At 38.6% G+C, this 92,886-nt stretch carries 77 protein-coding genes and 2 pseudogenes; 41 read left to right on the forward strand and 38 right to left on the reverse strand.

Annotated elements, in window-relative coordinates; genetic code table 11:
• Window positions 1–245, forward strand: a 245-nt coding sequence (locus DSM106972_RS43115) for a JAB domain-containing protein (protein WP_325052271.1), incomplete at its 5' end; no start/stop codon positions are given.
• Between the two features lie 114 nt (window positions 246–359).
• On the opposite strand, the gene DSM106972_RS43120 is transcribed toward DSM106972_RS43115, so the two are convergent.
• Window positions 360–1,115: an Npun_F0296 family exosortase-dependent surface protein gene (locus DSM106972_RS43120; RefSeq protein WP_127086480.1), complete on the reverse strand. Its 756-nt coding sequence runs from the start codon at window positions 1,113–1,115 to the stop codon at window positions 360–362.
• 367 nt (window positions 1,116–1,482) lie between these two features.
• On the opposite strand from DSM106972_RS43120, the gene DSM106972_RS43125 reads away from it, so the two are divergent.
• On the forward strand, window positions 1,483–2,106 hold the full coding sequence (locus DSM106972_RS43125) for a DUF938 domain-containing protein (protein ID WP_127086481.1): 624 nt from the start codon (window positions 1,483–1,485) through the stop codon (window positions 2,104–2,106).
• Between the two features lie 79 nt (window positions 2,107–2,185).
• Window positions 2,186–2,740 (forward strand): 1,2-dihydroxy-3-keto-5-methylthiopentene dioxygenase, encoded by a 555-nt coding sequence (locus DSM106972_RS43130; protein WP_127086482.1) that lies wholly within the window; start codon window positions 2,186–2,188, stop codon window positions 2,738–2,740.
• Window positions 2,741–2,747: 7 nt separating this feature from the next.
• On the opposite strand, the gene DSM106972_RS43135 is transcribed toward DSM106972_RS43130, so the two are convergent.
• A complete protein-coding gene (locus tag DSM106972_RS43135) occupies window positions 2,748–4,739 on the reverse strand; it encodes a zinc metalloprotease HtpX (RefSeq protein WP_127086483.1) in 1,992 nt (663 codons plus the stop codon).
• Between the two features lie 239 nt (window positions 4,740–4,978).
• Window positions 4,979–5,584, reverse strand: a complete 606-nt coding sequence (locus DSM106972_RS43140; RefSeq protein ID WP_127086484.1) for a Uma2 family endonuclease — start codon at window positions 5,582–5,584, stop codon at window positions 4,979–4,981.
• A gap of 143 nt (window positions 5,585–5,727) precedes the next feature.
• Here DSM106972_RS43140 and DSM106972_RS43145 point away from each other — a divergent pair, with 143 nt between their 5' ends.
• Window positions 5,728–5,916: a type II toxin-antitoxin system PrlF family antitoxin gene (locus DSM106972_RS43145; RefSeq protein ID WP_127086485.1), complete on the forward strand. Its 189-nt coding sequence runs from the start codon at window positions 5,728–5,730 to the stop codon at window positions 5,914–5,916.
• A 90-nt stretch (window positions 5,917–6,006) separates the two neighbouring features.
• Here the strand turns inward: DSM106972_RS43145 and DSM106972_RS43150 are convergent, their stop codons facing one another.
• The 3 genes from DSM106972_RS43150 to DSM106972_RS43160 all read right to left on the reverse strand — a co-directional run bounded on the left by DSM106972_RS43150 (window position 6,007) and on the right by DSM106972_RS43160 (window position 9,919).
• Complete coding sequence (locus tag DSM106972_RS43150; protein WP_127086486.1) at window positions 6,007–7,584, reverse strand: AMP-binding protein; 1,578 nt, start codon at window positions 7,582–7,584, stop codon at window positions 6,007–6,009.
• A 297-nt stretch (window positions 7,585–7,881) separates the two neighbouring features.
• Window positions 7,882–8,817 (reverse strand): GNAT family N-acetyltransferase, encoded by a 936-nt coding sequence (locus tag DSM106972_RS43155; protein ID WP_127086487.1) that lies wholly within the window; start codon window positions 8,815–8,817, stop codon window positions 7,882–7,884.
• Between the two features lies 1 nt (window position 8,818).
• Window positions 8,819–9,919: a BtaA family protein gene (locus tag DSM106972_RS43160; RefSeq protein WP_127086488.1), complete on the reverse strand. Its 1,101-nt coding sequence runs from the start codon at window positions 9,917–9,919 to the stop codon at window positions 8,819–8,821.
• A 100-nt stretch (window positions 9,920–10,019) separates the two neighbouring features.
• Here DSM106972_RS43160 and DSM106972_RS43165 point away from each other — a divergent pair, with 100 nt between their 5' ends.
• Window positions 10,020–10,268: a hypothetical protein gene (locus tag DSM106972_RS43165; RefSeq protein ID WP_127086489.1), complete on the forward strand. Its 249-nt coding sequence runs from the start codon at window positions 10,020–10,022 to the stop codon at window positions 10,266–10,268.
• A 73-nt stretch (window positions 10,269–10,341) separates the two neighbouring features.
• Here the strand turns inward: DSM106972_RS43165 and DSM106972_RS43170 are convergent, their stop codons facing one another.
• Together DSM106972_RS43170 and DSM106972_RS43175 are read right to left on the reverse strand one after the other, a co-directional pair.
• A complete protein-coding gene (locus DSM106972_RS43170) occupies window positions 10,342–11,010 on the reverse strand; it encodes a 2OG-Fe dioxygenase family protein (protein ID WP_127086490.1) in 669 nt (222 codons plus the stop codon).
• A 181-nt stretch (window positions 11,011–11,191) separates the two neighbouring features.
• Window positions 11,192–11,962 carry an HpcH/HpaI aldolase family protein gene (locus tag DSM106972_RS43175; RefSeq protein WP_127086491.1) on the reverse strand — a complete coding sequence of 257 codons (771 nt, stop codon included), beginning with the start codon at window positions 11,960–11,962 and terminating at the stop codon, window positions 11,192–11,194.
• Window positions 11,963–12,520: 558 nt separating this feature from the next.
• On the opposite strand from DSM106972_RS43175, the pseudogene DSM106972_RS43180 reads away from it, so the two are divergent.
• Window positions 12,521–12,640 (forward strand): annotated as a pseudogene (locus tag DSM106972_RS43180) (ketopantoate reductase family protein); the annotation flags it as partial.
• Window positions 12,641–12,766: 126 nt separating this feature from the next.
• On the forward strand, window positions 12,767–15,856 hold the full coding sequence (locus DSM106972_RS43185; protein ID WP_127086492.1) for a thioester reductase domain-containing protein: 3,090 nt from the start codon (window positions 12,767–12,769) through the stop codon (window positions 15,854–15,856).
• Window positions 15,857–15,892: 36 nt separating this feature from the next.
• On the opposite strand, the gene DSM106972_RS43190 is transcribed toward DSM106972_RS43185, so the two are convergent.
• The 7 genes from DSM106972_RS43190 to DSM106972_RS43220 form a co-directional block, all read right to left on the reverse strand.
• Window positions 15,893–18,436 carry a PEP/pyruvate-binding domain-containing protein gene (locus tag DSM106972_RS43190; protein WP_127086493.1) on the reverse strand — a complete coding sequence of 848 codons (2,544 nt, stop codon included), beginning with the start codon at window positions 18,434–18,436 and terminating at the stop codon, window positions 15,893–15,895.
• Between the two features lie 93 nt (window positions 18,437–18,529).
• Entirely contained in the window at window positions 18,530–19,438 is a 909-nt protein-coding gene (locus DSM106972_RS43195) for a UbiA family prenyltransferase (RefSeq protein ID WP_127086494.1), read from the reverse strand.
• The gene (locus tag DSM106972_RS43200) at window positions 19,439–19,870 is read right to left on the reverse strand and encodes a hypothetical protein (RefSeq protein ID WP_127086495.1); all 432 of its coding nucleotides are present in this window, start codon (window positions 19,868–19,870) and stop codon (window positions 19,439–19,441) included.
• A 12-nt stretch (window positions 19,871–19,882) separates the two neighbouring features.
• Window positions 19,883–20,911, reverse strand: coding sequence for a hypothetical protein (locus DSM106972_RS43205; RefSeq protein ID WP_127086496.1), 1,029 nt, complete (start codon window positions 20,909–20,911; stop codon window positions 19,883–19,885).
• Window positions 20,912–20,915: 4 nt separating this feature from the next.
• Window positions 20,916–22,058, reverse strand: coding sequence for a radical SAM/SPASM domain-containing protein (locus DSM106972_RS43210; protein ID WP_127086497.1), 1,143 nt, complete (start codon window positions 22,056–22,058; stop codon window positions 20,916–20,918).
• Window positions 22,059–22,393: 335 nt separating this feature from the next.
• A complete protein-coding gene (locus DSM106972_RS43215; protein WP_127086498.1) occupies window positions 22,394–22,906 on the reverse strand; it encodes a peptidoglycan-binding domain-containing protein in 513 nt (170 codons plus the stop codon).
• A gap of 128 nt (window positions 22,907–23,034) precedes the next feature.
• Entirely contained in the window at window positions 23,035–23,544 is a 510-nt protein-coding gene (locus DSM106972_RS43220; protein WP_127086499.1) for a peptidoglycan-binding domain-containing protein, read from the reverse strand.
• 165 nt (window positions 23,545–23,709) lie between these two features.
• Here DSM106972_RS43220 and DSM106972_RS43225 point away from each other — a divergent pair, with 165 nt between their 5' ends.
• The 5 genes from DSM106972_RS43225 to DSM106972_RS43245 all read left to right on the forward strand — a co-directional run bounded on the left by DSM106972_RS43225 (window position 23,710) and on the right by DSM106972_RS43245 (window position 27,771).
• On the forward strand, window positions 23,710–25,032 hold the full coding sequence (locus DSM106972_RS43225; RefSeq protein ID WP_127086547.1) for a glutamate-5-semialdehyde dehydrogenase: 1,323 nt from the start codon (window positions 23,710–23,712) through the stop codon (window positions 25,030–25,032).
• Between the two features lie 71 nt (window positions 25,033–25,103).
• Window positions 25,104–25,436, forward strand: a complete 333-nt coding sequence (locus DSM106972_RS43230) for a hypothetical protein (RefSeq protein ID WP_127086500.1) — start codon at window positions 25,104–25,106, stop codon at window positions 25,434–25,436.
• A gap of 73 nt (window positions 25,437–25,509) precedes the next feature.
• Window positions 25,510–25,827 (forward strand): DUF2087 domain-containing protein, encoded by a 318-nt coding sequence (locus tag DSM106972_RS43235; RefSeq protein ID WP_127086501.1) that lies wholly within the window; start codon window positions 25,510–25,512, stop codon window positions 25,825–25,827.
• 115 nt (window positions 25,828–25,942) lie between these two features.
• A complete protein-coding gene (locus tag DSM106972_RS43240) occupies window positions 25,943–27,205 on the forward strand; it encodes an AAA family ATPase (RefSeq protein WP_127086502.1) in 1,263 nt (420 codons plus the stop codon).
• A gap of 29 nt (window positions 27,206–27,234) precedes the next feature.
• Window positions 27,235–27,771 carry a hypothetical protein gene (locus DSM106972_RS43245; RefSeq protein WP_127086503.1) on the forward strand — a complete coding sequence of 179 codons (537 nt, stop codon included), beginning with the start codon at window positions 27,235–27,237 and terminating at the stop codon, window positions 27,769–27,771.
• Window positions 27,772–28,019: 248 nt separating this feature from the next.
• Here DSM106972_RS43245 and DSM106972_RS43250 read toward each other — a convergent pair whose 3' ends face one another.
• The 5 genes from DSM106972_RS43250 to DSM106972_RS43270 form a co-directional block, all read right to left on the reverse strand.
• Entirely contained in the window at window positions 28,020–28,733 is a 714-nt protein-coding gene (locus DSM106972_RS43250; protein WP_127086504.1) for an ABC transporter ATP-binding protein, read from the reverse strand.
• 121 nt (window positions 28,734–28,854) lie between these two features.
• The gene (locus DSM106972_RS43255) at window positions 28,855–29,637 is read right to left on the reverse strand and encodes an ABC transporter ATP-binding protein (protein WP_127086548.1); all 783 of its coding nucleotides are present in this window, start codon (window positions 29,635–29,637) and stop codon (window positions 28,855–28,857) included.
• Window positions 29,638–29,711: 74 nt separating this feature from the next.
• Window positions 29,712–31,247, reverse strand: coding sequence for a branched-chain amino acid ABC transporter permease (locus DSM106972_RS43260; protein ID WP_127086505.1), 1,536 nt, complete (start codon window positions 31,245–31,247; stop codon window positions 29,712–29,714).
• A 23-nt stretch (window positions 31,248–31,270) separates the two neighbouring features.
• Window positions 31,271–32,401 carry a branched-chain amino acid ABC transporter permease gene (locus tag DSM106972_RS43265; RefSeq protein ID WP_127086506.1) on the reverse strand — a complete coding sequence of 377 codons (1,131 nt, stop codon included), beginning with the start codon at window positions 32,399–32,401 and terminating at the stop codon, window positions 31,271–31,273.
• Between the two features lie 66 nt (window positions 32,402–32,467).
• Window positions 32,468–33,784, reverse strand: coding sequence for a branched-chain amino acid ABC transporter substrate-binding protein (locus tag DSM106972_RS43270; RefSeq protein WP_127086507.1), 1,317 nt, complete (start codon window positions 33,782–33,784; stop codon window positions 32,468–32,470).
• A gap of 262 nt (window positions 33,785–34,046) precedes the next feature.
• Between DSM106972_RS43270 and DSM106972_RS43275 the strand changes: the two genes are divergently transcribed.
• The 8 genes from DSM106972_RS43275 (at window position 34,047) to DSM106972_RS43310 (ending at window position 39,329) form a co-directional block, all read left to right on the forward strand.
• A complete protein-coding gene (locus DSM106972_RS43275; protein WP_019489918.1) occupies window positions 34,047–34,244 on the forward strand; it encodes a hypothetical protein in 198 nt (65 codons plus the stop codon).
• A 23-nt stretch (window positions 34,245–34,267) separates the two neighbouring features.
• Window positions 34,268–34,537: a cytotoxic translational repressor of toxin-antitoxin stability system gene (locus DSM106972_RS43280; RefSeq protein WP_127086549.1), complete on the forward strand. Its 270-nt coding sequence runs from the start codon at window positions 34,268–34,270 to the stop codon at window positions 34,535–34,537.
• Window positions 34,538–34,621: 84 nt separating this feature from the next.
• A complete protein-coding gene (locus DSM106972_RS43285) occupies window positions 34,622–36,208 on the forward strand; it encodes a glucose-6-phosphate isomerase (protein WP_127086508.1) in 1,587 nt (528 codons plus the stop codon).
• 180 nt (window positions 36,209–36,388) lie between these two features.
• A complete protein-coding gene (locus DSM106972_RS43290) occupies window positions 36,389–36,841 on the forward strand; it encodes a cupin domain-containing protein (protein ID WP_127086509.1) in 453 nt (150 codons plus the stop codon).
• Between the two features lie 176 nt (window positions 36,842–37,017).
• The gene (locus DSM106972_RS43295; protein WP_127086510.1) at window positions 37,018–38,037 is read left to right on the forward strand and encodes a cysteine hydrolase family protein; all 1,020 of its coding nucleotides are present in this window, start codon (window positions 37,018–37,020) and stop codon (window positions 38,035–38,037) included.
• 126 nt (window positions 38,038–38,163) lie between these two features.
• Window positions 38,164–38,403 carry a DUF2600 family protein gene (locus tag DSM106972_RS43300; protein ID WP_233787184.1) on the forward strand — a complete coding sequence of 80 codons (240 nt, stop codon included), beginning with the start codon at window positions 38,164–38,166 and terminating at the stop codon, window positions 38,401–38,403.
• Between the two features lie 246 nt (window positions 38,404–38,649).
• Complete coding sequence (locus DSM106972_RS43305; protein ID WP_127086512.1) at window positions 38,650–38,967, forward strand: hypothetical protein; 318 nt, start codon at window positions 38,650–38,652, stop codon at window positions 38,965–38,967.
• Window positions 38,964–39,329 (forward strand): aspartyl protease, encoded by a 366-nt coding sequence (locus DSM106972_RS43310; protein WP_127086513.1) that lies wholly within the window; start codon window positions 38,964–38,966, stop codon window positions 39,327–39,329. Before DSM106972_RS43305 ends, DSM106972_RS43310 begins: the two co-directional genes overlap by 4 nt.
• Here DSM106972_RS43310 and DSM106972_RS43315 read toward each other — a convergent pair.
• From DSM106972_RS43315 to DSM106972_RS43330, 4 genes are all read right to left on the reverse strand, one after another.
• Complete coding sequence (locus DSM106972_RS43315) at window positions 39,318–40,823, reverse strand: DUF1802 family protein (RefSeq protein ID WP_127086514.1); 1,506 nt, start codon at window positions 40,821–40,823, stop codon at window positions 39,318–39,320. The two genes, DSM106972_RS43310 and DSM106972_RS43315, sit on opposite strands and share 12 nt — an antisense overlap.
• On the reverse strand, window positions 40,820–42,700 hold the full coding sequence (locus tag DSM106972_RS43320) for a hypothetical protein (protein WP_127086515.1): 1,881 nt from the start codon (window positions 42,698–42,700) through the stop codon (window positions 40,820–40,822). The genes DSM106972_RS43315 and DSM106972_RS43320 overlap by 4 nt, the downstream gene beginning before the upstream one ends.
• Window positions 42,701–42,766: 66 nt before the next feature.
• The gene (locus DSM106972_RS43325) at window positions 42,767–43,456 is read right to left on the reverse strand and encodes a hypothetical protein (protein WP_127086550.1); all 690 of its coding nucleotides are present in this window, start codon (window positions 43,454–43,456) and stop codon (window positions 42,767–42,769) included.
• A 221-nt stretch (window positions 43,457–43,677) separates the two neighbouring features.
• On the reverse strand, window positions 43,678–43,899 hold the full coding sequence (locus DSM106972_RS43330; protein WP_233787185.1) for a hypothetical protein: 222 nt from the start codon (window positions 43,897–43,899) through the stop codon (window positions 43,678–43,680).
• Window positions 43,900–43,931: 32 nt separating this feature from the next.
• On the opposite strand from DSM106972_RS43330, the gene DSM106972_RS43335 reads away from it, so the two are divergent.
• Window positions 43,932–44,507: a hypothetical protein gene (locus DSM106972_RS43335; RefSeq protein ID WP_127086516.1), complete on the forward strand. Its 576-nt coding sequence runs from the start codon at window positions 43,932–43,934 to the stop codon at window positions 44,505–44,507.
• Between the two features lie 576 nt (window positions 44,508–45,083).
• Window positions 45,084–46,277, forward strand: coding sequence for an acyl-CoA dehydrogenase family protein (locus tag DSM106972_RS43340; protein ID WP_127086517.1), 1,194 nt, complete (start codon window positions 45,084–45,086; stop codon window positions 46,275–46,277).
• A gap of 70 nt (window positions 46,278–46,347) precedes the next feature.
• On the opposite strand, the gene DSM106972_RS43345 is transcribed toward DSM106972_RS43340, so the two are convergent.
• A complete protein-coding gene (locus tag DSM106972_RS43345) occupies window positions 46,348–47,757 on the reverse strand; it encodes a sugar porter family MFS transporter (RefSeq protein ID WP_127086518.1) in 1,410 nt (469 codons plus the stop codon).
• Between the two features lie 414 nt (window positions 47,758–48,171).
• Between DSM106972_RS43345 and DSM106972_RS43350 the strand changes: the two genes are divergently transcribed.
• A complete protein-coding gene (locus tag DSM106972_RS43350; RefSeq protein WP_127086519.1) occupies window positions 48,172–51,186 on the forward strand; it encodes a TIM-barrel domain-containing protein in 3,015 nt (1,004 codons plus the stop codon).
• 206 nt (window positions 51,187–51,392) lie between these two features.
• Complete coding sequence (locus DSM106972_RS43355; RefSeq protein WP_019489902.1) at window positions 51,393–51,740, forward strand: hypothetical protein; 348 nt, start codon at window positions 51,393–51,395, stop codon at window positions 51,738–51,740.
• 62 nt (window positions 51,741–51,802) lie between these two features.
• Here the strand turns inward: DSM106972_RS43355 and DSM106972_RS43360 are convergent, their stop codons facing one another.
• The 4 genes from DSM106972_RS43360 to nuoB form a co-directional block, all read right to left on the reverse strand.
• Window positions 51,803–52,351, reverse strand: coding sequence for a dihydrofolate reductase family protein (locus tag DSM106972_RS43360; RefSeq protein WP_127086520.1), 549 nt, complete (start codon window positions 52,349–52,351; stop codon window positions 51,803–51,805).
• Between the two features lie 12 nt (window positions 52,352–52,363).
• Window positions 52,364–53,197: a GNAT family N-acetyltransferase gene (locus tag DSM106972_RS43365; protein ID WP_127086521.1), complete on the reverse strand. Its 834-nt coding sequence runs from the start codon at window positions 53,195–53,197 to the stop codon at window positions 52,364–52,366.
• Window positions 53,198–53,281: 84 nt separating this feature from the next.
• On the reverse strand, window positions 53,282–53,935 hold the full coding sequence (locus tag DSM106972_RS43370; RefSeq protein WP_127086522.1) for a tetratricopeptide repeat protein: 654 nt from the start codon (window positions 53,933–53,935) through the stop codon (window positions 53,282–53,284).
• A 356-nt stretch (window positions 53,936–54,291) separates the two neighbouring features.
• Window positions 54,292–54,978, reverse strand: a complete 687-nt coding sequence (gene nuoB / locus DSM106972_RS43375) for an NADH-quinone oxidoreductase subunit NuoB (RefSeq protein ID WP_127086523.1) — start codon at window positions 54,976–54,978, stop codon at window positions 54,292–54,294.
• 271 nt (window positions 54,979–55,249) lie between these two features.
• Between nuoB and DSM106972_RS43380 the strand changes: the two genes are divergently transcribed.
• The 6 genes from DSM106972_RS43380 (at window position 55,250) to DSM106972_RS43405 (ending at window position 68,052) form a co-directional block, all read left to right on the forward strand.
• On the forward strand, window positions 55,250–58,882 hold the full coding sequence (locus tag DSM106972_RS43380; protein ID WP_127086524.1) for an NB-ARC domain-containing protein: 3,633 nt from the start codon (window positions 55,250–55,252) through the stop codon (window positions 58,880–58,882).
• Window positions 58,883–59,149: 267 nt separating this feature from the next.
• Window positions 59,150–59,764 (forward strand): cysteine hydrolase family protein, encoded by a 615-nt coding sequence (locus DSM106972_RS43385; protein WP_127086525.1) that lies wholly within the window; start codon window positions 59,150–59,152, stop codon window positions 59,762–59,764.
• Between the two features lie 90 nt (window positions 59,765–59,854).
• Window positions 59,855–61,318, forward strand: a complete 1,464-nt coding sequence (locus DSM106972_RS43390) for a PAS domain-containing sensor histidine kinase (RefSeq protein WP_127086526.1) — start codon at window positions 59,855–59,857, stop codon at window positions 61,316–61,318.
• 64 nt (window positions 61,319–61,382) lie between these two features.
• Window positions 61,383–65,165: a carbamoyltransferase C-terminal domain-containing protein gene (locus tag DSM106972_RS43395; RefSeq protein WP_127086527.1), complete on the forward strand. Its 3,783-nt coding sequence runs from the start codon at window positions 61,383–61,385 to the stop codon at window positions 65,163–65,165.
• Window positions 65,166–65,399: 234 nt separating this feature from the next.
• Window positions 65,400–66,287 (forward strand): helix-turn-helix domain-containing protein, encoded by an 888-nt coding sequence (locus DSM106972_RS43400; protein ID WP_127086528.1) that lies wholly within the window; start codon window positions 65,400–65,402, stop codon window positions 66,285–66,287.
• Between the two features lie 376 nt (window positions 66,288–66,663).
• Window positions 66,664–68,052 (forward strand): ScyD/ScyE family protein, encoded by a 1,389-nt coding sequence (locus DSM106972_RS43405; protein ID WP_127086529.1) that lies wholly within the window; start codon window positions 66,664–66,666, stop codon window positions 68,050–68,052.
• Between the two features lie 196 nt (window positions 68,053–68,248).
• Here the strand turns inward: DSM106972_RS43405 and DSM106972_RS54355 are convergent, their stop codons facing one another.
• Complete coding sequence (locus DSM106972_RS54355) at window positions 68,249–68,395, reverse strand: hypothetical protein (protein WP_186538441.1); 147 nt, start codon at window positions 68,393–68,395, stop codon at window positions 68,249–68,251.
• Window positions 68,396–68,617: 222 nt separating this feature from the next.
• Window positions 68,618–72,040, reverse strand: a complete 3,423-nt coding sequence (locus tag DSM106972_RS43410; RefSeq protein WP_127086530.1) for an alkaline phosphatase — start codon at window positions 72,038–72,040, stop codon at window positions 68,618–68,620.
• 379 nt (window positions 72,041–72,419) lie between these two features.
• Here DSM106972_RS43410 and DSM106972_RS43415 point away from each other — a divergent pair, with 379 nt between their 5' ends.
• From DSM106972_RS43415 to DSM106972_RS43425, 3 genes are all read left to right on the forward strand, one after another.
• Window positions 72,420–74,282 (forward strand): isocyanide synthase family protein, encoded by a 1,863-nt coding sequence (locus DSM106972_RS43415; protein ID WP_158632967.1) that lies wholly within the window; start codon window positions 72,420–72,422, stop codon window positions 74,280–74,282.
• Between the two features lie 223 nt (window positions 74,283–74,505).
• Entirely contained in the window at window positions 74,506–75,159 is a 654-nt protein-coding gene (locus DSM106972_RS43420; protein ID WP_127086532.1) for a Uma2 family endonuclease, read from the forward strand.
• A 253-nt stretch (window positions 75,160–75,412) separates the two neighbouring features.
• Window positions 75,413–81,199, forward strand: a complete 5,787-nt coding sequence (locus DSM106972_RS43425; RefSeq protein ID WP_127086533.1) for a PDDEXK-like endonuclease domain-containing protein — start codon at window positions 75,413–75,415, stop codon at window positions 81,197–81,199.
• 175 nt (window positions 81,200–81,374) lie between these two features.
• Here the strand turns inward: DSM106972_RS43425 and DSM106972_RS43430 are convergent, their stop codons facing one another.
• Entirely contained in the window at window positions 81,375–81,827 is a 453-nt protein-coding gene (locus DSM106972_RS43430) for an SMP-30/gluconolactonase/LRE family protein (RefSeq protein ID WP_127086534.1), read from the reverse strand.
• Between the two features lie 17 nt (window positions 81,828–81,844).
• Between DSM106972_RS43430 and DSM106972_RS43435 the strand changes: the two genes are divergently transcribed.
• From DSM106972_RS43435 to DSM106972_RS51820, 4 genes are all read left to right on the forward strand, one after another.
• The gene (locus DSM106972_RS43435; RefSeq protein WP_127086535.1) at window positions 81,845–82,033 is read left to right on the forward strand and encodes a hypothetical protein; all 189 of its coding nucleotides are present in this window, start codon (window positions 81,845–81,847) and stop codon (window positions 82,031–82,033) included.
• Between the two features lie 178 nt (window positions 82,034–82,211).
• Window positions 82,212–82,628 carry a XisH family protein gene (locus DSM106972_RS43440; protein WP_127086536.1) on the forward strand — a complete coding sequence of 139 codons (417 nt, stop codon included), beginning with the start codon at window positions 82,212–82,214 and terminating at the stop codon, window positions 82,626–82,628.
• Window positions 82,616–82,951: a XisI protein gene (locus tag DSM106972_RS43445; RefSeq protein WP_127086537.1), complete on the forward strand. Its 336-nt coding sequence runs from the start codon at window positions 82,616–82,618 to the stop codon at window positions 82,949–82,951. Before DSM106972_RS43440 ends, DSM106972_RS43445 begins: the two co-directional genes overlap by 13 nt.
• An 82-nt stretch (window positions 82,952–83,033) precedes the next feature.
• A complete protein-coding gene (locus DSM106972_RS51820; RefSeq protein WP_158632968.1) occupies window positions 83,034–83,180 on the forward strand; it encodes a hypothetical protein in 147 nt (48 codons plus the stop codon).
• 70 nt (window positions 83,181–83,250) lie between these two features.
• Here the strand turns inward: DSM106972_RS51820 and DSM106972_RS43450 are convergent, their stop codons facing one another.
• A complete protein-coding gene (locus DSM106972_RS43450; RefSeq protein ID WP_127086538.1) occupies window positions 83,251–84,150 on the reverse strand; it encodes a helix-turn-helix domain-containing protein in 900 nt (299 codons plus the stop codon).
• A gap of 221 nt (window positions 84,151–84,371) precedes the next feature.
• On the reverse strand, window positions 84,372–85,748 hold the full coding sequence (locus DSM106972_RS43455) for an MATE family efflux transporter (protein WP_127086539.1): 1,377 nt from the start codon (window positions 85,746–85,748) through the stop codon (window positions 84,372–84,374).
• Between the two features lie 332 nt (window positions 85,749–86,080).
• Between DSM106972_RS43455 and DSM106972_RS43460 the strand changes: the two genes are divergently transcribed.
• Window positions 86,081–86,905, forward strand: coding sequence for a class I SAM-dependent methyltransferase (locus tag DSM106972_RS43460; RefSeq protein ID WP_127086540.1), 825 nt, complete (start codon window positions 86,081–86,083; stop codon window positions 86,903–86,905).
• Between the two features lie 184 nt (window positions 86,906–87,089).
• On the opposite strand, the gene DSM106972_RS43465 is transcribed toward DSM106972_RS43460, so the two are convergent.
• Genes DSM106972_RS43465 through DSM106972_RS43475 form a run of 3 tightly spaced genes read right to left on the reverse strand, consistent with a single transcriptional unit; the run spans window position 87,090 to window position 89,898 of the window.
• On the reverse strand, window positions 87,090–87,701 hold the full coding sequence (locus DSM106972_RS43465) for a hypothetical protein (protein WP_127086541.1): 612 nt from the start codon (window positions 87,699–87,701) through the stop codon (window positions 87,090–87,092).
• Window positions 87,702–87,738: 37 nt separating this feature from the next.
• The gene (locus DSM106972_RS43470; RefSeq protein ID WP_127086542.1) at window positions 87,739–89,352 is read right to left on the reverse strand and encodes an iron uptake porin; all 1,614 of its coding nucleotides are present in this window, start codon (window positions 89,350–89,352) and stop codon (window positions 87,739–87,741) included.
• A gap of 42 nt (window positions 89,353–89,394) precedes the next feature.
• A complete protein-coding gene (locus DSM106972_RS43475) occupies window positions 89,395–89,898 on the reverse strand; it encodes a hypothetical protein (RefSeq protein ID WP_127086543.1) in 504 nt (167 codons plus the stop codon).
• Between the two features lie 128 nt (window positions 89,899–90,026).
• Here DSM106972_RS43475 and DSM106972_RS43480 point away from each other — a divergent pair, with 128 nt between their 5' ends.
• Window positions 90,027–90,542 carry a MarR family winged helix-turn-helix transcriptional regulator gene (locus DSM106972_RS43480; protein ID WP_127086544.1) on the forward strand — a complete coding sequence of 172 codons (516 nt, stop codon included), beginning with the start codon at window positions 90,027–90,029 and terminating at the stop codon, window positions 90,540–90,542.
• A 331-nt stretch (window positions 90,543–90,873) separates the two neighbouring features.
• Here DSM106972_RS43480 and DSM106972_RS43485 read toward each other — a convergent pair.
• Window positions 90,874–91,018, reverse strand: a pseudogene (locus tag DSM106972_RS43485) (ATP-binding cassette domain-containing protein); the annotation flags it as partial.
• A 608-nt stretch (window positions 91,019–91,626) separates the two neighbouring features.
• Between DSM106972_RS43485 and DSM106972_RS43490 the strand changes: the two are divergent.
• Entirely contained in the window at window positions 91,627–92,103 is a 477-nt protein-coding gene (locus DSM106972_RS43490; RefSeq protein WP_127086545.1) for a MarR family winged helix-turn-helix transcriptional regulator, read from the forward strand.
• A gap of 108 nt (window positions 92,104–92,211) precedes the next feature.
• Window positions 92,212–92,844 (forward strand): AI-2E family transporter, encoded by a 633-nt coding sequence (locus DSM106972_RS43495; protein ID WP_127086546.1) that lies wholly within the window; start codon window positions 92,212–92,214, stop codon window positions 92,842–92,844.
• Window positions 92,845–92,886 lie beyond the last annotated feature (42 nt).

Here is a 92,886-nt window from a genome sequence, read left to right on the forward strand (position 1 = left end):
GCTCAAAAGTGGATATACCCTATATGGGTAATGAGCATTATACAGGAAAAGCAAGCACACACAATCATCCTTCTGGTAGCGTTGAACCGAGTACTGAAGATATTGATTTAACTCGTCAATTATTAAAAGGCGCCTTGCTTTTGAACATTCCACTACTAGACCATGTGATTTTAGGTAACGGTAACTTTCAGAGCTTGCGGGAAATCACAACTTTATGGGATGAATACCCACAAGGAGATATATAAACCAAAAAGGGGACGGATAATAAATCCATCCCCAACTTTCCAATGACATTAAATCAACAAATAACAATTAAAGTAGATGCTTATTGTCTTCACAGACCGCCTTTTCTTGGTCAATTACGTAGTTTTCTGACTTTTGCGCTTTCGTAACAACATACCACCGACACCAACCAATCCTAAAACTACACCTGGTTCAGGAACACTTGCAATATATCTACCTGTGCCAATACGGAACGTATGGTTATCAGTTTCAAAACCGCCACTGGAGTCAGTTTGTGACAGAACAATTTTGTCGAAGTTATCGTTACTACCTTCTGAGAAAAACTCGAAGAAACCATTTTTTTGACCACCGTGCTGCGTTGCTGTAACTGGGGCAAGTGTAGTCATTAGGTTATAAGTTAGTTCTCTAACTAACTTGTTTCCATCAAAGAATTTCAAGGTATTACCAACACTTAGCGCTCCCAGATTTAAACCAAAGTAGTTAAATTTCTTACCACCCTTAGCTTCGATAATTGCATCATTCCCTGTGAATACCGCTAAATATTTAGAGTTATTTACTTCACCGGTTACACCAGAAGGCGCCCATGTGTTAGCATAAATACCAGTTTGCCTTGAGCCTGCTGTTGTTGACATGGAACCATTTGAAAACGAATACTGTACTTTGTCGTTGCCAGGTAACGCACCATTATTAAAGTCTAAAGTTGTATAGCCTTGTTCATTAACATTATTTGAAAAAGCTCCTTGGTTAGTTACGCCTGGGGTGCGGAACGTACCTGCATTGTAGGTAAATCCAAGAGCATGTGCGGAACCAGCGTAGCTAACAGATGCAACAGCAGATAAAGCAGCGATTGTAAGAGCTTTTTTGATAAACATGTTTTTAACTCCAGGTATGTTTTGCTATCAATAACCTAATTGTGGAATAGGCTCATAGCTTTACACACCAGAGTGATTACGGCTTTTTTAAATATTTTTCTCTGTCTGCTAAAAAGTACTTTATTTGACCATAGACTTTTAGGAATCAAGTAATACCACTCATCCTAAAATGAAGAAGCGCACAAAAATCAAGCTAAGAATATGTAGATAATGTAAATCATATAGTTTACTTATACTAAGTAGTGCAAATAGTTTAATCCTCTAACATCTCCTTAGTCTGATATTTATATTGCTTGCTAGTTTAGTAAAGGGGAATTAAAGCATTATGAATGCAATACCTAGCGAGCGAGAATCTAACTAAACAAACATGACCAACAGCGCAAAACAATATGCTCCTGCAACTCAACGGAACCGTGAAGCGATTCTAGAGGTACTTCAGCAAGTGCTACCACCAAGTGGCACAATTTTGGAAGTGGCTTCTGGAACAGGAGAACATGCGGTATTTATGGCGCCGCATTTATTAAAGCATAAGTGGTTGCCTTCTGACCCTAACCCCATGTCACGTGCATCCATAGCAGCATGGTTACATGAAGTAGAAAGCAATAATATCTATGAACCTTTGGATATTGATGCATCTTTACCAACTTGGAGTGTAGAGACGCATCAAGACTTTTCACCAATAACAGCCATCGTCAATATAAACATGATTCATATATCACCGTGGGCTGCATGTTTGGGTTTAATGGCAGGCGCCAATAGAATATTACCTCCAGGCGGTATCTTATATATGTATGGCCCCTACAAACAAAACGGCAAACATACGGCGCCAAGTAACGAAGCCTTTGATGAATCGTTAAAAATGCAAAATCCAGAATGGGGTGTACGTGACCTAGAACAAGTGATACAAGCAGCTAGCGCACAAAATCTATCCTTCCTAAAAACTTTTCAAATGCCAGCAAACAACCTCTCACTAATATTCCAACATCTTTAAATTAATCTTGTGGAACAGGCATCCCTGCCTGTCCCAAATATTTGCTACCTTAATAAAGGTGACATCAAAGGAGGTTGATATGGCAATTTTACAAATGGAAGACGGAAGCAAGCTCACAGACCTACAGTCAATCATCCAAGAACTGGCGCCTTTAGGAATTACCCTTAACTACTGGTCAATTGGCGATAACCCTGAATTACACCACTTACTATCCCAAGACAGCCTAGACGATGCACAAAAAGAAACCGTACTAACTCATCTAGACCATTATTTTAATGAACTTGCAAGCACAGGCTACACATCACGAGACTTAATCGTTTTACATCCAGAAGTCCCAAATCTCGATACAATGCTATCGAAATTTGATAAAATTCATACCCACGCTGATGATGAAGTGCGTTATATAGTCGCGGGTGAAGGAATTTTTGGGTTTGTGCGTCCAGATGGTAGTCAAGTAGAACTAACAGTGCAACCGCAAGAATATATTAACGTTCCAGCAGGTACACAACACTGGTTTATTTTGACACCTGCAAAACGTGTAAAAGCCGTGCGTTATTTCTGCGGCACGGCTGGCTGGGTTCCAAAATATACAGATATTCAAATTCGTGTTGGGCGCCAGGTAGCAAGTGTTTAATCTTTAATTATTTAATTAAAACAACACAAACAATACCGCCAATTGTTAACATGCTGCCAAATAAAAGCGACCAAAAGCGGTGGTAGCTGTTAACAACAGTGCCACTTTCACTTTTAAGTTCTATCAAATCCATGTACGAAGCGGCGCCACGACGGAACCAACCAGTGGCTCCAACTTCACTACCTATCAAGCTTTCAACCCGTTTCATGCCAAACAAGAAATTACCAAGTGGACCGAAACGTGATGCGTAATGTAAATATAGTAATCCACTACGGTCTTGCAGCATCATATCCGAGCCAAACTTATATCCAGAGTCACCGCGTCCAATTAATTCGCCTTGAAGTTTAGCTGGTTTTCCACGCAACGGACTCGCGTAAGGGTCTGACATTAAAGTTAAAACATCAGTTGCAGTAGCTTGGCTAAAGTCTGGGTACATAATAAACGCTTTGATAAGTATTCCCAAACCCAATCCTATTAAAGGTAAGCCAAATACAAAACCAATATGACCATTAGTACCAGCAGCCAAAATGATACCAGCAATGATACCACCGACAAAACCAATAGTTTCGGCGCCGTAAAGTACAACATCTAAAGCAAAGCTACCATATAACTTGCTCTTGCTAAGATTTTTACCTTCGGCAACAATTCGACCCATATCAAATTCAATATCTAAACCCAATTGTTCTGCATAGGTACTTAATGCACGAACTCGCTTCCCTGTCAATGGGTGAGTAGAATTTAACTCCATCCAGGCGCCCCAAGGGTTAAACATATCCCACAAGAAAACGCGCCCAACTTTTTGCTTATCGGAGGCAACACGATATGCAGTTCCAGTTGAACTAGCAGCTTTAGCATCATAAATACCTAGCGCGCGAGTACCTTCAATTAAGCGACTAGGTTCTTTACTACGCGAACCTTCTTCAACAATACCGTAAGCGATTTTTACCAAAGCGCGCGAAAGTCCGTTTGGATTACCTGTGCTTTCAGCAGCAAAGTGGTCAGCGAAATATTCTCGCGTCCGCGAAAGATACAGCACCATATATGTGCCGACTATATAAAATATGTAAGCGGCGATAGCTGCTGTTTGTAGCCCATCCTTAATTTTGTTATCACCACCACGTCCAAGGTTTCTAAATGTAACATAAATTAGATAGCAAATTTGCACCAAAGTTGATGCAATAGTCATCACCGCAAAATCCCAGTGGACAATGTGTCCTAATTCATGAGCATAAACAGTAGCAATTTCGTCATCATCCAAGTATTTAAACAGTCCTTCACTCACAACTAAACGCGCGCTGTTAGGTAATGAACCGTAAGTAAATGCCGTTGGGTTATTGTCACTAATAATTCCCAAACGCGGCATTTTGAGATTTTTCTGCTGACAAACTCGACGTAGTACGCGCGCTGTTTCTGGACTGCGAATCTCAATATCCGAAAAATCAACCCAGCGTGTCCGATAAAGCCACGATTGAGTCAAGTCCATCAAAAACGGCGCCAAGAAGAAAGTTAGAGTATTAAATATCAGGGTTATCGCAACAGCAAATATTAACCCTTGAGTAGGATTATCACTACCCAAAATTAATACTATCGCCAACCCCAACACAAAAACCATTCCAAATAGCAAGGATATGGTAACTCCCGACGCTAACGCCAAGCTACCACCCACACCACCCATTGCGAGTTTGACACCAGCAGTTGCTGCACGTCCTGCTGTATGGGCGCCAGTTTGTTGCGCTTGTGCTTGTGATGAATTTATACTTTGGTAAGTTTGCTGCGCCCACTCCGAAACCTGCGAATTTTCGCTATGCATCAATTGCTGACACAGGATCATTGCTTGTTCGACTTGACCAACACGTTGATAAGCTTTAACCAAACCCATCTGCGCTTTCGCATAGTCAGGGGTTCCAGCACTCTCACCGCGACAAAAATCTTCTAGCAGTTCAATTGCTTCTTGATAATTTCCACTTTTTAGGGCATCTAACCCAGATTGCAATGACATATTTCTTCCTTGAGTAGGAGGCGCCTACAATTAATGGATAATATATAAATTCACCGTTCGTCACTGCAATTTCGGCAAAGTTTACAAAAAATATAAATTATTACTTTTGCTACGTATATTTATCTGTCACTCTGAGCGTAGCGTAAACGGAGTTTTCCCGTAGGGTAGAATCTAGCAGAAATGTACTTGCAGGCGCCTACTTGTTGAGATACTAGTACTCTATGTCATTGATTTTGTTTTTATTGTGGGATAAGGTCTTCGAGCTTAAGCTGCAAGTTTGGGAAAAGGCTAGAGGTAATTGTATCTTTCAAGCGATATTGTTGCTTTTGGTATCTACCATTAACTAGCTGGCAGACTGTAAAAGTAGGTTGTTTTGGGCTGCCAATGAATTCTAAACCACCTAGACCGCGAAAATCTACAATCCAATACTTTAGAATTTCAAGAAAAGCATATTCTTCTACTTTTCTAGCGTAATCGTCTTGCCAGTTAGTGCTGACAACTTCGGCAACAAATTTAATTGTGGCGCCATTACAAATTATAGGTTCTCTTTGCCACAGGGGTTCTTGACTCAGTTTTGCTCTATCTAAAACAATTACGTCAGGACGTAATGCCGTTGCTTCGGCGTATGGTGGTTTAATTAGACAGGTTCTCGGAATTAGCCACTTTAAATTCAAACGATAAATCTCGGTATAAACTCTACCAGCAATATTTCCTGAGACATCTTCATGAGGACCCGTCGGTTCCATGTCACGTAGCTCTCCATCAATTAGTTCATAACGGGGGTTATCTGCATATTCAATTATAAACTGCTCAAAAGTTAAGAGTTTGGGTGGCGTATAATTCATAGATTAGTATTATACTAGAACTAGTTTTATCATTTTTTATCAATTAATTAAAATTATTGTAGCTCGAAAGCAACCAAACGCGGGTATAGTTAAGTAAACACAATAAACTTGCTTACACTATTATGCGAAATGGTTAAGTAATTATGTCAAAGGTTAAGCAACAAGAGAATGACCACTATCTTAAAAATTTTTTGACTTTTCTCGCTCAGGATATTGAAAATAATCCAACTCATATTCATCCAATTAGCTTTGATTTATTTAACCGCGCTCAATCTTTGGTTGCTGGCATTGATGTTGATCTTGATACACCACTATGTGACGAGGATGAGTAATTTTGTCTACAAGTTAACCTGAATACTACATAGGTTTTGAATTTTTATCCCCCCAACAAGAACGCGAATTCGCGGGGAATTTAGGGGGATTTATTCTATTTGAAAGAGTTTTAGTAGTGCGGGATAATCAATTTTGGCGTTATGTCGTTTATCTAAGGGAAATTTTTTGCACACCTTAATCTTTTGAATATGCATATTTGCTAAAGAATCTCTCAGAGGTTTCCAATCTATTTGGTAACTAGGTTTATTTAGCTCTACTACTAAAGTTCGCTGACCTTGATGGAGAATTACTGCGCTATAACGGATGTCGGGATGATTTTGCATGATCCCTTCTACAGCTAAAGGATAAAGAGTCCCGTAATTATCCTCAATACAACCTATACAACGACCTAATAACCATAAGCGACCTTGATTATCTATATATCCAGTATCACCCGTTCGGTGCCATGAAGTTTTTTCGACTGTAAATTTTGTTTCTTCGTTACCATCACCATTAAGATATCTAGATAAAACGTGGTTTCCGCTAACGACGATTTCTCCAGGGATTCCTATTGGTTGGCAAGCAGCAGTAAACTTAGCATTGGTGTATGGACTAATAGGTTTACCCCAAGACTGAGGCAAAATTCTTAATTGAATGCTGTCTACGGGTTTTCCTACTAGCAACCCTCCTCCTGTTAATGTGGTTGCTATGTCTTCTGTTTGGTGATGATGGGAGTAAGCTATGGGTTCTGCTTCTGTGGAACCATATACTGTAGCTATTTGACTATTGGGAGCAATTTTTTGTAATTCTATTAATGAGTTTGGCATGACTGGCGCCCCACCAATAAAAATTTTCTGTAAGCTGGGTAAAGTTAACCTCTGTTGTAAGCAATATTCTGTCAACCTGGATAAAAAACCAGGTGATGCGACCGTTCGTGAAGGTTGATGAGTTAAAATCTGAGCTATGACTGGAGCGGGATTTATAGCTCCTGGTTTTCGTAAATCTGCATTTGGAATTAAGCTAGTTAAACCAGATGCTAAATTGGCAAGGACAAAAATTGGCAAAGTTGCTAAATCTAGCTGTTGCGCTTGAAGTTCCAGGGTATCAGCTAAAGCTTGGTGTTGAGCTAGTAAAAATCCGTGGGTGCGTAATGCTGCTTTGGGTTTCCCTGTACTTCCACTGGTAAATGTTAGTAAAGCTGGGCTATCTTTTGTGGCTGTAAAAATTTTACTAGAAATATCATACGGCGCCTGTTGGGTATAATTCAAAGATATGGCGCCTGGTATAGGGCAACCAATGGCAAATTTTAAAGGTATACGTTGTAAAGCTTTTGATTGTAAGCGCAGTAAATGGGCTTTAGAACTGGCAATCAATGCTTTTGGAGTGTATAAGTTACAGCAGTCATTTATGTGATTTTTACCTACACCAGGGTCAAGGAACATGGCAATTAATCCCAAACGAAAAATAGCAGCAAGAATAATATAAAGTTCTGCCGACATGGGATGAAATACTAGTACTGCATCTCCAGGTTGTAACCCTTTTTGTTGTAATAAAGTCGCTATAATGGCAGATGCTTTTTCTAGTTCTGCAAAGGTTGTTGTTCGAGAGCGTTTTTTATAAGTATCAATTATTGCTGGTAATTCAGCCTGGGTAGTAGCAAATTTTTGTAATATGGTAATAATATTCATTCTTTTATTTAAGAGTATGTTTTAAATGTCATGCTGAACGTAGTGAAGCATCTAAATATATATTGTGAGTATATATTATTTGCTACACGCTCAAATGTCATGCTGAACGTAGTGAAGCATCTAAGTATATCTTGTGAGTATATATTATTTGCTACACGCTCAAATGTCATGCTGAACGTAGTGAAGCATCTGAGTATACATTGAGGCTTATAGATTCTTCGCTACGCTCAGAATGACAATTTAGGATTTAAGTATACATTGAGACTTATAGATTCTTCGCTACGCTCAGAATGACAATTAGAGTTTTTTGCTAAAAAGGATATATCGACGTATTGTCGTTGCATAGCGACTGCTTAAGTTGCGGGAAGGGTTTGCGTCGTGCATTAAAGCATGGATAGCTTGCGAATATCCGAGTTGGTGAGCTATTTGCTGACATTGAGCTACGAGTAAATTGCCTAATCCAGCGTATATACGTTTTGGTAAAATGGCGACGGTTTTGATAATGATGGTATTTACAGGTTCTCCTCGCTGTTTTTGCAACCAATCTGGTATGGCAAATAAAAACCCGACTGGATTTTGCTCATGTTCTGCGATTAATACTAATTCTGGTTGTATGTATGGTAATAATGACTGATATTGGGCAATAAATTGAGCTTCGTCAATTGGTGTGAACAGAAAATTATTGCGAAAGCTTTGAATTGCCACGGTATAAATACGATGTAGTTCTTGCTCTTGGTTTTGCAAATCTAATGCACGAACGTGAATATTTGCTTGTTCACATCGTTGTTTCACGAATTGCAAGCGAGAATCTATTTGTGTTAAATCAGTATTTAAACTGGAACTATAATTAGCCAAAGGTGTAAAATTTTGCTCGATAAAATGTTGGCGCCAATTATCTGGGTTATCGGGTTCTAAGAAAAAAGCTGGGTGTACACCTCGTTCTGTTAATAGTCTATAGCGCTGCCATGTATTGCCATCAATTGGTGCAATTGCTAAATTACAACCAAGGGAAGCAAGTTGGTTACAAGCATGTGCTAATACTTCTGTAGCATTTTCATCAAGTACTTCGTAGTGTCCGATGTAACCAAGTTTACATCCATTGAGTGAGGGTGTGTTTTTCCACCATAGAGAATATTGCCCTATTACCTGATGGTTGTATATAAGTTGCCAATGAGCATCAGCGTCTGTAACATCTTTCGTTTGCACAAAGTTATGAGAAATCAATTGTTGCATTTCAAATAATTTCTTCCAAAATGAAGGAACTGTAAAAAAAAGCTTTATCTTGTTGATACAGCCTAGTAGCCTCCAAAGTGAGAGAATATAACAAATTCTTCATATCTTCTGGACGAGAACGTTTTACAAGTAAATTCCAGTAAGCTAACCGTGCGCTACTTTTACCTACACGTATAAGCTTTCTGAGCAAAGTCTCGTAATTTTGATTAGACATGTACTCAAAAATATTACTTAAGTTATATTTATTAATAAAGTCACAATCTAGATTTTTTAGTAAATCTTCAATTGCAGTGCAGTGCCACTCTAAACGGTCGAGGTTTGCGCGAATTATCTCAAAGTTTTCGGGACGCAAAGCGTATGGTAATGCTGTCAGGTGTTGCCCTGTGGCAATCCATTGTAGGTAAGGGTTATCACAGGGGTTTATTGTTGTCATTGCGTAGGCAGTACGCTGTAATAAATGCTCTGCCACATTCTTTTGAGCGTATTCAAAAAAACTTGGGTGGCGCCCTAAACGACCTAGTATAAACTGAGAAAAGAAGATTTTAAAGAACAACTGCCAACGATTATTATTCCAATGTTGCTGGTAAAATATATGACGTTCTGCTTCTGTTTTTTCTGTAATAGCTTCGGTGATAATGTCCTGATTGTGAATTAAAGGCAACATTGAGCGAAACAACCTTAAATAACGCTCGAATTTACCTGCTGTCCCAATACCTTGTGCAATTGCTGTGCTACGATTATCCCAGAATTGACGAGTTACTGTAGATAGCTGAGGGCGACAACGGTGATATAAACTATTTCTATAGGCGCCGTCTCCAGGCAGTGAGCCAATTAATACCAGTAATTCAGGATGACTAAGTTCTCGGTAAGCTGCAACTCGTAACTCCAAACAGGCAATTTGTGCAGGATTAATGTCTACTGCAATAACTCTGGCTGGACTTTGGCTTAACATTGCTAGGGTATTATCACCAGCCGAAGCAATAGATAAGCAAATATCACCAGGCTGAATGTCAAGTGCATTCAACAGTATATCAGCATCCTCCCAACACTGGGCATAGCGAATTTCAGAAAAATCTGCTTTGTAACTAATTTCACTTGGCATTTAAGTAATTAAAAATTTATGTTTTTAATGGCAAATCAATCGGATTTCTATCATCTCCCCATGTAAGTATGATTTAATTTAATACATATATGGTGGAAACTTGTTACGTAATAGAAAGTTATTTATTATACACTATATAAAACTATTAGCTGCAATCGCCTTGATCGCAGCAGGAGCGATACATACTTTCCCTGTTCTTTGGCTTGCTTGGGATGAACAAATGAGAAAAACCCCAGAATTACATGGGGTAATAGGGGCAATAGCTTTTACGTTGGGTATTGCTAATTTAGGTTTATTAATGTTTGAATCTAGAAAATTATTGCGGCGCGCGCGTAGTGCTAGAACTTAAAAATAATATACAAATTTTTAGCAGAACAGCTAGAGTAAGAAATAGGCGCCTGAACTTTGGAGTCTGTTTACTATTAACTAGAAAGCAAACTCGGAGAAGTCAATACAAAAACATCTCTGGTTCCTTTTGCTTCAACTTTAGGCTTGATAGGAGTTGTAAAGTGGAAAAATTCATGGTCATTAACTAATAATAGCTCTCCTGGATTCAGGATTTTGCTAAAAACGGGATTTTCTTTTTTATTTACATATAAATGGGTTTCTCCACCTTGGACATTTTCTCGGTCAACAGAGAAGATACCGATAAAATTAGTTCCATCTCTATGAATGCCTTCTGGTGCAGGATTTCCAGAATTGTCCTCAAAACAAGTAATTCTAATTTGATGCACTCCTATTTCTGCTTCAGGATGAAGTTTACAAGAATCACTAAATGCTAAGACCATATTTTTAAAGATATCAAGCTCTATAAGTGCATCATCTAATTCGGCATACTCTCTTTTGATATTACCTACCAATGGATTGTATTCTGCTGCCTGAAAGAAATAGCCTTTTGGTAACTTAATTACACTATCTTTAGAAGCGATAAATCGAGATAATCTTCTCAAACGATAATTACCTTTGATATAAGGGTCTACAGGTAAGTCGTTAAAAAATGGTTTAAATCCTTCTAGTTTAATTGAATTTACTTTTCTTAAAGTAAACAGAAAAGCATATTCCAATTCCGTTAATGCCCCTACTTTTTGCATGGGGTATCTCCTTTTATATTCAAATCTCCCAATAAAAATTTTTCTTTTTGGGAGGCTATAAAATTTATTATAGCTATTTTTTTGGAAAAAAGTCGTGAGCTACACTACATAAATTACCATTCTATGATATATGATTTTTAATTTACATTTCTTAACAGATACGTCAAGCTGACAGCGCTCATCAGTCCTTGACTGCTTTCACCAAGGTTTGGCAAGCTCGTAAAAAGATACTAACATCGACACCCAAACCAATGTACTGAATGCCTGCATCTATCCACCGTTTGGCAACTTCTGGGTTGTCGGCAAAGGTGCCCACAACCTTACCAGCATTGCGAATAGTTGTGATACATTGCTGCATAAGGTTAATTACCCGTTGATCCCCTACCTGACCGGGAATTCCTAATGATTGCGATAAATCATAGGGGCCAAGAAAAATCACATCAATATGGGGGACACTAACAATCTCTGTAATATTCTCTACACCGCGTTTACCTTCAACGTGAACAACTACCAAAGACTCCTGGTTGAGCTGGTCTGTAATGAGTGTCCCGGCTGCGGTGTACATACCCGCACGTGTACCAAATGAAAGACCCCTCGTACCTAAAGGACTGTACTTAGCTGCCTTGACACAAGCACTCGCATCTTGTTGAGTTTCAATTTGGGGTACCTGTACACCAGCACTACCAATATCTAACGCGCGTTGAATTTGCGGAGCATCATTTTTACGAACGCGAATTACTGGTGAGATTCCCGCACACTCAGCAGCACGGCAGAGATTTTCAGCAGCCAAGGTGTGCAGGGGACTGTGTTCCATGTCAATTACTGCAAAATCAAATCCTGCGTATCCACAGATTTCAATAAATGTTGGATCGGAGCAGTTGATAAACGGGCCAATAACGACCTCACCTCGTTGGAGTTTTTGTTTGAGTTGGTTCTTACGCGGATTAATCATCTATAAATAAATATGAATGTGCCCAAAGTTGGAATTGATTTTAGGGACTTCCAAATAAAAAAATCTCCAATATCTTCTTGTGGAATGGGCAGGAAAGCCCGTTTATTTAAAGAAGGCGGGCAAGGATGCCCACCCCACAAGATGGAGAATTAAATTTTTGGAAGTCCCTTAGCAAATGATTACAATACCACAAGTGCCGCTTTTATTATCGTGGACATGTAAGTACAGTGGCACGCGCGGAAGGTGTAGTTTGTGGCGCCATCTACACCCAACGTTCCTGAAATATTTGACGCATTACTACCTGTTACGCGCGTTCATATATTTACTACTCCAGTTCGCAACAAAAGTTTACAGCATGTCCCCTGAATGCACTTAACTAAGCGGATACCCATTAAGTTGAGGGCAAATGTATAATTTACAATCTGTAATAATTGTCGAGATAATCACTTAACTTTAGTAAAGTGTTCGTACTTAAATATAAGGGTAATATATTGAATAGTCTAATAGGGAACGGTTACAATTTAAAATTGTTCATAGAAAAATCTCTTTGTTAGCAAAATGTCCGAGCGTAATTATGCCATTTTAGGTACTGGTGCATTCGGTGGGTTTTACGGCGCCAAGCTGCAAAAAGCTGGTAAGGATGTTCACTTTTTGTTTAAGAGCGATTATGAATATGTGAGACATAAAGCACAAGCAGCAGGTGTAGATTTACCACAGATTAACTGTATATATCAGCAGAAGACAGTTTTTAGATAAGACATTAAGGCAAAGTCAAGCTAACTTTTCTCTATCTAAGGAAACCTCATGATTTTTCGTAGTACAGAACCGAATATCTCCATCCCTGAACAGCCAATCACAGAAATTGTCTTGCAACGAGCGGTAGAATTTGCTGATAAACCAGCGATGATTGACGGGCTAACTGGTCGAACGATAACTTATAACTCACTCTTCAACTCAATTAACAAAGTCGCTGCTGGTTTTGCTGCGCGCGGTTTTTGTAAGGGGGATGTAGTTGCTATTTATAGTCCTAACTGTCTAGAATATCCTATCGCTTTTCAGGCAATCGCTAGTTTAGGCGGAGTTTGCAGCACGGCAAATCCATCTTATACAGCTAGCGAACTTGCATATCAATTAAATGATGCTGGTGCTAAATATTTGTTGACAGTACCGTCCCTTTATGAACGCGCATTAGAGGCTGCTAGTCAATCAAAAGTTGAGTCAGTATTTGTGTTTGGTAACATTGAGGGTGCAATCCCATTTTCTGTACTTCTAGAAAATTGTGACGACTTACCAAAGGTAGAAATTAATCCTAAAGAGGACGCGGTTGCTTTGCCTTATTCTAGTGGTACAACTGGTTTGCCAAAAGGTGTCACACTAACACACCATAATCTAGCAGCTAACGTATACCAACTTACAAGCCGCGAATTGATAAGTTCAGCAGACACAATAATTGGCATTCTCCCATTCTTTCATAGCTACGGACTGCAAATTTTCTTAAACTATAGCCTTTATTGCGGCGCCACCATAGTTGTGATGCCACAATTTGATTTAGAGACTTTTTTAAGACTAGTAGAGAAGTATAAAATTACGCGCGCGCATTTAGTACCTCCGATAGTATTAGCCTTAGCAAAACAACCAATAGTAGATAAATACGACCTTTCTAGCTTAAAGATAATTACCTGCGGAGCGGCGCCATTGGGTAATGAATTGACTTTAGAATGCGAACAGCGTTTAAATTGTGTTATCAAGCAAGCCTACGGTTTGACAGAAACGAGTCCAATAACGCATATCAACCCTGACGAACGTGAAAAAATCAAACCCGGTTCTGTTGGTCGCTGCATTAGAAATACAGAATGTCAAATTGTAGATATTGAAACAGAAAAACCCTTGGGTTGCCACGAGCAAGGGGAACTATGGATTCGCGGTCCGCAAGTAATGAAAGGATATTTAAATAACCCCGAAGCAACTGCAAAAGTAATTGATGCCGATGGTTGGTTTCACACTGGTGATATCGCTTATGTAGATGAAGATGGTTATTTTTACATAGTTGACCGCATTAAAGAGTTAATTAAATACAACGGATATCCAATTGCGCCAGCAGAACTAGAGGCTGTATTATTATCCCATCCAGCAATAGCCGATGCTGCTGTAATCCCCAGTCCCCATCCAAGTTCGGGTGAAGTTCCCAAGGGTTTTGTTGTCCTTAAAAACGAAGCTACTACCGAAGAAATTATGGAATTTGTAGCAGGACTTGTGGCGCCACATAAAAGAATTCGTCGGTTGGAAATTGTCGATAAAATCCCCAAATCAGCTTCTGGTAAAATTTTGCGTCGGCTTTTAGTGCAACGAGAAATAGCAAATGTAAGAGAAAAACCGCAAGAACCTCAATTGACCCAAAATTTGCAGTTGCTTCAACAATTAGCATCTTCTTCTGACGAAACAAAACGTCAAGAGCTTCTGGTTAATTACATTAGAGAAAAAGTTGTCAAAGTTTTAGGGTTAGATGAATCCCAACATTTAAATTTACAAAAGCCACTTCAGGAAATGGGTCTAAATTCTCTAAGTAATATCGACCTTAAAAACCAGATTGATACCGAAATTGGTGTAAACTTACCTATAGAAATTTTGCTGGCAGGGTCAAATATTCATCAGTTGGTAGATATATTACTTGAACAATTAACAACAAAAACTGTTGCGACTAATAATGTCATAGATTCAGTTATAGATTTAGAAGGTGAGGTAATTTTAGACTCAGCAATTTACCCAGAACATAATTATAACTCATTTCTTGCCGAACCAACAGCTATTTTTCTCACAGGCGCGACGGGATTTTTAGGAGCCTTTTTACTGCAAGAACTTCTGCAACAAACTACTGCTGATATTTATTGCTTAGTTCGTGCGTCGGATAAAGATTCTGCTCTAATAAAAGTGCAAAATAACTTAGAATATTATGGTATTTTGCAGGATGCTTTTCGTAACAGAATTATTCCGGTTTTAGGCGACTTATCAAAATTTAAGCTAGGTTTGTCGTCCGAATATTTTCTTCATATTGCGAATATTATTGATGTAATTTATCATAGTGCAGCTTGGCTCAATTATGTTTATCCTTACGAAGCTTTGAAGCCTAGCAATGTTTTGGGAACGCAAGAAATTTTACGATTAGCAAGTGTTGGTAAAGTTAAAGCAGTACACCATATTTCTACCGTTGCTGTTTTTGAGTCATCTTTTTATTTGGGAAAAACAGTTAACGAATCAGACCCACTTGCTCATAGTTCTGGAATGAAACTTTCTTATTCTCAAAGTAAATGGGTTGCAGAAAAACTAGCTACTATTGCGCGCAATAGAGGTATTCCCGTTTCTATTTACAGACCACCCTTTATTTCTGGTCATAGTCAAACAGGTGCTTGGTATACAGACGATGTTATTTGTCGAATGATTAAAGGTTGTATCCAAATGGGAAGCATGACGAGTTTAACTGATACATTGGATTTATCTCCTGTTGATTATGTCAGCAAAAGTATTGTCTATTTATCAAGACAACACGGAGCTTCTGGTAAATCTTTCCATTTAAACAATCCTCAACCTATTTCTTGGAGGAAGCTCACTGATTTTATTCGTTCTCTAGGTTATTCCATTGAGTATATTTCTTATCAAGAGTGGCAGTCACAGCTTAGTAACCAAGCTTGTTCGCAATCAAATCCTTTATATCCTCTTTTGCCTTTCTTTCTTAAAAATTCGAGTCAGCATCAACAAGCTAAAGAGCCGAAAATTAGCTGTCAAGCAACGCAGACTGCGCTGGCAGAAAGTTCAATTATCTGTCCAGAGGTAGATGCTAAATTGCTGAATACCTATTTTGACTATTTTATTCGTAGCGGTTTTTTGGATGCGAAATGATAAATTACACGTTGGCTCATGGTGTTCTCGCCTGACCTATTGCACAGGCGAGACGCCTGTGCCACAAGGCATTGAGATTAATGATATGATTCCAGTACTACCATCCATTTCTACATAGTCACCATCTTTTAACCACTGGGTAACGCCAGGTACAGAAGTAATTGCAGGAATACCTAACTCGCGCGAAACAATTGCTGCGTGAGACAATAAACTCCCACATTCTACTAACAACCCAGCAGCGAAAGGAAAAAGTAAAATCCATCCTGGGTCTGTACGTTCGGCAACAAGAACTGTGTTTGGAGGAAATAAAGTTTTATTTTCAGAACTTAAAACTTGTTTAGGGTCTGTGATTACTCGCACGCAACCTCTTACTATACCTCCAGAACAGCCAATACCTTGTTTTTGCGATACTAATTCTGATTGTGTTGTTTTTACAGGCATAACAAACGAGTTACCTTGATAAATAATGCCACGAGTTTCAAAACGTGAATCAGGAGGCGCCATTTCTTTATATTTAGCAAATTCGACTCGACGCAAACCTACCAACCCTTTTAAATCTGTGCAGGTAGTCGTACCTTCAATAAATCCTAGTATTTCATTAACTTCCAAATAAAAAATGTCTTGTGGTGATGCCAACAAGTCAAGAGCGTAAAAACGTCGTCCCAATTCTACAAATACAAGTCTTGCTCTACCAAAAACGCGAGTACGTTCAAACCGCAAATTTTCACGCTCTCGCACTCGAATACGAGTATTTTTCAATACCCAGTTATATACAAACTTTCGTAAAGGATAAGCTTTTAATACCTCACTTACTGTGTGTTCTGCTTTATAACGGTTATTGGGTGTACTTCGTTGTTCTAACATTGCCAATTGCCCAATAGCTCGTAATAAAGGTAAAGGTTGGTCGTGAAGCGTTGGACTTTCTAATTTCAACTCTTCCAAACAGCGGTCGCCAAATTTGCCTAGATATTCTTGATATTGTGCTTGAAATGGTAGTTCTTTCATTGCTTGCAGAATTTCATCCAAGGAACCCTCACACAGAAGTTTAACGAAGAAAACATTTTCCCTCACGGAACTCGCCATTTTCTGCATTCGTTCAGCAGGTTCGGTACTAATTATCTTACCTTCGCCACTAATTAAATCATTTTGCAAACTATTTAACTGACCATCACACCATTTTTCTGTCAGGCGCCTTAGCACTCCGTAAAAAATCATTGCAAAGAAATCATTAATAAGAGGAGCATCCCAACGGCTAAGTAATTGCCCTTCAATTTTACGATAATATGCCGCCAATTCATCAGCACGCCAATTTGCTAAATTTGGTTCTGATAAATACAAAGCATTCTCTAGCCTTAAGTAAAATTTCTGAATTCGTTTGGGCAATAGTATATAATTCGTTACTAAACCCACACAAGTTTTTAATAGGCGCCAACTATCTTGTAATTTATCCTGCCAAGTTGCAGCTTGCAATTCACTAACAATATTTTCTGGTAAAGATTCTTTTACACCCATCATCTGCTCCATAAAGCCTCGATTTAATCTAAACCCAGGCAACAGAGCTAATACTCGATACCAACTTAACAAATTGTAATAAACACGTCCTCTAATTAACCCAATCATCCGAGCAAACGTATCATGATGACGCGCGATTGCAGTTTGCGGAACTCCCATGAAATAACAAAACTGACGATATACTTCTTCGTAAGCCTTACGCGCAAAGCTAAATGTTAGAGGTGTAGTAACGCCATTGTAACTTTCGGCGATATTGCTGTTATCCCATAAATTTAACAATCCATCTGGGTCAGGAATTTGAGCCAAAGTTGTGATAGGACGAGATTGTAGTAAATATAGCTGTTTATCTTCAATTGCCCACTCAATATCTTGGGGACGACCAAAATGTTTACCAACCTGACGCACCAAGGTAGCTATTTGGGTAATTTGTTCATTATTCAGAAGTTGCTCAGTTTGATGCTGGGTAATATTTCCTTTTATATCTATATAATATGTGTCGGCATTACTTTCACCTGATACCAAAGAGGTAGGTAAACCAGAAACAGCGTTAACCACAGCAATAGAACGTTTACCAGTTACAGGGTCGGCGCCGAAAGCTACACCTGATACACTTGGGTTAACCATACGCTGAATTAAAACAGCAGGAACAGAAGCTATTAAAGGTAAATTATGTTGACGACGATAAGCAAAAACCCTTTGACTAAAACCAGAACGCCAAACCTCTATTACCTTAGCAGCAACATCTTCTGGAGTAACATTCAAAAAACTATCTAATTGCCCAGCAAAAGAATACTGTCCACCATCTTCATCAATAGCAGAAGAACGCACTGCTAATAATTCGCCATTTGGACAAAGTTCTTTTACAGCTTGCTGAATTTCTTCTTTAACTGTTGGATGTAACTGAATATTAAAATCCTGCTCAGGAGTAAGGCTATCTGACCAAGCATTGATTGAAACTACAAACCCTTGAGGAATCAAAAAACCATGACGTTGTAAATCGAAAAGAGTTTTAGCTTTGGCGCCTATTAAGTTATCTTTTTCTGTAGCTGAATAAATAATATAATTCATAAATATTTTAGCTTCTATTGTAGGTTGGGTGTAGCGACAGCGTAACCCAACAATTTCTACGTTGATGTTGGGTTATGCTACGCGTAACCCAACCTACGAAATAAAAGGTATAATACCCAAACAGAGGTAAACAAACAAAGTCCACACTCCAGACATAGTATCAATTAAATTCGCCCACTTAGTCACAGGTTGCTGTTGAAACACCCATCCGACTCCCACCGCGCAAAGCAATAATATAACCACCACAAACCCAACCAAAGTTACTTCATTAATTTGATAAGCAGCAAACCAAGTAGCAAGCGTCCCTAAACCAAGCGCAAACAGCCAAACCAGCACAGCATTTTTATATCCCCACAAACTACTATATGTTTCTACCCCAAATTCCTCACCATTCGGTGCCCTAATCTTCCGTCCAATTTCAATTACCATCCCGTTAAAAAAGCTAGCCACTAAAAACCATAAACTGTTCAATGGAAATGTGGCGCCAGAAACCAACCAATCGCAGGCAGTACCATAAAAATTAATTAGAGGCATAATTAGCATATGGCTCAACATATAAATTACAGGATTTGCTTTTAGCCACTTCGCTACAAAAAACTCTTGGCTCATTAACCCTATGTATACCCAAACTCCACCCAACACCAATGCTAACCAAGGTGATAAGTAAAAACTTGCACTCAACTGAATTAAGGCGCCAAAAATACTTACCCAACCCAATTCATCTAAACTTACTAATCCTCTAGGAACGGGACGATAAGAACGGTAGCGCGCGTCTTCTGAAAAATCTTTAAATTCATCTGCTATCCGCAGTTGGAGAAAGAAAATAAAAATAGTAGTAAAAGCAACTAATAATGAAGATAAATTTGGTAGGCTGCCATTACCACGCAACAAACCAGAATAACCTACCGCAGAACCACTAAAAACTGCGATTAATAGCCCGTTTTTAAAAACAGGGAAACGTTCTTTTTGATAAATCCACCATCGATTTTGTTCTAGCAGCATTTATTCACTTCCTTCTGACTTAACTCTCACAGTCAACTGAGCTTCTGCAATTTCTTCATCATTCCAACCTTGCGCTCTAAGTCTGCTAGTAATTTGAGTTTCACTCCAACCTTGCTTGATACCTTTTTCGATATAATCAATCAAAGAAATACTTTGAGGAGTTAGTGAAATATTCTGCTGCCTAAGAGCATCACTTCTTATTTCTGTTGCATTATCTGGTACAAGAGTTCGCCCCAATAGATTTTCAACAACTTCGAGCGTTACCGAACCAAGAAGCCAGCAAAGAGGAATCCAAACTACTAAACTAATTCCCAGAGTGCAAAGAAGTGATAACTGAATTATTTGCAATGCAGGTTGAATTCCACCAGACATTAAAGCCAGGGAACCAAATACAATGGGGATACCTATTAAAATTTTTATAAATCGTCTCATTTCCGATGCTTCCTATAAATTATTATCTAGAATATTTTCCCAATAACGTATAAAGGCAATCATTAATGCCATATAAAAAGGAACGGCAAATGCAATTTCAATAGGTATTTTTAAAACAGGCATAAACACACCTGTATAAAAATGTTGAGCGCTTTCACTATATACCCTAAAGCCATTTCTAATAAATGTTGCTTCAATTGGTATAGCTAAAGATGTAGTAATACTCAATGCAATTAAAAATCTGTAAAGCATGGGAAAATGGCTAAAGAATTTTCCGACTAAAACAGCTGTTATACCGATTACTACAATCCAAATTCCAGGAATAAATAAGCTGATATCGTGGAAAATATATGACCACTGGGGAAATTTTTGATTTACCGCCATTGGTTCTACCATGACTTCAAATAAAAAGATACCTATGAAAGCAATTGTAATATCACGCAGCCATTTTCGACGTTTTAAAGGCACTAATGGTACATCATCAATTACAAAACTCCAGTATTTATAGAAGCTAATAATCAAACCTGTAAACACGGGTGTGTAGTAGAAAATCTCTATCGGGACTCTGAAAAGAAAAATGCCAGACACAACTTTGTTAACTTCTGGCGAGTAACCCCGTAAATTAATATTCACAGCCCATATTTCTAACGGTACAATTAGAAATGTCAAGATTCCCAAATAAATAAGAAATCTCTGTGACTCTTTAACATGGGGAAGTAACTTATCAATTACTAACACAGTCGTTAAAATCAGAGAAGTCCAACCAATTGTTAAAATCCAGCTAACATCGTGATATAAATAAGCCCACTCACCCATTCTCTGATTTTTCCACATGGGCGCCGTAAACATTTCAAATATCAACACCCCCACAGCCATGATACCAAACCGTTGCCAAATTTTATCTTTAACTTTTGGCAAAAAAAACATACTTACTGCAAACCCCAAAGCAATAAATAATTCAAAAAAAATAATTGGCAAAGTTGGGGTCTTATCAAAATTGCATGTTGCAAGTATTGGGAGCAGAGAAAAATCTGAAATCATAGTTTTACTTTCCACCAGAGACAACTTCTTTTTGTCGATATTGCGAATCTTTAATTTTGCACCCACCCCATTTAGACTGACAAAATTCAGGTAAAGTAGTTAACCTATCCCATATTCTCCAAAGTGGTTCTTGCAGAATATTGCCAAACTTAGCATGATTAAAATCGCAGGACATAATATCTCCGTAAGGAGAAGTATAAAAGTAGCTAGTACCACACGAACAACCAACACTTCGATAGCTGCTAAAATAGGCAAAGAAAACAACTCCAGGATAACTATTGTCTAAATTATATTTTTTAGCAGAATTAATCATAGACTCTACCCAATCTTGATTATCTACTAAATCTAAACGTTCCTGATATCTTCCACTAGGTAACGCATCAAAAACCAAAATTTCATGAATTCCTATTTTTTTTCCTAACTCCACAATTCTATCTAATTCTCCATCTTCATAAGATTCTGGAGTCATGGTAGTAGAAATTCCACAAGAAAACCCTAACTGTTTTGCTTTGCGTATTCCTTGAATAGCTTTATCAAACAAACCTGGCTTTTGCCGAAATTTATCATGCTTTTCTGCTGTAGCAGCATCAATACTAATATAAACACTATCCAAACCAGCTTTTTTTAACTCTGTTGCCCGCTCAAATAAATCCCACCCATTAGTAAATAATATAGTCGTAGCAAGACTTTTATTCACAGAGCTAATAATTTCGGGTAAATCCTCTCGCATTAAAGGTTCACCACCAACAAAATTAATTACAGAAACGCCTAAATCTTGAGCATCTTGAATTAATTTCTGTGACTGCTCAAGGGTTAAAACCTTTCTATGTGCTTCTTCCACAGCCGAAAAGAAACTGCAATGCTCACAAGTCGCATTACAAACATCATTAACGGCAAAACTCATCATGTTTGGTAAGTTTCTATTTTGAATTGTCCGATATAAAGCCCTAGAAATAAAATTTGCTGAAGGTTTACTAAACAAAGCTGGTGTTGACAAGGAATAAACAGGATAACCTTGCCGAAAATGGATAATTTTATTGTGGTTCAGATAAATTTGATAAAGAATTGTTACGAAATCTGTACTATAATTAAGTGCCCTAGTCGCAGTAAACCATTTTAGACGTAGATTCGTTAGCAAAGAGTTCATACGTATTCACTGATATTTGAAATTTCAAAAAGAGACGCGATGTTCTTCGCGCCCCTACAAATGATTACAGGATGCAAATTAATTTTTAATCAGTGTAAGTCTAAAAAAGATACTTTCTAATATCTTAAGAATATTTTTACTTTCTTTTAGTAAAATGTAACGAAATAAACTTGAAATAATTTTATGGTTGGAACGGGCAAGGATGCCCATTCCACAATATATGATGCCCATTCCACAATATATGATGCCCATTCCACAATATATGATGCCCATTCCACTCTTATGTATACACAAGATGTATAAACAAGATGGATAATTCAATTTTTGGAAGTTTTTTAGCAAAATATGGTGTTAATTTTGCTAAGACTTGCCCAGGTTTTATCACCAACGGCGCCATCAGTAGTTAAACCCGCACGTTTTTGTAGAGCTTTTACAGCGGTTTCAGTACCAGCGCCAAAGTTACCGTCAATAATGCCTTTATAATAACCTTCAAGGGACATGCGTTCTTGAATAAGATTTACTAAATCACCTTGACTACCTTTTTTGAGAACGGGTAAACCAACAGGCGCCCCTTTGTACAAAGATTTCCAGGTACTATCACCAACTATACCGTCATGTGTGAGAAACATTTGGTTTTGAAAGAGTTTTACAGCGTCGGTTGTTTTGGCGCCAAATATACCATCAATAACTTCTTCGCCAGGAAATACACAGGCGCCTTTATTATCTAAATGTACAAAGACATGATATTGAAATAATAATTTTTGTAACTCTTTGACAGTTTCACCTTTGGCGCCTTGTTTTAGAATAGGTTTATTGAGTGGTGTTAAAGTATTAATTGTAGTTGTCATAATTTTTACTCTGGTGGTGACTATGGTGGGTGAATATATATTTATAATCAAATTCGATTTGATTTATTCCGCAAAATCTTAGAAACCGGGTTTCTACCAAGAAACCCGGTTTCTTTTTAGGTTTGTTTTTATGGTAAACATTCAGCTTCTTTGATTTGACTTAATAATATCCAAGTGCCATTACCTATAATTCCATCGACATCTGAACGATTACGTCGCTGTAAAGATTTAACAGCTTCTTCTGTAGCTACACCAAAATCACCATCAATAGCACCTTGATAATCACCGCTAATAATTAATCGTATCTGAACGCGCGATACAAGTTCGCCTTTACTACCTCTTCTCAGTACTGGCATATTAATAGGTGCCTTTCTAATCAGTGCTTGCCAAGTAATATTACCTACAATACCATCGACCGTGAGAAATACTTGTCGCTGAAACGCTTTGACTGTATCTTCTGTATCGTCACCAAAATCACCGTCAATTAAAGCTTCAGGAAGTCCAAAGATGCAAGCTAACGCAAAGGCGCCATAATCATATAGAAGTGTTTGTAATTCCCTAACGTTGGTGCCACGGTCGCCTTTTTTCAATACAGGTCTGTTGGTAGCTACTGGAGGTAAGTTGCTTGCAGAAGTCATTTCTGTGATTCCTTATATATAAATAAATATTTAATTAGAGGTGCTTACAGGTAGTTGATACAATCAAGGGTCGTAGTATTTCGGATGGCGCCATCTAAAATATATTATCGTGGCTCTAAGACGTTACGATTGGTAAGTAGCAGAGATTATCGCGATATACAAGTTATGACCGCTTCCCAAGTAGCTTACAAATCTTTAATTACAATTGCCCAACAAACCCGTTCGGCAGCACTTTCTTTGGCAGTACTTTCGACTAAACAACGTAACCAAGCTATAGACACTATTGCTTTAGCCTTAGAATCAGCGCGTGATGAAATAATCAAAGCAAATATTGCTGACTGTGAAGCTGCGGTCGCTGATGGTATTGCCAAACCGCTTTATAAACGTTTGCAGTTAGATGAACATAAATTAAGAGATGCCATTACAGGTGTACGTGATGTCGGTAAGCTTGCTGACCCCATAGGACATGTACAAATTCATCGCGAACTTGATACTGGGTTAATTTTGAAGCGGGTAACTTGTCCGTTAGGAGTTTTGGGAATTATTTTTGAAGCACGTCCTGAAGCTGCGATTCAAATTGTCTCACTCGCAATCAAATCAGGAAACGGTGTTATTCTCAAATGCGGTAAAGAAGCAGTACGCTCATGCGAAGCTATAGTTAAAGCCATAAAACAAGGTTTGGCACAAACTGCGGTAAACCCCGATGCAGTGCAGCTACTAACAACACGTGAAGAAACCTTAGAGCTACTCAAGTTAGATAAATATGTAGATTTAATTATTCCACGTGGTTCTAATTCATTTGTACGATTCGTTCAAGAAAATACTCGCATACCTGTACTTGGACACGCAGACGGTGTTTGTCATCTATATATAGATAAAGCAGCAGATATCGACAAAGCTATTACCATCGCTGTAGACGCAAAAACTCACTATCCTGCCGCATGTAACGCTATTGAAACAATGCTTGTTCATGCTGAAATGGCGCCAACCTTTTTACCTAAAGTGGCAAAAGCATTGGAAAATATGAATGTTGAGTTACGCGGAGACGAGCGAACTCGTGAAATATTACCTAATATAACTGCACCTACCGACTGGCAAACCGAATACAGCGATTTGATTTTAGCTATAAAAATTGTAGATAGTCTAGAGGAAGCAATTGAGCATATCAACAATTACGGTTCCAAGCACACTGATGCAATTATTACCGAAGACCCCAACGCTGCATCCACTTTCTTAGCTTTAGTAAATGCCGCAGGTGTATATCATAACTGCTCTACCCGCTTTGCCGATGGTTTCCGCTACGGATTCGGCGCCGAAGTTGGTATCAGCACACAGCAAATGCCTCCCCGTGGACCCGTTGGTTTAGAAGGTTTAGTAACTTACAAATATCAAATGACTGGTAATGGACACATTGCTGCTAATTATACAGGCGCCAGTGCCAAACCTTTCACACACCGCGACTTGAATAAAACGCTTGGCAACGGATGATAAACGGATGTAACGGATAGGTGTTTGTAGGTTGGTGTCGAGGAACGTTAACGTTTTACACGAATAGTCACATGGAAGATGCACCAAAACTGACGTTTAAATATGGTTGGGACGAAAGAGACGAAGCGGAAACTCTTATGAAAGGGTGTAGAAGCGATGGAATTGTCCAAATTGCCGATGGCAGAACATATTCAGTTTATTTCATTGACCCTATCCGCTTACAGCAAGACTTAGAAGCAGAGGTGGAATGTGGTTATCCTTTTTTGGCGCCACCAGCATTGATTGTAGTACCTGAGTTAACGCTAAATGCAATGTCCAATGCAATCACACAATTGTGGAAGCAGGGGTATTTTAATGCTTTTACCCCGTTGATCGAGGTTTCGGAGTCACATCTGGTAGCATAATAACCAAGTCATTTGAACACAAACCTAAATTAATCAGGTACAATCTAATTAGACACACATCTAATTAGATATTATGCTTAACAAACAATTTGACATATCGCTCGAACAAGTTGAGGATGAAGCTTGGGCGGCGAAAGTTCTTAGTAACTATACAGTGGTTGACAAAACAAGCGCATTACCCCGTTTGAAGGATATTCCAGCAACTCGTAAAAAGCGCTTAGTAATTTTAAAATGGCTAGTAAGTCATTTTGAGCAGGGTGCAAACTATCGAGAAGCTAAGGTCAACGAAATTATTAAGCAATTTCACCCTGATTGTGCTACGCTACGACGCGAAATGATAGGTTACAATTTGATGCAGCGAGAATCTGGTATTTACTGGCGCCAAAATTAAGATTAATTCTGTTTGTGGTCTCTAGGTTAAAAACTCTAGATATAATACATGTATATCCATAAAAACATCAGCCTTATGAAATTAAGGCTTGTTTTTTATCTATGAGGAATGGGGTATGCCGATTAAAAGTATACATGTTTCAAATTTTAAAAGTTTTAGAGATTCTTATATAGAACTGGGAAAACTTAATATTTTAATTGGCGCCAATGCTTCTGGTAAATCTAATTTTTTACAAATATTGAAATTTTTGAGAGATATCAGAAACTTTGGACTTGATAATGCAATTTCTTTACAAGGTGGGGTCGAGTATTTAATTAATACTAGGATTAACACATCTCAAGAATTTAAAGTTAATATTGTATTTGATGATAAACACGAGAGATTTATAAAAAAAAATAATCAAACGAGTCTTTTAAAAATATTACAAAGCAGTTATGAACTATCTATCCAATTTAGTCCTAATCATGTAGATTTTGTTATTACAGAAGATAAACTGATACAGAATTGCGAAATATATAATTTTCATGATGAGAGTAGTGAGCAAAAAAATAAAATCGCCAATAGCAAAATAGTTTTATCCAAAAATCAGAATAAAATTGATATTGATTATCGGTCTGATAATAATTCAAGTACAATCAACAAATTTGATGTTCTGCCAATACATTATTTTGCATCGCAAGAATTGAAATCAAATACAGTGCTTTTAGAAAATCCTTTTTTGTCATTATTAATGCCAGAAGATAGCGATACTTTGAAGAATGTATCGATTTACGATTTTGATCATAAACTGACAAAAAAAGCAACACCGATTACTGGAAAACTAGAACTTGAAGAAGACGGTACTAATTTACCTATCGTTATTAAAAAGATAATTAGAGAGGGTAATAGTAAAAGGAAATTGTTAAACTTGCTCTCAGTAGTACTACCCTTTGTTAAGGATTTGAAAATTGAAGAGTATACAGATAAATCTTTAATTTTTCAAATCAAAGAGCAATACTTAAAAAATGATAATAATTATATACCATCATCATTAATATCTGATGGTACAGTCAATATTATAGCTTTGTTAATTGCATTGTATTTTGAGAATGAACCATTAACGATAATCGAAGAACCAGAAAGAAATATACATCCTTACCTCATCTCTAAAATTATTGAAATGATGAAAGAAGCATCGATGAATAAGCAAATTATAGTAACTACTCATAATCCCGAAATGGTTAAATATGCAAATAGAGAAAGTATATTATTAATATCGAGAGATAAACAAGGATTCTCTCAAATATCAAGACCTTATGAGCAAGAAGAAATTAAAATATTCTTAGAAAATCAAATTGAGTTTGAGGAATTATATGTAAAAAATTTGCTCAGTATTTAGAAAAAGAGAAGAGCCTATAGAAATAAATTATGTCAACAAAAAACGGTTTATTCATTTGGGTAGAAGGTTCTGATGATGAGAGGTTTTTCCAAAGAATCTTTTGCCCGTTGTTTGAACAACAATACGATTATACAAAAATTATTAAATACTCTGGAGAAAATCCAACTTGGCAGAATAAATTTTTAAAAAGCATAGTCAGTATGAATGCAAATTATATTTTCACAGCAGATATTGATAGAGCGAGATGTATCTCGACTAAAAAGGATTATATAAAAGCTAAGGTTACTAATATTGAGATAAGTAATATAGTGGTAGTTATACAAGAGATAGAAAGCTGGTATTTAGCAGGCCTTGATGATGATAGCTGTAAGTCACTAGGTATAAAATTAAAAGAGAGTAGCACAAATTTAATTACTAAAGAAGATTTTAATCGGCTCATACCTAGCAATTTTAAAGCTTCCAGGATTGATTTTATGATTGAGATATTAAATTTATTTAAAATTGATATTGCAAAACAAAGAAACTCTTCTTTAAAATATTTTTGTGATAAGTATTTACAGGAATAATATAGTCATATATAACATTCTCATGACAAAAGTTGGGTTTCCCTACCATAAGTGGATATCCTACCCTGCGGGAAAACTCCGTTTACGGATAACGAGAAAACATTCGGTTTACGGATAACGGGACAGTACGTGAACGCAAAGCCTCCACCCAACCTACAGTTATTCTATGTGAACTCTCGTGGTCTCTGTGCTAAAGAGATATATTATCAAAATTTGTTTGTAGGTCAGGTGAGCCGACGTGTGATATATTAACCTTCACCTAGATATGCTTTACGAACTTCTTCGTTGGTTTGTAAGTCACTAGCTCGACCTTCTAGTTCTATTTTGCCTGTTCGTAGTACGTAACCGCGTACTGCTACATCTAATGCTTGGCGAGCGTTTTGTTCTACTAGTAAAATAGTTGTTTCTCTTTCTTTGTTTATTTGTTTAATTAGAGAAAATATTTCTTGCACTAAGTTAGGCGCCAAACCCATACTTGGTTCATCGAGTAGTAGTAAGCGAGGTTTTGCCATCAATGCGCGTCCTATTGATAGCATTTGTTGCTCTCCTCCGCTAAGTGTTCCTCCTTTTTGCGCTATTCGCTCTCGCAAACGGGGAAATAAACTTAGGACGTATTCTAAATCTGATTTTATACCAAGTTTATCTTTTCGAGAAAAGGCGCCCATTTCTAAATTTTCTAGTACTGTCATGCGCGGAAAAATCATTCGTCCTTCGGGACTTTGAGCTATTCGTAGTTCACGCACAATTTTTTGCGGTGATACGGTTTCGATTGGTTTTCCCTCGAATAATATCGTACCTTGACGGGGACGTATTAACCCTTGGATGGTTCTTAGGAGAGTGGTTTTTCCGGCGCCGTTGCTGCCGATGAGTGTGCAGATTTCGCCCTGGTTGATTTTTATTGAGATTCCTTTGAGGGCTTGTATATTACCGTAGTATGTGTGTATATCTTTTACTTCTAGCATTACATTAAGGGGGGCAGGTTTACAGGTGGGGGGGGGCAGGTTTACAGGTATCCTTAAGGGTGGTGAAGGTTGTGGGTTAACCTGCCCTTACAGGATAGGTACTAGTATAGGATGGGTACTACTACTCTTTGCCTAGGTATGCTTCGATGACTAGGGGGTCTTGACGTACATGATTGGGTGTTCCTTCGGAGATTTTTTTACCGTTTGCTAGTACGGTGATGTAGTCGCTGATTCCCATTACTAGTTTCATGTCGTGTTCGATTAGTAATATGGTGAGTTGGAGTTCACTACGAATTTGTTGCATGAACGCCGTTAACTCTCCTGTTTCTTTGGGATTCATTCCCGCTGTTGGTTCGTCTAATAGCAGTAATTGCGGTTCGGATGCTAATGCTCTCGCTATTTCTAGGCGCCTTTGTTCTCCGTAAGATAGGTTTTTTGCTAATTCAAATGTTCTAGATTTCGCTAATCCTGCGTATTCTAACCAATATAAGGCTTTTTTTCTGGCGTTTGCTTCTTCTTGTACAACTGCTGGTGGACGTAGTAAGGTTCCAACTAAGTTAGCTTTGAGTTTGGAGTGCATCCCAACTAGTACGTTATCTAGTACTGTCATGTTGTTAAACAAGCGGATATTTTGGAAAGTTCTAGCTACTCCTAGTTTGGTTAATTCGTCTGGTTTTAAGCCTGTTATGTCTCTATCATAAAGCCATAATCTACCTGCACTGGGGCTGTAAATTCCGGTCAGCATGTTGAAGAATGTTGTTTTTCCGGCGCCGTTTGGACCGATAAGACTAGCAATGCTTCCTTTTTCTAGGACAAAATCAACTTGATTTACTGCTGTCAAGCCACCAAATCGCATTGTCAGTTGCTGTGCTTCTAATATTGCTACTTTGGGTTCTACTGCCATCATATATACTTTCTTTTTAAGTAAATTTGACTATTAGAAACCGGGTTTTTACCAAAAAACCCGGTTTCTTTGTTTTAACTATCGGTTGTTTCTCCATGTAGTTCTGCTTGATGCAGTCTATCGGGAACTAGTCCTTCTGGACGCACTAACATCATAATTACAAGAGTTAAACCAAACAGAAATAAACGCATTTGTGTTGGGTCTAAGCTTGTTCTAATAAATTCTTGCCATTGTGGATTGCTAATTAGCGGTAGCAAAGTTGTCGTGCGAATTCCTTCTAATATTCTGGCGATTTGAGGTAGAAATAGTCGGTCGGCGCCCATTATAATGATGCCACCTAGGATAACTCCTGTCATGTTTCCTAAACCGCCTAAAATCACCATACACAGTATAATTACAGACACTGAAAAGTCAAATACGCTAGGGAAAATCGCACTGATATAAGCGGCGTAAAATGAACCTGCAAATCCTGCAAAAGCTGCTCCCATTGCAAATGCCAGTAATTTTGTTCTAACAAGATTTATACCCATAGCACTTGCGGCAAGCTCATCTTCGCGAATTGCCGTCCAAGCTCTTCCTAAACGCGAATCTCGTAATCGACTAATTGCGAAGTAAGAGAAAATTACGAGAAATAAAATCAAATAATACCAAGGAAAAGGATTGCTGCTGGTGAAACTACCGATGATTGGTAGGTAGGGTCGGTCGATAGGGTTAATTCCTGGTTCACCACCAGTCAAATTAATCGCGCGGTCACATCCTACAAGACAAATCGCCATTTCTGGGCGCCCAATTAAGCTACCAATAATTTTAGAAATTGGTTCTTCGATACGAATTTGCGTCAAGTTACGAAAAAGAACAGGGACGATTTCTCCGAAACCGAGGGTAACGATAGCAAGGTAATCACCTCTCAACCGCAATGTTGGAGTTCCAAGAATTACGCCAAACATCGCTGCAACTGCTGCTGCAATGGGAATTACTAGCCAAAAGTTCCAGTGAATATTAAGTTGAGGTGAACACAGTAAACCTGTTGTGTAGGCGCCAATTGCAAAAAAAGCTGCGTAACCTAAGTCAAGCAGTCCAGCAAAGCCAACGGTAATATTTAAACCCAGTGCTAACAGAACAAAAATTTGGATTTCAATTACTGTTGATATCCAACGAGTCTGCGCGACTGCATCCACGAAGGGAAATAAAATTACTGAAAAACCAAGAACGATTAACATTCCTAGTTGTCGCTGTTTGGGATTTAACGCGGTAATTGCTCCAGTAATAGCAGCAAATAACGGCGCAATCACAAGACCGCTAACCCCGAACAATAAAGCTTGTGGAAAACCAATTGCAGGGCGCCCTGAAATTGGTAGTAATAATAAACCTTGAATTAAACTGCCAAGCAGTACACATGTACCTAGTTTTAATCCTGAAAAAGCACCATTAACAGCACCTGTAGTAGGACTATTAATTCTTTTACCTTGAGTTTGGGTTATTCCTATTGCCGTACCAAGTAGCCAGCTTATAACTGCACCACTCCAACCACCAAAGGTTAGGACGGTAATGGCGCCAACTATTCCGAAAACCCCAATTGATTTGATTATTTGGTTTAGTAATTTTTTCATGGTGATTACTTTTATCTTTCTTGTTAAACCTTTTCTTGTGCGCTATCACCAAGTAGACCACCTGGTCGTAACGCCAAAATTATCACCAAAACCGCAAACACCCAAGCATTTGTCCATCGACTTGAGAAATATTGATCGCTTATAGCTGAGAGTAATCCAATTAATAATCCCCCTAACATGGCGCCTACAATATTGCCAATTCCTCCTAAAACTGCTGCGGTGAATGCTCGTAACCCAGCAGTAAAACCCATTGTAAATACAATTGTATTGTTATAAAGTCCGACTAATAACCCTGCTGCTCCTGCTAAACAACCACCAATTAAAAAAGTCAGTATAATAATGCCATCTACATTAATACCCATCATTTTAGCTGCATCTCGATTTTGGGCAGTTGCGCGCATTGCTTTACCCCAAGATGTAAACTGTACAAATGAATGTAGCCCCACCATTAAAACTAGTGCAGTCACCAATACGATTAAGTCTTTAGTTGTGAATTGAATAGTGGTTTCAATTCCTAATGCTTTGAAAATATCTATACGCGGTAATAAGTCTGGGAAGTTCTTTGGTGCTGCGGCGTTTACACCCATTACAGGGATAAATGACTTTAAGCCACCCCAGAACAGTCCAGTATTTTGAAAAATGAACGAAACTCCAATTGCCGAAATTAAAGGCGCCAATCGTGGGGCATTTCGTAATGGTCGGTAGGCGTACTTCTCAGTTAATATATTTAAAGAAGCGCATAAAGCACAGCTAACAATCAAAGCTATTATTATAGCCCCAATACTAGCTTGAAATGAAGTGCCATCAGTAATTCCAAAAGCACCGATAACAGTTAGTGATGCAAATGCACCTAACATGTATAAATCGCCGTGAGCAAAGTTAATCAACTCGATGATGCCGTAAACCATTGTGTAGCCTAATGCAATAATCGCAATAATTGCACCGTTCACAAGTCCGATTAATAACTGTTGTACTAAAAGAGCAGGGTTACTTTTGATTTCGCCTATAATTCTTGGTAAATCAAACCCTGCTATTGGCGCCAGTAATAAAACTAAATAAGCTATAACGATATATAAAAGAATTTTTTGCCAACCGCTTAATGATTTTTTACCTAGCGAACTACTTTTAGATGCTTTCTGGAGTGATTTTATCATAGTTGTTTTATGTGTTGGTCATTATCTATATGTATGGTGGACCGAAGCCCACCTTACTGTTAAAAATTATTTGGCTTTAGCGTCTAGTACAGTAACAAATTCCCATTTGCTGTTTTTGACGGTATTACCAGACATTGTGGTTAAAGTTGTATCACCATTCGCGTCAAAACTCCAAGTACCAAGAATACCTTGATAGTCTTTAGTTCCTAAAACTGCATCGCGAATAGCCGCGCGGTCATTTTTACAAACTTTGCCAATACCATTAATAACTACTTTGGCAGCTTCGTAACCATATGCAGCATAAGCTTCAGGTTCGGCGTTAAATTTCTTCTTATAGCTGTCATACCAAGCTTTACCGGCGCCTGTTAACTGTTTGGGTGGAATACCACCAAAGGTTGCTAAAACACCTTCTGCATCTTTACCTGCTGCGTCAATCAAAGCTTGTTCATATGTACCATCAGGACTCATAAATTTGACTTTATCTTGTGTCATCCCAACGTTACGCATATCTTTGATTAACTGCCCAGCGTTATTTTGGGTAATACCACCAAAATAAATCATATCTGGGTTGACTGCTTTGATTTTATTCATCAATGCTCTATAGTCTGTTGCTCTGGCGTCAATACCTTCGTGTCCTAAAACTTCGATACCAAGTTTTTTGGCAGTAGCTTCAAATACATCAGCGAGTCCTTTGCCGTAAACTTCTTGGTCATCGAGGATGTAAACTCTTTTGACTCCGAGTGATTTTGCCCAATTTGCTGCTGCAGAACCTTGTAAATCATCAGCAGGAACTACGCGCGCATAATTTCGCTTGCCATTGGGGTAGTATTTTTCGGGTTCCCCTGGTTCTCCACCTGGTTTAGTTAAGCCCACAGCGGTATTTGCTGGACTGACCATTACTAGGTTGGCTTGGTTGAGGATGGGAATTGAAATTTTGGCGGCGCCGGAGTTAAAAGTACCGATATACGCGACAACATTGGGGTCTGAGACTGCTCTATTTGCGTTTTCAGCTTCTCTAGCAGCATCCCATTTTCCGCTTGCTGCAGTTGCACCGTCTAAAGACTCATATTCAATTTTGAGCTTACCATCACAAACTGTTGAGTTAGTCTCGTCGAGTGCTTGTTTGATACTGTTGACGATTGTTTGGGTTTGACCGACAGAACTACCTGTTAGGGGAAAGCTGGACATAATTTTAACGGTGTTGCCAGAAGCACCTCCTGAAGCATCTTGATTTGTGGCGCCAGTACCACCCGTGTTAGTACCACCACATCCAGTTACAAACAACCCAATACTACAAAGAGCCATGAAGAGGATATTGCTGCGAATAAACCCTTGTTTTGACTTGATACGATTGTTAAAGCTAGTTTTTTCGATGTTTTGCATACTGATTTTACATTTACTGGGTTATGAAGCCTTATTAAACATAAGAATTTTTACGTTATCAAGAATAGTATCCAAAAAATAGACTTTGTAAAGATACAGAAATTAACATTGGCAAGTTAAATGTCAAATTCAATATCGTCTATGTTGGTATCGATTCTAGTAAAAACCACTTATCATTACATATTATCTTTAGAATAACAAGACTTATTTTTATGCATTTTTTGGGAATTATAAAGATTAGTTACGTTATTAGAGCTTATTTATGAGTGTGCTGCGACCCCAGTTGCATGGACTAATAGAACAAATGACCGATGACGAACTCCAACTAGTTTGGAGTGTAGTGTATGCGTTGCATTGTGACTACAAAGTTCTCAAAGCGATACAGTCCGTTAAACAATTGCAGCAACCGTGGGATGCATTAACGCATGAGGAAGCGGTGCGATACCTGACAATGACGTAAAAAGGGGAAATGTTTGTGTGAATATCGAAGTACGCTATGAGCGGTCTTTCTTAAACGATTTACGTCGTTTGGAACCTACTATTTACCAGCAAGTGTATAATTTAGCGTTTGTGGAGTTTCCCCAAAAAGGGCAACTGCACTACTTACCACAGTTACGGCAAATTGATGGTGAAGGCATATTTTACCGATTTAGCCTCGATAGATACCTTATTGGTATTGAGCTACGGGGTGAAATTGTTAAGTTCCTGCGAGTTATACCTATGCCAGATGTTAAGGACGAGCAGATGGCATAAGACTTAAAACTGTATAAGGTTGAATGGGATAAGCCAGTCCTTACCTTAAACTTGTTGTTGATAAAACTTACTTGAGATTTCCCTATGGACGCTTCGACACTTTGGCAGCGATACCAGGAATGGTTATATTACCACGAAGGATTGGGGTTTTACCTCGATATTAGTCGGATGCGCTTTGATAATGCGTTCGTAGAGGCGTTGCAACCAAAGTTCGAGAAGGCTTTCGCTTCGATGGCGGAGCTTGAAAAGGGCGCCATTGCAAACCCCGACGAAGACCGCATGGTTGGACACTACTGGCTGCGAAATCCTGATTTGGCGCCGACTCCCGAACTCACACAAGAAATTGTGAGTTCAATCGAACAAATCGAAGTTTTCGCCGAAAAAGTTCACACTGGTGGAATTCATCCTCCCAAAGCTGCACGCTTTACTGATATTATCTCTATCGGTATCGGTGGTTCTGCACTTGGTCCCGAATTTATCGCTGAAGCCCTTGCCCCCGATTTTCCTCCTTTAGCAATTCATTTTATCGATAATACAGACCCAACTGGCATCGACAAGATTCTCACGCATCTACGTAATAAACTTTCTAGTACTTTAGTTTTAGTAATCTCTAAATCTGGTGGTACTCCCGAACCGCGTAACGGCATGTTGGAAGTTAAAAAAGCTTATGCGGGACAAAATTTAGATTTTGCGAATTATGCCGTTGCTATTACCATGCCAGGTAGTAAGCTAGACGACCAAGCCAAAAACGAAAACTGGCTAATGCGCTTTCCAATGTATGATTGGGTTGGTGGACGCACTTCGTCCATGTCTACAGTTGGGTTAGTACCTGCTGCACTTCAAGGCATTGATATTAAAGAAATGCTCGAAGGCGCCAAAGAAATGGACGATGCTACACGCATTGCCGATATTAAGAAAAATCCTGCTGCAATGCTAGCTTTAGCATGGTATTACGCAGGTAACGGTAAGGGTGAGAAGGATATGGTCGTTCTACCCTATAAAGACAGCTTGCTGCTATTTAGTCGTTACTTGCAGCAACTCGTCATGGAATCTTTAGGAAAAGAAAAAGACCTTGACGGTAATATAGTACATCAGGGTATTGCTGTATATGGTAATAAAGGCTCTACCGACCAACACGCTTACGTTCAACAGTTACGCGAAGGGGTGCCAAACTTCTTTCTTACCTTTATTGAAGTATTGAAAGACCGTGAGGGAGCATCTCCTGAACTCGAACCAGGTATTACCTCTGGTGACTACCTCTCTGGTTTCCTCCAAGGTTCGCGTACTGCATTATACGAAAACCATCGTGACTCAATTACAGTAACAATTCCCGAAGTTAACCCTCGTACTGTCGGCGCCTTAATTGCATTATATGACCGAACGGTTGGTTATTATGCAAGTTTGGTAAATATAAATGCTTACCATCAACCAGGTGTAGAAGCAGGTAAAAAAGCTGCGGCAGTCATATTGGACTTACAGACAAAAGTCATCGACGTATTGCAAAGCGAAAAAGCACCTATGACACTAGCGCAAATTGCTGACAAAGCAGGCGCCAGTGACAACGTTGAGTCAATATACATTATTTTACGACACATGTCGGCAAATAATCGCGGTGTAGTTATGCAAGGTAACTTAGGCGAACCCAACAGTTTGACTGTATCTATGGGTTGAACTTTGTAAAATACATATCACAAAGAGTCAATATTTGTTGCTTTTGCAACAATTTTTCATAGCTGAACATCTAAGATAGAAGAAAGCACTCAGTTCTTAAGATGTTCAGCTTTTTTGCTAGCTATAATTTATACAGCTAAATAAAATACACACTCAAAAAATTATTTATAGGTATTTAACATGAATAAGCCTAGAGGAATTACAATTCGCCATCTAGAATCAATCAAAGGGGGAATGGCGCAATTCTTCACCCCACAAGCAAGCAACGAAACAATGCTCGTACAAGTCCCCCCTAATGCAGTAGATGACTTGTTCGTACACAAATCACAAACCGACCAAATATTAGTAGTCAAAGGCGAATTTGTTCTGGTAACACTCATTGACAGAAAATATCAGTATATTCCCTTAAGCGAAAAACAACCAGCCGTAGCGATAATTCCACCAGGAGTATTACACGGCGCCATCAACTTTAGTTCCGAAGCATGTGTAGTAGTGAATGCAGTACTACGTCATCGTCCAGTCCAACCACTAGACTACGTAACACGCGGTAGACCATTTCCTTACGATTTAGAAGCCGCAAAATCTGCACTCGAAAACTTAAAAACAATCAGCACATCGGCGCCAATACTTTAATTAAAATCTAAAACCCACCTCTTGTAGAATCTCTTGTGGAATGGGCATCCCTGCCCGTTCCTCAATAAATGACATAAAATAAAAACCTAAATCATTCATAAAATCCGCACATTGTAGAGACGCGAAATTTCGCGTCTCTACATTTGGTTATTTATTACCAGTAACAAAAACCAGTTATGAATACCTCAGCCAGCCAACTACCCATTCCCTCGCACTTCAAACCACAAACAGTAAGTGAAGTTTACCGTGTTCCCTACCAACAAAGAGGCACCGAAGCTAACGAATGGGCGAATAAGCATAACATCAAACCAGCATCGCAAGATAAAAAGCGCATTTGCTTACTATTAATAGATGTACAAAATACATTTTGCCTTCCAGGATTTGAATTATTCGTAGGAGGACAATCAGGAAAAGGCGCCGTAGAAGACAACATCCGCTTATGTGAATTTATCTATCGTAACCTAGGGGCAATAACAACAATTGTACCAACGCTAGATACTCATACAGCAATGCAAATATTTCATCCTATATTTTGGGTGAATGATAGCGGACAAAATCCAACTCCAGCCGCAACAAATATTACACCCGCAGATATTGACAAAGGTATATGGAAAGTTAACCCAGGTGTTGCCTTTAGCTTAGGCTGGGATTACGAATTATTAAAAAAACATGCTTATCATTACGTTAAACAATTAACACAAAACGGCAAATATCCTCTAACCGTTTGGCCTTATCATTCAATGTTAGGTGGTATTGGTCATGCATTAGTATCAGCAGTAGAAGAAGCAATATTTTTTCATTCAATCGCGCGTAGCAGTCAAACACAGTTTGAAATAAAGGGAAATAATCCTTTAACCGAAAATTACTCAGTATTACGTCCAGAAGTTGCCACAAGCTTTGATAATCGTACAATTGCAGAGAAAAATACTCGTCTGATTAAACAGTTGTTGCAGTATGATGTTGTCATAATTGGTGGACAAGCAAAGAGTCACTGTGTCGCTTGGACAATCGACGACTTATTAACAGAAATTAAACAAACAGATGCAAATTTAGCTAAGAAAATATATCTGTTAGAGGATTGTAGTTCTCCTGTAGTTGTTAAGGGTGTGGTTGACTATACTCAAGCTGCGGATGAAGCATACAAAAGGTTTGCAGCAGCAGGAATGAATGTTGTGAAATCGAGTTATAAGTTTTAATCTTATAGAGGGACGGGCAAGGATGCCCATCCCACAAGAGTTTAATTAATGGTTTGTATGCATTGTTAGATGTGTTGTATTTTGTGGTTGCGGCGCGGTTTAGAGGATGTTTTAAAAGCTTTATTAATGTATAAAATATCATTTGGTAAATATTATTACCACAGAGACACAGAGGGCACCGATACCGATTTTCATAAAATGATTAACCAGGCTTTATTAGGAATTTATCTAGCTGACCAAAAGGTACAAAGACAAAAAGAAGTGAAAAAAATGGCAAGGCATCTTTTAAATAAAGGAGGGGCGCCAGCTTACTTTTTCTTTTTTAATGGCAGAATCATGGCTAATTTACGCTCTAAAATGGGGTAAAATATAATACAACATGTGTGCCCTTTGAGAGTTACTTATCAAGCAAGTATACTGACGTGAGGATAATAATTATTCTTGAGATAAGAAAAATCTCCATTTTATAGACTAGTTTAGGCATATCGTTAAATCTGTGTTGTTGGATGCTGGGTTTAATGGACGCTTCCTAAAATTAAAAAATTGTTACTAACTAGTAATATAAAAATGACTACAATATATATTGAATACAGTACAAAAGGAAAAATTATTATGACCGAATCAGCACAAAAACCGCGCGCTCGACGTGGCAGAATCTTTCCTGAAAGAACTATTACACCTGAAGAGCTTGCACGGCAAGAAGCTGAAGGCGAAATTTATCACCAGCGCTGTCTAGCCATTTTTGAGCGCGTGCGTCCTGAATTGATAGATAAATACTATGGTTGGTATATTGCAGTAGAGCCAGATAGTGGAGAGTATCTTATAGATCAAGATAAAATGCAAACACATAAGAAAGCACTTGAAAAATATCCAAATAAAGATCACTTTGTGTTTCGCCTGAATGAAACTGGAGCTACAGGCAGAATATGATACACGGTACGTTTGATGATGTGGGGCATCTATTTTTTGAAATCGAATTAATTATTGCTAATGATTTGAGTCTGCCTGAGCAAGCCATGTTAGATACTGGCTTTACAGGTTTTTTAGCTATTAATAAACAAGATATAGATGGTTTTGAGTGGACTTATGTTGGTCAAGAGCGGATGGTAACAGCACAAGGAATTAAAAGGTTTGAACTTTACTCAGGTAAAATAATGTTAGATGAACAAGAATATGAGATTCCAGTATTTGTAGGTAATGGTATTCCTGAAGTATTACTTGGTTCCGAATGGTTAAAAATCTTACCATTGTCTGTCAACTATCAAGCAGGTATACTGACGCTAGGAGATTAGTAAATCACGAAGAAAGTAAAACCTGTCATGGCGCCAGTCTTCGCCTTTAATTCGTCCCAAATAACCTACAAGTGGTGATGCGAGTTCAACTAAGATTTCGTGTAGTTCTCGTGGCTGAATTTTAATTGATGCTCCAGCGACAAAACCATGTAGCCCATCAACACTTGCACATTCGTAGCCCGTATTTTCCAGATATTTTTTGACAAGCTGGACTAGCTGCGCTCTCAGTTTAATATCTTGATTGATTATATCTATATATTTATTAACTTTTTCGTCAGCTATACCAAATGGCGCCTGCTGCAAACACTCTTTAAGTTCTAACAAATTAATTGAGTTTTTATAATTAGCTTGTAATGCAACTAATTTTTGTAAAGTTTCTGGTGTTATTACATTCATATCATTTTCAGTTGCTGTTCTTTTTGCGAAGGAATTTAGCTCACCTGCTGCCACAATCAATTTAACCGCGCGTTCATACTGCGTTTTACCCAAATGGTTTATACCTATTTTAAGAAGTTGTGCAGGAGTACTATCAGGAACTTTTTCTAATTTAGTTGCTTTGCACTCACCTACTACTGGGTATGGATATTCACAGTAAAAGTCCATTCCTCCGGCGCCACCACTTCCTTCAGGATTTAGTTTAGAACCTGTGAAACCAAGTTTTAGCAAGCTTTTACGAACAAGTTTTTCAAAGCTGTGTCCATCGCTTGAGTTACCTACGGAAGCAATTTTATGTATCCAAGTTACATCTGTGTCGTTGGACGCTGGTTGTAATGGGCGCCTCCAACCTAAGAATATTTGAATATCTTGCTGTAATTGCTTTGCAGCAGGGTTAGTAATGAGTGTTAAGGCGCCTTCTAATTCCTCTAATTTCTGATGTAATGGTGGTTGACGCTTTTCGAGTTGCAGTTTACGGATAGCAAAAGTATTATCATTCAACACTGGGTTTACTTCAGAAGCAGTGAGTGAGTTAGGTAAACCAATGAATTTTCCTAACTTTTCCTTTTGACCAAGATTAGCAGATACATCTTGAGGTTGAGGTAACTGATAGACACGTAGGTACGCCAAGAAAATTTGCTGACGCTGTTGAATTATCGCTTGTAATGCTTCTTTTGCCCAGATAGTTAATCTTGATAAAATATCCAGATTTGCTGTGTGGTCAAGAATTTCACAAAACTCGCAACGTGCCCATACTTTCACCTGTACTGTTTCATCGACTAATAAAGGAAGTTGTAACTGTTCGGTTTGTGCAACTAAGCTAAGTTGTCGAGGTTGAAGTAAAACACCCTGGTGAGTTACTACATTATTTGCAACATGTAAAAAACTCGCGCGGTAGTAATTATCATAAGCAAGTGTGTCTATTGGATAAAGAGCAAACGTTTGTCCGGGACGAAGAAACATTCGAGGTAGAGCGGTAATTAGGCGCCCTTGAATTAACGCTTCGATGTCAGGGGTAGGTAGACACAAAGCAGTATTAATTATAATGGAACTGCTCATAAGCCGATTTTCGCCAGTAAATTATCAACCATAACCCCTACATCATCGCTTCCAGTTGGATTTTGCGTTGCTTGAACTTCAGGGATAACATCTTCATCAACTAAACCAGTGGGGACTTGTCCTGATGGGTCACTTAATATTTCACGAATTAGGTAATTATCAACTGCAATTCTTTTTTGGCGGATATAATCAATTACTTGCTCCTCGCTTAACTCATAATCTTCGCGAGCTTTCATGACTAAATGCGCTGCTAAAAGAGGTTTAATATCTTCTGATTTTAATAATACCCATTCTCCACCAAGTGCTGGCGATAAAAGGTCACTTAAATATTGTTGCGCTCTTGCGGCACCTTTATTGATTTCTTTAGAGCGTATTAAACAACCACGGGTTAAATCAAAATCTTCATAGCGAATTAAACGCTTCAATGTAGCTTGAACAATCATACCTCCAGAATCTTGGAGTACAGCAATACCAATTTTTACCTCTTTCCCGTTTTCTTTACCAACAATTTTTAAGTTTATATAACCTTTGTCGGGAGATTTAGCTTGTATATCTATAATGTCTTCAACTTTTACCTTCTCAACTACTTCTCCTTTGACTGCACAAAATCCTAAGCGAAGCGCTTGAGCAAGTACTGCATTATTTTCAATGTAGTCTTGGATAGTTGTATCTAGAACGGTTAACTGTTCTTGGTAAATTGCTTCTACAGGGTTTGTTGCACCTGGTTTAGTTACATTAAAGTTATCTGCACACCATTGTAAAACTTTTCTAACAATTGGTCTTTCTTTTCCTAATGCCCGAAGTTTATATTCATCAAAGGGATAAACTGAATGAGGAGGTGTTACTCCCTTTTCCTTATAAAATTCTTCTAACCATTTAGAAACAAGAGCCACTACATCATCAGAATTTAAATGTTTTAAATCAACGACTTGTTGACCAATTCTATCTATTACTGATTCAGCATAGGGCAATCTTTTAATTTCATGAACCCAGCTATCCGGATAAACAGAAGTTAATACAACACCTTTCTTAATTTTATCGCATAAATCTTTACCAAGAATAGCAGTTACTTGTTGTCCGGTCAGTCCAGCATCATTTATGTGGGCACTTTCCATTTCATCAAAACAAACAACTACTGGTTTATAGTCGCTAAGTAAATCGAGAATTTGTCTTACTGTATTAAATGACTCTACTTCTTGGTTTTTTGAGTTGATATTAGCCAATCCCATTACATCTGCTTTCGACTGTGGAATGTTACTTCCAGAAAGCCAGCGTACAGCAAATACTTCATAAGCTGGGTCAGGTGAGAGAGTCCAGATAATTGCTGTCAGAATATCCGGGTTTTCAATATCTGGCTTAATACTGAGTACTTTGTCCCTTAGAACTTCAGCGACTTTAGGGTTTTTTGCAAACGCACCAGGAAATTGATTTATTAATTGCTGTGGCGTATAGTCTTTTTTATATGCTTCGTTAACTAAAGCTGTAGCTAATTCTTGCCATTGGCTAACACCTTTACTGCCAATTTGCTTTAAACTATTTGCAAAAGTTCTTAATAATTCACTTTTGATATGATTTAAATCATCACATTGATTCATGCAGATAAATAAAGCACTGCCATTATCTTGCAAACTATGACGAATGCGACTAACAACATGACTTTTACCTAAACCTCTTTCTGCGGTCATGGTAATACCTATGACTCGCCGTTCTCCGCTACGAACTTTTTCTAATGCCTCGTAAACAGCGTCTGAAGCATGGGCATTTAATGATGGAACGTCAGGAAAACCTTGATGCCAAATATTATGATTTGTAACAACAAATTTACCAGCAAACGGATTGTGATTTTTAATGATATCAATGAGTAAATCGTTAGACATGACTTGCTATACAATAGTGGTAAAATGAATTAACGAGTATTTAAAAAGTTAAATTAAAGCTTTTGTTTATTTTAAAAGCTTGGCATAACACCGCAAACCGCTAACTTCCGTTGTTATGGAATCTTCTAATTTTGCTGGGTCGTTATCTGGCAAGCTTCCACCCTGTAGTTGCAAAATATCTTCAGCTTGCATGTCTAACATCCATTCATTGAACTGTTCGCGCGTAACTTGTTCACCAATTGTTCTGCGAATACGGTAAATAGGCACTAAATTATCTAGGTTATAATCGCGGTTAAGTTGCTTATATACTTCTAGGGCAACTGTTTTAAACTTATCGTAAGATTTAATTTCGCCCTTTTTCGCATTGCTGCTACTATTTGTTACTGGCACCGAGGCTGTAGCTACTATACTATTATTTTCACTAATCCATTTTAGCAAGGCATTTGCCGTCCAAGTAGGAACTGTAGTACCTTCAAACTTAAGAGCAGCACTTTTTAATACTTCGCTCAATGCTTCCAAACCCTTCGGCGCCACTAATGAATAGCCATTTTTAGAACTTACTAGCACGCCTTCCTTCTCTAACTGGGTAATTACTTCTTGATAATCTGCAACTTTTTTACCCTTGGAAACAATTCGTTTGCTCAATTCGCCGCGCTTCACTTCGCGTGTGGCGCCTCCTAAATCCCATAAACTGAGTAAAAGGCGAGTTTTGACTTGGTTTTCTGTTGTTTTTAAAGCAATTTTAGCTGGCGCCATAACTATATATGTATATCTATCAGCACCAGTATAGTTTTTAATATATTTTTCAACGGTTGGAAAAATACTGAAAAATTCTTCAGATAATTTTTTCAATAAACTTTTAATCTAAGTAAATTCACTACCTAAACCAAACCAATGAATGGAACGGGCTTTCTCTTGCCCCGTCCCTAAAAATATATAAACTAAAATTACAAACTAACCCAATCAGGAAAAAGCACCTAACTCTCATCTTGCTCAGTAGAATCTAAATTTTCTAACCACTGCTGAATAACCTCTCTTAGCTTCTCAGGGTAGTTTGGAATAGCTTTGACTTTATCTCTCATGCTAGGAGATACTCGAATATTGAGATTAGCGGTTAATGGTTCATCTCTATTCGTTGTAAATTTACCACTTTCATCTTTATAAAGATTCATTTTAACTATTGCAATAAACGTGTTCACATGGAAAAGTATAAGCAGGTAGGAAATTAAGCTTGACCGGCACTTTCCTACCCACTATCTCAATTCACACTTTTGAACCAAGACAATCTAATTATATGCATAATGCTGCATTCGGACGTTCGCGGTACCTTGCGGGTAACATGCTAGAGTTACAAACACTTGCGAAGCTCTATGGTATACCTCCAATGGGTAATCCTAAAATGATGATTAATTGGGTAGATGCTTTAGTTGAGTATTTGCCAGAAGCAAAAGTAGTCACTTGGGGAGCATTACGCGATAAGCAAGGGTTTATACTTCAGAGTCTAAAAATGAGTTTACTTGAAACTCTTAAGTTTGTAGATAATGACCATAACCCTAACGCTGCACAGCTAGCAATACTCGCGCGCTTGATAGAGCTACGTCCTAGATATCATGACCTGGGACACTTATTTGATGAAAAAGGGCTTAAAGCTGAAGAGAGATTATGTACTGAGGTTTTATGGAAGATATACCAAGCTAGGCAACGGGAGCATCCACTTTTGGAAGAAACACAAATTATATGGCGCCGGAGACCTTACTATATGGTTGGTCTAAAAAAGTCTATCTGCCGAAAGTGGATGCTCCCCTAGGCAACTACTTACTGAAGCTTTAGAACTAATAACTGATTTATAAACAAATTAAGGGAAGGGCTAAAAATCCTTCCTTTTTTTTACGCTTACATTAGTGGTCTGTGTCATTTATTTTGGCAGGTTGGTGCCAATAGTTAGATTCTGAGGTATCGGCGCCAATTTCCAATCTCCCTTAGAGTTGATTTATAAAGTAAATATTAAACTTCCGTTTGTTGGGTTACGCAAAGCCTCCACCCAACCTACGTTTCAGCTATTTAAGATTTACTTTATAAATGATGTCTGACTTTATTCTCTGTGTTCTCTGTGTCTCTGTGGTAATAATATTTACTCTAAAATTAAACTTTATTGATTATTTTATGTGTAAGTTTGATATATTTTTATCGAATTCAAACTGTGTACTGAGAATATAATTACGAATCAAATCTAGTTATAATAGAGGTTTGAGTAATTTGTAAAAAGCAATTAAAATGACAAATTTAGAGAAATAATAGTAAATTTTATACTTGCACAAGGCAGGATAATAACTGGATAAGGGATATATTTTTTATTAAATGCACTAATCGCGGCAATAAATAAATGATTGATTTAAGCCTAACACCAGAACAGCAGTTATTGAAGCAAACAGCGCATGACTTCGCTTTGAATGAGGTTCAGCCAATTGTTGAAAAGATTGATTCAAGCGATTCTCATGTCGAACCTTGGGATTTGTGTAAAAATTTTTTTTCTAAAGGAGTTGATTTAGGATTTACTCTGTTATTACTTCCTGCTGAGTACGGTGGTAAAGGTAAAAAGTGTGTAGACTTGGTATTGGTTTTAGAAGAACTCGGCGCCGTTGATGTGAGTGTTGCTAGCAGTTACTTTAATCTTACTGCTGCAATGGCGCTTTTTATTACCAGGGCTGGAACGAGCGAACAAAAAGAGCGTATATTATCCAAAGTCAGTAACTCTGAGCCTTTTTTGTTTAGTGCCGCAGAGAGTGAGCCAAATGTGGCAACTTCAGATATGTTTTGCCCCATGCCAGATGCCAAAATTGGTATGAAGACATTCGCGCAAAGGGAAGGCGATACATATATTCTCAAGGGTGAAAAGTCATTATTAGTTACAAACGCTGGTATTGCCGATGGATATTTTATTATCGCGCGTACAGACGAAGATAAACCAATGCGTGATAGTCTTTCGTTGTTCTACGTTGAAGCTGATACACCCGGTTTGAAATTTGGTGAACGTACATCGCTTATTGGCTGGAAACCCTCACATCATGCAGCTATTCATCTTGATAATGTGCGAGTTCACGAAAAAAACCGAATTGGACAAGAGGGACAAGCGGCAGAATTATTAATGTTGCTTCCAGAAGTCGCTATTGGACTTGCTGCTTCTTATGTAGGTTTAGCGCGCGCTGCATATGAGTACGCTGTTGATTATGCTAAGAAACGAGTCAGCTGGGGTCGTCCTATTATCGAACATCAAGCTGTTGCGTTGAAATTAGCTGATATGATGGTGAACACCCAAGCTGCAAGATTGATGGTATGGGATGCAGCTTGCTGTGCAGAGACAAATCCTTTTCTTGCTGCAACAGTAAAGGCGCCTTCAAGTAAGACTTTTGCTGTAGATGTTGCAATTAAAAACGCGCAATTAGCACTTGAAATTCTTGGTGGGTATGGAACTACTACACAATCAAAAGCTGGTAAGTTTCTTAATGATGCAATGATTGGCTATTCTTGTGATTTTACGCGCGAGATATTGCGTCTTGGTCTTGTGATGTCTATGTAATACAAAGGGACGGGCAAGGATGCCCATCCCACAAGATTTTATCCCACAAGATTTTATCCCACAAGATTAATTACATTTCTTCTAATTCTTTACCTTTGGTTTCCCTAATTAACAAAATTATAAAGAAGATAGAAATTGCTGAGGCAATGGTATATAAACCATATGCGGAACCCAAGCCAAAGTTTTTCAGCAAAGGAGGAAACGAAGTAGATATAACAAAATTCGCAAGCCACTGTACTGCAGCAGCTAAAGATAACGCCGCAGCGCGAATTCTATTATTAAACATTTCTCCTAACATTACCCAAACAATTGGACCCCAGGAGAAACCAAAGAACACTACATATAAATTCGCTGCAATCAAAGCGATAATTCCCGCTGTACCAGAAAGGGTAGGATTACCTGTAACTGCATCTACACTGGCGCCACCAAAAATGACAGTCAAAGTACCCAGAGTTACCGTCATTCCAATAGAACCAATCACAAGTAAAGGTTTGCGACCAAATTTATCTACATATGCAATTGCAATCAAGGTAGTCAAAATATTTACAACACCAGTAATAACGGTAATCAGTAAAGAATCCTTTTCTGAGAATCCCACTGCCTGCCAAAGAACGCTGCTGTAATAAAAAATCACATTAATACCGACAAACTGTTGCAGAATCGATAATCCCATACCTACCCAAACGATTGGTAGTAATCCACCACTGCGACTCAACAAGTCAGAAAATTTAGGCTTGCGTTCCGTCATCACAGTTTGGCGAATTTCATCTATCTTGGCTTCAACATCACCACCAAGCACTTTTTTCAGCACTACCCCTGCTTGCTCGTAACGTTGTTGAGCAATTAAATATCGTGGTGACTCCGGAATCTTCAACGCAGCTAGTCCATACAATACCGCAGGTGGAACTTCCGCCCAAAACATCCATTGCCATGCTGTCATTCCAAACCAAAACGGCGCCTCTGCCGAACCTGCTGTAGATGCAATAAAGTAATTACATAACAGTGCTATAAATATTCCTACAACTATTGCTAACTGTTGTAGTGAACCTAATCTTCCTCGCAAATGAGCAGGCGCCACTTCAGCAATATACGCTGGAGCAATCACGCTTGCCATGCCAACAGCAACTCCACCTACAGAGCGCCAAAATATAAAATCCCAAATCCCAAAGGGCACTCCAGAACCAATTGCACTCAATGTAAACAAAATTGAAGCAGCCACCATCGTTTTAACTCGACCTTGCCTGTCAGCGATTGGTCCAGCTATCCAGGCGCCAGCAGCCGAAGCTAACAACGCCGAAGATACTGCAAACCCCGTCATAAAGCTATCAATATTGAACGCTTTGCTCAAAGCTGAAACGGCGCCATTAATTACAGCAGTATCAAAACCAAATAAAAAACCACCTAGTGCTGCGGCGATTGCAATTAAAATTACATAACTTGTATTTTGTTGTTTCGTCAAAACTTGACTGTTAGATGCCATTTCCAATTCCCTAACTTTTTTTGATTACGTTGGGGCGGGTTCACAAATACCCTAATGGTAAATTAAAAATATTGATAAACCCGCCCTTACAGTATTGATGCCACAGGTAAACTTGCTCGCATAAGTCTATGCGAGTAACGTCAGTTGTATTAAATTAATCTCTCCCCTACTAATTCAATTTTTATACTTATGCGTTATTTAGTTCTCTATTAATAGGCAGATAAATTTAGAAATGTCAATAGAGTCTTACCCCTTAATATAGACTGTATGTAAAGTTTTGTAATGTTTTAACTAAAATTATTAAATAAATATTAAGTATATTGAGCTATGTATAAAAAACAATGTAATATCCCAAATCACATTTGTGTTCAATTTGCCTCTTGGTGCATCAAAAGAATCGAAAGAAAGCTGTTTATGAAAAGCATATCCCTATTAATTCTCTCCTTACTACTATCTACTTTCGCTAGTCCAGCACTCGCAGAAGTTAAGCGAGCTAAATTTAGTAACAGCGGTCAAAACCTAATTGTCGAAATATTAGATAATGACTTAATTCATTTTGAATTCTCTACTAAGAAAGATAATGATAATAGTTTTGATATCAATACTCCTTTGTCTACCTCACCGATGATTTATCGGAAAAACTACCCAGGCCCATCGGTTTATTCCCAAAATAAAAATATTATCGAGACAAGTGACATTCAAGTTAACGTTAATCAAAGCAGTCTATGTATTTCTCTATTTGATAAAGTAAAAAAAGCTGCATTAACTACCGTTTGTCCACAAGATTTACAACAAGATTGGAAAGGTTTAACTCTGGCGCCGGAAAAAATAGAGAATGTTTATGGTTTGGGACAGCAGTTTAAAAAATTGGGTACTGCTGATGGTGACTGGTTGAGTCATGGAGTACGCGAAGAACAACCCAAATGGCAAGAACAAGCGCATGGAAATGGTTTTATGCCATTTGGCTCTGCGGGGATGGTGGGAAATGTCCAGTTTCCAATTATGTATGGTTTGGGGAAAAATAATCTCAACTATGCTCTATTTCTCGATAACCCTTACAAACAACGCTGGGACTTTACGAACAACCCTTGGAAAGTCCAAATGTGGGGTGAGCAAATTCGTTTTTATATCATGACAGGTAAAGATTTACCCGACTTACGTCGTGATTATCTTGAATTAGTCGGTAAACCCCTCGTTCCACCAAAAAAAGCTTTTGGAATGTGGGTTTCAGAATTTGGTTACAAAAACTGGAACCAAGTTAAAACACTTCGCGATGGTTTACGCACAGATAAGTTTCCTGTTGATGGATTTGTTTTGGACTTGCAATGGTTTGGAGGAATTATTAAAGACAGTCCTGATAGTCCTATGGGAAAATTGGACTGGGACGAAACCAGTAACGATGGTAATAACTTTGAATTTCCTAACCCTGCTTCATATATATCTAATTTTCTACAAGATGGTATTGGTTTAGTTGCCATTGAAGAAGCTTACATCAGTAAAAATACCAATACTTTTGCACCAATGCAAGGCGCCAATCTATTGGCTTATAACAAAACAAACAATCAATGTGATGCCAGCAGCCAATCTGCACCCGTAATTCTCAAAAACTGGTTTGGTGAAGCTGGGATGGTAGATTGGTCGGATAAAGCTGCTGGTGAATGGGTACATGAAAATAGACGGTTTCCGAATTTAGTGCAAAAAGGAATTCTTGGTCATTGGACAGATTTAGGAGAACCCGAAAAGTACGATGGTAATGCTTGTTATGAAGGTGTGGAAGTTGCAGCAGGTCAACGCAAAAATCAGCACCGAGATATCCACAACCTTTACAACTTGTTTTGGAACCAATCTATATATGATGGTTATTTCCGTCATCGTAACGAAATCAACCGTAGACCTTTTATTGTCACACGCTCCGGCGCCCCAGGTACTCAAAGATATGGCGCCGCAATGTGGTCGGGGGATATTGGTTCTAACTTAGAATTACTTGCGACTCATATAAATTCGCATATGCATATGTCTTTTTCAGGCATTGATTACTATGGGTCAGATATTGGTGGTTTCCGGCGTGAAGGTATCCCTTATAACGAAAATCATTCAGGGAATTTACAGTATCAAGCCGAAATGTATACACAGTGGTTTGCAAATGGCGCCTGGTTTGATGTACCCGTTCGTCCCCACACAGACAATAGTTTCCAAACAGCAAAACGCTATGAAACATCACCCAATTTAGTTGGTTATAAACAAATCAATTTAGCAAATACTCGCCAGCGTTATGAATTAACCCCTTACTATTATTCTCTCGCTTACCGGGCACATTTATTCGCTGAACCCTTAATTGCTCCCCTTGTCTTTTATTTCCAAAATGATCCAGTAGTTAGAAACATGGGAAATCAGAAATTAATCGGTAAAGATATTATGGTAGGTGTCGTTGCTAAACATGGCGAATACGAACGCGACATTTATTTACCCAAGGGCCAATGGATAAATTACCATACTAATCAATGGTTAAATAGTTCAGGTGAATGGCTAAAATCTTTTCCTACTTATATAGATGCTATTCTCCGCTTACCTACTTTTGTTCGCTCCGGCGCCATTATTCCATTAATGCACGTCGATGCTGAAACCAAAAACGTTTTAGGAGCAGGAAATTCAAAGAATGACCTAATTCTCAAAGTTTACCCAGACGAAAGAAACAGCCAATTTACACTCTACGAAGATGATGGTTCCACTATCAGCTATACTGAAAACAAAGAGCCAATATATCAAACCAGAACCACAGATATTAAAGCTGTAAAATCAGGAAACATCGCGACAGTTAATATAGAAAAAGCTAAAGGCGCCTATAAAGGAGCAATTCAACAGCGAAATAATATAGTACAATTAGTCGCTCTTAACGCCAAAGCTACTGCTGTAACTGTAAATGGTACAAAATTACCTCAACTTAATAATAAAACTGAATTTGAAGGCGCCGATCGTGGTTGGTACAATGCCGGAGATAACTTAATTATTGCTAAATCGGGAATTATTGGCGCCGAACAAAACAAAGAATTTAAATTTAATCTAACTAGCATTCCAACTACAACATCTATCAACTTTGTATGTGATAACGCTTGGACAAAACCCGGAGAAAGCATATACGTAGTAGGAAACCAACCGCAGCTAGGAAACTGGGACACCAATAAAGCAAAAGTATTATCACCAAATGTTTACCACGAATATATTTACAACCCACCACCAAACCATAACGGCCCAGGTCCAAAAACACCAAAATGGACAGGTTTAATATCTGGGTTATCACTTAACACATCAATTCAATGGAAATGTGTGAAAAAACTCAGTGACGGCAAATGGCAATGGCAAACAGGAGACAATAATCAAATTCAAACTAAAAACATCACCTACTCAGGTTCAATCAAACGAAAACTGTAGGAACCCAACATAAAACTTATTTAATTTAATGCCAAAACAGATGTAGAGACGTGATATACCACGTCTCTACATCTGTTAAAAATGATACAACGAGGACGAGACCCCCAGCATTATGAAATTGTTCCCAAAGAAGCAAATTTGTTAACTTTTGAACAGTTTAACGATGAACTAACAAAAATCCAAGCAATTAAGGAGGAATAGAGTTAATGGCTAATTATCCAAAGTTAAGCTTTAAATATGGATGGGACGATAGAGATGATGAAGAAACCCCAATGAAAGGGTATAGAAGTGACGGTATCGTTCAAAGTCCAGAGGGAGAAATATATCCCGTTTACTTCATTGATCCTATTCGCTTACAGCAAGACTTAGAAGCAGAAGAGGAAGTAGGGTCTGCTTTCTTAGCTGAACCCGGATTAATTATCTTACCCGAAGTGACTCGCGAAGCAATGGAAAATGTGGTTAGACAATTGTGGGAGCAAGGTTACTTCGAGTCTCTTAAACCTTTAAAAATAGAGGCAGAAGAAACTAAAGAAAAAACCAGAGCAGTTGCCTAAATAAAGCTAAGTACAAAACGAACCAACCATTCGTTACATCCGTGACATCCGTTGCAAGTTTTCTATATATAATTTAATTTATAATTTAACAACAGCACTCCACTATTATAAGCCTTTGAATCAACTAACGATAAATCAACCCCCTTTGTACTTTTCCCAAAAAGCCTAATACCACCACCAAATATTATAGGATTAAGCTTGATTATTAATTCATCAATCAATTCATTATCAAACAAAAAACCTGCAAAAGTTCCACCTCCACACAAATAAATATTGGTTCCCGGCGCCTTTTTCAATTCCTTGACAAATTCGACTTCGTTGCTATCTATAATTACAACCCGCTCATGAGCTTCGGCGCCGAAACGTAAAGTCTTAGAGAAAATATAGTGCTTCATGTGGGAGTAAACAGGTGAAGGTTGCCCAGGTTGAACACCATACTGGTAGCCAAACTCATACGTTGCTTTACCCATCAATACCGTATCGTAAGCTTTTAAACTCTCCAAATAATCATCAGCATGTTCTCCCTTTGCTAAAAACCCATCGACAGAACCATCGTCATGAGAAATATAATTATCAAGTGTAGTGGCAACATGATATATAAGCTTTCTCATAATACTCCCCCTTCAACTAATAAACTTGTACTCACAACAATCAGTTACTGGTAAATAGCCTATTTTGCGATAAATATGATTTGAAACAGGATTTGCTAAATCAGTAAACAAAAAGCAAAATTTACAACCCATATCTAAAAACTTCTGACTTAAATCAGCAACACAAGTAGTGGCATAACCTTTTTTGCGGTATTCTTTTGGCGTATACACAGGCCCAAGTCTTTTACCATTAGGTGTTGAGCCTGCACAGCAAACGAATGATACACTCACTTCATCCTGCCATATATAAATAGTGTTTTGCTTTATGTGGTTATCTATATATTGTGCATTGGTCATTCGCTCACCAAATACTTCAAGCTCAAAATCTTGGTTCCACTGAAGTAAAAGCGCGCGGTCATCTTCTTTCGCATTGCGTAAATAACCATTAGCTCTAACAATAGGTTGTACAGCTTGCAGTTCATGAATCCGCATTTGCATACCTAATTGGTAGGTTTGACCAGTAAGATTTTCCCACGTCTTTGCAAAAGCAATAACGGACGATGTTTGACCGCTAACTCCTGGTACTTGTAAGCTTTGAGTGTATAAGTCTTTAGCAAATATTTCTACGGCGCCTAAATCCAGACAAGACAGTACTAGCTTGTAAGGATGTGTCATTATTGCTACCGCTACAACTTGTTCTGCAACTTCCACAGATGCCAAGTAGGGGTTTGGTTGATATCTTTCTGGATTATGAACTAATGTATCACTGATACCTAAAAGTAAGCAATGTTGCGCTTCCTGGCTGATTAGGTAATCTTTTACTTGGTTATAAAATTGCTTTGCATTATAAAAACGATTTAATTTCATTTTGCTTACCTTATTTTTATCGCTTAGGTTAGGCGTCCCGCCTGACCGACTGCACAGGCGAGACGCCTATGCTACAAGATTTTATTAAAATTGTGATGCAACAAGTTTGACATCGGCATGTTTCCAAGTTGTTTCAAATTGTTGTTGTATTTCCTCTGCTTCTTTTGTTTTGCCCTGCATGTTTAGACTTTGTGCAAGTCCAAACAGTGACCAACTATTCTCAGGATAATGTTTTAAATCTTTGCGATACACTTTTTCTGCATCTGCTGGACAGTTCGCTGCCAGTAATACGGCGCCTAACAAATGTCTGACTGGAGAGTACCAAGTTGCAGGTTCGTCGTAATTTAGTTTGTCTTCTAATGCGACACCTCGGTTCAAGTGGTCAATTGCTTTGATATAATCACCTTGTTTCGCAGCAATTTCGCCTGCTAGTGCTTGCGATGCAATTTGCATTAAATTAGCCGCAGAGTTGATATTCCAAATTGTTACTTTTTCTAAGGAAGGGTACTCTGCTATTTTTCTCAACTCTTCTAATTCTTGGGTTGCTTGTTGAAGTTCTGATTTTGTAGTAATTTGGTGATGGTAGGCGCCGAGATTTCTTAATAAAGGTGCCGTTTGTTGTGTCTCAGGACTGGGGCTTGAATTATTTGCTATTGCTATGGGTGTTTTTATGAAGGTTCCATAAAATAATACAATACTGATAAGTGCAGTCAAAATATATATAATTTTTCTTTTCATTAAATTACACTCTTGATTTTTGAGAAGTTTTGATTTTTGTAATTGTCATACTAAATGGAGGCGGGCAGGGATGCCCGCTCCACAAGAAGATTGAAGAATTCATTTTTGGATTACTAAATTCGCCACTTCTAATATTAAGTTGAAGGGTGTTGCAGCCGCACGACGACAATGACTAAAACCTGCTTCAGACATGACTTGAACTAGTCTCTCTTCTCCTGCTTGGTTACCTAGTCCTAATCCAACTTACATGAGATTAAATAGAATTGTATGCATCCTATGTCTTGTGGAACGGGCATTGCAAGCCCCGTTCTAGATTTAGGGACAGGCGAGGACGCCTATCCCACAAGAGAATATTTTCAAACTTTGCTTTCTTTTGAAAGCTTCAATGGTAAAGGTAAACCAGTTGCCTCTAAAATCTCCTGTACTGGGCAAGAACGTGTTGCACTTCTAAGATACTGCCCATCATTAACCGGAGGAACCACCTTCATTTTGTGAGGAATGCTGTAGTAACGGTGAGTTTGTTTAGTTCGCTCTCGTTCTTGAATGCTTTCATTCGCAATTTTCTTTCGCAGTTTAATAATTGCATCAAGTACAGCTTCTGGTCTGGGTGGGCATCCTGGTATATAAACGTCAACAGGAATTAACTTATCTACTCCACGTACTGCACTGGGTGAATCTACACTAAACATCCCACCTGTAATAGTACAGGCGCCCATTGCAATTACATACTTAGGTTCAGGCATTTGTTCGTAAAGTCGCACCAAGTTAGGTGCATACTTCATAGTTATAGTACCTGCGGTAATAAGTAAATCTGCTTGCCTTGGAGTCGCACGTGGAATCATTCCATACCGTTCCATATCAAAGCGAGAAGCATAAGCTGCCATAAATTCCATAAAGCAGCAAGCTGTACCGAACATCATTGGATACAAACTAGACATTTTTGCCCAGTTGTAAAGGTCATCTAATGTAGTAAGAATGATGTTCTCAGAGAGTTGTTGCGTAACTTCAGGATGTTGAGCAGGATTAATAATTGTATCTGTCATAGCTAGAGTCCCCCGATTCATTTATATTTTGAATATTGAGTATGTTTTGCAATCAGAAAATGCCTGTTCCGCATTTACTGACTACAGTATGTAATCAAGTAGTTTCGGACGCTAGTAAAGATAAAGGTTTTAAGGTGCTAACTTAAGATGGCAGAATTAATTTAAAGTCAACGACCCCAGTCTAGAAAATATATAAAATGTGAAGGAATTCTTGAAGTGGCAATCAAAGCTAGTAAAATTAGCTTGAAACACTATGAACGCCTTCTGTCCTATGGAAGCCTCTAAGCAAAGACGTAGACGTGGTGTGATACTTAGCCTCCAGGGATGGAAAAAACTGACTGAGGCTAAACACCAAGTTGAGATTTTGGATACTGATGGCACCAGGTTGACTTTAGAAGAACTAAGCGTGCGGACTCAACTTGCTCCTTTTACTGTTTCCAAAGTGATGGCAAGGGAAGAAGGAGTAGATAAGCAAACCTTAGAATGTTTTTTCAGAGCTTTTGGGCTAAATTTAACCCAAAGCGACTATGCAAAAGTAGGAGAAAGTACTTCTCACCCTCTCACTCTCTCACCCTCCCACCCTCTCACAGACTGGGGTGAAGCAGTAGACGTTGCAATATTTTTTGGACGCGCACACGAGCTTGCACTTTTAGAGAACTGGATTGGTAATGATAATCGTTTAATTTTGCTGCTGGGAATGGGAGGAATTGGTAAGACCTCTCTATCTATTAAGTTAGGGCAACATATCCAAGAGGAATTTGAGTTTGTAATTTGGCGCAGTCTTCGCAATAGTCCTAGTTTGGGAGAAATGCTAGCCAGTCTACTTTTGTTTTTTGCCAACTCAAAACCCGTTAATTTGTCAGAGAATATCAGCGAGCGTTTAACACAAGTTATGGCACATTTGCGTGAGCATCGCTGCTTGGTGATTTTAGACAACGTAGAATCTATTTTAGCGGACGGCGCCCGTTCAGGTCATTATCAAGTATCTTATGAGAATTATGGAGAATTTTTCAAGCTGCTAGGAGAAACGAGCCATAGTAGCTGTGTTGTGTTAACGAGTCGGGAAAAACCCCAGGAAGTTGCAACGCTTGAAGGTGATACTCTACCAGTTAAAACATTACAATTAACTGGTTTACAAGAAAATGCAGCCCTTGAATTAGTAAGAAGCAAAAGTGTTTTTTATGGTTCAGATGCCGAATGGCAAGATTTAATACAGCATTATGCAGGTAATCCTTTAGCCTTAAAAATTATTGCAACGACTATTCAAGAACTATTTAACGGTGATATAAAAGAATTTCTTGCCCAAGGTACAAAAGTATTTGGTACTATTTACGACTTACTATCACAGCAATTTCAGCGTCTCTCTGTTCTCGAAAAAGACTTGATGTACTGGATTTGTATTAACCGAGAACCAGTAACTTTAGCCGAATTGCGCGCGGATTTAGTATTACCTGTATCACCAATGAAGCTTTTAGAAGCTTTAGAGTCTTTAAGTAGAAGAAATTTAATAGAAAAAACATCACTTCCCCATACTTCAGTACAATTTACTCTTCAACCTGTAGTAATGGAATTTGTAACAGAACAACTGATAGAACAAATATCTTTGGAACTCGTAGAGACGCGATATATCGCGTCTCTACACTCAGCACGACTCACTCAGCACTCATCACTTATTAACAGTCATGCTATCATTAAAGCCACAGCAAAAGATTATATTCGTCTTGCTCAAACAAAATTAATTCTCCAACCTGTAATTGAGCAATTACTTTTAAAACTAAGAACGAAAGAGTCAATAGTAACTCAACTAGTTAGGGTCGGTTCAGATATATCTGGCAACCCAACTGAGCCAGGTTATGCAATTGGGAATATTATTAACTTGTTGCACAACTTACAAGTAGATTTGACAGGTTATGATTTTTCTTATTTAACTATCTGGCAAGCATATTTACAAGATACACCTTTAAAACAAGTTAATTTTACAGGCGCCGACTTATCCAAATCGGTATTTGCCAAAACTTTTTCAACAGCAATGTCAGCAGTGTTTAGTCCAGATGGTAAAATTTTGGCAACAGGTCATAGTGAGGGTTCTATTTCATTGTGGGATAGTGCTAGCGGTCAACATCTAATTAAATTACAAGGGCATTTTGCTCCAATATGGTGTATTAACTTTAGCCCAGATGGTAAAATACTAGCTACTGGCGCCGATGATAAAGTAATTAAACTGTGGGATATAAGTACAGGTGATTTAAAAATACTAAAAACTCTGGAAGGGTATAAAAACGGAGTTTTCTCAATCGTATTTAGCCATGATGGCAAAACATTAATTAGTAGTAGCACAGATAATTCTGTGAGAGTCTGGGATATTGACACTGGGCAATCCACGATAAAAATTTTACAAGAGAATCAAGTCAATCCAGTATCAATAACTTTTGCAGCACTAAGTCCAGATGGTTCTATAATTGCCACTTGCGGTAAAAGTAATGATATTACCCTATGGGAACTAAAAACAGGTAATTGTATAAAAACTTTGCAAGGACATAACGACTGGGTTATGTGGGTAGCATTCAGCACGCATGGGTTACTTGCTAGTAGCAGTTTAGACTCGACTATTAGACTTTGGGATATAAACGAAGGTACTTGTATTGGAGTTTTGCAAGGACATACCAATGGAGTATTAAGAGCCATATTTGTTGGTGATGGAAATATCCTCGCTAGTTCGAGTATCGACCGCACAATTCGTCTCTGGGATATTACTACCTTTGAATGTATCAAAACTTTGTATGGACATACAAATTCCATTAATACTATCGCTGTTAATTCTCAAGGAACTTTGCTTGCTAGTGGTGGTGATGATTTCTCGGTAAAGTTATGGAGTATCTTAAATGGAGAATGTGTAAGAAGTTTCAAAGCCAGAATTAACTGGGTTGGCGCCATTGCTTTTCATCCAAGTAGTACAATTATTGCTAGTGGCAATGAAGATTGTATCGTTAGACTTTGGAATTTAGATGGAAGGCGCCGCGATTTAATTGGACATACCGATTTTATTTTTTCAGTAGCGTTTAGTCCAGATGGTCGTAGCTTAGTTAGTGGTAGCGCTGACCAAACTATAAGATTGTGGAATATAGAAACAGGTAATTGCACTAAAATATTGCGGGGACATTCAGGGATGGTGACAGGAGTTGCCGTTAGTCCAGATGGTCGAGTTATAGCGAGCAGCAGCTACGACCGTACTGTTAAACTTTGGGATATAGTAACAGGTCAACTTTTGCATACTTTTCCAGAACACATTGCTATGTCTGTAACTTTTAGCCCTGATGGCAAAACTTTAGCAGCAGGTAGCTTTGATGATACTGTTAGAATTTGGGATTTAGAAACTTTTCTATGTTGTTTAACTTTAAAAGGACACAGCTATTGGATTTGGCGCCTTAACTTTAGTCCAGATGGTAGTACTATTGTTACTGGGTGTAGTTCCGACCGCACAATTAGGCTATGGAACGCTAGCACAGGTGAATGTATACATATACTCTCAGCACATCAAGATTGGATATGGGCAACTATTTTTAGTCCCGATGGTAAAACCCTTGCTAGTTGTAGTAGTGATGGCGCCATTAAATTTTGGGATGTAACAACAGGTGACTGTATGAAAACTTTGGAAGTAGCAGCAAATACCTGGGTTATGTCTCTAGCTTTCAGTCCGGACGGTCGGATGTTAATTAGTGGAGATACAAATGCTGTTATTCAAGTTTGGGACACAAAAACATTTGAACGTATTCAAACTTTAAAAGCAGAGCGACTTTATGAAGGAATGAATATTTTTGGCGCCACAGGTTTAACAGAAGCGCAAAAACAAACTTTGTTAGCCCTTGGAGCAGTTGAGAAGCCCTTACATAAATTAATCTTATAGAAAATTGTTATGCCTATAGCCAAAGTTCAAAGAAATTACTGATTCAGGTTTATCAAGGCAATTGCTAAAATTTCCCTAAGTGAGGTAGTAGCGCTTTGACATGGTGACGAAAGCGGAGGGCAGGAGGCGAAAGACAAAAGGAGCTTGCAATTGGTGGTGGTACATATCTACCCTATCTTGCGTCACTTTTGCCCTTTGCTTCGTACTTCTAGCTTCTAGCTATAATTACGCTGCTTCCTCCTTGAAAGTTAACCACTTAATACACTAATGGAATCTCACAAGACGGCACTTATTCTAATTGGATATCAAAATGATTATTTTTCCCCAAATGGAATTCTCTATGGAGTAATCGAAGAATCATCCAAGGTTACAAACGTCATAGCCAACACAGTCCATCTTCTTCAATGTCTTGCTTCTACGGCTGCATTGATTATCACAACTCCAATATTCTTTACATCTAACTATGAAGAATTAATCGATCCGATTGGCATTCTTAACACGATTAAAGAAGTAAATGCTTTTCAGATGGGAACTCCAGGTTCAGAAACAATTGAAGAATTATACCCCTTTAAAGACAGAATTATGGAGGTGCCTGGTAAGCGAGGATTTAATGCGTTCATCAACACTAACCTTGATGAAATTCTCAAAGAAAAAAGGATTACAGATGTTGTGCTAGCAGGTGCTGTTACATCCATATGTATTGACTCTACTGGGCGCTCTGCTCATGAAAAGGGCTACCGCGTAATAATTCTCTCAGATTGTACTTCAGCTCGTACTGTCTTTGAACAAGGTTTTTACTGTAGTAGTATTTTTCCGCTCTACGCAGAAGTCATGACTCACACAGAATTATTGAGCCATTTAGCTTCTTCAGTTCCTGTGTAACTAATAAATATACTTTAAAACAATTTTTTAATGAAAATTATTAGTTTTAATTCAGCATGATAATATATTAAAACAGCTGGCTATATTTTTATGAAATCCGATTTTTTAGCTGATAATGAGCTGCACACGCAGATTCAATACCGTTTAATAGAACAAATTTCTGAGTCAGAAAAACGTTATCGAGAGTTAGTTGAAAATCTACGTGAAATTGTATTTAAGTGTGATAAGGTAGGAAATATTATACTTCTGAATAAAGCTTGGACACTAACTTTAGGGTATAGTACATCCGAATGCTTGAATCACCCAATAGATGACTATCTTCATGCTGAAGATCGGCAGCTTTGGCTAAACTTTTTAACTCAAATGCATACTAAACAGGATCTTGCCTGTTGGGAATTACGATTTCATCATAAAAGTACAGAAATTATTTGGTTAGAATTATCAGCTCGTTCTGAAGCTCATGGAGAAATAAGTGGCTCTTTAACAAACATCACCGATCGTAAACGAGCGCAAGGAGCGTTGAAAGAAGCAAACGAAGCGTTACAAATGCGAATTGAGCAGCTGCGCTTTGAAAACCAGGAACGCAAACAAACAGAAGCAACACTTTTACACTCAAGAGAGCAGTTGAGGCTACAAACCCAACAATTAGAAGCAACTTTACAAGAACTTAAACAGACCCAAGCGAAACTGCTACATGCGGAAAAAATGTCAAGTTTAGGGCAGTTAGTTGCTGGCATTGCTCATGAAATTAACAACCCTGTCAATTTTATTAACGGCAATATAAGTCATGCGAATGATTATATCGAAAACTTACTGGATTTAATCCGTCTGTATCAGCAGCACTATCCCAAACCAGTAAAGGATATTCAGGACAAGATACATAAGATAGATATGGATTTTCTGCTGGCTGACCTGCCCAGACTCTTGTCTTCTATGCAGATGGGGGCAGATCGAATTAGTGCAATCGTGCTATCACTTCGCAATTTCTCTCGTTTAGATGAGGCAGAGGTTAAAGCTGTTGATATCCATGAAGGAATTGACAGTACTTTAATGATTTTACAAAGCCGTCTTAAGGTTGAGAAAGACTGCAACCCTATTCAAGTTATTAAAGAGTACAGCGAATTGCCACAAGTAGAGTGCTATGCAGGGCAATTAAATCAGGTGTTTATGAACTTGCTGACCAATGCCATCGATGCTGTTGTGTCTCGCTGTAAAAGCGAATATAAGGAAAAAATTCAGCATCAGATAGTTTCACAGGTTCCGGAGGACATAATTTTGTTTGTGCCCATAATTCGGATTCATACGGAAGTTGTTGGCGAACTTTATGTGGCAATTCGGATTGTTGACAATGGTATTGGTATGGATGAAATAACCAGAAAGCGAATATTTGACCCATTTTTTACTACGAAACCGATTGGTAAAGGGACAGGTTTGGGTCTTTCCATCAGCTATCAAATAATTGTGGAAAAGCATGGAGGAGTATTGGAGTGTTCATCAGAGTTAGGCAAAGGAACAGAGTTTTTAATTCATCTGCCAATTTCGCTTTTACACTAAAAACTTATTAGATTTGGCAGAAAGATTTAGTTTAGTAATGGTTATTGAGTGAGGAGATAAAGCAATGACACAATACCATATGGGAATAAATTTAGGGCATGAGCGCTCAGTCGCAATCGTTAAAGATGGTGAAATAGTAGTTGCCATTGAACAAGAACGGCTAGACCGCCATAAATATAGCCCTGGTTATATGCTCCATGCGCCTGGTGTAGCAGCACAAATGCAGATTCCGGCAGAAGCCATGCGTTACTGTTTAGACTCCTGCAATATTACCTTAAGCGATTTGGCAACAATTACCGCCAATATGCCTGGTCACGATTGTGCGCCTGATATTTTGCGCCGAGTACTACCTGCTGAGATTGTACATAAGGTGATGCGAATTCCTAGTCATCACTTGGCTCATGCCTATTCTGCATACTGGCCTTCGGGATTTGATAATGCGTTAATCTTGGCAGTAGATGCTACAGGTACTACAACTCCTGCCCATTACACTGAATCTTATACTCTCTATGAAGGATGGGGGCAGACAATTACTACGCTACATAGTGAAATGGTTGCATCTCACTTAGCGCAACTCTCAACCCTCGGTTTTGTTTATGAGTACATCACCCGTAAAGCAGGGTTTGTCACCCAAGTGGGTGAGCGAATTCAGCACGCGGAAGCAGGGAAACTCATGGGTTTAGCCCCTTTTGGCACAGAGCAACCTAACTGGCATCGTTGGATTCAAACAACAGAAGATTCTTTTAGCCTCAAAATTTCTGCCTACGATATCTTCTTGGAAGTCGCTGCCCTGTCCAAGTGTTATGATGATGGGGAAGGTAAACCCTACCTACGTCCTTATTTAGTTGACCTAGCCTATAAAGTACAAAAAGAGCTAGAACAAGCATTGCTACATATTGTCAATTTGGCTATTAAACGTACTGGGCTGAGAAAACTTTGCGTAGCCGGTGGTGTGGGCTTGAACTCTGTTGCTAATTACGAATTGTTGCGGCAGCTCAAATTGGACGATATTTTTATTTTCCCAGCAGCAGGCGATAGTGGAATTGCCGCTGGTTGTGCGCTATGGGCATATAATACAGTAGGCGCCGGACAAAAGCGAGTTGCCTTAACTCAGGCAACTCTGGGTCGTCATTACGATGGAGATCAAGTTAATCAGGCAATTCAACACTTTCAAGACTCCATAGTTATTGAGCAGTTGACGACAGATGAAATGATTGCTCGAACTGCTCGAGTTTTAGCACAAGGTAGTATTGTAGCTCGGTTTGAAGGTGGTACGGAGTATGGCCCGCGAGCATTGGGACATCGCTCTATCATGGCTGACCCTACTTTTAAACGAATGAAAGATATCTTAAATCTTAGGGTAAAGTTCCGTGAAGCATTTCGTCCATTCGCGCCAGTCATCCCTCTAGAGGCTGTTTCCCAAGTATTTGAACAGGAAGTGGCGGCGCCTTTTATGCTGCTTGTATCGCCCATCAAAAATGAATATCACTCAAAGATTCCTGCTGTTACCCATGTGGATGGTACAGGGCGAGTGCAAACGGTTACAGAACAAGATAATCCATACTTTTACAGATTATGCTACAAACTAGTCGAAGAACGACAGGGACCGCCTGTATTGCTAAATACGAGCTTTAATGTAGCAGGACAACCAATTGTAGAGACACCATTGGAAGCGATCGCCACTTTCTTAGGAACCGATATTGATTATTTAGCAATTGAGAACGTCTGGATATCTAAGCGTCATGTCCCTGTTCGCAGTTATGAAGAACATTTGACGAAGGTTGGTGATGTTGTGCTACCACATGGACTTCCCCCAGGTGTGCCTAGTGTCACTGATTTAATGGCAAAGCTAGATCGGGCATTATTCTTTGGCCATACTGTTGGTTGTCCTTGGTCTAGTGAAGAGTTGCAACTCCTCTCTAATCAAGGCGCTCAATATAAAGAAACAAGTGTACTTTTCCCTAAGACTCCGTTTTATGCGAACTTGCAAACAAAGCTTTCTAGAGACGTAATTTTGCTACTAGACCCCCTCAGTAAATCTACTTTAGTAGATATTAAGCAACAAGTACCTCCCTCAACCTATTCTTTTGAAGAAGTTAAGCTGTTGTTAGCTGTTCTCAATGCGCCTGAAAGTTGGCTAGAACAAATGCGAATTAATCTTCGCCTGACTCACTTTGAATTTACACAACGGATTGAATGGGCAAATCAACAACTTCGCATTTATCGACTAGAGCCTTCTTACTCCTACATCAAACCATTGCCTGAAGATTCAGCATTACCCCCTACCTCAAACCAAACCTTTGCACCTTTTGAGAATGAAAACTTCTCAGTTCGACGTATTCTCAGAAAGTTCTATCAATTTTTACAGCAAGCAGGTTATAATGAAACTAATATCTGCAAGTTGCTAAATATTACTTCACAGCAACAAATTGAGCCGACATATCTCTACTATTACGAGCGCTATCAACTCCCTCAATCCACATTGGCAGATTTGATTCGTTTGTTCTTGCTGCGCGGCGCCTTTACAAAAGCCAAATTGCAAGAAATGTTTGGGAATGAATTATTGTCAACCCTATGTAACTTGGGTCTATTAATTCAGCGTGGTGAAGATTGGGTTTCACGAGTCGATTTATTTGCTGTTGCTGGGTTATATGTGGCTACAGATCATCGCTACATGATTCTTTCTGAAGATCAAATTGAGGAAGACGTTGTGATGTACGTAGGTATGGATAGTATGGGGCTGGTTTATACAGCTCCTCAATATCCAGCCAATCGAGTTTTAGATCTCTGCTGTGGTAGCGGTATTCAAAGTTTAGTAGCAAGCCGTTATACAAAAGAAGCTATCGGAGTTGATATTAACCCACGAGCAATTCGCTTTGCTCGGTTTAACGCTCAACTCAATGGTATATCTAATACTCACTTCTATTTAAGCGATCTCTACGAAACAGCTTTTGGCTACTTTGATACAATTCTAGCAAATCCTCCCTTTGTTCCCAGTCCTAGCCAGGAATGTCGCTTCCGCGATGGTGGCGTAACAGGTGAAGAAATTCTCGCTCAAATTATTACTGAGAGTACAAAGCACCTGGTGCCTAATGGCAAGCTATTTATTGTTTCGGATCTAGTAAACATTCAGCAGTATGAGTCTAAACTAGAGCAATGGTGGCAGGGAGGAGCGGCTTATAAGTTAGTACTGAGTACTGCCGATCGTAATGATATTCTGTTTTCAGTTCCCCACTGCCATACAGCTTTTAATCAAACCTGGCAACAATACAACATCGAATTAGATCAGTGGCTACAGAACTTTCATACTACTGGTTTACGTACAGTTAACTTTGGTTATATCTTGATTTGTCAAGTTGATAGTATTCGTACACGCTCTTATTATAGCCGCACAATCCACAACCCGAATCAGCCAATTCATCAGTATGTACAAGAATATTTCCAGCAACGGCAGTTACTAGAAGAACAGCAAATAAGCGATTGCTTTTTGGTTATGTCTCCTGATTTGCGATTTCGCCTAGAAATCAGTCCCACAACGGGAGAGCGCGAAATAGAATTATTTTCTCCCAATAATCCCTATTTTACAACTTACCAGATTAGCGAACAAATGTATCGTATGTTGCAAGATATCAATCACTCCCAACCTAAATGGCAAGCCTATGCAACTGCAATTAATCAAGATTGGCTCTATGAATTGATTTATAAGGGTATCCTTTACTTAACTCTTGAAGCTCCCGCAGTTAACCGGAATCGCCGATTGAAGAGTCCACCTCCCACAGAAGGATTAAAAATCGAAGAATTAGAAACCAAAACAACTCCAACCTGCATCTCGTCATATTTACGCTAATTGATCAAATATTGCGAGTCAATCTAGCGTGCCGCACGAAGTTGAAAGTTTTGGGAGCATGTAATAACTTTTGTATAACAATTAGTAAAGCTATAAATTGGGTAGGCGCCTTCTACAAGATAGTACGGTGCCGTTACTTATCTTGACATTGAGCGCTTCTTTATTTGGATAGGTATTGCTTCTCTCATTGCTGGTTTGCCAGTAATATTGTAGTAGTTAGCGGCGGCAACAGCAATGAGAGAATGTAAAATTTCAAACATTGAGGGAATTAATACACAGAGACAAGAAGAAAAGTTTATGGCGCCAATACTTTCTAGTACAGGCGCCGCTTGGAATAGCATTGTTGTTGAATACTGGCAGCTACAGGCACACGAGATACCCCCACAAACAACATCAGATTATATTATTAACCTGCACTTCCAACGCCCAGCTAGGGTAGAGTTAATGTGGGATGGGCAACTACTGAGCAAACGCTTTACATACGGCGAAATTACAATTATGCCTCCAGGTTTATTATGTTCTGGAGTATGTTATGATGCTTGTGACTTCCTGGTATTACGCCTTAAACAAGCATTTGTAACTCGCATTGCACAAGAGTTGAACTTAAAAGATATTGAGATTGTGCCGAGCTTAGGTGTAGTAAGTCCCCAAATTCAACACATTGGGTTAGCGCTGAAAGCAGAACTCGAATTTGGTTGTAAGTCTGGGCATCTTTACGGTGAATCATTAGCAACCGCACTTTCTAGTTATTTGCTACACCAGTATTCTACTTCTATCACTGTTGAGGATTTTAGTGGTGGTTTACCTAAATATAAGTTATCAAACGTACTCACATATATTAGTGACAATCTTGAACGTGACTTGACGCTAACGGAACTTAAGAACGTCGTACAAATGAGTACTTATCATTTTTCTCGTTTATTCAAGCAGTCAACTGGTCTTACTCCTCATCAATACGTAATTAATTGTAGAATCGAGCGAGCAAAGGTTTTACTAGCTCAAAAACAATTGTCAATAGCTGACATTGGTGAGTGCATAGGTTTCCGCAATCCTAGTCACTTCACGGCACTATTTCGGAAGCATACAACAATGACACCAAAAGTGTATAGAGAAAATCTTTAATTTTAAATTTTTTACGTTTATTCGTCTTATCTCAAACTCTAATCCAAATATTTTCGCAAATTTAGAATATTTATAGCAAGAATACAACATAATGCTAGGTAGACTTTTAGTAGATATAAGCGTATTATTAGTACAGATTAAATAATGAAGCAAGTTTAGTTTTAAGTTAGGTTTTTTAGCGCCTAATTAAATTGAATACTACATTTTTGATGAACACTTGATTTTGGTACAAAATCAAGTGTTCATCAATATTTTTGTTTGATTGCAATATAAATACAATATAAATAATAGATATATTTTACCAAAAGAATGTTCATTTAAAAGAACCATTAAATTCGGTACTTTTTAATTAAAATAACTTGGAATTTTAAAGGTTATGAAAGCCAAAAAAATAACGATTACTTTTGCTCTAACTACTTGTCTGACTGCTGTTGCCGGAACGAAAGCTGCACAAGCTGCATCTCTGACGGTAATTGCTGATGGAATTAGTAACGCGCGCGGTGCGGCATTTGGTCCTGACGGTAATCTTTATGTAGGTGAACCAGGTATTGGGGGAAATGGGAACTGCCAACCATCCCCTAGTACATTGTTTCAACCTATCTGTGCTGGTAATACTGGTTCAGTGGTCAAAATTACACCCGACGGCAAGCAAGAGCGTATATTCAATAACTTCCAGTCTCTAGCAGAACAACCCAGTGGGAATCAGGGAGCGGGTCCCCAAGAACTCAAATTCGATTCGCAGGGTAATGCTTATCTTCTGACTGCGTTTGCTGGTTATCCGGGAAACCGCGATTTAGAATTAAGTACCCTTGGTACTCAATACCCACTCCCAGAAGCACAACTCCTTACTTTCCCTCCATCACCACCAGATCAAGTATTGAACACCCCTAACTTGGGAAAACTATTCAAAGCTGACTTGAAAACTGAGCAGTTGACAGAAATTTTTGATTTTGGCAAATATGAAATCATTAATAATCCTGATCAAGCGGATGTCGTTAGTAACCCCTATGAATTAAACATTGGTGGCAATACTGCTTACGTTGTTGATGGAGGAGGGAACACTGCTTATAAAATCAAACTTGATGGCAGTGATGTAGCGGCAATTCCATTACCCAAAAAACTCATAAATAACCCAGACTTTCCACCGCTTCCACCAGGAGCAGAGATACCTCCAGGGCTAGTAGAAATACCAGCAGACGCGCTCCCAGAGGGGCAACCTGCGGTGGAACCAGGGCAAATACCAGCTAAAATATTAGTTCAATCGGTACCCACAGGCGCCGCAATTGGTCTTGATGGCGCCTTGTACGTTGGCGAATACTTAGGTTTTCCTTATCCCGAAGGTGAAGCTCGGATTTTCCGCATTGGAGAAGATAATCAACCACAAGTTTTCGCTGATGGGTTTACACACATAACAGACTTAACCTTTGATAAAAACGGTAATTTGCTCGTATTACAGTTTAGCGACCAGGCACAGTGGAAGGGTGACTTACAAAACTTGCCAGGTTCTTTAATTCAACTAGCTCCTGATGGAACTCGGACAACTCTTGTTGCAGCAGGTGAAGGACTAGCATCGGCTGATGGAATCACTATTGGCCCTGACAACCAAATATATGTAACAACGCGCGGTGTCGGTCTAAACCTAGGGCAAATTGTTCGGGTTGAAAGGACGAGAATTCCAGAACCTTCTTCTATGTTGGGACTACTAGTGGTTAGTGCTATTGGTGGTAGTGCAATGTTGAAGCGCAAGCACAGAGTTAGTTGCTAGTACTCTATGTCATTAAATTTGGGGGTTGGTTTGCAACGGATACAACGGATGTAACGGATAATTTATTAGTTACAAACAAGTTCTGGTTTTATAAAATTAACCATCCGTTACATCCGTTTATAATCCGTTGCTAGTCTTCATTAAACTGAATTGCCTTAAGACATTAGACGAGCGCGCCGATTGACTTTTCACCAATTTATAATGCTGAAATCGTGTTGATTTGAGGAATATTTCTCAGTTGTATTGTCTTTTGGTCGAGATTAAAGTTAGCGCTTTCCAATTCTTTCAAACGAGCCAGATATTGCTCATTAACAGCTTTTGGGCGCCCTCGATTCGCGTACAACTCAGGAAGTAATGGGTATTTTTGGCGAACTTAATGATTGTTACAAAACTTTTTATTTCGCCTCAATGCTAAACATCGACGCTCCTAAAACTGATATACTAAGCATTCGATGCAATACGGTTATGTAGAGACGTTACATGTAACGTCTCTACCTCATTAATCAGTCATTAATCGGGTGTAAATGACATAACGCCGCTCGCTGGTTAGTCAAAATTACAGCAATTAAGCAAAGGCAAATTGGCTGGCATCATTTAGGTTCAAGCTGGTTGCTTCAATACCACCTAAAACAGCCAAAGTTTGACCGCCAAAACCAATCTGTGTATCGCTACCAATTTGGCTTAAATTTAGAGTTGATGCAGAGATACCCAAACTAGCACTACCAAGAATGCCAATTACATCAGTACCAACTTGGAAATCAAGAACAGTGTTCGCTATTGAAGGTAATTCCGCATTTACAATCCAGAATTGATCGGCGCCAGCACCACCAGAAAGCAAGTTGTCACCACCGGATTGGACGTAGAATTGGTCGTTACCATCGCCACCTAATGCGCGGTCATTGCTACCGAGGAAGAAAATATCATCCCCAGCCCCACCGGACATGCGGTTGCCACCAAGGGCATTAGTAGCATCGAATACATCATTTCCAGCGCCACCAAATACACTATCGCCTTTGCTAACAAAGACAGTATCGTTACCGCTGCCTAAGTCAATGCGATTACGACCAGCAATGGTCGAAGTTGCTGTTTGTGTATCAACTTCATCATTGCCTGCACCAGTAAATACGGAGTCATTGATACCGTCAAAGCTACCACCAGGGGCGCCTGCAATTAAGATATCATTCCCACTAGTACCGGATACTAACTTGGTTTCTTGCTGGGCAGTAGCAAATTCTGGTGTGACACCAAACAACGTCTGATACATCAAATCGTAGATTTCGGTGTTATCCAAGGTACTAGGTAATTTATCAGCGTTCATACCGTAGGTTTTGGAAACAATGCTACCAGGGAAGTCTGGAGTCCCGACCCAGGCAACACCAAAATTACCCATCGGTCCATCTATACTGTCTTGAGCTGCAAATGGTATCCAAGGCGCCTCTTCAGTTCCTGTACTGCCATTCACACCATCCAACACAGCTCGGTTTGTATTGGTTGTTGTTGGGTTAACGTTGATGAAAGGAGCAGATGGTTCGCTATCGGCGATTGCTGGATTGCTAGGAGTATAGTTTCCAGAGGGACGAGTGTAAGGAGCAAATTGGGACACCTGTAAGCCACCAGCATCGCTGTCTGCGGCAGTAATTACCAAAGTGTTGGGGTCTTGGGTATTAACATAATTCATCGCCACGCCAATTGCTGCATCTGCCCGACGGACTGCCTCAACTGTCCCTACGGCGTTGTTATTGTTAGCAAAGTTATCCGAACCTTCTTCCTCAACTACTACAAAGAAGCCATCTGGGTCTTTATTGAGTATCTTCAAAGACGCTTCCATCATCTCCGCAACAGTAGGCGCCGTTGCTACATACAAAGGTAGAGGATTGCTGCTGTTGAGTCCTAGTTCTTCTTCAGTACTGTCGTCAAAGGTATGTATCGCAGCGAACACACCCAATAATTTCTGTGGTGGGTTAGTACCATTAACTACCTCATTCATTTGCTCTTCAGTGTAGACCACTGTGTAACCCAAAGACTTAGCCAAATCAATTAGGTTAGTAGTAGGGCGCCTTTCGGGGCTGCTTTCTGAAGCATCTAATTCAGCATCGACGTGGAAACCAGTAGTGCCGAATGGCAACATATATAGTTCACCACCGCCCATAATTACGTCGGTACCAGAACGGATTACCTGCTCAATAATTTCAGCATACTTATCGCGCGCCCGAATATTATCACCATCACGGTTAGTAGTTTCCGCAGCAAAGGCAGCAGTACCAGGTTCAGCTAAGTGACCAGATTGAATCAGCGCAGTCGCTTTTCCAGCTTCAATGGCTTCTTCAAGGATGGTGTAGCCAGTTTTAGCAGATGCTGGAGTAACGCGAGTATTATCTTCTTCCAATCCAAAGGATTCGTTAAAGACCTTTACGCCGTTCGCGTGGGTAACTGCACCCGCGTTGGAAGTACCTGTTAGTTGGTTTTCCATATGTCCCAGGTAAACCCCAGCATCGGACATCATGTCCCAGTTGAGGCGCCCATCAGGACCCTTATCGATGTTTCGCAGCGCCATGTAATGCGAAGGGCTGGTACCATCGGGGTGAATGAAGATAACGTTGCCAGTGTCCTTGGTGGCCTTCGGTGCTGCTGTTGGTGCTTCGTTGCGCGAAGGTAGTTCGGTGTTGAACAGAGTTTCGTACATCAACTCGTACATCCCCGTATTGTCCACCGTTGCAGGTAACTTATCTGCATTTAGACCGTGTGCCTTCGATACGATGGAACCGGGGAAGTCGGGTGTACCTGCCCAACCGACAGCAAAATTGAAAACATCACCATTCGCGTCGGGAGCAGCAACAAAAGGCAGGGTATTTGCTCCTGTTTGACCATCAAGAGGTACGTTGCGTGGCTCGGTAGTGGGGTTATTGTTAATATTGCCGACGGGCTGACCGGGAGTACGCGGGTCAACTACTTGCAAACCACCTGCATCGCTATCAGCCGCAGTTAGCAACAGGGTATTGGGGTACTTGTCAATAAAGTTCATTGCTACCCCAACCGCTGCATCCGCACGACGCACACCTTCTAGGACTCCAGCAGCATTATTATTGTTACCGAAGTTGTCGCTTCCTTCTTCTTCAACAACTGCAATCGAGCCGTTATTGAAGTTAGGATGTTTTTCCATCAACTTCTGGGTAACATCCAGCATCTCGGCGATTGTCGGGGCTGTTTCAGTGTATAAGGGTAAGTCCCGTGAGGCTAAAACTTCTTCTGGACGGTCGTTGAAGGTGTGGATAGGAGCAAATACGCCCAACACTTTGGTTGGTGCTGTAGGAGTCTTTGTCGGATCGAGCAGGTCGTTGAGTTGTTGTTCAGTGTAAACAACGGTGTAGCCGTTGCTTTGGGCTAATTCAATTAGGTTTTCGTTAGGACGTTGCAAGGCGCTAGTGCTGAGAGCATCATATTCAGCCGCCGTGCCGTGGAAGCCATCAGTACCGATAGGTACCATGTTGAGTTCGCCGCCACCTAAAATGAAATCTACCCCAGAGAGGATGACTTCTTTAGTAATATCTACTGCACGCTGACGGGGTGGAATTCGATTTCCATTTGCGTCAACTGTTTCACCAACCTGAGCTACAAAGGCAGCGGTACCAGGCTCATATGCAGCACCCGACTGCACCAAAGCAGTCACCTTGTTGGCTGCAATCGCTTCTTCGATAATGGTCTTACCTGTATTACCAGACAGGGGAGTAACTTGCGAACCATCTGCATTCAAACCAAAGGATTCGGCATATACCTTGGCGCCTGTAGCGTGAGTCACCGCACCACCATTCGAGGTTCCCCCAAGTTGGTCTTCCATATGACCCAGGTAAACACCTGAATTAGACATCATGTCCCAATTCAAACGTCCGTCGGGACCCTTATCTACAAAGCGTGCCAACGCATAATGCGACGGACTGGTTCCATCTGGATGCAGGAAAATTACGTGATTCCCACTGGTAGAATTCATCATATCTATAAAACCAATAATTTTTTGATGACTATGTAGCTATTGTTTTTTGATGGTGTCAATTATTACGCCGCTTCACGTCCGGGGTATCTAGTACACGAATAACTTGATAATATACAGTCACTAATTATTGTTTCCTAGAATCCACGCTTGTTTTCTTGACACAATAATGTCATTCCCTGATTAACGGAAGCTTATCTAGAGTTTAAAGATTAACTTATTTCTTTCTTCTCAGGGTTTTATGCTCTTACCACCTCACTCAAAGCGCGAACGCACAGTTCTAGAAGATGCATAAAAGAAAATTCCTTACCGTTTGAGTTAATAGAGAGCCATTCCACTGTATGGATAGCTCATTAAACGGATATTAAGGATGAAATTAATTATGACTACAGTACATATTGAAGCCAAAAATTATCAATTGGTTGTTTCCCAATTTGTGAAACTTTTCCGCCAATTACTTGCTAAAGCTAAAAATGACTGCTTTGAAACAAAAGGAAAAGCTTTTCTAACAGAGCAATTAATGTATTTTATCCGCAGTCATCAAGCAATAGAAATGATTTTGCCTGGATTTCCCTGCAAGTCACCCAACACAAACTCTAAAGTATTTGGCTATTTACCAGACCGAGGAGAAGAAATTGCCTTAGAATATCTAGATAATTTCTGCGAACAAGTGAGAAAATTTTACGCACCAGGATGTAAAATTATCATTTTTAGTGATGGAACTACCTTCTCTGATTTAATTGGAGTTTCTGAAGAAACCCAAGATAAGTATAATACTACTCTTAAAAATCTTATCAAAGTTCGTCACATTTCCTGGGAATCTTTAGATAGCTTTTTCTCATCACAAAATGGATATGATGCTCTCCGAGAACAACTGATGAGCCAATATTGTTCCCTTGACAAGCAGCAAGTAGAAGCGCAAATCCAAAATGATGAACAAATACGTCAAACTTACCAAGGTCTGAAGAATTTCCTTTTTCAAGACAATCCTTGGACTAATAGTAATTACCCTAAAACAAAAAAAACTCGACTCAAGCAGAGTGGTGAATTCGCTAAAATCATGATTCAACGGAATGATGCATTAACGAAACTGCTTTCAGAAAAGTTTCCACATCATATTCGGCTTTCTGTTCATGGTCATAATAATTCAGGGCCAAAATTTGCTGTTCATGTATTACCCAATGATTCTCGTTGTATCACCCCTTGGCATAACGTAGTTGTTAAAACTTCTGACAATCAAGAAATTATGATGAAAAAAGAAGAGGCAGAAAAATTACCACTAACGGCTTTGGTTAAGCATCACCAACAACCTTGGTATTTTATACAGTCAACTGAAGAAATTTGGAGTGAATGTGAATTAGAAATTATCAACCCGCCAAAAACAGGAATTCGCATTACCTACAAAGGTAATGATAATCAGCAAAAGCCTGACTGTTCTTGCCTTAATTCAAAAACATTACAAAATCTTTGTTTAGAGTATGGGTTTGTGGTTTTACGAGGTTTTCATGTTGACAGTAAAGAGCATCTTGTCGAGTTTTCAAGCTTGTTTGGAAAACCAGTAATCTGGGACTTCGGACCTGTACATACAATTCGACCAAAAGAAAGACCCGATGGTTATATTGCTTCTCGTGAAGCTGTTCCCTTACATTGGGATTTAAGTATGCCACCCTCTTACTTAGAAGCAAGCGGTCGCTATGAAGATTTTACACCTCAGTTTTTTATTCTTTATTGTCATAAAGCTCCAGCAAATGGAGAAGGACAGACCACAGTAGTTGACGGTCGAAGAGTGCTTGAAAACGCAGGTTCTACAAAAGTTGAGGCTTGGAAACAAATAGAAATTGATTATTTCACCAAACTTACTTACTATGGAGGCAAAAAACACAGCTATCCATTAATTATGCAACATCCGATTACAGGTGAAGATATCCTTCGCTATCAAGAAGCTTCTAGCTCTAAATTACAAACCTTTGAGCTATCATCACAAAGTCTACCTCAACAAGATTTTCAACAACTAATTACTGAACTACAAGCCAAGGTGTACGACGATAGCTGTTTAATTTGCCATGATTGGCAGCAAGGCGACCTACTTTTAATTGAAAATCATTACATGTTGCATGGTAGAACCGCTGCAAGCGATTTAACTGATGACCGAGAACTCTGGCGCGTGCAGTTATTACCACACTCACTTCCACAAAGAACTGTATTGAATTTTTCAAACGAGTTAGACTCAAACAAAATCGCCTAATACTAGGATTCATCAGTCACTCCTGAGCGGGCTAGGTATCAGGCGCCTACCTGCTACCGCTTCAAGTGATTTAAGAGATATAATTCATTTTTATGCGCGCGGTTTTTACACAAACCTGCCGAAATTGTTACAAATCTTATCATGTAGCCCCCAATGTTAAACAGCCACTGACTAAAACTGATATACTAAACGCAAGGACAATTCTTTATTGGTATTTTCCGGCATGACAGCATCAGTAGAGCAAAACCTTAATAGAAGTACTTACATTCCACCATTAGAAAATGGCGATAGGTTGACTCGTCATGAATTTGAACGGCGATATACCGCAATGCTGCATATTAAAAAAGCAGAATTGATAGAGGGAATAGTATACATGGCATCTCCGGTAAGACACGTAAACCACGGTAAACCTCACGGAAGATTGATGACGTGTTTAGGGACTTACGAAGCAGCAACTGAGGGTGTTGATTTGAGTGATAATGCAACAGTTCTATTAGATGCAGACAACGAACCGCAACCGGATGCTTTGCTGCGTATCGAGTCGAATGGAAATTCGCGTATAAATAAAGATGGTTATATTGAAGGGGCGCCAGAATTAGTTGCCGAAGTTGCAGGAAGTAGTGCAGCGAACGATTTACACGATAAGAAAAAAGTTTATCGTCGCAATGGTGTAAAAGAATATATTGTTTGGCAAACGTTAGATAATAAACTTGATTGGTTTTGCTTGCAGAATGGCGAGTATATATCTTTAGAAGCTGATGCAAGTGGTGTAATTAAAAGTCAGGTTTATCCAGGTTTGTGGTTAGATGTGAAAGCATTGCTTGCAGGTGACATGGCAAAGGTTTTAGCTTTGCTACAACAAGGTTTGAGTAGATAGTCGCATGTAAGTTTTGTACAAAAATTAGCGAAACTATAAGTTGGATAGGCGCCTTCTACAAGATAATGGGCGCCGTTGCTTATCTGTAAAACATATTACACTTTATTGAGAGAATTTTCTCCTGATACTAATTTAGAGATATAGGGAAAATCTTGTTGTTTATTTGTATAGAAAGCATTTTTCAGTCAAACGTTAGTCAGGTAAAATAATTACAGTGTTCTAGTATAAGTGTAATTAAAACAAGAGAGCAGATATGCAGCAGCCAGCTTTGGACTTTCGGCAAAACCTTATTCAAAAGATTGCAAAGTGGAAAGCTGGGTTAGCTGACTTGGGGAAACGCAATCTAAGTATCAAGTTTAAGCAAGATAGCCCACGAACTTTGGAGATTCTCACAGATTCTGCTAATATTCTCTTCCAAAACCTTATATTTGAGAAGAAAACGCTTAATTTTCAGATGTTTGATAGTGAGTATCAAGATACTTCTCTATTGAAAAATAATAAAGCATTACCAGGCGCCGCAAGTCCTCTGGAATTAATTACTCGCCAAACAGGTAACGAACAACTCAAACGACTGAAGAAATTACGTAGTGAAGCGCGACTGTCATTTGAAGAGCGAGGAGTAAACAGTTTATTTCTTGCATTGGGAGCGTTAACTTGGTATGACAAGGATAAACCAGAAGAAGCTTTAACCTCGCCACTGATTTTAGTTCCTGTAAAGTTAATTAAGCAACCTAGACGAGATGTATATAAACTATCTGCCTTAGAAGAGGATGTAGTATTAAATCCGACTTTGGCACAAAAGTTAAAGCAAACATTTGGCATTGAGTTTCCAGAAGTAGAAATTATACAAGACTTAAATTACGACGAAATAATTACTTTAATTAGCGAACTTTTAGTAGAATTCAAGACTTGGCAAATTCAAGATAATGTGTTCCTATCACTGTTTTCTTATGCCAAAGCTGCAATGGTTCGGGACATCATTGAAAATGAGACTCTAATTTTTTCTCACCCGATTTTGCAAGCGATTAGTGGAGATTTAACTAGCTATCAGTCCAACTTTAAAGAACCACCAAATGCCGAAGCTTTAGATTCACTAGTTAAACCAGAACAAATATTTCAAATTTTAGATGCTGATTCTAGTCAGCAAGTTGTGATAGAAGCAGCAAAAAGAGGTTCTAGCTTTGTTGTTCAGGGACCACCAGGAACTGGTAAAAGCCAAACTATTGTAAATATGATTGCTGAACTGGTTGGTGAAGGTAAATCAGTTCTATTGGTTGCAGAAAAAGAAACAGCATTAAGTGTTGTTTATAAGCGCATGGTAGAATGTGGTTTAGACCATATTTGTCTTAATCTCCACCACAGTGGTACAACTGATAAACGCAAACTTATCCAGAATTTAGACAAAACCATTAATGATATATCACAAATATCTAGTTCAGAAAATCACAATTTATTTTTTGAAAGGTTTGCTTATAATCGTGAATTAGTTAATTCATATCACACAAGCTTACATGCGAAAGAAAAGCCTTTAGATAAATCAGCATTTGAAATATTTGGTCTACTTTTGAAGAAAGAGCGCGAAGGAATTCCAGATATTGACATTATACTTTCTAATTTCAATCAATGGGATTTACACAAATTGCAAGATGCTGAAAATTTATTGAATCAGCTAGCGCAGTTTTTACCGTTCTTTCAAGGAGATAAAACAACTATTTGGGCAAAAAGTTCTCTCGCGACTTATTCTTATAAGCTCGAATTAGAAATTAGAGAAAAAATACAAGAGTTCCAGCAAGCAATTATTTCAACTCAAAATATTAGTCAAGAGTTACAAATAACGTTGCAAATTCAAGCTTTATCTAATTTAGAGTCACTCGAAAATTGTTACTCAGCTATATATCATATAGTAAAGGCGCCATTAGAATTACCAGAAAATTGGACTAAATTAGAAGTTTCGACCGTTTGTGAAGCATTTGGTATTTTAGAAAAAGACGTTCAAGAAATTGAGAAAAACAAGCTTTCTCAAGAATCTCAAAATCTACTTGCTCGACTTTCTTCATTTTTATTATTCCTAAAAGGAGAAAAAACATTTATTTGGGAACGAAGTAGTTTAAAGCATTGCTCTGAAACGCAAGAATTGGAAATCAAAAGTAAAATTGAGGAATTTCAACAAGCAATTTCTTTAATTCAAACAGTTAGTCAAAAGCTTGAAATGACGCTTAAAGTTCAACCTTTGTTGAATTTAAGAGATGTACAAATTTGCTATCTAACTCTTCAACATATATTGAAGGCGCCATCTAAGTTACCAGAGAACTGGGTCTTATTAAATATTTCAATTATTCGGGATGCTTTAAATATTTTGAGGAACGATGTTCGAGAAATTGAAAAAAATAAGCTTTCAGTAGAAGCTGAAAATTTACTGCATCAACTTTCTACGTTTCTACCCTTATTAAGACAACAAACTACAACCATCTGGCATAACAGTAAATTACAATCTTGCTCAGAAACTCTAAAACTAGAAATTAATAACAAAATCGAAAGTTTTCAGCAATTACTTTCTTCGCTCCAAACAGCATCTCAAAAGCTTCAAAATATTTTACAAATTCAGCCGCTATTAAATTTAGGAAATATTGAAGCATCCTTACCTGCTCTTCATTATATATTAAATAGTCCATCTGATTTGCCAAGTAACTGGAACACAGTAGATGTTTCAATTGCTCAGGATGCATTTGCTAAGTTAAAAGCAGATATTACATTTTTAGAAGAGAACGAACCATTTTTAAAACAAAAGTATAATTATGAGTTATTTTCTTCCGAATTGCCAGCTTTGAATAATAGATTTCAAAGATATAATCGTTATTGGATTATTAGAATTTTTAATACAAAATGTAGAAATGACGTTAAGTATTTGAAAAAACTACGTATTCAAGGAGGACAGATTTCGTTTAATGAATTAAAACGTGATTTATTACAAGCGGTTGAAGTACAAGCAGCTAGAAATGAACTGTATGAAAGCAACTACCCTGCTCGTCAAGTTTTTGAGTCTTTATTTAACCCTGAATTTTCTCATCTGTCAGAATTAATTAAAATTGAACAAGCTTTAAGTTGGCTGACTAACTTACCAAATTATTCGCTGACTCATGACTCTGTTAGGCGCCTAATAAATTCTCCATCTTTACGGCATGAACTAGATGAATTAGTAAAAATAGTTGAATCATTCCCTGAAAACTTTAACCAGGGGATGAATTTTTTAACTACATACTTTAACGAAAATGATATTATTGGGCAATATTTACCCATAAATGAAATATTATTTACTGACCTGATAAAATTTTTGAATCAAGCTAAAACTGATTTACCGCATTTTCGTAATTGGTCAACATACAAAGAAATTCATACTAAACTAGAAAATTTAGGATTTCAAAACTTTGTAGATGCTTTGCGAGATAATAAACCAAGTCCTATAGTCGTCCTTCAAAATAAACTCAGCCAAATAGATTATTTACCTGCTCAAGTTTTTGGCTGTTTGTTTAACCCGCAAATTTCGAGCCAAGCAGAATTAAAGCAAATTGAGGAAGCTTTAAATTGGCTGGTTGATTTACAACAGTATTCGCTCGACACTGAGTATATTCAGCAAGTTCTCAATTCTGCTGGAGAGCGACGTGAACTAGTTGAATTATTTGAAAAAATTCAATCTTTTCCTGAAAGCTTTAGAAAGGGCATGAATTTGGTACTTATGTACTTCAAGGAAAACGACATTGTTGGGCAATATTTGCCTCATACTCAAATTTTATTTACCGATTTGGCAAATTTTCTATTTGCAGCTAAAACTGATTTATCACATTTCCGCAATTGGTTAACATATAAAGCAATACATACAGAGCTAGAAAATTTAGGACTTCAAGAATTTGTAGATGCTTTGCGGGATAATAAACTAAATCCAATGGCTGTCCTTAAAAATAAACTGAGTCAAGCTGATTATTTACCGACTAAAATTTTTGGTTCTTTGTTTAACCCGCAAATTTCCAGTCAAGCAGAACTAAAACAAATTAAAGAAGCTTTAAATTGGCTAGTTGATTTACAACAGTATTCGCTCGATACTGATTCTATTCAGCAAATTATAAATTCTCCCTCTCAGCGACGCGAACTCAGCGAACTTGTAAAAAGATTTGAATCAACACAAAAAAGTATCAAGCAAGGATTAGATTTTATCCTTTCATATTTTAATGAAAGTGATATTACTGATTCTTATTTACCAAAAAATAAAATTACTTTCGTAGAATTAGAGAGTTTCCTTAATTTAGCCCAGTCTGAACTATCTGATTTTCAAGAATGGTTAACCTATAAAGAAACCTATGAAAAACTTGAAAATTTAGGAATTAAAAAATTATTAGATGCTTTACGCGAGCGCAAAATAAAACCATTACAATGGTTTCCATGTCTAGAGAAAATTATTTATAAAACATGCCTTGATGCTATCCTTGCTCAAAAACCTGAGTTAAAGAACTTTAATGTAGAGGTACACGAACGACAAATTCAAGATTTTTCTAAACTTGATAGCTACCAACTTGATGCTGCCAGAGAACGTTTAAAGCAACTCCACGCACAACGCTGGCAAAATCACGAAAAAAGCTTAGATATTCAAGCTGAGTTACAAATACTAAAAAGAGAAGCAACTAAGAAAAAGCAGCATTTGCCAATTGGTAAACTTCTCAATGATAAACAAAAAGGGGCGCCAAACTTAGTCAAAGCTTTAAAACCTTGCTGGATGATGAGTCCGCTATCAGTCAGTCAATATATTGATGCTAATGTAATTCACTTTGATGTTTTAATTTTCGATGAAGCTTCTCAACTTCGCACGGAGGATGTTGTTCCTGCGATTATTCGTGCTGACCAAGTTATTGTGATTGGTGATAACAAACAACTTCCACCTACATCGTTCTTTGCAACCGCAGATAATGGAGAAGATGCGGAAGATGAGGATAATGCAAGCTATGAAAGCGTTTTAGATGAATGTTGGAATTTTATGTTTCGCCACATGCTTAAGTGGCACTATCGCAGTCAGGATGAGCGCTTAATAACTTTCTCCAATAAACATTTTTACGACTCTAAATTAATAACATTTCCGAACCCAGTTCAAAATCCAGATTTGGGAGTATGGTTTAAACATGTTCCTGATGGTATTTACGACCGAGGTGGGCGCCGGGATAATAGACGTGAGGCAGAAGTAGTTGCTCAGTTAGCGTTAGAACATTTTCAATCATATCCCAACCAATCTCTCGGTATTATTGCATTTAGTGAAGCTCAAGCTAACGCAATTCAAGAGCAAATAGAGATTTTGGGACGCGACAACCCCGAATTTGATATATTTTGCAGCGATAACTCACCTCAGTTTTTTCTTAAAGCACTAGAAAATGTTCAAGGTGATGAACGAGATGTGATATTACTTAGCGTAGGTTATGCTCGTGACTCAGAAGGTAAACTTCATCTTAATTTTGGCCCAATTATAAAACAAGGTGGAGAACGGCGCCTGAATGTAGCTATTACACGGGCAAAAAGCAAAATTACTTTAGTCTCCTCTCTTCTAGCTGCTGATATAGATATAACACGCAGTCAAAGTAAAGGTATAAAGTTGTTACGAGATTACCTAGAGTATGCAGAAAGCGGTGGCAAACGACTCGAAGGTAATTTGTATAGCAATGAACTTAAATTTGACTCACCATTTGAAGAAGATGTTTACCACACCTTAGTAGAGCATGGGTATACGATACGTACTCAAGTTGGATGTTCAGGTTATCGAATTGACCTAGCAGTTGCCAACAAAAATCACCCAGGAGAATTTTTATTAGGCATTGAATGTGATGGTGCATCCTACCATAGTTCTCCTACTGCCAGAGACCGTGACCGTTTAAGACAACAAGTGCTTGAAAAACTTGGCTGGAACATCCACCGAATTTGGTCAACAAATTGGTTTCGTAATAAACCTGCTCAAATTTGTCTCTTGGTCGAAAAAATAGAGAGGCTACAAAATCAAAATAGTTAAATTTTTGAATGTGATTTTTAAATCAATATATTGTCTGCTTTTGTATTTGAAACACGCCCCAAATATGATTTTGCTAAGTGCTAAGAGTATTCATACTATTGGCGGGTTATGCAAACTTAAAAGTGGATTTCCCTGTAAATCCATTCCAATCACAAATCCAGTTCCACGTCGCGATTCATCTCGTGGAACATCTGGCGCCAGTAAACTTGCAGGTAGCGAATGCTAATTGTGCTTTGAGCCAGGGATTATTATGAGGAATAATATCGGCACGAGGGCTATTAAACGCTGCCCATAAAGTATTCTTATCGTCTATATAGATATTGTGAACAAAACCAGGTAAATTATCTGCAAATATATCTTCTTTTCCTGAAGAAGCACCTTTGAGCCAGTAGCGCTTGATGCGGTATCGATATTGGTCTGCAACTAGAACATAAGATTCATCGGGAGCAAGTGCCACACCATTACCAGACGTTAGTTCCCCAATTAGCGTGCGAGTCTTACCAGTCGCTGGATTGTATTCCAGCAGGCGCCCTTTAAAGCTACCTTCAAGAATTGTAAGGATGTCAGAACTGAGTCCTTGATAATCACTACTCGTACCCTGAGTAAAAAAGATTCTTCCAAAGGCAATTTACTGGCAGTGAGCCGGTGCGCCAGATAGCATTCATCCCGTTTACAAATGGCAAGTTGGGAACCCCAACCTTTCACAGTCATCCCGGTATTGACGACCCAAAGGTACACACACCAGATATTAAGTGGCATCTATCAGGTCGCTTCTTGAGTGTGACGTTTCCTACCCGAAATGAAGCTATTTTCTATGAGGTTGACCGTCTATAATGTACTATATAGTTTATTAGTATGCTATGCACATGTGGTGCCTCTTATAAAAAAGATGAGCCATATTCATACTAACCCTAGCAAGCTATAGCGCTCTATGTATAATATATAATTACTATCCTAAAGATTAGCTTCATGTTACAACCCACCCATCTACTGTTTGTCTTGAGATACTAAAATGGCTAGAGATGTTTTTCATCAACAAGTTAAAAATGCATTAATTAAAAATGGATGGACAATTACTAATGACCCTTTAACAATTCGTATAAGTGAAGCGGTTAAAGTACAGATAGATTTAGCTGCCGAAAACGCCATTGCGGCGGAACGTGATTCTGAAAAAATCGCAGTTGAGATAAAAAGCTTTATTGGTGGTTCTGATATAAATGAATTTCACACTGCGCTTGGTCAATATCTAAATTATTATCAGGCTTTAGAAGAAAAACAACCAGAACGAACTGTATATTTAGCAGTTCCAGACGAAACTTATAAAGATTTTTTTCAACTTCCTTTTATTCAGCGTGCAATTCAACGATATCAAATTAAACTAATAACATATGACCCGAAAAAGGAGGAAATACGGCAATGGATAAAGTAGAGAAATATCGGCAATTAATTAAACAAATTTTAAGTGAACACGCATATGTCAGTATTGATGCTGACACAGTAAAGCCACAACTAATTTTTGATTTAGAAAACGACCATTATCAACTATCTTTTGTTGGTTGGGAAGGAGATAAGCGGGTATTTGGTCCCATCATGCACTTTGATATTATTCAAGGTAAGATATGGATTCAATACAATGGTACAGAAGAACTGATTGCCGAGAGATTAGTTGAACTGGGTGTACCTCCATCAGATATTGTTATTGGTTTTTATTCTCCTTTCAAGCGGCAATTTACTCCTTATGCAGTTGAGTAAAAAGAGTTATATAAAGCTATACAACTGTATCAACCACTGGAAAAGTCAGTAAGTAAGTGGCACAGTACTTTACAGAGGGATTTTGGCAGTAAGCGCTCTTCAAAGTCAACCCGTACAACCGACGGAACTACTAGTCGCAATTCTCGAACGGGAAATGCCTTGGGCAATTGCAGTAGGGTTTGAAATTGATCGTTATAGTGGGATTATTGCCCATTATCTCCTGTTTTAAGAGAGCTTATTGAGGTACTCTCTCTAAAAGACCTTATGGAGACTCTGAGTAAGCTGTAACTAACTCTTCCTTATTTTATATTTGCTGTGTATTGTTTAGGAGTAACCCCAGTAAAACGCTTAAAATTTTGCGTAAAATTACTTTGACTGTTAAACCCAACTAAATAAGCAATTTCTGCAATATTTAATTGAGAATGCAATATTAATTCTTTCGCACGTTCTACCCGACACTTCATTACAAATTGGTAAGGCGCCAAACCTGTTGCTTCTTTAAATAAACGAGAAAAATGATATTGACTCATTTCTACGTGTTGGGCTAACGCTTCTAAAGAAATATCCTCTGCTAAATTCTGATGGATATAATCAATAGCTTGTTGCAGTTTATATTTTGTTATCCCACCCCTGAAATTTTGTACAACTGCTTTTTGAGCAGAGTAATATTGCAACAAATGTGCTGCTAAAGCTGTTACCATTGACTCCGCGTAAAAAGAACTTCCTTGTGGATTTGTTTGCAATATATTTTTCAATGCCGAACCAATCTGGTAAATTAATGGGTCAAGTTTATCAAAATGGGGTACTAATTCTACTTTATCAGGGTCAGTTGATTCATATGCAACACGCGCAATAACAGATGGATTAATAATTAAAAACGTACAGTCACTTGCTTGATTACAAGTTAGTTTATGAGGTGTATAAGCAGGAATAATAGCGACTTCTCCAGTACTAATTGAAGTTTCTTGTCTTTTGTTTTCAAGTACTCGCTCTAATTTAGCTATTTGTGTATCGCTAATATCAACTACATGCTCTGTATAAGAATGTTCAATGCTTTCCCAAGCTGGTAAGCTGTTGTGCAGAAGTTGAATACCTTTCCAGCCTGCATTTCTACTGGAATACACTGCTTGGCAAGGTAAAATCTTTAAAACGTCCTCTTCTTTTGCTAAATCAATAATAGGAGAATCGTTCTGTGGCATTACCTTTACCCTGCTGTATCTTGGATTTTAGATTGATGAGTTTAAATCTAAAAAACTAGTTGGATGGATATTTAGATTTTCTTAATGATAATTAGCATAACAGCCTCTTTGATATTAGATAATTGGAAATACCTATAAATAGCATAGGTTATAATCTATGCTAATGTTTTTGTATAAAAAATTATCAAGGATTCACAGGAAACAGGAAGCGCGTAATATATTCAAAATGGTTGAGTTTTATTTTTTGATAATAGCTTGCAGAAGCGCCAGATAAAACATCCTGCGGAAATTGCAACACCTATTGACTGCCCTAACCACAAACCTGTACCACCAAAACCGAGATGGAATCCTAGAAAATAACCCAAAGTTAAACCTATTCCCCAAAAAGATATTAAGCTTAAAATTACTGGCACGCGCGTGTCTTGCAATCCTTGTAATGCTCCGTAGGTAGTTTTTTGTACTCCATCGAGAATTTGTGCAAAAGCTGCGACTGTTAACATTGAAGTTGCGAGCGCTAACACTTTGGCATTTTCTGGATTGTTGATATCTAAGAAAAGCCCAACAACCTGTTGCGAATGAGTCAGAAGTGCTACTGCCGTTAAAGTCATGAATATTGCCGCACTATATATGCTAACATAACCTGCTCTAAATATACCTTCATAGTTTTTCTGTCCCAACCATTGACCGACACGCGCTGTTGTTGCAAAAGACATACCTAAAGGAACCATGTAAATAACCATTGTTGTTTGCAAGATGATTTGATGCGCTGCAAGTACTTCAGTTCCTAATATACCCATGAGGTAAGTAACAACCGCAAATAAACCGCTTTCTAATGCCGCAGCAATTCCAATCGGCGCCCCAATCCATAATAATTCTCGGATAATTGTTGGTTTGATGCGATGTAAATTTTGAAATACTCGGTAATTTTTAAGTCGTTCATGTTTAACGACATAAATTACTAAAGTCAAAAACATTAGCCAGTGAGAAAGAGCGCTTGACAAAGCTAAACCAGCTAATTCCATTCGAGGAAAGCCAAATTTACCGTATCCTAAAGTGTAATTTCCAACAATATTAAATAGCGTTCCCCCAATTACGATTACCATCACTGGACGAGCTTGAGAAAGTCCAGAGATAAAGCTTCGCAGCATTGCAAACCCTACTGCTGGAAATAATCCCCATAACATTACATCTAAGTAGCTATTGGCTAAGGTAACAGTATTTACTGCTTGCCTAAATTTAATCATTAAACTATCCATATGCCCAATTAAGAACATCGTTGGTATCGCAATTAACAGCGACAACCATAATCCCTGACACCCTAATACCGAAACGCGCGTTTTTTTACCTTCACCATAAGCTTCAGCAACAAGAGGACTCACCCCCATTACAACACCACTTGCTGTGTACGATATTACAAGAAAAGTGAACGAAGCCAAACCTCCCGCAGCGAGAGCTTCTTGTCCTAATCTACCCATCATCACAGTATCTACAAAACCCGTCAATGACTGTGTTACTTGAGCGCTCGCCAAGGGTACTGCTAGTTGGACAAATTCTCGGATTTCTGTTTTTAATTTGGGGTTTAGAGATATTGAGGTCATAAGTTGGTAACTGGTAACTGGCTCTTCGAGCGTGAAATAGGTAATTATTTCAATGCAGCTTGATGTAGGGTGCGTGGCGCCACGAAAAAATCAAGGGTCTAGTTATAAGACTTGTAGCGCCACGCATCACTAGGGGCTGATAGTTACAAGTTAAAGATGTTCAAAAAAAAAATCTTTCAGTTTCTTGCGCGAATATAAAAATCTTGCTATTCAAAGACAATCATCATAGACAGCACGCTTATTCACTGCGGCTCAAATAGCCAAACTAACCATCAGGCACTTACGTGATTATAATAATTAGATGTAGTTGAGAGTCGTGCAAGGAAATACACATGCAAGCAGCGTATGATTCGATTGCTAATTGGTATGACGCTTGGGTACGTGATCAAACCTCAGTTGACAATACAACTGTATCGACCTTCCTTGATTTTATCGGCGCCGTGGATAACCAGTTAATATGCGATGTAGCCTGTGGACAAGGACGTATTGCTCGTGAATTGGCTCAAAAAAAGGCACGAGTTGTTGGAATAGATATTTCTTCTCAACTGATTGAAATTGCACAACGAGAAGAACAGCAGCTTGGGCTTGGTATTCAGTATTTGCTTGACGATGCTCAAAAGCTTGCACAGCTTGATGATTGCAGCTTTGATGGTGCAACTTCTTATCTGGCGTTAATGGATATTCCTGATTTAGAGGCACTGTGCCATGCAGTATATCGGATACTTCGTCCAAGAGGCTGGTTTTGGTTTGCCATTACCCATCCCTGTTTTGAATCGCCTCATAGTCAATGGCGTACTGATGCAGCTGGAAAAGTCAGTTTGGAAGTGACGCAGTACTTTACAGAGGGATTTTGGCAGTCGGCTAATTCAAATCGAATCCGAGGTATCTTAGGCGCCTATCACAGAAAATTATCTACTTATATCAACACTTTGATTGGAACTGGTTTTGAGATTAAACAAATATGCGAACCAGAAGCGACACAGGTAGCCATAGAGCGCGTTCCTGGATGTGGCATTGTTCCAACCATTCTTTTTATATCCTGTGAAAAAAAACATTACAGCAATCAATACCTTCGCCAAAAATATGATTGGCAAAAAGACTTTTGCCGTCAACGTTTCCAGTCAAACAAAATATTGAATCTGTCTGCTACACGTTGACCCCAGAGTCCTTATACATCAAGCTTTTGAATCTAAAAACCCGGTGTGGAATAACGGGACGGAGTTTTTAACTAGTCTGGGAATTATAAAGCTTGTTTCTCTTATACGAAAAAACCTTAATTCTAGAAGCGTTGATGCTAGGTTATGACTCCGAAATCTGGCGAAGGTATTGAGCAATTAGAAGTTATTTACCAAAAATTCCTGTGTAATTATAGCCAATCCCAACTAATAGTCCGGCGTCAGTATCATTACCAATAAAACCTATATTTACGCGAACTGTTGCCGTTAGGTCTTGAGATATTGGAACATCTACTCCTGCTGCTAGTAAAGGGTCTAATTTAAATTTACTAGTAACTCTAATAAGCGTACCGCCACCTATAAAAGGTGAAGCAATTACTTGCCCTGCACTATCTCTTATTGGAATTGAACCAGTTAGAGCTAATGCACTAGTTGCTGTACTATTACCGAATATTGTTGTTACATCATGCAACGCAAAATTTCCTGTGAATGCTGTTTTACCAAGAATTGCAAAATTGGTATCTGTGATACCCGTTGCATCTCCACTGATGCCAAAATTGGCGCCAATTCCTATGTAGCTTTGGTTATAATTTATATCTTTTTCATTTTGGTTAGTGTGAAATGTTGGTTGTATTTGGCTAGTTTGAGTTAAATTGGAATCATTCGATATAGAAGGGGCAGGGGCACCCAAAACTTGACTAGAGTTCTCAAACATAATTGCAGCACTGGGCAATATTAAGATGATGAATTGAGCAAAGTAATAGTTAATTTTTATCACTGTTAAAACTCCTATTTTATGCTTGTTTAAATTTTGACTAAAAAGAAAATACTGTGCGAAGTGTGCTTGTTACAATATCACCGTTACTATCTTGGTTTCCTGCATTAGTAATGACTTGAACCGATGGTGTAATACGAATATTTTGGCTCAACGGATAGTTATAAAAAGCTTCTAAACTTGTTTGAGTTGCATCGCCAATATTACTATCTATGAATGGTTGACCAACTGCTACCCCAAGAATGGCGCCTTCTTGGAATAAATCTCGTAGAGAAACCCCTGCCATCCAATAATTTGGTTCTATATCCCCAAATACTGTGTTATCAAAGCGACTGTAGCCGTACCTACCAAAAATTCCAAACTGTGTACCTAATGTAAGCTCAAAATTGGCGCCAACTACATCAAAGCGGTTGCTAAATACTTCTCCACCGCTGTATTGCAGACGCAAAGCAAAATTCTTAGTAGGGGAATATTCTATCTCCATAGTTCCTTGATAACTATCACCAAATAAGCCACGCTCTCCACCCGGTGAATTGGGATATAACAAACGTGAAAATGATGAGGCGCCAGTAATTCGCCCAGTGTTACCTGGGTTCGCTGCATCAGCAACAGCATACACCGCTCGTAATGCAAATGCTCCTTGTCCTGGTTTCCAGTCAACTGCACCTCCAGAAGCTGGGCCACTAACAGGAAAGAGAATAAAGTTATTTACAAAAGGTTGAGTGCTAAAGTCTAAAAAACTTCGATTAGCATAACTGTTACGGTCTAAATAATCAGTCGCGCGAATATCTGGCCCAATAGAAACTATGAAATCACTACTTGGCCTAAAGGTGTAATATAATCTTCCGATTACCATATCACGGTCTACAGGTGGCTTAACTGAGTAGTCCAACGAACTACCGAAATTTGGTTCTAGAACTCCTGCGGCATTATCTAATGCGCCACCACTACCAGTCTCAACTCGTATTTTGAGTAAGTCTGTACCGTGGAAACTTGTATTTAAATCAACTCCCGCTCTATATATTACTGTTGGGTTAGGATTTGTATCAGCTAGTTCTCTCCCATTAGAGTCGGTAATTCGTTTTCCATCAAACCCACCTGCATTAACAGACATGATTACTTGTCCTTGTAACTTGGTAGTTGTAGAAAATTGTTGTGATTCCAAACCTGCTGTATGAGCTTGCAAAGTATCTACTTGTTCTTGCAAGATAGCGAGTTCAGTGCCAAACTCTTCTTGGAGCTTTTTTAAGGTTGTGAGTTCTTTTGTTTTAACGCTTCCGTCTGTAGCTGATGACATAAATTGAATAATGTTGTTAAAACAAGTATTTAGACCAGCAGCAAACTCATAACGGGTGATTGCGCGATTACCACGGAAATTGCTATTGTATCCAGCAATACAAGCGTAACGTTCTATCAGTGATTGTAGTGCTTTAAATGCCCAATCACTAGGTTGAACATCAGAAAGTTCATCGACCGATGTGATTTGATCACCAGAAGGCGCCTCACTCATCTCAGTTACGCTTTGAAAAACGTTAGTTTCTGCTTTTGCTGAATATTTAGTCAAGAGCAAGTAAAGTAACAAACTAATTCCAAGAGCAATGGTACGAGTTATAGATTTCTGGTAGATATTGGTGGCAGCAGTGTAATTTAACATGTCGTGCGGATATTGAAGGCTATTTTTATTTGGCAAGCATGGTTACAGAGATGTTTTACGCCGTCCCCAAGGTTTCAATACTGAAATTACGATGATGAGTACAAGTACAAGCGTTTGTACGGCGCCTCCAACAATCACTGCATCACGAATAGAAACATAGGTAGGATTTTGCAAGACTTGTAAACGTTCGGTTGCAGAAATAGATGTAGCTTTTTTAGTCCAAGGGCCAAGCCAAACTGAACCAATGATGATGAGCATCATAGTTAAAATCTGCTTTGCAATTACCCAGCGATGCTTGAAAAATCCCCAAACTGTAAAGCTGCACAAAAATAACCCCGAAACTAAAGATGAAACTGCTGAAGGAACAATAATCAACTCACCCATTAAGTTACGTGCTGCATTGATTGCATAGAGTTCGTTACCGTTTGCCCAGTTTTGATAGTAGTAAGCAAGAGCTAGTGAGCAAAAAGCAGTCCCAAACCAAATGCTTGCAGAAACAATATGGAAGCTCAACAACCAATTTTTCTGGTGTACTTTCAATTTCATGACCAAAATCCCTAATTAAATTAGCTGCCTGATAGTTAGGCACCTAACGGTATTATGTCATGCCTGCCAATTAAAGTAAATATTGTTAGGCGGCTTATAATAAGGTAGCTATCCATAAATACACCTCTATGCGAACTTTCCCAAATCGCCAAGCTATTGATGAACTTGCTAACCAGTATTCTGAACTAGATATTCCCTCTGTCGAAACCTGTTTGGCATTTCTTGATGTAACGGCATCCGTTTATGCAGCCTTCGATATCCACTTTGCTCGTTATGGTCTTTCAATCGGAAAATTTACACTATTAATGCAGTTGTATGTTGCTTCCGAAGGACTTACACCTTCTGAATTTGCTGAACGCGCTGATGTAACTCGTGCTACTATCACTGGGCTTTTAGATGGACTTGAGCGAGAAGAACTAGTTAAACGCGAAGCACATCCTAGCGACCGTCGAAGACTGATTATTCGTCTGACTCAAAAAGGGCGCCAGTTAGTTGCTAAAATATTGCCCGATCATTTCTGTCGCACCACAGGATTAATGGCAAATCTTACATCAACAGAGAAGAAAACTCTGATTAAGTTATTAAACAAGGTACAAACTGGAACAGATGCTCTGTCAAATCCAGACTTTCAAAACCCAACCTAACAAGAACTTCCTCGCAGCCAATAGTTAATAGTCAATACTCCTCAGAAGCTCAACCTCAAAATACTTAATATGTTTAATATTCATGTATTTAGCACTGATGCTATAGGACAGTATACAAAACTTTAAGAAAGGTTTACAACAATCTAATCTAGTGTTCCTGATATAAGCGCTTGCTCCCGCTCCCCAAAAGCTTTGCTGTTTTATCCTCACATTGATGAGCATATTATTGCTCGCGCAATGAATAATAAATATAGATTATTGGACACGCGCGGTAACAGCACGTTGTAATCTAGCAAACGCGCGGTTGTAATTTAAAATAGCAGCTACTCTATCGTAATTGCGTTAGTTGTTTCTTTGTGGCGCCGCAAATTTCTTGTCCAAGTATTTTTAAGCTTCCAGATTGTGCCGACCGCAAACCCCCCATTAAAGATTAGTAGGGTGGTTTTTCCAGAACCAGATGGCCCAGTCATTATCACTGGTTGAAGTTTTCCCAAGGCTGTAACTTGCTTAACTTGAGGTATTGTGGTTTTTTCTGGGACTTTCGGAGTTTGCCCAATCTGAGAAAACCCATAGAAAACCGTCACCCCTGTCATACAAGTGGCGCCAATAATTAAAGCAATCATCCACCGATTTTTTAACGGCTTGGATATCACTTGGAAACTCATCTTAATTCCCCATTAAATTTAAAATTAGACTAAAAGCCAGGATATTACGCAGTGTGAAAAAGATTAGCCAGCCGTATTACTACCATCTATTCATTATTCAAAGAGTAAATTTTACAGAAAGGCAAAATATTGTTTAATACATTTGAACCTCATTATCTCAACAAGTTGATATTGGCAACAAGAAAATCTTACCTTCTCTTGCAGAAAGGTTGCGAAAACCATATAGTTAAGATGTACTGTTATTCAATGTCAATAGTTTTGGGTAAGAAAAACGAACCGCAAAGAACGCAAAGAAAGAATTAGAAAGATTGCCTTATCTATGTCAACAAGTTGATATTGTAAGAAAAATCTGTTAACGTATCTATAGTGGTTCATAATTATTTTGGCAGTGTGTCCAATTTAAGGATGATTCAGGCACAATGTATGTAGCAAATATTTTTGGCGGGCGAGAGCATAGTTTAAAGGTGAATCAATTTATTAACAACCGCAAGATTATTAATGTTTACCGAGCCTGCGCTGTGCTTGAAACTGTCCTTGATACTGCCTTGGCGCCTATAGGACTAACTACAGCCCAATGGGGGTCATTGCGAATTATATATGAAAATCCTGGTTGTTCAGGTGCAGATATTTCGCGTTTTGCTTTTGTGTCTCCACAAGCTTCTACCACAATGTTGCAACGCTTGGAGCAAGCAAAACTAATTACTCGGCGCCCCCCGAAACGTGGTCGAGTGCTGGAGACTTATCTGACACAGCGTGGTGAGGAGCTTTTGCGCGAAGGTGACAATATAGTAGATGAAACCGAAGCGCGCTTTTTCTCAAATTTTACACCCTCTGAACAAAAGGATTTTAACGAATATCTCCTGCGTTCTATTGCGAATTTAGATTTTAATAAATGATTAAAGCAAACTAATTACGAACCATTCTTCAACGTAAATGCTTTAACTATACCGTCTAGATGGTATAGTAGTTATAATTAATGATACTTTATCTGGTAGTCATTGCAAATGATACAGAAAGCTATTGCACTAATTCCTTCTGAATTCCGTTGGGGACTGTTTTTTCCGATGCTATTCCTCAACGCTTGGCTTTTGCTTATACTCGTACAACAAGTGCAACCTCTAGCTACAATAGTGGTTCTAGCTATTTTGTTTGCATTTTTGCTCGATTACCCAATTGGGTTTTTGGAAAAACTTGGTTTAAAGCGAGTATTAGCAGTAGTACTGGTATTCGTAAGTGCTTTGATTGGTATAACTGCTATAGCTCTAACGTTGGTGCCTGAAATTATCCTCCAAGCTAACGATTTACTAATTAATCTACCGCATTGGATTGAATTAATTGACAAACAAGTCGATGTTCTCAATGCTTGGGTAGAAGCTCGACAGCTACCCATAAATTTGGATGGAATTACTGCTCAGTTTAGTGACCAGTTACTTCACCAAGTTCAGGTAATCGCTAGTCAAGTGTTTAATGTTGCTTTTGAGACTCTTGGTAGTATTGCGAATATTTTTTTAATCCTTGTTTTCACGCTTGTGTTGACTTTGAGTGGTGATAGAGTTTGGAAAGGTTTATTAAGTTGGTTGCCTTTATGGTGGAGAGAGCAAATAAGTAAGTCGGCGCCAAAATTCCTAACTATGTAACGAAAAGTTAATAAGAGACGTTAGAGTTAAATTTTACACGCT

The organism is Dulcicalothrix desertica PCC 7102, from assembly GCF_003991905.1.
GTDB classification, from domain to species: Bacteria; Cyanobacteriota; Cyanobacteriia; order Cyanobacteriales; family Nostocaceae; genus Dulcicalothrix; species Dulcicalothrix desertica.

Bases quoted from the DNA above. Each gene is read 5' to 3' on its own strand.
- DSM106972_RS43285 (WP_127086508.1), top strand. From the start codon at position 34,622: ATGGACGCTTCGACACTTTGGCAGCGATACCAGGAATGGTTATATTAC.
- DSM106972_RS43225 (WP_127086547.1), top strand. From the start codon at position 23,710: ATGACCGCTTCCCAAGTAGCTTACAAATCTTTAATTACAATTGCCCAA.
- DSM106972_RS43455 (WP_127086539.1), bottom strand. From the start codon at position 85,748: ATGACCTCAATATCTCTAAACCCCAAATTAAAAACAGAAATCCGAGAA.
- DSM106972_RS43255 (WP_127086548.1), bottom strand. From the start codon at position 29,637: ATGGCAGTAGAACCCAAAGTAGCAATATTAGAAGCACAGCAACTGACA.
- DSM106972_RS43420 (WP_127086532.1), top strand. From the start codon at position 74,506: ATGACAGCATCAGTAGAGCAAAACCTTAATAGAAGTACTTACATTCCA.
- DSM106972_RS43275 (WP_019489918.1), top strand. From the start codon at position 34,047: ATGAGTGTGCTGCGACCCCAGTTGCATGGACTAATAGAACAAATGACC.
- DSM106972_RS43205 (WP_127086496.1), bottom strand. From the start codon at position 20,911: ATGATTTCAGATTTTTCTCTGCTCCCAATACTTGCAACATGCAATTTT.
- DSM106972_RS43340 (WP_127086517.1), top strand. From the start codon at position 45,084: ATGATTGATTTAAGCCTAACACCAGAACAGCAGTTATTGAAGCAAACA.
- DSM106972_RS43155 (WP_127086487.1), bottom strand. From the start codon at position 8,817: ATGCAACAATTGATTTCTCATAACTTTGTGCAAACGAAAGATGTTACA.
- DSM106972_RS43290 (WP_127086509.1), top strand. From the start codon at position 36,389: ATGAATAAGCCTAGAGGAATTACAATTCGCCATCTAGAATCAATCAAA.
- nuoB (WP_127086523.1), bottom strand. From the start codon at position 54,978: ATGACAGATACAATTATTAATCCTGCTCAACATCCTGAAGTTACGCAA.
- DSM106972_RS43400 (WP_127086528.1), top strand. From the start codon at position 65,400: ATGAGAGAATGTAAAATTTCAAACATTGAGGGAATTAATACACAGAGA.
- DSM106972_RS43480 (WP_127086544.1), top strand. From the start codon at position 90,027: ATGCGAACTTTCCCAAATCGCCAAGCTATTGATGAACTTGCTAACCAG.
- DSM106972_RS43295 (WP_127086510.1), top strand. From the start codon at position 37,018: ATGAATACCTCAGCCAGCCAACTACCCATTCCCTCGCACTTCAAACCA.
- DSM106972_RS43415 (WP_158632967.1), top strand. From the start codon at position 72,420: ATGACTACAGTACATATTGAAGCCAAAAATTATCAATTGGTTGTTTCC.
- DSM106972_RS43320 (WP_127086515.1), bottom strand. From the start codon at position 42,700: ATGTCTAACGATTTACTCATTGATATCATTAAAAATCACAATCCGTTT.
- DSM106972_RS43450 (WP_127086538.1), bottom strand. From the start codon at position 84,150: ATGCCACAGAACGATTCTCCTATTATTGATTTAGCAAAAGAAGAGGAC.
- DSM106972_RS43390 (WP_127086526.1), top strand. From the start codon at position 59,855: ATGAAATCCGATTTTTTAGCTGATAATGAGCTGCACACGCAGATTCAA.
- DSM106972_RS43270 (WP_127086507.1), bottom strand. From the start codon at position 33,784: ATGCAAAACATCGAAAAAACTAGCTTTAACAATCGTATCAAGTCAAAA.
- DSM106972_RS43385 (WP_127086525.1), top strand. From the start codon at position 59,150: ATGGAATCTCACAAGACGGCACTTATTCTAATTGGATATCAAAATGAT.
- DSM106972_RS43495 (WP_127086546.1), top strand. From the start codon at position 92,212: ATGATACAGAAAGCTATTGCACTAATTCCTTCTGAATTCCGTTGGGGA.
- DSM106972_RS43135 (WP_127086483.1), bottom strand. From the start codon at position 4,739: ATGTCATTGCAATCTGGGTTAGATGCCCTAAAAAGTGGAAATTATCAA.
- DSM106972_RS43230 (WP_127086500.1), top strand. From the start codon at position 25,104: ATGGAAGATGCACCAAAACTGACGTTTAAATATGGTTGGGACGAAAGA.
- DSM106972_RS43125 (WP_127086481.1), top strand. From the start codon at position 1,483: ATGACCAACAGCGCAAAACAATATGCTCCTGCAACTCAACGGAACCGT.
- DSM106972_RS43380 (WP_127086524.1), top strand. From the start codon at position 55,250: ATGGAAGCCTCTAAGCAAAGACGTAGACGTGGTGTGATACTTAGCCTC.
- DSM106972_RS43195 (WP_127086494.1), bottom strand. From the start codon at position 19,438: ATGCTGCTAGAACAAAATCGATGGTGGATTTATCAAAAAGAACGTTTC.
- DSM106972_RS43370 (WP_127086522.1), bottom strand. From the start codon at position 53,935: ATGAAAAGAAAAATTATATATATTTTGACTGCACTTATCAGTATTGTA.
- DSM106972_RS43445 (WP_127086537.1), top strand. From the start codon at position 82,616: ATGGATAAAGTAGAGAAATATCGGCAATTAATTAAACAAATTTTAAGT.
- DSM106972_RS43355 (WP_019489902.1), top strand. From the start codon at position 51,393: ATGGCTAATTATCCAAAGTTAAGCTTTAAATATGGATGGGACGATAGA.
- DSM106972_RS43160 (WP_127086488.1), bottom strand. From the start codon at position 9,919: ATGCCAAGTGAAATTAGTTACAAAGCAGATTTTTCTGAAATTCGCTAT.
- DSM106972_RS43175 (WP_127086491.1), bottom strand. From the start codon at position 11,962: ATGATTAATCCGCGTAAGAACCAACTCAAACAAAAACTCCAACGAGGT.
- DSM106972_RS43490 (WP_127086545.1), top strand. From the start codon at position 91,627: ATGTATGTAGCAAATATTTTTGGCGGGCGAGAGCATAGTTTAAAGGTG.
- DSM106972_RS43460 (WP_127086540.1), top strand. From the start codon at position 86,081: ATGCAAGCAGCGTATGATTCGATTGCTAATTGGTATGACGCTTGGGTA.
- DSM106972_RS43145 (WP_127086485.1), top strand. From the start codon at position 5,728: ATGTCAAAGGTTAAGCAACAAGAGAATGACCACTATCTTAAAAATTTT.
- DSM106972_RS43315 (WP_127086514.1), bottom strand. From the start codon at position 40,823: ATGAGCAGTTCCATTATAATTAATACTGCTTTGTGTCTACCTACCCCT.
- DSM106972_RS43345 (WP_127086518.1), bottom strand. From the start codon at position 47,757: ATGGCATCTAACAGTCAAGTTTTGACGAAACAACAAAATACAAGTTAT.
- DSM106972_RS43130 (WP_127086482.1), top strand. From the start codon at position 2,186: ATGGCAATTTTACAAATGGAAGACGGAAGCAAGCTCACAGACCTACAG.
- DSM106972_RS43250 (WP_127086504.1), bottom strand. From the start codon at position 28,733: ATGCTAGAAGTAAAAGATATACACACATACTACGGTAATATACAAGCC.
- DSM106972_RS43185 (WP_127086492.1), top strand. From the start codon at position 12,767: ATGATTTTTCGTAGTACAGAACCGAATATCTCCATCCCTGAACAGCCA.
- DSM106972_RS43440 (WP_127086536.1), top strand. From the start codon at position 82,212: ATGGCTAGAGATGTTTTTCATCAACAAGTTAAAAATGCATTAATTAAA.
- DSM106972_RS43265 (WP_127086506.1), bottom strand. From the start codon at position 32,401: ATGATAAAATCACTCCAGAAAGCATCTAAAAGTAGTTCGCTAGGTAAA.
- DSM106972_RS43220 (WP_127086499.1), bottom strand. From the start codon at position 23,544: ATGACTTCTGCAAGCAACTTACCTCCAGTAGCTACCAACAGACCTGTA.
- DSM106972_RS43425 (WP_127086533.1), top strand. From the start codon at position 75,413: ATGCAGCAGCCAGCTTTGGACTTTCGGCAAAACCTTATTCAAAAGATT.
- DSM106972_RS43395 (WP_127086527.1), top strand. From the start codon at position 61,383: ATGACACAATACCATATGGGAATAAATTTAGGGCATGAGCGCTCAGTC.
- DSM106972_RS43215 (WP_127086498.1), bottom strand. From the start codon at position 22,906: ATGACAACTACAATTAATACTTTAACACCACTCAATAAACCTATTCTA.
- DSM106972_RS43235 (WP_127086501.1), top strand. From the start codon at position 25,510: ATGCTTAACAAACAATTTGACATATCGCTCGAACAAGTTGAGGATGAA.
- DSM106972_RS43260 (WP_127086505.1), bottom strand. From the start codon at position 31,247: ATGAAAAAATTACTAAACCAAATAATCAAATCAATTGGGGTTTTCGGA.
- DSM106972_RS43245 (WP_127086503.1), top strand. From the start codon at position 27,235: ATGTCAACAAAAAACGGTTTATTCATTTGGGTAGAAGGTTCTGATGAT.
- DSM106972_RS43150 (WP_127086486.1), bottom strand. From the start codon at position 7,584: ATGAATATTATTACCATATTACAAAAATTTGCTACTACCCAGGCTGAA.
- DSM106972_RS43405 (WP_127086529.1), top strand. From the start codon at position 66,664: ATGAAAGCCAAAAAAATAACGATTACTTTTGCTCTAACTACTTGTCTG.
- DSM106972_RS43210 (WP_127086497.1), bottom strand. From the start codon at position 22,058: ATGAACTCTTTGCTAACGAATCTACGTCTAAAATGGTTTACTGCGACT.
- DSM106972_RS43365 (WP_127086521.1), bottom strand. From the start codon at position 53,197: ATGAAATTAAATCGTTTTTATAATGCAAAGCAATTTTATAACCAAGTA.
- DSM106972_RS43190 (WP_127086493.1), bottom strand. From the start codon at position 18,436: ATGAATTATATTATTTATTCAGCTACAGAAAAAGATAACTTAATAGGC.
- DSM106972_RS43120 (WP_127086480.1), bottom strand. From the start codon at position 1,115: ATGTTTATCAAAAAAGCTCTTACAATCGCTGCTTTATCTGCTGTTGCA.
- DSM106972_RS43200 (WP_127086495.1), bottom strand. From the start codon at position 19,870: ATGAGACGATTTATAAAAATTTTAATAGGTATCCCCATTGTATTTGGT.
- DSM106972_RS43305 (WP_127086512.1), top strand. From the start codon at position 38,650: ATGACCGAATCAGCACAAAAACCGCGCGCTCGACGTGGCAGAATCTTT.
- DSM106972_RS43240 (WP_127086502.1), top strand. From the start codon at position 25,943: ATGCCGATTAAAAGTATACATGTTTCAAATTTTAAAAGTTTTAGAGAT.
- DSM106972_RS43350 (WP_127086519.1), top strand. From the start codon at position 48,172: ATGAAAAGCATATCCCTATTAATTCTCTCCTTACTACTATCTACTTTC.
- DSM106972_RS43140 (WP_127086484.1), bottom strand. From the start codon at position 5,584: ATGAATTATACGCCACCCAAACTCTTAACTTTTGAGCAGTTTATAATT.
- DSM106972_RS43325 (WP_127086550.1), bottom strand. From the start codon at position 43,456: ATGGCGCCAGCTAAAATTGCTTTAAAAACAACAGAAAACCAAGTCAAA.
- DSM106972_RS43410 (WP_127086530.1), bottom strand. From the start codon at position 72,040: ATGATGAATTCTACCAGTGGGAATCACGTAATTTTCCTGCATCCAGAT.
- DSM106972_RS43310 (WP_127086513.1), top strand. From the start codon at position 38,964: ATGATACACGGTACGTTTGATGATGTGGGGCATCTATTTTTTGAAATC.
- DSM106972_RS43360 (WP_127086520.1), bottom strand. From the start codon at position 52,351: ATGAGAAAGCTTATATATCATGTTGCCACTACACTTGATAATTATATT.
- DSM106972_RS43470 (WP_127086542.1), bottom strand. From the start codon at position 89,352: ATGTTAAATTACACTGCTGCCACCAATATCTACCAGAAATCTATAACT.
- DSM106972_RS43475 (WP_127086543.1), bottom strand. From the start codon at position 89,898: ATGAAATTGAAAGTACACCAGAAAAATTGGTTGTTGAGCTTCCATATT.
- DSM106972_RS43300 (WP_233787184.1), top strand. From the start codon at position 38,164: ATGTATAAAATATCATTTGGTAAATATTATTACCACAGAGACACAGAG.
- DSM106972_RS43170 (WP_127086490.1), bottom strand. From the start codon at position 11,010: ATGCAAAAAGTAGGGGCATTAACGGAATTGGAATATGCTTTTCTGTTT.